The sequence below is a fragment of the Chryseobacterium nakagawai genome, from assembly GCF_900637665.1.
Classification (GTDB): domain Bacteria; phylum Bacteroidota; class Bacteroidia; order Flavobacteriales; family Weeksellaceae; genus Chryseobacterium; species Chryseobacterium nakagawai.
In genome coordinates this window covers 2,710,315-2,825,657 of sequence record NZ_LR134386.1, presented here as the reverse complement: position 1 = coordinate 2,825,657, position 115,343 = coordinate 2,710,315, and the positions used below count along the sequence as shown (strand labels likewise).

Here is a 115,343-nt window from a genome sequence, read left to right as displayed (position 1 = left end):
CCAATCACCAAACAACGCTTGGCAATACCTGCCTTGATAAAAGCGTTGGCTTGTATTACTCCTTCAATCCAACCTGGGCATCCAAACAAAACATCATATGCAACACAGAAATTGTTCCGTATCCCCAATAAATGTTTCACACGGGCAGCAAGGCTGGGAACCGTATCGGATTGAATAGTACCAAAACGGACATCTCCAAAATTGTGAGCGAATATAATATAATCCAATGTTTCAGGATCTATCCCTGCATTCTCTATGGCAGCCTGAGCTGCTTTAAGTCCTAGATCTGAAGTGACTTGTGTACTTTTAGCGTATCTTCTTTCTTCAATACCCGTAATTTTTTTTAATTTTTCTGTGATAGAGGCATTATTGTCTTTTAATAAAACACCCTCCTCACTGAGGAAAATATGCTTGTCAAAAAATAAATTGGTAATAGTTTCTGACGGGATATAGTTCCCCACTCCAATAATTCTGGTCATCATCTTTATGTTATTTATCCTGTTTTTATAGCACTCCAGGAATAATTCGATAAATATAACGATAATACTTATTAATATATTATAACAACTAGATAATTCTAATTAATTTGTAAACATTTTTTATAAAAAAAGAGGATTCCAAAACAGGAATCCTCTTTCATTATTTTCAAAAACTGAAAATTATACTTTCATAATTTCAGCTTCTTTTGTCTTAAGATGCTCATCGCAAAGCTTTGTGTACTTATCTGTGTAAGTCTGAATTTCTTCTTCCACACCTTTCACAACATCTTCAGAAACACCTTCTAACTTTTTAAGTTCTTTCAAACCGTCTTGTCTAGCGTTTCTTACAACGATTTTTGTCTGCTCAGTTTCGCTTTTAGCCTGTTTAGCCAACTCCTTTCTTCTTTCCTCCGTTAAAGGTGGTACATTAAGGATAATATTCTCCCCATTATTAGAAGGTGCAAAACCTAAATTAGAATTGATAATTGCTTTTTCAATAGCATTGATTGCTGTTCTGTCCCAAGGTTGAATAGAGATAGTCATTGCATCTGGAACAGAAACATTGGCTACCTGGTTGATGGGAGTCATCGCTCCATAATATTCAACCATTACATCCTGAACCATTGATGTAGAAGCACGCCCTGCTCTGATTCTTTGAAATGCATGGTCAAGATGTTTTACTGCACCGTCCATGTCATGTTTTACAGATTCTAATATTAGATCTAATTCTTCCATTATTATAGTATAGTTTGATAAATTACACATTATTATACAATACTGAATATCAATAATTTAAAAATTAAAAAACACCTGAAAATTAATATTGTTCATTCTTTTCTTACTATTTTTTTACTATTCAGTGGTGCAAAAATAATGATTTTTGATATAAAGAAGCACAGCTTATCCATTTTTATTGAACATTATCTCCTATTATCATCAATTATACAACATTCAAAAACGATGCAACCACCTAGTATAATTACTTAGAATATATTTTGGTTATTTCCACTTAATAAGAAGCTATTTAAAGTCTCTTACTTTACTATATCATTATTGAGTGATTTTTTAACATTATAAAACACTCCATAGAAACAAATAATTCGGTGACTTAACTATTACTAACTTTAATTATTAAAATCATGACAAATCCATCTTTAGATGCCTACCAACAGGTTTTTAGTATGGCAATTCTTGCCAATCGTGCAGGAGGCTACAACGGCGGCGGTATTGAGCTGCAGCAGCAACTTCAATATGACTTATCGTATTATTTCAACAATGTTCCGCCAGTGAAAATAATGGGACAAAACAGCCCCTCAGTTGCAGATTCTTCCGTTACACCATTCATAGGAAACTGGAACCTCGTTTGGGGACCGGCTCTCATAGAAGAAAAAGGTAAACATGGTGTACCTACCGGAGTTGCCGACAACGCATTATATGTAGTTCAGTGTGATACTGTTGCCTTTCCGGGAGGACCTACCGTACCTACTTATATGGTTGCTATTGCAGCTACTAACCCTGCCTCACTTTATGATTGGGAAACAGAGGATTTTTCAGTTTCGGAAGTAGTAAACTGGACGACCTATGATCCTGCTAAGTTTACCCCATCATCCTATAATGGTACCGACCCATATATTTCAAAAGGTACAGCTACAGGTATAGGAATACTTCTTGGACTCAAAAGCCCAGCCCACGCAGCATCACCCAATACCACGCTCCAAGAGTTTCTTGCTGGTTTAAGACCCAATCCGGATACAGCAATAATATTTGGTGGACACAGCCTTGCAGGTGCATTATCTCCTACTTTAGCTCTATATTTAAAGGAAAATAAAGAATTGGAGGCCTTCAATACGGTGCTTGTCTATCCAACCGCAGGACCTACTCCGGGAGAAGCAGCCTTTGCTAAGTTATTTAATGATACATTCCCACCGTTACCTGCTGGATGGCAACCTCAAACCAAAGATTACCAAAGTTGGAACACCATGCATTGGAATGACCTGGATGTAGTACCTCATGCTTGGTCGGTAGCAGAACTGGCGAAAATAGCAACAATATATGGTCAAGCCACAACAAATACTACAACAGCTATATTAAATGCTTTACAGAATATGGCCATCAGTAATTCTTTACAATCAAAAACGCACTATACAAGGATACAAAACAAGTCGCTTCCAGGTCAGCTCCAACACTTGGGCCCAAAATCAATTACTATCGAAACACCTCCTGTAACCATCCATGACTATATGCTTCAATTAGCGGTACAACATGTAGGATTGTATACAGGCATTCTTGCAACAGATACCGCCCCACAGGTAAACGGTCTTATTTTACCAAAGCCATTGCCGCAAAATCCAATTAAACTTGCACCAGGAGTAACTCAGGTCAGCGAACTTGAGATGGTCATCAAAATAATAAATCAGCTCATTGACTGGATCTTTAGCCATTATGCATTGGTTGAAAAAGAAAGAATCAAACAGAATGTTGAGGCAGATCAATAAGGCTTAAAAAAACAATATAAAAATAAAAACCCCTGTTACAATATATTATCGTAACAGGGGTTTGTTATGTTTTTTTACAAAGTTGATTATAAATCAACCAAAGTACCTACATTTTCTCCTTCCACGATTTTCACTAAGTTCCCATCTTTATTCATATCGAATACAATGATAGGTAATTTATTTTCGTGGCTCAAAGTAAAAGCAGTCATATCCATTACCTTAAGGTTTTTCTCAAATACTTCATCGAAAGATAATGAATTATATTTTACCGCATCAGCATTCTTTTCAGGATCACTGTCATAAATTCCGTCTACTCTTGTGCCTTTAAGAATTACATCTGCCCCAATTTCGATGGCTCTCAATGTGGCAGCTGTATCTGTTGTAAAATAAGGGTTCCCTGTACCAGCACCAAAGATTACTACTCTACCTTTTTCAAGGTGTCTTACAGCTCTTCTTTTGATGAAAGGTTCAGCTACTTTATCCATTTCGATCGCAGACTGAAGTCTCGTCTTAATTCCTGCATCCTCTAATGCCCCTTGTAATGCCATACCATTAATTACAGTTGCTAACATTCCCATGTAATCGCCCTGTACTCTGTCCATTCCTTTTGCAGCCCCAGCTACCCCACGGAAAATATTTCCTCCTCCAATGACGATCGCTACTTCACAGCCTTTTTCAACTACTTTTTTAATCTCTGCAGCATATTCCTGTAGTCTTTCGTTGTCAATACCGTATTGTCTGTTCCCCATTAAGGCCTCACCGCTAAGTTTTAGAAGGATTCTTTTATATTTCATCTTTTATTTTTAATAAACTTTTTAATAGAGTTGGTTTCTCCAAAATTTGATTTTGCAAATATAATCATTAAAAATATTGATAAAAGAAAAATATTTAATTAGAAATAATGTAAGAAATATTTTGAAAAGTACGAAAAAGGATTATTTTTGCATTAATTATAAATTGAGTTGAAGAAAATTATCATTTTTTCATTATTTCTATCAGGAATTGTTTCTTATGCGCAAACAGGAACAAATGTGTATCCGTTCTTAAATGTACCTGTATCTGCAAGACAGGCAGCCTTGGGTGGAGATGCAATTTCGATAAGAGATTATGATGTTTCCTTTGCTATTGCAAACCCGGCCCTGTTAAATAAAGATTCAGACAAGCAGCTTTCTGTAAATGCTACGGCTTATCTTGCCGACTCCAAATATGGAACCATTGCGTATGCCAAAGACTTTGAAAATGGTCACATGGCCACTATCAATGCGAGGTATATGAGCTATGGAAGTATTCCGAGAACTGATGAAAGTGGTTTTCAGGATGGAGAGTATAAAGCTTCTGATGTAGCTATTGGCGCCGGATATGCTTACCAGTTTGAAGAAGACTGGACCATTGGTGGAGGGTTAAATTTTGTTACCTCAAAAATAGACAACTATACTTCTTCCGCAATCTCAGGAACTGCTGGAATTACTTACCATAATAAAAAGAACAAAGAAGTTCTTTCCCTTGTATTAAGAAACTTCGGTTTCCAACTGAAATCATTCAATGGAACCCGTGAAAATCTTCCATTTCGAGTGGATATAGGATATACAAGAATATTGAAAAACTTCCCTCTTGCCATTACCATTACGGCACACGATCTTCAGGAGTTTAATATTTCATCGGAATATAATAAGGATGGCCAAAAAGTGAATGCCGGAAGAAAAATTGCCGATCACTTCTCTTTAGGAGCAGAATTATTTCCCGAAAAAAACTTTAATATCAGACTGGGATATAATGTAAAAAGAGGAAATGAACTTGCTGTGGCAGATCAGAGAAACTTTTCAGGACTTTCAGGCGGATTTGGAATTAAAGTTTCAAAATTCCGTATAGATTACGCCCATATAAGATACCACAACTCTTCGAACGTCAATCAGATAGGAATCTCTATGGATCTTTCCAGCCACAGAGGAGAATAGAAAAATTCTTAAATACCTCTTAAAATTTCTTATTAATTCTTGATTTTCTAAAAAAAATCTTGAAATTTGCAGTATGAAAAAACCTGTAATAGCTATCGATGGGTACTCGTCTACCGGAAAAAGTTCTATCTCCAAAATCATTGCTGATAAGCTAGGACTTATTCATATGGATACAGGAGCGCTTTACAGAGGAGTTACCTGGTTTGCTCTGCAACATTGTCTGAATGAAGAAGGCGGAATTGATCTGAAAACTTTATTTTCATCTTTAGATCAGATTCATCTTGAATTTAAAAACAATGACGGAACACTTGTTATTTATCTTAATAATATTGATATTTCTAAGGAGATCCGTACCAATGAAGTTTCCGACAATGTAAGTCTTGTAGCCAAGCAAAAAGAAGTGAGAGATTATTTATTACAATCTCAGCGTTCTATAGCAGAAAAAGGAGGGGTCATCATGGACGGACGTGACATCGGGACAGTAGTTCTGCCAAATGCGGACTATAAGTTCTTTCTTACTGCCAGTATAGATGAAAGAACCAACAGAAGATTTCTCGAATTAAAAGGTCTTGGAATTGAAGCTGATAAAGAACAGGTAAAGCAAAACCTCATTGAAAGAGATAAAATCGACAGTGAACGTGAAATTGCCCCATTGAAGCAGGCTGATGACGCTACAGTAATCGACAATTCTGAGCTTACTAAAGAAGAAACCATAGAACTTATTCTTTCTTACATCGAAAAGATTTAACAATTTTTAATAGGCAGACAGCCTCCTTTGGTATACAAATTGTAAGTTTTATTAGTGTAAAAACTAATCTATTATTAACTATTAAAAAACTTAAAATGTCTAAAAACGGAAAAAATACAGCAGGTATATTGGCAGGACTTCTTGCAGGTGCTGCAGCAGGTGTAATCTTAGGAATGTTATATGCACCTGAAGAAGGAAAAGAAACCAGAAAAAAAATCAAGACTAAAGCAAATGATTTAAAAGATCAGGCTAAAAACAAGTACGGAGAGGTTTCTGAAAAAGTGAAAGACCAATATGGCAATATTTCTTCTACTTTTAAAGAAACAGCTAACAACGTAGCACATACTATGAAAGATGGGTATGACAAATACAAAGATCAGATTGTTTCTAAAACTGCAGATGTAGTAAAGGATGTAGAAGCAGAACTGAATGATCTTAAATCATAAGTAATTTATCTTTTTAAGTAAATTACAGAAAGGAACTTTTGTGCGAAAGTTCCTTTTTTTGTAACTTTAAAAAAAAACAATGATAGAAACTATTAAAGAATACGCCTCGAAGAGAATAGACCTTCTGAAAATTGAAGCTACTGAAAAGTCTTCTCTTTCTGCCGGGCTCATTACCTACTTTGTAGTACTGCTTGTTGCTTTTGCTTTTTTTATTATCCTTTTCAACTTTGGGATTGCTTTTCTTATTGGGAAAGCATTGGATAATTATTCGTACGGGTTCTTAATTGTTGCAGCATTTTATGCTTTGGTAATGGCTTTTGTCATTGCATTTAAAAACAAAATTGTGAATACTGTTGCAGATCAAGTTATTAAATTTTTAAATCATTAAACTATGGGCAGAAAATACGAAAGCATAGAAGAACTAAGAAGAAAGAAAAAACTGCTCCAAGGTGAAATTAGTGATTTGGAAAATCTTCTTACTTTTAAGAATACAAAAGAAAGCCTTAGTGCATTCACCAATGGTCTCAGTGATCAATATCTTCAGGAAAAAGTAGATGAAGACGGTGATGAAAAAGTTGTTCTTAGAAAAGACGTCATTGCCAAGCAACTTACTTCTGAAGTAAAAGACCTTCTGATCAGTAAGAATACGGCTGTAGGACTTGCCAGTTCTGCATTCAAAGGAAATATTGCAGACAGTATTGTAAAGCTCGGAGTTACCGCTATTGTGGGTAATTATGCCAAAAAGAATATGAAAAGTTCTAATTGGAAAAATAAACTCGTTGGAGCAGCTTTGATTTACCTCGCTCCTATTGCATTGAAATTTGTCCGAAAAAAACTGGAAGAATACCAGAAAAACAAGAGCGTTTCCAGCATGGAACAATTGATATAGAAACTTTTATAGGTTTTAGATATCAGATTTCGGATCTATCAGTTGGGAAATCATTTTCCCACTCGAATAATGTCTGAAATCTGATATCCGAAGTCTAAAATCTATTTAGAAAATAATTGTCCTAAAATAATCCCGGCGGCCATTGATACATTCAGGCTTTCTGTAGATTGGGATTTTCCAAACCTTGGGATACTGATGCATTTTTGCAATAGTTTTTCCGTTTCCGGCCTCATTCCGTTTCCTTCATTTCCAAGAATCAAATTTATTTTTTCAGGTTTTTCAAAGGTATAGATGTTGTCTCCATCCATATCTGTTCCTATATTTACATTTTCTGTTTTAGAAAGATAGTCAACAAGATCTGTATAAACCATATTTACTCTTGTAAAGGATCCCATTGTTGCCTGGATCACCTTTGGATTGTAAAAATCTACGGTATCTTCACTACAAATGATCTGTTCTATTCCAAACCAGTCTGCTAACCGAATAATGGTACCCAAATTCCCAGGGTCCTGAATGCCATCCAAAACAAGTTGTATTCTCTTATCGGCCCATGGCTTTTCCTCTGGCAGATGACACACTGCAACAGAATCTTTTGGGGTTTTAAGAAAACTGATTTTTTTTAACTCATTTTCAGAGATATGAGTAATAGGGATATCAGTACGGTCCAATTTTTGCGGATCGGTTGATAATATTTCTTTAACTTTAAAGTTAGAATTGAAAAGTTCACAAATGATTTTATTACCTTCAACCAAAAACAAATTGTATTTTTGTCTGAACTTCTTTTTATCTAAAGATTGTAAAACTTTTATTGTATGAGCTGTAAGCATTATAAGAATTCTCCTCAAAAATATTATAAAATTATCTCATTTGCAACATTTGTTGGTCTCCTTTATGCTTGTAGTACCACAAAAAAGGTTCCAGATGGTGATTATCTGCTTACTAAGAACAATTTTGAATTCGAAGATAAGAAAGAATTTTTTGATGAGGAGCTAAAAGATTATGTTCAGCAGAAGCCTAATAAGAAGCAAATTCTTTTTATGCCTTTAGGCCTTATGTTCTACAATATGGCCAATCCAAAATACGACACCATCCTTAATGAGTATATGACGTACCCCCGTGAAATGAGAGATCAGAAACTGAGAGACTCCTTATTTATTAAGTATAATATGAAAAACAGTGTCGGAAAAAATCTTTTCTTTGACCGTTTATTACATACATGGGGCTCTCCACCTGTTATCCTGGATCAAACCAGAAGTGAAAAAGGAGCAGAATCTATCAAAAAAAGACTCACTTACAGAGGGTACTGGGATGCAGAAGTAAAATACAAGCATAATTTAGACTCGGCTTCTAAAAAAGCAGCGGTAAATTATTTCATCAAACATAATGATCCTACCTACATTAAAGATTACTTTTTTAATATTCCGGATCAGGGCATCAAACAGATTTACAATACTCATCTGAATAAAACGCTTATAAGATCAGGTAAGGTCCTTGACCAAACTGTTCTTGAAAAGGAAGTAACAAGGATTACTGACTTAATGAGAGAATATGGATATTATAAATTCAACAGCACCAATGATGAGGTTTATTTCGTTGCTGACTCTTTAAAAAGCAAAAAACAGGTTCCTCTTACGTTGGAAATCCATAAAGATTCTTTAGATCGTCCTTACAAAAAAGCTACTTTTGGAAATATTGATGTTGCCATCGTAGATGAAGCCAGCGATTATCCTAAAAATACGGTGAAAGACAGTTTAAGAAGGATAAGATTCCATAAAATGAATGATAAATATAAGACATCTTCATTATGGAGAACCATCATTGTAGACAGTAAACAAACTTACGATCAACAGAAACTGGACGTAACAAAGAGAAACCTTCTAACGATGAACAATTTCAGCATCGTAAAAGCAAGAGACTCTCTAAGACGTGGAGGCGTTATCTCCCCTAATGACAGTATTGTAGATGTTTTATATATACTAAAACCTCTTCCTAAGTATGAACTTAAAGTAGGTACAGACCTTAATTATTCTCAGATCCTGAATCTTGGAATTACTCCTTCTGTAGACCTTACTACCCGAAACCTTTTCAGAGGGGCAGAAAACCTTTCTACAAGTCTTTCCGGTACATTTGGATCTATTGCAAGTACGGAAAATACAGATAAAAGGGTTTTAGCGTATGAAATATCAGCTCAGGCATCTCTGAACTTCCCGAGATTGCTATTGCCGTTTAATTATTATAAATTCATTCCTAAAAGATACACTCCTACTTCTTCCATTCTACTGGGAGCTTCTATACAGAATAATATCGGATTGGGAAGAGTTAACTTTAATACTGGATTAAATTATCAGGCCACTGTCAATGAACTGGTGTATCATAAACTGACTTTGTTTAACACCCAGATCAGTTTAACAAAAAATAAAAATGCTTATTATGATTACTTCGTTAACGATGAAGTAGTAAGAAAAGAAATAGTTGCTAACTATTCTGCCCATTACGGAATTGATCTTGAAGAAGATATACTATCCGGAAAAACTACAAAGGATGAAGTCTCTCAGAAAATCATTAATGATGGTGACTACCGAGCTTCTCTTAATCCACAAGGTTTAGATTTACTGACAACATTCAGAGGAAGTCTTATCAATAAAGAAAGACAAACCCAGGATGTCTTTATTTCTTCTATGATTTATAATTTTGTTTACAATGAAATTGGAAAGAAAGATTACCCAAATGCTTTTTATTTTAATGGAAAAGTTGAGCTTGCCGGTAATATTTTAAGTCTATTCAATAAGAAAAGTAATGACGGAGGAGTCATTACGTCTCCGCAAAAAACAATTTTTGGAATTCCTTATGCTCAATTCGTAAAATTCGATATCGATACAAGGAAATATTTCAGGTTTAACGGAAATCAGACCTTAGTGCTTCGTCAGTTCATCGGGGTAGGTATTCCTTATGGAAACTCGGATGACATGCCTATTATTAAATCATATTTCAATGGTGGATCCAACGATATCAGAGCCTGGGTAGCCTTTGGAGGACTAGGACCTGCTGATTCTCAGGTAGACGAAAGAGTACGTGCTTATATGACCAATGATGTAAAACTGACCACCAATATTGAATACAGAATTCCATTTAATAATATGTATGAGGGAGCCCTGTTTACAGATATAGGAAATACCTGGAGTCTCCGTAATCACAATGATGCTCATCAGGATCAATTCAGATTCAATAAGTTCTTGGGGCAAATGGGAGTTGGTAGCGGATTCGGTTTAAGAATAAACGTAGCGTATATTACCCTGAGATTAGATTTTGCCTATAAGATTTTTGATCCGAATAAACCAGAGGGAGACCGATGGAGATTCAAAGCGCTACAGCCTTTCAAACCAACGATTAACTTTGCTTTCGGATATCCTTTCTAATCAGGAGAAACTCCCAAAATAAAATACACTACAGCAATAACACGGGCGAGGATTTCCCTCGCCTGATTTCTATAGAAACTTTCAGGCTTTGTTACATCCTGTGCATCAAAGCCCAATGCATTCATATCATTATTTCTTGCAAAAAATAAAGCACGAAGGTTATGATATCCCTGAGACACAATAATGACATTTTTCTTCTTATAAATATCTTTACAACGAAGAATACTTTTGTAGGTATTAAAGCCTTTAGGATCTTCAACAATAATATCTTCCGGAACACCTTCCTGGTAGATCAGATAGTTTTTCATTGCTGCAGGTTCATTGTACCCTTTACTCTTCTCTCCACTTACAATTATTGTTTTGATCTTTCCATGATGATAAAGAAGGGCAACGGCATCCATCCTCTTAGTAAAATATGGATTAGAAAGGCCTGATCTCATCTTTGGAGAAGTTCCAAGCACCAAAGCAACTTCCCTTGGCGGAATTTTTGAAATTTTGGTATAGGTACGTCCATTGGTGAGCCCAAAAACCCACACATTGCAGAAACATATCACCAAAACTCCTAATTCTAATGATATAAACCCTAAGTTAAATATGTTCCTAATAATTCTCAACTAAGATCAAAGTTAAGCTTTATTTTTTTACTTTTCACTATTGACATGCAAGCTAATATATGTCCCTGCATTTCCTCTTTTTCGGTAAGATATTCATTTTCCAATAGTTCTACTTCTCCTTCTTCCAAAGAACATTCGCAACTTCCGCAGATCCCGGATTTACATGAATAAGGAACCGGGAATTTCTGGAGTAAAAGCTGTTGCAATATTCTATCCTTATTATCAGGAAGTTGGGTAGTGTATTTTTTTCCCAACATCATAAATTCCACTTCTATATTCTCAATAAGTGGAAATTCTTTTTCTATAGGATAAATATCATCATTATATTCTTCAAAAAGTTCAAAATGAATATTTCGCTTTGGAATCCCGTGATGGTAACAGGCGTTTGCCAGCGTTTTAATCATCTCTCCTTTTCCACAGATCAATACTTCATCCACCGCATCCCAGATTGTAGATTCTTCATCAGTATCATCCAAATGTAGAATCTGATTGATAATTAAATTTAATTTCTTTTCATCCAGTCTGCCATAGAAAAACTGATCGGCAGTTTTTTCCTGTGAAAAAAAGTAAAAGATCTGCAGCCTGTCTCCACAGGTTCTGGCAAGATTATCCAACTGATCTCTGTATATTAAATCATCTGAACTTTTGTTTCCAAAGAATAGAAATAATCTTGTTCTTGGTTCGGTATGAAGGATATGCTTAAAATGACTTAAAATAGGAGTAATTCCAATACCGGCAGCAAAAGCAACTATTGTTCTGAACTCACTGGGTTTAGATACTATGGTAAATCTACCGGCAGGTTCACTTATCATTAATTCATCACCTTCATTGTAGTTTTGAAAGAGCTGAGAGGTAGCTCCATCAGGAGCATTAACTTTTATTCCCAAACTTATTTTTCCCTCATAAGGAGCAGAAGTCATTGAATAATCATTAATCACTTCTTCTCCATGTGATTGAAATTTTACACTCACGAACTGCCCGGCATCAAACTTAAAGTTTTCTTTCAAATTCTCCGGAATAATGAATTCCAGAGAAAAAGTATTTTTGGTCAGCTCTACCTTTTTCGCTATTTTTAACGGATGAAACTGTATCAGTTTCCCTTTATAGATTTGTTGTTCCATACTTCAATTCAAAAATAGATAAAAAATAATTTATGAAGAAGATAATTTTATCAACGTTAATCCTTACTGCTCTTTACAGCTGCAAGAAAGAGACTTCAAAAGTTGAAAGCAATACTACTCCTACGGATTCAGTTACCGTAAAAGAAAGTACAACGGATCAGGCAGGTACGTATATTCCCAAAGAACTTTCTCCTGAAAATGTAAGTCAGCATTTGGCTAAGAACAATGACACATTATATGTTACCAATTTTTTTGCAACGTGGTGTGGCCCTTGTATCAGAGAAATCCCAAGTTTTAAAAATAAAATGCAGGAATTAAAAGATAAACCTGTAAAATTTACCTTCGTAAACCTTGATGACAAAGCAGATTGGGATACCAAAGTGAAAGATTTTGTGGCAGAACACAATCTTGGGGCTAATGTCATTCTACTGGATGGAGAAAAGTTAGATCCTAATTTCTTCTCCAAGAACTTCAAGCAATGGAATGGAGGTTCAATTCCTTTTACCTTCATGAGAAAAGGAAATCAAACAGAGGAATATTTAGGAATGATGACAGAGGAAGTTTTGAACTCTAAAATCGATGCTTTTCTAAAATAAAATACATCTTTCTGAATCATGTCAAAAAGATTTAAAATCCTGTGTTTATTATTAACCATTGCAATCACTGGAGGCGCGATTGTTAATTTGAATACAGGATTTTTGAGTTTAAGCCTTCAAGATTTCTTTCATGATTCTGCACAGAGTCAAATTGCAGAAATTCGTATTAACCGGGTCCTTGTTATGCTGTTGGCAGGAATTTCAATTCCTACATCAGGTTTTCTGATGCAGGAATATTTTCAAAATCCACTAGCAGGGCCTGATATTCTTGGAATCACTTCGGTTGCCAGTTTATCTGTAGCATTTTATATTTTCTTTTCCCATAATATTCTGCTTCCGGAATTTCTCCAAAACAGTTTTCTTAGCTTATCGGCTATTGGCGGAAGTTTATTATTAATGCTGATTCTGTTATCCATGTCCAATAAATTTCAGGACAAATCCTATCTTATTATTTTTGGTTTTTTAGTATCTGCCTTTGCGGGAGCAATCGTTTCATTGTTACAATTTTATGCAGAGAATCAAAGTCTTAAAAACTATATATTATGGTCTTTTGGAGCTAATAATATGGTCACCAGAAATCAAATCTATGTGTTATTCATTTTAGTATTGATAGGATTGTTTTTCTGTTTTAAATCTATAAAACCATTAATAGGAAATTCATTAGGAACTTCATATGCGCAGAGTTTGGGAGTTAATCTAAAGCATTTAAAACTTTTAATAATTATAGCTTCTTCTCTCCTGTCAGCATCTATTACTGCTTTTTTAGGGCCTATCCTCTTTATAGGAATTATTGTTCCTCACTTTTGCCGACTGATCTATAACCCTTCCAAATTATGGCAGCAGTGGATCTTAAATATGTTTCTGGGAATGCTGGTTATGTTATTTTTCTCTGTGATAGCAGAAAAAACACAGATTCCACTAAATGTAATAAGTTCTGTCTTTGGAATTCCTGTGATCTTGTTGATGCTTTTGAAACAGAATAAGGCTTAATTTTTTTATTGGAGACGCGGAGGCGTAAGTTTTTTGCCTGCTTCATGCTTTAAGGCGCAAAGATTTTATCTACGATAAAATTGAATACAGTAATATATATTTAAATTCAAAATTGCACGCATAGAAACCTATTTGGTATTGATAGCTCTTTTGAAGTAGAATAAAGTGTGATTTTGTTGGAAAATGCAAAGACGCAAGGTTATTGACCGGCATTATGCTTAAAATCTCTCCCCAGATTCGGTAGATAACACAGATATTTATGAATAATTTCATACCTTTCTAAATATTTATGATAAGATGAAATTTTTTCCTTTATGTCATTCCATGGGAATCTAAGCCTACATTGTAGAGATATTTTCAGCATGATAAAAATAGAGTAAAAAACAAACTTAGTTATTAGATCTCCAATAGTAATTCAAACTATGAAAATTAGAATATCCCAAAAACAATTGATTATTACACACATAATTTTGTTTGCAATAAGTTTTGCTTTTCTAGAGTATTCTAAAATGTTCAGAATGAATAAAGTATTTCATTGGATTTATTCTTGGGGGCATAATTGGTGGCTGATGGTTGCTTTTCCTTGTTTCTTTTGGGGATCTCTCATTTTAGGAAGCTATAGTTTATGGAAAATCAAGAAAAATAAATTTACATATTTCTTATTTAGCATTCTTCCTTTAATTATTTTTTTAACTCTTCTTTCTTTTTAAGCATGTACCTAAAAATCAAACAAGCCAATATCGGATATAATACAACATTAATTTCAAATGCTAATGCGGAATTGAAACTTGGCGATGTGTGTTTATTGATTGGGAATAATGGTGTAGGGAAAACGACTCTAATCAAATCTATTCTTCACCAGATTCCTTTGCTGAATGGAGATATTTTAATTCATAGTAAGAATGTAAAAAAACTTTCCGTAAAAGAAATTGCAGAGAGTATTGCCATTGTTTTTTCAAAATCAATTATTCCACAGCATTACACAGTAGAAGACCTTATTTCATTAGGAAAATACATCTACTACCCTTTTTATTTTGAATTGAAGAAGGAAGATCGTGAAGAGGTTGCTCACATTATTGAGGAACTGGAGCTCGGACAATACAAATATACGCTCCTTAAAAACCTTTCAGATGGAAACCTTCAAAAAGCATTTATCGGACGTGCTATTACCCAAAACTCTCCTGTTATTATTCTGGATGAACCGACTACCCATTTAGATGAGAAAAATAAGATCATTATTTTGAAAACCTTGAGAAAGCTGGCAAAGGAACAAAACAAACTTATCTTATTTTCTTCACATGACTGGCGTCTGGCTAAGGAGTTTGCTGATAAAATATGGTATGTAAAAGACACACAGCTTTATTCAGGAATTGTGGAGGACGTATTGCTTCAGCATGATGAGCTTACCAATGTTTCATTATTTCAAATACATGAGAATTTTATTCCACCACATATCTCTGCACCGCAGGTTCAGAAGGAAATGCTCTATTCTTTGCTTCAAAAAAACTTCTCAAAAGACCTTTCTTATCTTCATTTTGAATTTCAGGACAGTTTTTGGGTAATTACTAACGATTCCCAGAAACTACAATGCGAATCCTTCGAAGAAATCGTAAATTTCATTGAAAACATTTATTAATCAATAGGTTTCTTTAATTATTTCACATACTATGCATGCATAGTATTATGCAAATCATACAATTTAACTGTTTTATTATCAACTTATTAACAAAATTTAACGTTAATAAATATTATGCATGCATAATATTTACTAAATTTGGGTAAAACCATTGGCGCAAAAATGATGGATAATAATAAGGAAAAAATAGAAAACGTAGATTTAATTTTAAAGCAGACCTGGTTGGCTGTTTCTAAAATGTACACAGAATTGGCTCAGGAACATGATTCCACAGCAGTACAAGCCCTAACCCTTCTTAAAATTGATCCCAAAGAAGGTACGAGAAGTACAAATCTTGGACCTAAAATGGCCATTGAACCCACTTCCCTAACGAGAATCATTAAACTTTTGGAAGATAATGGATATATCTATAAGGAGAAAACCACCACGGATAAAAGAGAGGTGATTATCAAACTTACCGATAAAGGGTTAAATTCCAGAAACATGTCAAAAGAAGTCGTTGTCAACTTTAATAAAAAGGTAATGGAAAAGATCAGCCCGGAAAAGATGGATGCTTTCAAAGATGTCATGACTGAGATCATGAAAATAGCCAATGAGCTGCTCAATAACAGAAAATAAAATTATTATGAACTGCACGGTTCATATAACCTTATAAATAATAAAAAAATAGATATGAAAAGAAGAATCAAACACGTAACAGTTCTTGGTTCAGGAATTATGGGTAGCGGTATCGCAGCTCACTTCGCCAACATTGGTGTGGAAGTGTCACTTTTGGATATTGTACCTTTTGAATTGACTGAAGCTGAGCAGAAAAAAGGTTTGACCAAAGAAGACAAGGCAGTAAGAAACAGAATTGCTGCTGAGAACTTCGAAAAACTTAAAAAAGCAAGCCCTGCACTTCTTTATTCACCAAAGTTTGCAGACAGAATCAAAATTGGAAACTTCGATGATGATTTACCAAAAATAAAAAATACGGACTGGATTATTGAAGTAGTTGTTGAAAGACTTGACATTAAAAAGTCTGTATACGAAAAAATTGAGCAGTTCAGAAAACCGGGAACATTAATTTCTTCCAATACATCAGGAATTCCTATCCACTTCTTGACAGAAGGAAGAAGCGAAGATTTCAAAAAATACTTTGCAGGAACTCACTTCTTCAACCCGGTAAGATATCTTCCTCTTCTTGAGATTATTCCAACAAACGATACAGATCCGGAAATCATAGATTTCTATATGAATTATGGGGCTAAATTCTTAGGTAAAACTACCGTTTTAGCAAAAGATACTCCAGCGTTCATTGCTAACAGAATCGGGGTATTCTCTATGATGGATCTACTTCACAATGTACAAAAATTAGGACTTACGGTTTCTGACGTTGATAAATTAACAGGTCCTGTAATCGGACGTCCAAAATCGGCAACTTTCAGAACTGCTGACGTGGTAGGTCTTGATACTTTAGTTATGGTAGCCAACGGTGTTCGCCAAAGCGGTGCTGAAGCGAATGACTTTAATGATGTATTTGCTCTTCCTCCTTATATCCAGAAAATGATGGATAATAAATGGTTGGGTTCAAAAACTGAACAGGGATTCTATAAAAAAGTGAAAAACGCAGATGGAAAATCTGAAATTCACGGATTGAATCTTGATACACTGGAATATGAGCTTCAAGGAAAATCTTCATTCCCTACTTTAGAATTAACAAAGTCTATTGATAAACCAATTGACCGATTCAAAGTATTGATCGGAGGTAAAGATAAAGCAGGTGAACTATACAGAAAATCATTAGGTGCATTATTCGCTTATGTTTCTCATAAAGTTCCTGAAATTTCCGATGAAGTTTATAAAATAGATGACGCTATGAGAGCAGGTTTCGGATGGGAAAATGGTCCATTTGAAATCTGGGATGCTGTAGGTGTTCAAAAAGGTATTGAATTAGCAAAAGACGCAGGTTATGAAGTTTCTGACTGGGTTAAAAATGTAGAAACTTTCTATAAAGTTAATGATGAAGGACAAAGTATCTATGTTGATAAAAATTCAGGAGAATACAACAAAATCCCTGGACAGGATGCTTTCATTATTCTTGATAACATCAGAAAAAACAAAACACTTTGGAGCAATTCAGGCGCTGCAATTTTAGATTTAGGTGATGGTATTATCAACTTCGAGATCCGTTCTAAAATGAATTCTCTTGGCGGCGAAGTTTTAGATGGATTAAATAGAGCTATTGATTTAGCAGAAAAAGAATACGATGGATTAGTAGTAGGAAACCAAGGAGCTAACTTCTCTGTAGGAGCTAATCTGGCTATGATCCTAATGATGGCTATTGAGCAAGATTGGGATGATTTGAATATGGCGATTGCTTATTTCCAGAAATCAATGATGAGAGTACGCTATTCCTCTATTCCTGTAGTCGTTGCGCCTCACGGAATGACCTTAGGAGGAGGATGTGAAATGACAATGCACGCAGACAGAGTAGTTGCCGCCGCAGAAACTTATATCGGACTGGTAGAAACCGGAGTGGGTGTAATTCCTGGTGGTGGTGGTACTAAAGAACTTACTTTAAGAACTTCCAGAGAATTCCACAGTGACGATGTTAAAAACAACAGACTTCGTGATGCATTCATGAATATTGCTATGGGTAAAGTAGCTACTTCGGCATATGAAGCTTACGATATGGGAATCCTTGAAAAAGGGAAAGATATTGTTTCTGTAAGCAAAAACAGACAGATTGCTGAAGCTAAAAAAGTTGTAAAACTATTGGCTGAACAGGGCTATACTCAACCTATCGAGCAAAAGGTAAAAGTTTTGGGTAGAGATGCATTAGGAATGTTCTACGTAGGAACAGATCAGATGTTAACAGGAAAATATATCTCCGAGCACGACAAGAAAATTGCAGACAAGTTAGCCAACGTAATGGTAGGTGGAAACTTATCTGAACCTACAGTAGTTACCGAACAATACTTATTGAACCTTGAAAGAGAAACATTCCTTCAGCTTTGTGGTGAAAGAAAAACTTTGGAAAGAATTCAGTATATGTTACAAAATGGGAAACCACTTAGAAACTAAAGGCGAGCTCCGGAGGAGCGAACTGTTAATAGCTATAGAATAATTTTAAAAGATTAGAGAGCCTCGTAGAGGCGACCTGTTAGTTTTTATGGCCAATACTTATACACAGATTTATATTCAAATTGTCTTTGCAGTAAAAGGAAGACAAAACCTGATCTCAAAAGAAAACAGAGAAGAATTACATAAATTAATTACAGGTATTGTATCTAATAGAAATCAAAAATTATTTGCAGTTTTTGCAATGCCTGACCATGTTCATGTACTTGTAAGTATGAATCCGACAATGTCAGTTTCAGATTTAGTAAGAGATATTAAAGCAGGATCTTCAAAATTCATCAATGAAAAAAGATGGATGAATGGAAAGTTCAATTGGCAGGAAGGATACGGAGCTTTTTCTTATTCTAAAAGTAGTGTTGATTCGGTTGTAAAATATATTTTAAATCAGGAGGATCATCATAAAAAGAAAACTTTTAGAGAAGAATATTTGGATTTTATGTCAAAATTTGAAATTGAATATGATCCAAAATATTTATTTGAATGGACTGAAGATTAACAGGTCGCTCCTACGGAGCTCCACAAATTGCAAAACAATATAACTATAAACAGTTTACCTCTACGAGGCAAAAATCTTTCAAAAACAATTTAATTAAACAAAAATGAAAACAGCATACATCGTAAAAGGATTTAGATCAGCAGTAGGAAAAGCGCCAAAAGGTTCCCTACGCTTTACACGTCCTGACGTAATGGCAGCAACAGTTATTGAAAAGTTAATGGCTGAGCTTCCACAATTAGATAAAAACAGAATTGATGACCTTATTGTAGGAAATGCAATGCCTGAGGCAGAGCAAGGATTAAACGTAGCCCGTTTGATATCTCTGATGGGTCTAAATACAGATAAAGTTCCGGGAGTAACCGTAAACAGATACTGTGCTTCAGGAAGTGAGGCTATTGCAATTGCTTCTGCAAAGATACAGGCTGGAATGGCAGATTGTATCATTGCAGGAGGTACAGAATCTATGTCTTATATCCCGATGGGTGGTTACAAACCGGTTCCAGAAACGGATATCGCTAAAACAAACCCTGATTATTATTGGGGAATGGGTTACACTGCTGAAGAAGTAGCAAAACAGTACAATATTAGCAGAGAAGAACAAGATCAGTTTGCATTTGAATCTCATATGAAGGCTTTAAAAGCTAACCAGGAGGGAAAATTTGCCAACCAGATTGTTCCGATCCCTGTAGAATATAATTTCCTTGATGAAAATCAGAAGATTCAGACGAAGAAATTTGATTTCTCGGTAGATGAAGGTCCAAGAGCTGATACTTCTCTAGCAGGTTTAGCGAAACTTAGACCTGTTTTCGCTAACGGAGGGAGCGTAACTGCCGGAAACTCTTCTCAGATGAGTGATGGTGCTGCTTTTGTCATGGTAATGAGCGAGGAAATGGTAAAAGAATTAGGTCTTGAGCCGGAAGCAAGATTAGTAGCTTATGCAGCAGCAGGTCTTGAGCCAAGAATTATGGGAATGGGGCCTATCTATGCTATTCCAAAAGCATTGAAACAAGCTGGTCTTGAATTAAAAGATATTGAATTAATCGAATTAAACGAAGCATTTGCATCACAATCAGTGGCGATCAAAAAAGAGCTAGGTTTAAATCCTGATATCTTAAACGTAAACGGAGGAGCAATCGCTCTTGGTCACCCACTTGGATGTACAGGAACAAAATTGACCGTACAACTTCTTGACGAAATGAGAAGACGTGGGAACAAATACGGAATGGTTTCTATGTGTGTGGGAACCGGACAAGGAGCGGCTTCAATTTTTGAACTACTATAGACAAATAGATAATAGACGGAGAGATAATAAACATAGTTCAACATCTATCATCTGTCTATTTACTAAAAGTCTCAAAAACCAAAGAAGCAAACATGAGTGATTTTAAAAGACATAATTTCAAGAAGCTTAAAATTTGGCAACTGGCTTTAGAATTATCAAAAAATGCATTAGATCTTACCGATACTTTTCCAACTTATGAAAAATATGGTTTGAAAAGTCAAATGGACAGATGTGCAATTTCAATTCCATCCAATATAGCTGAAGGTTCAAGCAGAACGAATAAGTCTTTTAGTCATTTTCTGGATATTTCTTTAGGCTCATCATTTGAATTACAAACACAAATATTGTTAGCCAATCACAGAAAATATTTATCTGACGAAAAAGGGGAAATCTTTGAACTTAAAATTGAGGAATTTCAAAAAGCAACAATGGTGTTTCAGAATACTTTAAATAAAGATTAATTAAGAGAATAGATCAATAATAGACAGAGAGATAATAGACAAGATTCAACATCTATCATCTATACGTCTATTATCTAAAAGTCTCAAAAAAATAAAAAATAAAATAATATATGGCTACATTAAAAGGAGGTGAATTCCTGATCAAGGAAATTCCTGCAAATGAAATTTTCAGTCTTGAAGAACTGAGTGAAGAACAAAAAATGCTTCGCGATTCTGCGAAAGAATTTATAGATAGAGAAGTTGTTCCACAACATGATCGTTTTGAGAAAAAGGATTATGCATTGACTGAAGAGAAAATGCGTCAATTAGGAGAAATGGGACTTTTGGGAATTACTGTCCCTGAAGAATATGGAGGTCTTGGAATGGGATTTGTGAGTACAATGTTGGCTTGTGATTACGTTTCAGGTGGAAATGGATCATTAGCAACAGCTTATGGAGCGCATACAGGAATAGGAACACTTCCTACTCTCCTTTACGGAACTGAGGAATTAAAAAAGAAATATCTTCCGGATTTAGCGAACGGAACAAAATTTGGTGCTTATTGTTTGACTGAACCGGATGCGGGTTCTGATGCCAATTCAGGAAAAACCAGAGCAAAATTGTCAGATGATGGAAAACATTATATCATCAACGGTCAAAAAATGTGGATTTCCAATGCAGGTTTTGCTGATACTTTCACTCTGTTTGCTAAAATTGATGATGATAAAAACATCACCGGGTTCGTCATCAACCGTTCTGAACTGGAAAACCCTGAAAGCTTAACTTTTGGAGAAGAAGAGCATAAATTAGGGATTCGTTCCTCTTCTACCCGCCAGGTTTTCTTCAATGATATGAAAGTTCCTGTAGAAAATATGTTGGGTGAAAGAAATAATGGTTTTAAAATCGCTTTGAATGCATTAAATGTTGGTAGAATTAAATTGGCTGCAGCAAATCTTGACGGACAAAGAAGAATTTTAAACCACTCTATTCAATATTCAAATGAAAGAAAACAATTCGGAGTTTCGATCTCTACTTTCGGAGCGATCAGAAAGAAGCTTGCTGAAATGTCAACCGGAGTTTTCGTAAGTGAAGCAGGTTCATACCGTTTAGCAAAAAATGTTGAAGATAAAATCGAAGAATTAGTTTCCGGAGGAATGGATCATCAGCAAGCTGAATTAAAAGGGGTTGAAGAATTTGCAGTAGAAGCTTCTATCCTTAAAGTTTTTGTATCTGATCTTACCCAAAATACTGCCGATGAAGGAATTCAGATTTATGGTGGAATGGGATTCTCTGAAGATACTCCAATGGAATCTGCCTGGAGAGATGCGAGAATTGGAAGAATCTATGAAGGAACGAACGAAATCAACAGATTATTAGCAGTAGGAATGCTTATTAAAAGAGCGATGAAAGGTGAATTAGACCTTTTATCTCCTGCAATGGCTATCAGCAAAGAATTGATGGGTATTCCTTCATTTGAAGTTCCTGATTATTCAGAATTCATGAGTGAAGAGAAAGCTATTATCGCTAATCTTAAGAAAGTATTCCTAATGGTTTCCGGAGCAGCTCTTCAAAAATACATGATGGATATTGAAAAGCAACAACACTTATTATTGAATGCTTCTGAGATCCTTAACCAGATCTATATGGCAGAATCTGCAGTATTAAGAGCTGAGAAACACTTCTCTCCTGACTCTGTAGAAGCAGCCATGGCTCAATTGAACCTTTACAAAGCTGTTGAAAAGATCATCGTAGCTGCTAAGGAAGGAATCATTTCTTTCGCTGAAGGAGATGAGCAGAGAATGATGCTTTCAGGATTAAGAAGATTCACTAAGTATACTAATCATCCAAATGTAGTAGCATTAACTGAGAAGGTGGCTGCTCACTATATTGAAAAAGGAACTTATTAGTCTTTATAACATAAATTTGATTTCAAAACGTCCCATTTTGGGGCGTTTTTTCTTTAATCCAAATATTAATAGTATGTTCATTTCAACTTTATAGAATTTTAGATTTCAATATTTTTTACTAAATTTAGTATAACTAAAGCCACTAACTCAAAATACGAACTTATGGGAAAATTTATTATTTCTAAAAGAACCAATGGTGATTTTCAATTTAATCTGAAGGCAGGAAACGGTCAGGTAATTTTAACAAGCCAGGGATACAGCACAAAACCGTCCTGTGAGAGCGGAATCAATTCTATAAAGATCAATTCTCAGGAAGATGCCAAATTTGAAAGAAATACTGCCAGGGATGGCAGATGTTATTTTAACCTTAAAGCCGGAAACGGACAAATCATCGGAACCAGCCAAATGTATGAATCTGATAACGGCATGGAAAACGGAATAGAATCTGTAAAAAACAATGCTCCCAATGCTCCTGTAGAGGATGAAACAAATTTCTAGATTATTACGAAATAATCTTCACAAAAATGTCTTATATTTTTAAGGCATTTTTTATTTTTGTACTCTATTTTCATAGAAAAATGACAAAAGAAGAATTACTCAATAAAGCTATAAAGATTGCCGATAAGGCTCATAAAGGACAAACTGATAAATACCACGCTCCTTATATTGCCCACGTTATGCGTGTCATGGAATATGGTAAAACAATTGATGAAAAAATCGTTGGTGTGCTGCATGATGTTGTAGAAGATCATCCATTGGAATTCAGCCTTGATTATTTAAGAGCAGAAGGATTTCCCGAATACATTATTTTCGCCATCAGCTGCCTTACCAAATTCGATCCGGAAGAAGACTATGATGAATTCATTAAAAGAACAGAAAGATCCCTTCTTGCGGTCGCAGTAAAAATTAATGATCTTCGTGATAATATGGATCTTAGAAGAGTAAACCGAGAACTTACTCCTAAAGACATTAAAAGGTTTAATAAATATCTTAAAGCCTATCGTTATCTTATAGAGAAATATTAATAAAAAACACACAAATGACTAATAACCTGCCCAAAATTTCAACTGCTTATCAATCTAAGCTGACTTCTGCTATTATATCAGTTTCAGTTTTTTTTCTGATATATTTAATACTTATCCTAACCTCTCTCCTAATGGTTTTCCTATTAGGTTATGGTGCCATCCAGCTATTGAGTATTAAAGTTAATTATTTTACTATTTTTGGTGCAGTAGGATTATTTAGTATAGGTGTTTTTGTATTTATCTTTCTTATCCGATTTATTTTCAGAAAAAATAATTACAGTACACGTCATCTGATAGAAGTAACACGCTCCCATCAACCCGAACTTTTTAATATGATTGACGAAATTGTAATGAAAACAAAAGTTCAGGCTCCCAAGAAAGTTTTTCTTTCGCCGGAGGTAAATGCCAGTGTAAGCTATAATTCTATTTTCTGGAGTATGTTTCTACCCGTAAAGAAAAACCTTACTATAGGCATGGGACTTATTAATTCAACAAGTGCCGGAGAATTGAGAACGGTTCTTGCTCATGAGTTTGGGCATTTTTCTCAAAGAAGTATGAAAGTAGGTGGTTATGTGAATCAGGCCGAAAAAATCATTTTTGAAACCGTTTATAATAATAAAGATTATGAAAATTTCATTATAGCGTTTTCAGGAGGCAATGTATTTTTTAAAATTTTCGGTCTCATCTCAGTGAGTTTCATCAGTGCATTTCAATATATTCTTAAAAGTATTTCAAATTTTCTTTTTAAAAATCACGCTTCGCTTCAAAGAGAAATGGAATATCATGCCGATGCAATCTCAACGTTCATAACAAATCCTGAGGAGCAGATTTCATCGTTATTGAGATTGGAATTGAGTGATGCTGCTCTTACTTATACGCTCAATTTCTATATTGAAAGCAATCAGAAATATCTTCCTAAAAATATTTACAAAAATCAGGTTTCTTTAATGAAAATTTTCAGTGAAAGAAATAATCATCCTTATGTAAACGGACTTCCACAAATAGATTTGGAAGATTTGACCCGATATAACAAATCCAGAATTGAGATTGAAGACCAATGGGCATCTCATCCCGATATTGCCAAGAGAGTCAAAAGGATTAAAGGGAACGAATCCGAAAACACAAGCAGAGATCACAGACCTGCGGGAGAAATAATAAAAGGTTATGAAAATATATGCGAAACTTTAACTTCAAAGTATCTCACATTATTAAATATTAAAAATGTTGGAGAAGTTATTGAAGACGAAACTTTTACCTCGCTTTATTTGGAAAACAATAATTATCAACTTCTTATTTCTTGTTTTAATGGTTATTATGAAAGGCACACCCCTATTTTAGAAAATATTGAAGCTATTATTCCAAATTCCAAGCTTCAGCATGGATCTGATCTTTTCAGTGATAAAAAAGTTTCTCTTGTGTATGAAAAAGCAGGGATAGAACAAGATCTTCAAACTTTAAAATATTTAGTTTCTCAACCAAAAGAAATAAAAACGTTCAGATATAACGGTACCTTACACAAAGCAAAAGATGCTGGAAACATTATCCCACAACTTGAAAAAGAACTTACCCAGGTAACTGCTGAGCTTGATACAAACGACAAATCCATTTTCCAGTATTATTATCATATATGCACTGATGAACAGCGAATGGATTTAATACGTCAATACAAAAAAATGTCAGCAATAGACAAAGAATTTGATGAATTTCAAGAAAACCTTAATGAATTTATTGGATACTTACAATTCATGGCGGTTACTTTACCTTTTGAAGAAATTCGTAAACACAGAGCAAAGCTTTTGAAGGCAGAAAAACCGTTTAAACAAAAGATCAGAAACCTTTTGGAAAATTCTGCTTACAAAGAATTCCTGACGGATGAAGAAAATAATCTTCTTCAGCAGTTTGTAAATACTGAATATATTTATTTCAATAATGATCGATATCTTCAGAATGAGGTAGATTCAGTATCCTTATTGATTGAAAAATATCAGGGTCTTTTAACTACTTATTACCTTAATACAAAACAGGAACTTTTAAATTTACAGTCAGATTTAGACAGAGTCTCTTAATCTGCCCCTGGGAAATCATATGTTTTCACCTCGTGATCTGTACCATCAATGTTGATATTCAATGCCAAGTAGATGAAATGTAAATTCTTATTTCCTTTTGCTTCAAATTCACGTTGCCAAAGGTATCCGCTCAAAATTCCAAAATAATCATCAATCTGATAGCCAAAGCCACCATACACCCTGTTTCTGGCAAAAGTGGGCTTCATTGGGGATACCAAGAAAATTTCATCATAAGCATTGGCAAAAACAGTTCCTTTTTTGATCGTTTTAGAGTTTAAAGGAACACTTACATTCAGACGGTAACGGTAACGCATTCTTTGAGAAGTCTGATCAGTTTGCGGCTCATAAAACCAACTCTTTTCAGCACGGAAACGGTTTTCAAACTTCACAATACCTTTTTTAATATCAATGATATCCTGAAGCCATACTCTGAATTCTTCTCTACTTAATTTATGGTCCTTATAATTAACATATCTTCCAAGTCCTACAAAAGGTTTATGATTCTTGGTAAGATTATATCCTAATCCCCCTTTTATTTCATAATAATCAGGATAGGTATAATCTTCATTACCTCTCAACTGCCCTTCTCCATAGATGAAAAATTTAGGATGAAATTTATAGGTTAGAGTCACTGCATTAAAGCTGGAGATATGTTCCTGAGCTTTGATTAAAGATAGACTAAGAAGTAGACCTAAACCTAGAAAACGTTTCATAAAAAATTTTTGCAAATGTAATTTTTTTAACAATTTGTTAATATTAACTTTAATTAATATTGATTTAACGCTCACTTCATGTTAATTGTGTAAGAAAAGCCTATATGAAACCATCTTTGTGGCATCTCTACTCCAAATGCTTCCGTGTATTTTGTATTGGTAATATTATTCACTAGAACATATACCGAATAGTCTCTTTTGCTAAAGCTTAATTTCTCATCCAATAGCTGATAGCTTCCCAGGTTCATCCTTTGATTGTACCTGTAAACCAATTCATTTGTGAAAGCACCTAGAAATTTTGTTTCCATTTTACTAATGAACTGGTGTCTCAGATTATCCATAACATATATTGAAACCAACTCATTGGAGTTCTGAAACTTGCCATCAATATAGGTATACCCTGCCATCAGCTTCAGCCAATTGTTCATTTTATAGTTTATTTCAGTTTCTATTCCTTTGATTTTGATGTTTCCTACATTATCTGCAACCCATGTTTTATCATTGATATCTTTTTTAACCCAGTCAATAGAATTTTTTGAATCTCTTAAAAACCCACTAATTTTGGCTAAAATCTTTTGATCCTGATATTGGTAGCCCACTTCAGATGAAATTCCATTTTCAGGTAGCAAATTTGGGTTACCACGCTCTTGCGGACTTATATAATAAAGATCGGTAAAAGTAGGAATACGGTGTACTTTGGCAATATTTCCATAGACTTTACTGTTAGGATTGAAATTATATCCTACATCCAATCCAGGATAGAAAAAATTACCTTCTTTAGAATAGTTGGCCCAAGAAATTCCAGGACTGATGTTTAATTTTTTATCGAATAATGAGAAATGATGTTCAAAGAAAACCTGGGAAACAAAACGATTAGGATTCCCTAAATTGCTGCTTACCAAAAACTCTTTTCTCAGTTCCACACCCACTCCGGTAGTTCCTAATCCCCATTGATAACTGGAGTTTACTTCACCTCCAACATTATTCCCAATATGCATATTTCTGTAAAAAGAAGGGTCTTGTCTTTTGTAAAGGTACATATCCTGCCCTCTTCTCCAATATACATTAGAATTAATCTTTAATTTACCGAAAGTCTGCTGATGGGCAACGCTTACAATGGAAGCCTGCATTTCTTCATATTGATCCACAGCAGATTTAGAAGCATAAAATCCATTAGCACCGAATTTCTTTTCTGAAAAACCAGCCTGAAGTCTCAGATCACCATTCTTAATATTCAGCTTTCCCTGATAGAATACATTTCTGATTTCGTAGTCAGTATTATACATATATCCTTGTGATCCGGAAGAATTAGCTTGAAGGGTATTGGAAAACTTTTCATTTCCCATCTGAGCATTAAAGCCTAACCTATAAGAACTATAATCACCACCTTCTGCACTGATTTTAACTTTCTTTCCTATTCCCGGTTTGGTAATCACATTAATAACCCCAGCGTAAGCATTTTGTCCAAAACGCCTAGCAGCAGGACCTTTTATAATCTCAATTTTTTCCACATCTTCCAGATCTACCGGAATGTTCATGGAATTGTGTCCTGTTTGGGAATCATTAATTCTAACTCCGTTCAATAATAACAAAACCTGCTCAAAGGAACTTCCACGGAAACTGATATCACTCTGAACTCCATTAGATCCTCTCCTCCTGATATCCATACCCGGAACCTGCTGAAGAATTTCATCAATACTTTTGGATGGGGCATTAGCAATATCTTCTTTGGTGATGACCGTAATATTCTGGTTGGCACTTTTGTAAGGTGTAGAGATAAATTTCCCCTGAAATTCAATGTTTTCAATATCTGTAGTTTTTTCCTGAGCTTGTACCCAAAGCAGAGATCCCAGAAAAAAAGCACTTCCTATCTTTTTGATCATAATCGTTTCCGTAGTTTCTTTTAACAAGATTCAAAAGTAAGGGAGTTCAGGAAGACAGGCAAATGATACTTGTCATAAAAAAGACGCTGCCGGAATGCTGCGTCTATGTTTTTTTGAGGGAGTAGTTTTATCTTTTTCTCATTAAATGTGTAACTAGATCTCTGAATAGTTTTACCATTTCTACATTACATATTTATGAATACAATTTTAAAAAATTTTAAAATATAAAACAATACCCTAATAAAAAAACACAGTAAAGCTTCAAAAACCTTTTATAATTCAATAAAAACAAGGGATAATTAGAATATAATTCCACAAAACTGATCTCTGTTATCCCTTTTTGGAATGCAATATTTGTTCGTCAACACCTTCTTTTTTATTTTTTATATACAATTTTAGTGATAGGAGAAACAATTAATTTTCGCTAAAAAATTCGTAATTTTGTGGGTCTTAATTTTACAGAGCGAACATTCTTTTTCAACTGTATTTTTGGCAGCATTTTGTAAATTGCTGTCTCTGTCAGCTGAATCTTGAAACAGTTTGAAAGTTCAATTGATAACATCCCGGAATATTCCGGAAAACACCATTAAACTGACAGCTTGTAACACTGTACAGTTGTTTTTATGAATAAACAAAATATGGCTAATACTACAGAAATAGACATAAAAAAACAGATATTCGTTAAGAATGCCCATCTTAACAATCTGAAACATATAGATGTTCTGATCCCGAAAAACAAACTCATTGTTATTACCGGAGTATCAGGAAGTGGTAAATCATCTCTGGCTTTTGATACCATTTATGCAGAAGGACAGAGAAGGTATGTGGAAAGTTTAAGTTCTTATGCCCGTCAGTTCTTAGGAAAATTAGAAAAGCCTAAAATTGATGATATTAAAGGGCTTGCTCCTTCTATTGCTATCCAGCAAAAAGTGATTTCATCCAATCCACGTTCTACTGTAGGAACATCTACGGAGATTTATGATTATATGAAGCTTTTATTTGCCAGGGTTGGAAAGACATTTTCTCCTGTTTCAGGAGAAGAAGTGAAAAAAGATTCGGTTTCTGATGTGGTAGACTTCATTAAGGCTTCTAAAAAAGACACTTCTTTTTTATTGACCGCTCCATTGGAATATGATGCTGATAATTTCAAGGAAACACTGAACGTTTTAAAATTGGCCGGTTTTACAAGACTTGAAATCAACGGAAATCTGGCAGGAATTGAAGATCTTGAAAGCTTCGGATTTGCTCCGGAAAAAGGAATGAAGATCAATTTGGTGATCGACCGTTTTTCTTATGAAGAAGATGAAAGCTTTTTACAGCGATTGGCAGACTCTATTCAGATGGCTTTTTATGAAGGTCATGGCTACTGTTCTTTAAAAAATACAGACACCGAAAAGGTAAAAGAGTTCTCCAATAAATTTGAATTGGATGGAATGGAGTTTCTTGAACCCAATGTTCATTTTTTTAGCTTCAATAATCCGTATGGAGCATGTCCGGCATGCGAAGGCTATGGAAAAGTAATTGGAATTGATGAAGATTTAGTGGTTCCTAATAAGACACTTTCCATCTATGAAGATGCTGTAGCCTGCTGGCGAGGAGAAACCATGAGCGAATGGAAAAAAGACTTTATCAAAAAGGCAGGAGACTTTCCTATTCATAAACCTTATCATCAATTGACCAAAGAGCAGAAAAATTTCCTTTGGAAAGGTGATGGAAAAAGTACTTTTCCATGTATTAATAATTTCTTCAAAATGCTTGAAGAAAACCTTTATAAAATCCAGTACCGCGTCATGCTTTCCCGTTACAGAGGAAAAACCCTTTGCCCAACTTGTGAAGGATTAAGACTCCGTGAAGAAACAAGCTGGGTAAAAGTAGACGGATACAATATTCAATCAATGATTGAACTTCCGTTGGATGAACTCGTGCCATTAATTAACAGTCTAAAATTATCTGACCACGATAAAGAAGTTGCCAAACGTCTATTGTACGAAATCATAACCCGTCTGGAATTTTTACTAAAAGTAGGGTTAGGATATTTAACCTTAAACAGAACCTCAAATACCCTTTCCGGAGGAGAAAGTCAAAGAATTAACCTGGCAACAAGCTTAGGAAGTTCTTTGGTAGGTTCCATTTATATATTGGATGAGCCTTCTATCGGATTACATTCTAAGGATACTGAAAACCTTATTGAAGTATTGAAAAATCTTCGTGATTTGGGAAATACAGTAATTGTAGTAGAACACGATGAAGATGTGATGCATGCAGCAGATTATATTATTGATATTGGCCCGGAAGCAGGTTATCTTGGTGGAGAACTGGTATTTGCAGGAGATTATAAGGATCTGAAAAAAGCCAACACGCTTACCTCAGAATATCTTACAGGAAGACTTGAAATAGAAGTTCCGAAGAAACGCAGAAAAGCAAAAGAATGGATCCATATTAAAGGCGCCCGCCAGAATAACCTTAAAAATATTGATGTGGATGTTCCTTTGGAAAGTCTAACCGTTATTTCAGGTGTTTCCGGAAGTGGAAAATCTACTTTGATGAAGGAAATCCTTACCAACGACATTCAGATTCAGCTGGGAATGGGAGGAAAAAAAGGAGACTATGATTCTGTAGAATTCCCCAAAAAGCTAATCAAAAATATTGAATTGATCGACCAGAATCCTATTGGAAAATCCTCAAGATCAAACCCGGTAACCTATCTGAAAGCCTACGATGATATCCGTGACCTTTTTGCTAAGCAGAAGGTTGCTAAAATGATGGGTTATAAACCAAAACATTTCTCTTTCAACGTAGATGGCGGAAGATGTGATGAATGTAAAGGTGAAGGAGTTATCAATGTTTCTATGCAGTTTATGGCTGATATTGAGCTTGAATGTGAAGTTTGTAAAGGAACCCGATTCAAAAATGAGATCCTTGAAGTAAAATTTGATGAGAAAAATATTTCTGATATTCTTCATATGACGGTAGATGAAGCATTGGAATTCTTTAAAGATAATAATGAAGAAAAAATTGTAACCAAGCTGAGACCTTTACAGGAAGTTGGATTGGGGTATTTACAGTTGGGACAAAGCTCTTCTACCCTTTCCGGTGGTGAAGCACAACGTGTAAAACTGGCTTCATTCCTTGTGAAGGGAGTTACTACTGATAAAACTTTATTTATCTTTGATGAACCTTCTACCGGGCTTCATTTCCATGATATCCAAAAGCTTTTGAAATCATTACAGGCACTGATTGAACTTGGACACTCAGTGATCGTTATTGAGCACCAGCCGGACATTATCAAATGTGCTGACTATATTATTGATATTGGCCCAGGAGCTGGAAAACATGGTGGAGAGGTAGTTTTTGCCGGAACTCCTGAGGACCTGGCGAAAAATAAGAAGTCTTATACCGCAAAATACATCAAGGAAAAGCTTGAGAAATAAATACAAACAGAGAGCCGTTAAGCTCTCTGTTTTTTTATTATCCTAAAGGTCTATTTAAATATTATATAAAAATGGGCTTTCCCTAATGTAATTAGAATCTTCAATTTGCGAAACCAAAAACTCTGCGAGATCGGCAGCACTGATATTTTCACCTTTACAATCGATCAGGCTTATTTCAGTGTTACAACTTCTGTCTGTTAGAGTAATCAGAGGTAAGCGTACCAAAGTCCAGTCTAGATCACTTTCTAAAAGCAGCCGATATTCTTTCTGCTTATCTGAAGTGGTTTCAGGATAATTCTGATACATCCATTCGGTAGCCATTTTCACCCGGTCATTTTTTTGATCCGTTGAAGTATTCACGCTCAATCCAGTGGTTACGATATATCTTTTGATTCCATAATGATTCATTGTTCGGATGATATTTTTTGCAGCATCACTAAAGACTGACTTTTCTTCTTTGGGCTGCCCTAATGTACTTATCACAATATTGCAGCCTTCGATTAATGAATGTACAGCCTCTTCATCCCTCACATCTCCTTTTACTATTTCAATCAGAGGATCTTGCATTTTGAAGTCTTCAGGCTTTCTCCATAAAAGCTTCATCGGATATCTTTTTTCAAGAAGGTTTTGTACCAGATATTTTCCGGATTTTCCGGTTCCGCCAATAACGGCGATTGTATTTGTTTTCATAATGATCTTATTTTAAATATGATGGTTATGATCCAAACTATTCTAATCATGAGTAGTTTGTTTATTCACAACCAGGTTGGATTTAAATAATAAAGTATTGGGTTCAGTAATTCTGGACCTGTTATTTTCAAGCTTTAGAATAATGCTTGATATCGGATGATATTTAGAATAAGATTTTAATGAAATAAAGATACTCAATTTCCAGTTATCTCAAATAAAAATAAATTTATCTATTAATTCACAATCAATTAAATCACTTGTTTGAGTATTATATATTTTATAATTTTATGATTTAACAAATTAAAAATCAAATACTATGAAAAATTTAAAGAAATTAAAAAGGAATCATCTTGTATTGATAAGTGGCGGAGATGTTCCATATGCAGATTGTGATGTGGAAGGAAAGTGTCCTGCTGTTTCAGGTTCGTATTATTGCAGCGGAGGAATCTGCTATAGATCTTCAGGTGGAGGTAATCCTGATGATAACTGTCATGAGCCTAAACGCGACTGTATGCCATGGGAAACAGGATGCGGGTGTGTATATTCTTAAAAATATTTATCAGATAAAATAAAGAGCAGTTTTTACTGCTCTTTATATGTTTTAAAGTTTATATTCATAAAAAAGACTTCAAAACCATTCAATTATATCAGGAAAAATTCAGATTTTTGTGATTAAGCCATTCTATCATGAAATTTGGAAAAATAATATCTCCTTTACCTGTTCTCTTCCTTCTTATAAATTGTTCAGTAAAGAAAAGTATAAGTTCTGAAAATGAATATGAAGTGAAGCGGGATACACTCACTTTCTTAGACCCAAGCAGAAACCGTAAGATTCCTGTTGCTTATTATATCCCTAAAACTAAGAAGAAAATACCGAATCAGCAGGTGATTATCTTTAATCATGGATATGGTTTTAATAAAGGTGGTGATTATTTTGTATATTCTTATTTAACAGAAAAGTTGGCCTCAAAGGGGTATTTTACAGTAAGTATTCAACATGAACAAACTACAGATACTCCCCTCCCAGTAGAAGGAAACCTACAAATCGTAAGAAGACCTTTCTGGCAAAATGGTTCCGACAATATATTATATGTATTGAATGAGCTTAAAAAAACGAATCCGGATCTGGATTATAAACACCTTACCTTGATCGGCCACTCTAATGGTGGTGATATGGTCGCTTTATTTGGAAATCAGCATCCTAATCTTGTGTATAAAATTATTGCGATGGACAATAGAAGAATGTTCCTTCCAAGAACAAGTATTCCTAAAATTTATTCATTGCGTTCCAATGATTATCCTGCTGATGAAGGAGTCTTACCTACGGAAGAAGAGCAGAAAAAATATCATATGACCATTCAGCCCACTTCCATCAACCATAGTCATATGGATAATAAAGGCAGTAATGAAGAGAAAAAAACATTGAATAATTTTGTTCTGAAATACCTGAATGAGCAGTAATACTAAACATTTCTTTGTGTTTTAAAAAACAATTTGTGGATTCACACAATACTTATCCACAATAAATTGTGGATAACTTGTTAATTTTAACATTAAATTCACATTTCGTATTAAAAATATCACTACATTTACTATGTAATAAACATCGAAGTGGAAACTTTATTTGCTTTTCTTACTACTCTTGAAATTGCAATTAAATTTGAAATAAAAATTTAAGCACAGCATTGTCGGCTGTGCTTTTTATTGTTGTCTAATTAAAAAAATGAGATGTATTATCTACTGAATCTGCCCCTAAAGGGCAGATTCTTTTATTATAAAGATTCCAACTACCAAAGGCACCGCCCTATTCAATCTCGAAAATTCAAAAAAGAGTACAAATATTTGTGTAATCATGGTAAAAAACAAACATATTGATTTGAAATACATACAAGAATAATTTGTAATTTTATTTCCCTAAGGCTTCATAGTTCAATGGATAGAACAAAAGTTTCCTAAACTTTAGATCCAAGTTCGATTCTTGGTGGGGCTACAAGACTGGAACAGCCAATTGAAGACTTACTATTCCAATGATGATTGCTATCAATTTTGAAAATTACCTGATATAAGTGAGTTTTGCAATCCTGTTTAATTGTAGTTCATGCACTATTATTATTCAGTTTAAAAATCTTTATAACACTCTAGTTATCAGCTATTATAAAACTAACCATCTTATTTTGTTGTATAGAAATTATTTTTCTTGTAATATCAATAGACTTTGAACTGATTTCAATATTATTTGTTTGGCAACTGCACATAATAGCAGGAAAAAATAAAAAAAGAATATTTTTCATAATGTTGTGGAATGAAAAAGAATTTTTGAATATAGTGAAAGTACTCACAGTTGTAGTACTAGGCCTAATTCTTTTATATTAAGATGCACACACATATCATTGTTAAAGTAAAAGCCACCTAATAGACTGACCCTAAAAAGTGTTTAAACTTTTGGGTGCGCTCTATAACTGTTGGCTTTATAATTCTAGGCTTATTTTTGTCAGATAGTTTTATCGCAAATTAAGAAAACATAAGCATTGAAATGTTCTCATACTAATACAGCTTTAATTAAAAAGTATTTATTGAGAATGAGTAGGAAGATTGTATTGCTATTTATCTTTATTCTGTTTTAAGAGATCTCTATTTTGACTAACCGTAGTTTCTATTACCTCAATTCCATACCATACTTCCATAAAAGTTTTCAAATCAAATGTATTCAACCGGACTGGAACAAAGCTATCGTTAAGATAATTAAATGAGATAGTATTTTCCACATTACTTAATTGCAAATCTTGACCTACTTTAAAAGTGAAGTACTCATTTAATGTGAGATTCTCCTTTTTTATTTGAATATCATTGGACATCTTTGCCATAGTATTCAAATCAAAGTATTTAAAACCTTTAAAAAAAACAAAGACTATATTTTTCGAATAATTGTAATATAATATCTTATTCGCTACAGAAGTAGTCAATTGTCCATTATTATTTATTTTAGAAAATAGCATTGGGATATAAGTGGAATAATTGATGCCAAACCCTTCGATGCCTATCCCCTCTATCTCATCAAAATCAAAAGTTATAAAGACAGTTTTTTTCTTAATAGAATCTGCTATTATAGGACTTCTATTTAAATATTCTATACTGTTCTGCATTTGCATTTTAATCTTCGGATCTTTTACAAATGAAAGCCTGTCCTGTCCATGAAGTATTTGGGCAAACACTAAAAATAAAAAAATGGGAATCTTCATAATATTTAATTAAAACGATTTTCAGTCTATACCGCTCAATTGTGAATACATTTTCTTTTAATAATTGCAAAATTAGAAGATTTTGTATAACTAAATTGCTTTATAATTCATCATAAATTATTCAAAAGCACTACAGTTGTAGTGCTTTTGAATATTATATAAGCAAAAAGATAATATTTTTATTCATCTCCATGTGTAAAGTCCACAAGTGTTACTAGAATATTCAAAATAATCAATTCCCGATGAACTATTCCAGGTTTCTTTACCTTCAACTTCGTAAACTAATTGTTTTTCATTATAGTTATTTTGTTTCAATCGTGATAACTCAAAAGTATAACTATTATTAATTTTAATCAACTTACTTTTTTTGGGGAATTCACAATTATTTTTTTGTGAAAGAAATATTCCTTTTTTATTTTTATTGTATTCAATATTAATGATATAAAATGATTGTGTTGAATCTATTTTTAAAACCTTTCCCAAGATAAATTCATTAGTAGTAGAAGTGGACGATTGTCCCTTTACTTTGCAACCAGTCATAAACAATAGTTGGCACAACATTATGATAAAGCTAATGTTTTTCATTTTATTTACGTTTTAATGTTTTGTAACTTCCAATATTTTTGGTCTCATTAGTTTTTACATTTTGTATTTTATAAGAATCTGTATATTCAATGTATTTACCCGATCCAACGGTATAATTGGGAGATTGTATTGACCTCCAATTAGGATTGGGATCAACATTTCTAGGATCAAGCCTATTAGCTTCTGCATGTGCATAATCATAACCTTGACTATTATTGAATTCTGATGTTGCAGCTGGAGCATTCGGAAAACATTGTGCCATAACAATGGCTTCTAATGTCTCATGAAGTATACCATATCCAGTTACTGACCCATAATACGCTTTATCCAAATTTCCTAACATTTCAGTATTCACTACATTCGTAGCAGTAGTTATTCCAGTAGTAGGATCTGTTGTAGACCCTCTAGATGCTCCCCCGATATATTTGCTATTATCTTCATCGATACGCATGTCATTATCAGTTAGTATTTCTGCTACAAAACTATGATCAGTTGTAGCATTTAGCAATTTTGTTGCTGCTTCAGACAAAGTGGCTCCCTGTACAGCAGTTGCACTAATTTTACCGTTTGAGTCCTTAGATAAGTTAAGTTGACCTTCAACAGAAGCTTGTAACTGATCTAAAGCTTCTTGTGTTCTACTTCCTTTAAGTACAACATCAAAATTTGCCATTCCATCCGGGTCAATGAATCTCATTGGATTATTAAAAGCATAATTATAAGGGCTATGACGACGCATTTGTTCTGCTAGTGCGTCAACAGCACCCCATCTACCTATGTCAGCCATATACATTCTTGCCCCATAATCATACATACCCGTTTCCTGAAGCTCTTTATTGTTAAATTTGTAGTTCTTATAACTACCTTTGCCAAAATATGAATTTCCAGTTTTCAGATGGTTCATTCCGAACGGGTAATAATCATTTGAATCGGTTATTTCAAGAGCGCCTGTGCTGTTCCTAGCGAAACTTACCCTTACATTTCCTAAGTGGTCTTTGTACTGGTAAATATACTGATCTTTTTCATAATCATAATATCCTTCAGCAGTTGGAAAGAATTGCAGATTCTCATTTTTTACTCTAAATACGGGACCCGTGCCAGGTATAGTTTTACCTGGATCATCAGGATCTATAGGATCAGTAGGAAGTAGTCGATAGGCTTCGCGTTCCATAGCATAAGCTGTTTCCGAAAAAGAATCAACTGAGCCACCGCCACCAGGGGTGATAAACTCCTTTTTTAAATACTGAAATCCATCCAGGTAATCGATGGTATACTTTGTAGTAGTAGGACCTGCTACCCCCATGATAATCGTATTATTTTCTTTTCTTAGTTTTAAACCGTTAGCATTGTATAGTGTATTAATTGTAACTTCCTCATTTGCAAAGGGTCTGCTTAAGCTAAGATTATCCGGAAGGTCAAGGTGATTATACCTAATTGAGTTGATCCCTTTGTCCAGCATGTTCTCCATGCTTCCGTTCAAGGTGTAAGAAATAGAATTTCCGCCACCTTCATAGCCTGAATAATTCTGCTGATCGTCAATGATACTCGTTAGCTTATTATCTCCATCATTGTACATATAGCGTAAACGGTCAATAACTGTTGCTGTTGCCCCGGATTCCATAACTGATGTTCTATACAGTTTGGTAATATTACCGTTAACATCGTAATCAATAGACTCTGTATGTTCCTTACTATAAGGATTATTGGGATTCTGATAAAAACCTGCTGTCAGTCTGTTAAGCTTATCATAGACATAACCATACCGCTTAGGGGTTAGCGAAGGATTGACTCCAATATTTTCAACTGCTCTCCAGTCTACTTCGACAATGTTTCCATTGAATTTTCCCACTACAGTCCTGCCAGAAAACAAAGCAGGATCAGGATTACTGATTCCGTCTTTTTCAGTGTATTTGATTTTATATGCAAAAAGTTTCCCTCCCATATCTGCAGAGGCCATCTGATCTTTGTTGATAGCCGTCAGCCAACCCCTGATATTATAGGTATAGTCTATACTTTGAAGCCCGTTTCCAACCTTTTTATTAGATAGTTGAGAAAGCTCATTAAAGGTGTTATCTGTCAGTAATTCTTCGGGTAAATTATCAACCTGATGATAATGCTTAATTGGACGGTTCTGCGAATCATATACAAAACGCTCCTTGACACTCACTTCGATTTCTCCATTCTTTCTCAGTTGGATAGTTTGTGTATTTAAAGGCATTCCAACAAAATCTAACAGTGATTCCTTTTTAGTATACCCACCCAAATGATTGGTGGAATGAGAACCAATTTCCCTACCTTTATTGTCATAATAGGTATAATTTTTTGTCCAGTTACTATCCTCAATATTTTTGACATAGAAAGCCGTTAAAAGTCCTTTTGTTGATCTTAACTGCAAGATATCATCCGATAAAACAGGCTGGGTAAAAGAATTTGAAAAAGCGGGTGTACCTGATGGATATGTATCATAATAGTTGACACTTAAAACCCTGATATTATTACTTGGGTAGCTTGTAGATGTATTATTATCATAATTTATCTCCAATCCACTAATATCTGTAAATCCGCCACCAGTGGTTCTGTTTACATAATTTTTGCCAATGGCATCGGCCAAAGCCTGCTCTGCAGCGCGACCTGCTGTCCCTGAAATTTCATTACTCGTATATATTCCAGTATAAGCAACTCTTCCATAAATATCATATTTCGTAAAAACCCATTGCTTAGATACTCCCAAAACAGCATCCTGTGTCATAAGCACACGGTCAGCTCTATCATACACTATAAATTCATATCCTTTGCCCGGAAGTTTCTTTTGGACAACTCTGTTTTTACCATCATATCTATACAAATAACATAAACTGTTAAGTACGGTATTGACATCACCAGCCAGGGTCGCCTTTGGTGGGATAACACATGCAAGCTGATTGTATTCATTATATACATAATAAGTGTCAGCATTTTCTGTTGCACTAATTACTTTTCTCACCAAAATAGTCTGGCCCTGCCCATTTTTAAATTCAACAGTTTCATTGCCATCCTCATCAGTAATTGTATTCTTAGCTAACTGACTGGTACCATAGGATCCTGACTGGCTTATGGTAAAATTGTTCGTTCCGCTAGACCAGGTTGTTATCGTTATATATTTTTTTACCTCTCCATCAATATTGGCTTCATATTTAAATTTGACAGGCTTAGCACTCCAGGCTGTTCCTGTCTGTATTTGCGCTTTAATTCGATCCAACGGCGAATTTTCCAGTTCTTTCTCTGAAAAAGGCTTTTCATTGTTGTACAGATTTTGTGGATCGCCTACAGGAAAGTTATTGAGGACAGAATTTTGTGAATATATATTTCCACTCTTAGTTCCAGCTTGTGGAACAGGCAGGTAATCGCGGGTCTGTCTTCCAAAAACATCATAAAGAATAGGAGTGACAACATCCCTGCCTAGCGGAGATGCTTTAATATTGACAATCTGTTTCGCTCTTCCAAGGCCGTCAAAAAATTGGACACTTTGAATTTGTTTTGCGCTAGCATCACTCTGGGTCTTGGGTTCAAGATAGGTTCTTGTATATATATAGTTTTCTGTACTTATTCCCGTCAGACCACTGGGAAGTTGCACCTGACTTTTTAAAACCCCACTCATTAAAAAGACTCCGATGGGAATTATATTTTTTTTCATCAGTATTAGTTTTTATAGTTGTATTTCATTTCTTTCAATACATTTCCATTGGCATCGATCACTTTTTCAAGTCTGCCAACAGAATCATAAATATAATTTTCCCTGATTCCTGAAGGAGGAGTTATACTTCTAACTCCCACCAAAGGATCATACGTGTAAGTGCTGATGTAGTAGCTTGCCAGTCTGAAATACGTACGAAATGCATCAAGTTTGCTCACAAGCTGAGCCTCTGCTTCTTCCGGTTGTAAATTATACAAAGCAGGATTAGCATCTTTTTCAGAGGCTAAAAGAATATCAGCAAACTGTGAAGGAGCACTCCCTTGAAGTTGGTCATATGTGATACCCTCAACTTTCACAATAGGATATATTTTACTATAACCCCATACCAAAGAAACCGGGACTCCGCCTTTTGTGGTATATTGCAGCAGATTCCCTTTTTCATCATATTTATCATATTTAACATCATTACTCCAAGTACCAGCTGTAATATCATATGACTGGGCAGAGGTTGGTAGATAGTGGTCCTGACTATCATATTTGGTTTGTGTAAAACTTAATGTTTTATTATCGGAAATAACTTTTGAAGACAACGGAATTCCAGTCATGTTCTTATTGATCAAACGAGTGTTACCCAAATCATTTGCATAATCATAATTGGTACTGATAATCTTACCATCAGATGTTGTTTGCTTACTTATATCCAGATCACCAGCAGCCGTATAAGATAATTCTGTCTTTTTATATAAAGATGAATTTCCAAAATAAGAGCTTTCCGTAGTCATTTTCAGCCTTCTTTTTCCGGTAATAAGGGGGGTAAAATAGAATTGATATTTTTTTACCGGCAGAGGATTTGAAGACGTGTGACCGGTGTAAGATAATCCAATTGTGGGACAGCCGGATAAAGCAAAAGGATAATAATTAGCATCAGGATCATAGGGACCTGTGGATGTCTTTACAAGACTGAATGATGGATAAATTCCATAGGTATTTGGTAAATTATCATAGACGTTTAATGTGGAAGAAACTTTATTTTGGTTTTGATCAAATCTTTCTATCAATGTATTTTCTCCGTTAGATGGTACATCTACTTTCGGCAACCCTTTGAAATAAACACCTTCCTTGTTCTCAAAATAATATTTTGTGGATCCTTTTGCTGTTCCGTCATTAATACTGATATCTTTCTCTGTCACCTCACTGTAACCAAAAGGCTTATTTCCTCCTATTCCGAAGTCACTTGAATTTAGGGATAAATCATTAAAAATAGAGATGCTCTCACTAGGACATCCTCCTGTGATAGTAGAAAGCTGGGATTTATGCGTCGCACCGCTTATAACATTAAGGGGTTGAAATTTATAAATTAATTTCCCTCCACTATAACTGTATTCTTTATGAGATAGCAGCTTATCCGCTTCATAATTCTTTATAGACTTTACCCGTAGTCCATTTCCATAAGACAAGGAAGTGTCTATCTGAGGATCAACTTTATATTCCAAATTACATGAAACGATAGCTCTATGCGAAAGATCAGTACTACGGTAATTAATACCATTTTGTACATAAATGTAATATTCAGTAGTAGGATCTGAATCATCAGACACCGTAAATTCTTCGTTCCAGGTTAGTTGATGGGTTTGATCGAAAACACCAGGCATAGTAACTCCCCAATCTTTAATAAGAGTTTCAACCTGTTGGCCATTAACAGTTTTTCTTTTACGAAGTTCTATTTTACATTTTATCATCTCATTCCAGCCATAGTAAGTTTCCGGAAATAAAGGTCCCATATAACCATCATATATTGTATTGTAAAATTTGATTGTCTTATTGGCACCTGTTAATTTAAACGGAACTCCTTTATTATAGGTAAGCCCGCCAGGTTCTTCTCCTCTATGGTTTATGGTTTGGCTTCGCTTACCATCATCCAATTGTGCGTAAGTCGGAATAAATTGATTGGTAAAAGTATTGGATTCATATCCAAATTCTGTACGTGCTCCCGTAGGATATAAAATTTTCTCAAGAATATTTGTGTTTACATAGCTAGGATCAGTGTACCTCATAGTACTGGCATAAGACGAAGGTGTCAATCCAACGTTTCGATAAGGACTTTGCTTATAATAATCAAAATAAGTAAGATTGGGAAGCAGTCCTGTACTGGTCGAACCATTATTATAACCATAAAAATCTCCACCTGCCATTTTTCCTGGCATAATACGCGCAGTATTATATTGGAAAGTATATGCAGGAGTATAAACTTGCCCCCCTGACTGATTGTAGGTGATTTCCTGAACAGAATTTAAACGAAGCCTTTTGTTAATGTAGCCTTCTTCTGGTGTATTGTTAACGGAATTAAATGGAAAATAATTCTGACTAAACACAAAACTTTTGATTTTTTTATTGCCATATTTTGGTAGAATATCAATAGAACTCAGCTTTTTAATCGGCGTTCCGGTGAAGTGTGGACGAATATCTTCTCTGTTATCTAAATTAAACTGTATTTTAGTATCTTCAGTTTCTATCCCGATCAAGGTTTTTTTATCATTAATAACGGCATTAGAACTAACGTTTAAACTAGGGCTCGTTGTAAAATTTGTTAAATGAACAACTTGTGTAGGGTATTGCTGATAAGTACTTTCATCCTGATAAGTGAAATTGATAGTCTTACCGCTGGTGAGTTCAATCTTTGAAACTTTAAACGTATATCCTAAATCGGTATATGATGTCTGGTCAGTCTTTGATTGTTCAACGTCATAAAAATAGAATTTATCCCCTTTATTGGTAATCGCAATCCAACCATTGGTATTTCTTGAAAATTTAATATCGGCATTACTTTCTAAAAATAGAATTTCACTGCTATTTTCCGGATTATAGAAGAATCGACCCGTATAACCATAAAAATTGTAGGTGAAAATATCCGGTTGACCCTTTCTCTCTTTTAGCCTGTTTATAATATCAAAAGAATCATCAGTAAGAGGATGTGCACCTGTCATTCCTAAGGGATTATAGTCGTTAAATCCATTTTGCAGTCTGTACAAAGGCGTTTCCGAATATAAAGTCTGGAAGTTGCTTTTGAAAACATTATAGCCAGATGTACTGGCAAATCCGTCACCTCCTGTTATGAAATCTTCAAATCCCCTTATTTCCTGTACAATAGTTCCTTCCGGCATGAAATTCCAGCCTAAACCAGCCCAGGTTGCTTCATCTGCAACTTTAATACCTGAAGTGTGATAGCTTAGTGTTAATGGAATTTCGATATGATCTACCTTTAGAGTGTAAAGAGGTATTGAAACTTCCGCAGTTCCTGTGTAATATCCTACTGGAACATCTCCAAACCTGCCTAACAATGCGACTTCAGGAGAAGTTGGAACACTTTTAACGCCGGGATCATACTGATCAACTGATGTTTGTCCAAAGGCATTATTTAAAGTAGCTAATAATAGAATTATAGCTATGGTACTTTTTTTCATGAAATTAGTTTTATTTTTTTATCAGCTTAGCATTCGCTGTTTTGTTGGCATCTGTTTTAATTGTTAATAGATATGCTCCCTGGACCAAAGCCTGGGTATTGATTTTAGTCACTCGGTTCTTTGTTTTCAAGTTTTGAAGTTGTCTTCCGCTCATGTCATACAGTAGAATATCAGCATCTTTAAAATCAAAGCCGATTTCTACATAAGCATAATCTGTGACCGGATTTGGGTAAATTTTAATGTCATATTTTTCAATCAGGTCATTCACCTGCTTATCCCTCAACTTGACAATCTTCCAATTCTCTTTTCCCAGTTCCTCTGCACTGGTTCCGGCAAGAACAATGGAACCGTCCTTGTTGAGTTTCAGATCTGAAAGTCTTTCTTCTTTCTTTCTGGATTCTCCTTTGACATGTTTTCGCCACTGTTCATTGCCGTTGCCATCTAAATATAACATCCAGAAGGTCTCATCATCGGTTTCTATTCTCCCTTCAGCTTGAGTATAACCACCTAATAAAATTCCTTTCGACGATTTATCGTCTGCTGAATGAATGACGCTCATTCCCATCAGTACATCACGGTTTTTAAAACTGAAGGATTTCTGCCATTGCTCCTCTCCTCTTTCATTCAAAGCAATTAGCCAGAGGTCTGTGCCTTCTTCCAGACCAACCGTTTTATTGCCTGTTCTTTCGGATCTGGATTCTCCACCAATGACAAATCCATTTAAAGTTAAGGCCAGGGTTCTGATATGGTCATCATCTTTTCCTCCGAAATTCTTTTCCCATTCTACTTTTCCACTTTTGTCCATCTTAATGACCCAGTAGTCACCTTCACCATAATTTTCGTTTTTTTTTGTTCCTCCTACCGGACTTCGGGAATAGATTCCCAGTAAGGCACCACCATCTCTGGTAGGGATCATCTTTTCTACTTCGTCCAAACCCTTACCTCCTAGAATAACTTGTGACTGCTCTTTTCCGTCTTTATCAAGCTTAATAATTAAAATATCTTTAGAACCATATCCTTTGGGCGAATTTTGAACATTTCCGGCTACAAAGAATCCCAGGTCTATAGTTTGAACAACTGCCCTGGCTTCTTCATCTGAAGAAGACCCAACTGTCCGCTGCCATAATTCATCTCCGAATTCATTCAATCTTATAAGCCACATATCCGAACCTCCCCTTGAGATGTCTTTTTTGTCCAAACCTTTCCCCGAATAGGATGTTCCGGCCATTAAAAATCCGCCTTCCTGAGTCGCCACAATAGCTGATAGATAGTCATGATTGTTTCCTGCAAAATATTTTTCCCATACCTCTTCTCCCTGCTGGTTTAATTTGACCAAATGGAAATCATAGCCGTTGTTCTGCCTGTTTCCTGCCACAAGCTTAGAAGATTGAATGGAACTGCCAGAGATTAAGTACTGTTGATCTATGGTTGTTGTAACCTGGTTTAGAAAATCCTGCGTGGACGATTTAATATCTTTTTGCCATAGGACCTCCTGTCCTTGCAATTGAAATGTCATCCCTAATAATGACATCCATAATAAATGTTTTTTCATAGTTAGCTTGTTGAGTCAATAGAATCAACGACAATAATTTTTTGTAAAAGTAAATCGGGATAACGACAAAAGACGTCGTATTATGAAAATAGTGATTTTTGATTCTGACAATAAATCTTCCGATTCGTGATCTTAATGAAGATCAAATATAAATTTCAATTATTCTTTCACAGGTTAATAATTTTCGACCGCTAATCTATAAAAAAAAGAAATATGTTGATAGTTTTTATTGTTAACCTTTTAATTCAATTTATATTTATTATTAAGTTATAGAATAATTCAGCTAAGCACTAAATAATTATTAGCTGTAAATTAGCTAAGAGATAATTTGAATATTATCAAGATAGTTGATGCATTATAATTACAAGTAGCAACATCAAGCAATCTTCAGCAAATCTTAAATAGATAATAGTGGTATTCTACTACGGACAATAAGGTAAAAATTTTCTATATTAATCAAAGCTAATAAGGTGAGCTAATAAAGTCTAAAAACCATACAGACCGAATTAACCGGAAATGAGAATTGTACATATTTCTGATATTCCTTGATCTGACAAAATTTTGAACATTTTGAATCTGAGTATCGCGAAGCTTTATTAAATATCCTTGAAGATATACATGATAGAATTGCTATTATGGAAGATTTGATAGACCGAGTTGGCCATTCCTTGCTTAAGATGAAACAATTCAAGGATACAACTGCCGATTCCTCTGAAATATTCCAAAAAATGAATTCCTGTATACGGTTTAATGATGTTTTGTAACGCTTCAAATATTCTGTGCGCAAATTTTGACCAACCAATATTTCAACTCTATAATTAAACTCTTTAAAGATAAGAATTAGTATTCTTTGTTCTATATCCGTTCCAAGCAGTTTAAATTTTAAACTAACCATTCTCCTTTTTCAATATCTCGTAGAGTGTATAGTAAACATCTTGTTTCAAAGTCTTGAGGTAAATATTCAATATTTTGGCTTCTTGCGAATTATCCGCCGCTTTATGTAATTTATTACAGTTAAAAAATTATATGCATAGCAAATACGGGGCGGTAAATAAAAATATCTTGGCATTAATTAAAATCTTCATTCAACAATGAAAGACATTCGAAGACAACTATATTTATTTTGATTGTTGTGTATCCGAAAAAATTATATTGCAAAAAATTTTAAAACTTCACGAAATTAATTGCCAAATTACGGTTAAACAATTCTTGTTTAATTTGGGTCGATCAAACCAAATCCATCGATAAAAGTGTTTGAAGATACATTCGTCTTGGTCACAAGACCGATATTTGAAGATTTCATTCTTAAATATCGTTTTTTTAATCTCTTTTGCACCGCAAAGTCTCCCAGCTTTGAAGTAAGTAAGCTTAAATCAAATGATCTATTCTATTATCAAAAAGGATAAGAACAGTTTTCATATTTATTTGTGTTCCGAGTAAGGCGAAAGCTAAATTTTCTTTTACCTGCTTAATTTAAAAATTAAGTTATTTTCTAATTATATTTCCAAATTATTATGGTCTTTCTTGCACCTAGGAATATTTTTCAAAAAACAAAAGTAAACGGAATAATCAGAGGGTATCTTTGGAGAGAAATTCTTTTATGCCATATTTCTTTTGGATCTGTTGATAGATATAACTGCCATTTTCAACCTAAGAACGTACCATCAATTTAAAGCCAATGCTGTAGCCTCCTTGTGTTCATTTTTTACTTTTTAATTCTTGATTTTTCATAATAATTTGATTAATTGTCAACTTATTTCAGGACGAGACATTTATATAAATTTTGAAATCAAAACGGCTTATCCCTAGAATTAAAATATTCATATACACTTTCTATTCGCAATAAATCTTCTTTAAAAAAATTCGAGAAATCATCCGCTGGGGCTGCCATGCAAGAATAAATTATTTACCTATCAATATTTTGAGAAAGCACTTCTCAGTTGCTATATAGGAGCCGGGCAGCATTATATGCCTGGACATTGGAAAATGCAACTATTAATTTACAGTTACCTTTCCTAATTATAAAAAGTTGCTTATTACTATTTTACATTGAATTAGTTGAAATTAAAACTAATTTTCCGTACATTTGTTAGGGAGCACCAATCTGGAAACTGAGATTTCACCTTATTAAAAAAGATATGTCTGAAAATCAAAATAACCTTTCCGAAATAGCCCTAGAATTAGGCTGGGCAATGACTGAAATGAAAAGTCGCTTACGGCAAAAAATTCAGGCTTGTGTTAATGAGTATGATCCTGATCTTTCTGTTGAACTGGTTGAAATTCTTGGACTTCTTTCCAGAAATAACGGGATCAATCAACAGGAAATAGCCAACAAAGTAAGCAAAGATAAATCAAGCATCACCTATCTTATTAATGCCCTTGTAAAAAGAGAATTGGTAGAACGGATTGCTTATAAAAACGACAGAAGAAACAAGCAGATCTTTCTTACTTCAAAAGGGAAAAATCTTGTAGAAAAAGTGTATCCATGGGCACTGGAGCTGTATAAAAAAGCAGCAGGTGACCTTCATGAAGACGAAATCAACAAAGCTCTTTTTTTAGTAAAAAAAATGACTGCTAATTTAGAATAATCAGGATTTAAAATAGATAACATGAAAACAATCCTTGTACCTATTGACTTTACATCAACTACAGAAAATGCTGTAAAAGTCGCCGCTGAGTGGGCAAAAAATTATAATTACCAAAACATTATTCTTTTAAAGATTGCCGGAGAATCTGAATTTGATTACCTGCATATTGCAGAAGGTCATTCATTCGTCAATGAAGAAAGTGTTAACAGCCTTTTAGAAAGAACAGAATTACGATTTGACCAGTTAAGCAAGATTGCTGCAGAGATTTCACCAGAGGTAAAAGTTTCCAGGCTTTTAAGCGATTGGGCTTTGACAAGAAGTATCAATGAAGTATTGAAAAATCAGCCGTCAATCGAAATGATCATTTTAGGAAGTGATGATTCCACTTCTTCCAATGAAAGTTTTGTTTCCGATAATATTATCAGTATAGCAAGAACAAGTCCTGTTAAAACCTTGATTGTTCCCAATAGCTATCAATATAACAGTGTTAACAATATTGTGATTCCTTGTGACGTGAATGGAATTAAAAAGCTTGAAAGGCTGTTTCAGCACAAATCAATTATACAGAAACAGGATCTACATTTATCATTCCTGAATATCAATACCAAAGAAAAAACGGAGATCAACCCTGATAAGAAGCAAGAACTGGAAGACTATATTCATCAGCATTTAACGGAAATCCCTAGCAGTATTTATTATTCTTATGATGAAAATGTGATCAACGGAATTTTGGCTTTTACGAATTCAAACCATACTGATCTTATTATTGCTCTACCAGGCAGACATAGCTTCCTTTATTATATGGCGAACAGAAGTATTTCTGAAGGACTTTATCAAAATACCCATTTACCTGTTTTGATTTTGAAATAGAATTTTGAGGTAAAGATCAGTTTTTGAAACCATCTTTAAGACAGCCGAAAGATAATAATGATAAAAAAATGGAATCCGTCTCACAACTAGTGAAACGGATTCTCTTTTTGTTTTCAACCTCCTTTCTGAAATGTATAATTCTTAACCCACACTTCCTCCGGGCAGGCTTCCTCATATTTCTTTTCAAAATGAGGTAAACTGTCATTATTTAAGAAAGTTCGTCTATTATAGCAATGTATTCCGGAAAAACTTGTTTCAAATGATCTAAAAAAGTTTTGCGCTCCTTGTCATCAACTGGTAAAGATGTACTGCATTCCTCATGAAAACCTGGTGCTAAGCTGCAACTGCTTAAATTAAAATCCTCATTTATGACTTTAGCTCCAAACCATGTATTTTTGGGGGCAATAGCTTGTAACCTTTCCCCTTTATTGGTATTCCGGCCTATCACTTTAACCGTTGCTGTCTTTTTCTCCAAATCGAAAATATAAATTTGCAATGCTGAACCATCATGAAAGAACCATTGCTCGTCCATCGTAAGCTTATGCAGCTTTAACTTTGGATGATTATCGATCAGAATAAAATTTAAAGAATAGGTGTTATCTTTGTCTGCTTCATGAGTATGGTCAATACCAAAATAACCTACGCGATCTACTAACTTAAGTCCCAAATCGTTAATCCAAGCTTCTTTAGTTTTCTGCAATGAGAAGTTAACAGTAGTACCCAAAATTTCAAATTCATTTATTGAACAACGCCATAAACCCTTTTGGGTAAGAATAGGCTGTTGCGATCCATTTGGTAACTCTATCACTTCGCGATGATTCAATAATGGGACACCTGATTTTCGTACAGCTTCATCATCCTTTACATGCTGTGCTCTATCATCAATTTTCCCTATAATATCAGAGACAGAACTTCCTACTAATTTCGCAAAGTTTTCATTACAAAATACAAATCTTGAATCAACATCTTTTACACAGGTATAGACACCATCCATATTTAATACAGGACTAGAATCCAGTCCTATTTCTACAAGTGTAGCAGTTTCGTTATTATCCATGGTGCTTAAAATCTAGATTGATCAATTAAAGAAAGAACCTCATCAGGCTCAGTATGTTTATCATTAACTTGCTTTTCTTTACCATTAATAGGCTTACGTGCTTCTTTCGCAGCAATTCTTTTATCAGCTAATTGTAATGCCATTGCTGTCATGGTCAAAGTAGGATTCCAGGCACCACTCTGTGCCCATAGTGACGCACCTGTTATAAATAAATTAGATACAGGATTCTTTTTATTTATCAGTTGATAATTTAAATTGACTACAGCCTCAATCCCATTTTCATTTTCTATAGGTAATGTAGAACCTTCATGCACCATTGCCGGAACATGCGGGTAAGGAGTACGTGCTTCTTTCTTTACCCATGTGTTTTGCATGGTGTAGCGCTTCGCTAATTCGCCATCCGAATATGCGCCTGAGAGAGACTCTTGATAATAGTTCAAATCACTATACCAGTATTGAAGTTCATCAAATAAGTAATCAAGAATATCATAGGTTGCTTTCCCCATATCATCCCATGTTTCTTTATCTTTCGGACTCGGATTACAGCGCAATACGCTCGCAGTTGTGGCGTCATGATCTTTATTGGCATGGAAAGATGCGTCTTCATTATGAATATCTAATTCCCCCAGAATAGCACACACTAATATCACATGCTTTTCTGAGTCTGCCAATTGTTCCGGAGAAGCTGTAGATACAACATCCGGCATATAGCGCATAGCCAGTTCTTTATTCTTATCCGGATGAGGATCATGAATAATAGATAATTGAATATGAAACTGCTGACCATTTTTCGCAAAAAAAGGCAGGTAGATTGCACCCATCTGTAAATTCTCATTTTCTGAAATAGAATCGTCTCCTAAAAGCTTTAAAAATTTACTTTTTTCTATTCTAGCAGTTATTGCAGAAATCGTATGCGCTGTGAAATGCTGACCAGCTAATTTATGATCGAATGATTTCTGAATCAGCGTTGCAGGTGGCATAGCTCCGGTTGCTACTATCAATTCTGCATCATTCAATGCAATGGTACCCCTTGTTGTTAATAAGCCATAAGCTTTATTATCTTCATTTAAAATCTCTTCTACGACACACTCTGTAACAATATGCAGCCTGTTTGGATACATATTATTTCTTTCTTTTCGTTTTTTTTCAGTAATAGGATCTTTTGCAGTGCCAAATGCAGTACTGTCTACCAAGTTCAGAATAGCTGTTGGAGTAGAGAATTTATTAAAATCAATACCTTTATTCTCACCATCACCACAAGCCAAGGATGCGTATTCAACCTTCATAAGCTCAGCGCCTGTAGGATTCTTATCCTTCGAAGAGTTAAACTTATCTTTTTGATCACTAAATTTATTGTAAATAGCTTTTTGCAATACTCCATATTCTGGTAATTTCAATTTACTCAAACTGTCTACCAAATCCAACCCTTTTAAATTTACAGAGAAAGGTAATCTATTGGACTTATGAACATGTAATAAATCAGCGGCTTCTTCAAAATAAGATTTTTCACCATTTTTTTCCGTTAGAGAATTAAATAAGACTTTAGACCATTTAGCAACTTGACGTTTTTCAGGTTGTGGGCACCAAGCGCTCCATAAGAAACTTCTCCCACCAAAATAAGGTAACATACCATGCTGTGTTACACGATAAGGTGCCTTTTCAAGCATCGTAGATTGAGATAAGCTCCAAGGGAAAGTTTCAGAGATTGGCCCAACTAATTTCTTATAGCTAGCCCCTAAATTCTGAAAATGTGTGGGTAATAAGAAGCCTCCTCTCTCGATCATTAGAATTGTAGCTTCTTTGTCTTTTTCCAAAATTCTTTTAGCGAAGGCATATCCACAGAATCCCGAACCTATAATGATATAATCGTAAGAATTATTTTCTTTTGCTTCTTTCCATTGACCTTCTGTCAAGAAATAAGCGTGATTCATGATGTCCTGAATATCAGGCCGCTGAGGACCTGGAGTTGGATACCCATTACCTAGGTTTTTAGATGATGCAAAATTTCCCATAGTTATTAGTTTATTTTAAGAATTATCATGGGATAAAAATAATACGTTCAAAACGATATGAATTAAGTATTTATACCTAATTATGATATTAATATTATATATATAATTAATAATTTATGCAAAATGAACATCATACATATTGTAACTATTTCTCCACTATCAAACAAATGCCTGCACCTTCATTGTTGATTTATTATCAAAAAATATCGCCAACTGAACCCAGTTAGCGATTTATTTAGTAAATTAATTAAGTCTTTTTAATGTAGTTTATCTCCAGAAAAAATTCAGAGAGAAATTTCTGATATTATGCTTCTTTAAATGAATACTCATCATACACTGTATTGATAAGTTGATCAGTATCAATGTTCCTAGAAAAAATAGGATAATGAAACTGATCCAGTTTATTCAAAATACGTATAAGATTCATTTTTTCGCTATGGTTAAGATTTCCTGCAACAATATGAGTAGCCTGACGAATTTTTTCCATTTGTTTTTCCAAAATAATCAGGCCTCGTTCAGAAATACGTATTAATTTACTTCGTTTGTCTATATCAGAATCCATCTGCTCAATAAGTCCCTGACGCAATAGTCTTGCAATAATAAGCATCCCTACGGGCTTATCCTGAATATTTTTCTTGATCAGAGCCATCTTGGTCATTTCTCCGAAAGCTTTCAAATTGATTAAATAAATAAAATCTTCCTGAGTAGAAAATTCAGAATCTGAAATCGCAGATTTTGAATAGGTTTTCGCATATCGGTTAAGATGAACAAGCAATGTACTTATGGCACTTTCCGGTGTTCTTCCATTCTCCTTCCCTTCCCAGTAAGGTTCTTCCGGGTGATCTTTTTTGCCCGCATTCTCCTTATCAGAAATCCATGCTTTAAAACCCTGAATAGTTCCCGGGTACAGATCAGGACAAGCTCGGACTTCCGTTTCAAAATCCTGCAACAAGTCTATGAAATCTTTAATAAGCGTATAATTCATTCGTTTCAGATAGTCTACAAAAATACCTAATTTTTTAAAGAATAATGACAATATATACTCAAAACTATACTAAATAGAATTGATTAAGCTGCTCTTCACAAAGAACCCGAATGACTTCAATCCAACGGTCTTCATCATTCAGACAGGAAATATAGGTGAAATTTTCACCACCAGATTCCAGAAATGATTCTTTTCCTTCAACGGAAATTTCTTCCAGGGTTTCAAGACAATCTGAAACAAATGCCGGACAAACAATAGCAAGATTTTTAATTCCTTTGCCGGGTATCGTTTCTAATGTATGATCTGTATAGGGCTCTATCCACTTATCTTTTCCTAATCTGGACTGAAAAGAAACAATGACTTTACCTTTTGGCAATCCTAGTTTTTTGATCACTCGTTCAGTGGTATTAAAACATTGATGACGATAGCAAAACGAATGACTGGGATGGGTATCTTTATGGCAACAGTCATTCATATTACAGGTTTTTGTGGGGTCTGTTTTATAAATATGCCGTTCAGGAACCCCATGATAAGAAAACAGTAAGGCATCAAAATCTTGAGGAAGCTTCTCTCGGATACTTTCCGTCAAACAATCAGTATACAGATCCCGGTTATAAAAGGGCTGAATATAATTGATCTTTACATGAGGAAATATTTTCTTTCTGATCTCTTCAGCTTTTTCAATAACTGTTTCTGTAGTGCTCATTGCATATTGTGGGTAAAGGGGAAACAATACAATTTCCGTAATTCCTTTTTCAACAAGGTTCCTGATCCCTGTTTCAATACTTGGCTCTGCATATCTCATTCCGATCTCTACCGGTATATCCACTAGCTTTTGTAACTTTTGCTGTATCTTTTTCGTGATAACAATAAGCGGAGACCCTTCATCTGTCCATACAGTTTTATAAGCTTCCGCTGATTTTGCTGGTCTGGTTTTTAAAATAATTCCACGAACCAAAAGTGCCCGGAAAATCCATCGATAATCAATGACCTTTTCATCCATCAGGAATTCATCAAGATATTCTTTTACATCTTCTACCGCCGTTGATCTTGGAGAGCCAAGATTGATTAATAAAATTCCTTTTTTAGCCAATTTTTTCTATTTTATTTGTTATTCTGCTAATGCCTCTTTATAAACCTTCAATGCTCGTTCTCTGGCATTTGTATGATCTACGATAGGTTCTTCGATATAATCTACAGGAAGCCACTTCCTAATATACTGAGTGTCTTTATCAAACTTTTTCGTCTGTTCATAGGGATTGAATATTCTGAAATAAGGAGCTGCATCACATCCACATCCTGCAGCCCATTGCCAATTCCCGTTATTGGCAGCCAGGTCATAATCTAATAGTTTTTCAGCAAAATAGGCTTCTCCCCAACGCCAATCAATAAGCAGATGTTTGGTAAGAAAACTTGCTGTAATCATTCTTACCCTGTTGTGCATAAATCCGGTTTCATTAAGTTCTCTCATTCCGGCATCCACAATTGGATATCCTGTTTTACCTTCACACCATGCCTTAAATTCATCTTCATCATTCCTCCAGGGGATATTCTCATATTTCTTTTTAAAACACTGATGTACAACACTTGGATAATGATACAGAATCTGCATGAAAAACTCTCTCCAGATCAGCTCATTAAGCCAGACTTCACTATGTTTAACAGCATATTGTACACATTTTCTGATGGAAATGGTTCCAAAACGAAGTGCGATCCCTAGATGAGTAGTACGATCCATGGCAGGAAAATCCCTGTAATTACCATATGAATCTATGATATCTGCATCCAGTTTAGGTTTTATGAATTTAAGATCTGTTTCCTCAAATCCAATTTCTTTCAATGAAATAATTTCTGAAATTTCTTCATCATTTGCAAAATGATCCCAGTTTGTACTAAAGGTTTCTATCGTTGTTAAGTTTTCCTTCCATTTCTTTGAATAGGGAGTAAAAACAGTATATGGAGAAAGATCACTTTTAAGAATATTATTCTTTTCAAATATGACCTGATCTTTAAAATCTCTAAAATAGATATGATGTTTTGATAATAGATCAGCTACCTGACGGTCCCGTTGTAAGGCCTGTGGTTCATAATCTCTGTTACAAAAGACCGTATCAATAGTAAAATCTTCTGCTAATTTTCTAAAAATATCTATTGGACTACCATAATAGACACGAAGCCCACTGTTATGTTTCTTTAGCTCTTGATGAATCTGTTGTAAAGCCTGATGGATATAATCAACCCTTCTGTCATTTTTATTCTGAAGCTTACTGAGTATCTCTGTATCAAAAATAAAAATCGGAATCACCTTTAATCCAGTATTAAGTGCGTGATGAAGCCCTATATTATCTTCCAGCCTAAGGTCTCTTCTGAACCAAAAAATATTCATCCTATTCATGAAACATCTTTAAAAATATAAATATTTGTTAATTAAAATAAAACACAAATATACTATTTAAAAATATAAAAGAACATTAATAAACTAAATAAATCTAAAAACACACTTAAAAGAAAAATATTATTCTGAGATTAATAAAAGATAAAAAATTCAAACTATACTTTATATATCCTGGATTCGAATTATGTTAAGTTTTTTAGATACATAAATTATCCTCTTGTATAGAATAGTTGACAAATATACCTTTGCATAAACGAATGCGTTCCTTTTATGAAATTATTTCTACTTACAACTCTCCATCTTTCTCCCCTAATGCTTTGCCAGGTAGGAATCAATACAGATCACCCAAAAGCAAGCCTTCATATTGAAAGTCCAGCCAACACTCTTGTTAAAGGTCTTATTATTCCCGGTATCACGTCTTTGGAAGCCTATACTATGCCTGTAACAGAAGAACACAACACCATGCTGGTATACATTAAAGATGGCAGTAAAAATACAGCATCTGAGAAGATGAAATATGTTTATTATCCTGGATATTACTATTGGAATCAAAGTTCCTGGATCCCTTTATCTTCAGCATTGGTACAGACAAAAGGATCTATACAAAATGATGAGTACTCTTCTGCATTTCGTTTATTTAAAAATATAAACAGTTCAAATTATGGTGCACTTGGAAACAATGCGGTTGATTTATCATATGCCTACACATCTTCCAATAGAGGAGCGACAGGAATTAACAGCTTTGCTACTGGTATTATGAATATTTCTTCAGGAGAAAGATCAGCAGTTTTTGGTGGCTTTAATACCGCTTCGGGAAGCAATTCTATGTCCTGGGGCGGCAACCTCATCAGTCAGATTGGAAATACGGCATCAGGAAGCAATTCCACAGCATGGGGATTACAAACACAGGCAAGCGGAGTTTTATCCACGGCCTTTGGAAATAAAACAAGAGCCTATAGTGGCTATGAAACCACCTTCGGTGCCTATAATACATCCTATATTCCAATCGCAGAAAAATATGACAACCAGTTTACGGAAGCGTATCAGAACAGCAACCGGCTTTTGGTAATAGGAAATGGAATCAGTGGAATAGGCAATGACGCATTTACTATATTAAAGAATGGAAAAATTGGGATAGGGATCAATAATTTTGAGACAACAGCCAGTGATTCAAAAGTACAAGTGAAAGGTTCCATTAAAATAAATGCAGAAAACTCAACATTAGGGACTAATACCTGTAATACTGCCAATCTTGGTAAAATTATTTTTGTAGAAGATAACTTCTATGGCTGTAAATCTACAGGGTGGGTAATTTTAAATTCGTAATGATGTAGAAATGGCTTATGCTTGCAGTGAACAATAATAAGATCGTATCTTTACCTCATGAAAACTAATCTTAAGCTGAAGTTCACATTAAGCTTACCTTCATTTTCAGAATTTTACTCACATCGATATATACAGAAATAAATGGAAGAATTTCAATTACCCGTAACCTATAAAGGTCAAGAGCAGCTTTTCAATGTAAAACTGGCAACATTCACCTATGGTTATAAATTCTATGTAGACGTGAATGGCCATGAAGTTGTTTTTGAGCGCGATGACGAAGGTAATATGCGGGCGATGATACAAGACCTCTCGTCAGATTCCAACGTAGAAAAAGGACTTATTGAAGCAATTATGGAAGTCTTTACTGCTCTTTAACCTAAGCTACTTCAAGTCGATACGCTTTAAGGCTTTTTCCTTTATGTCTTTTAAAGAATTTGTTGATGTGGCTTTCATCTGCAAATCCGAACTCATCTGCAATTTCGTGAACTCTTTTATCACTGAAACGCAGTCTATGCTCTATCAGCCGGATTTTGTAGGAAGAAATATATTGCTGAATAGACTCGTTACACTGTTTACGGAAGTAACTACCAAGATAAGTTGAAGATAATCCAAACTCATTGGCAATGGCCTCTACTTTCAGAAGTCTGGGCTGGCGTATATTTTCCTGAATATAATCCAGAATCTGAAGAATACGAACATCGGCATTGGATGAGATATTCTGTGGTTTGATCACCGCTATATTCCTTGCCGCAATCACAATAATAGCATTCACCAAATGACGGGTAAGGTCTTCATTATATACAGATTCATGTTGTATTGCCTGCTGTAGGTTCTGAATGAGCAGACTCATCATTTTTTTATCCTCATTATTAACAAGTAATGAACCAGACAAGTGAGAAGCGTAATACAAAAGACATTCAATATGGTCTATACTTTTCCATTGATATTCTTTGATGTAGTTTTCACCAAAACGAACCACCATAAATTCACAGATTCCATTGAGCTCAAATCCATGACAATCATTGGGAGTAATTAAAAAGAGATCTCCTTCAGCATAAGCAATTGTATTCTCATTGACGGTATGCGCTCCAATGCCGGAAATCACATACACCAGTTCAAAAAAATTGAATTGCCTGTCTTTTAACGGACACTGATCTATTTTTTCATAAAAAACTTCAAGGGATTGGTGTATATTTTCTCTTGCCATACGACAAAGGTACCTAAATAAGCTTTAAATATACCTGTTTTCACCCATTTTATCAGTCTATTTTTGCGATATAAAATTTATCTATAATGCAAGAAAAAATAGATCCGGAACTTTTGAAAGCTGTTATTCACAGTCCATTTAATCAAATTGATTATGAATATTTAATGGCCAGTCATCCGGCAAAGATCAAGGAAGAAGAAATGAAGATAATGATGCTGGAAGAATCATTGCCCATCCCTTTATCGCTTTCTGTAGAGAACATCCATATTCCTTCTTATGAATCACAAAGAGACATCAGATTGAGAATTTACAGACCAAAGGGAAAGCAAAATTTACCGGTACTCCTCTATTTCCACGGCGGCGCTTTTATCTATGGGACTCCGGAACAATATGATTTTATCTTTTATCGATTGGCATTAGATATTGATATGATTATTGTGTCTGTGGACTATCGGCTAGCTCCCGAACATCCATTCCCAGCGGCTATGGAAGATGGCTATGATGCTTTATTATGGGTATCTGAATCTGCTGATCACATTGGTGGAAACAAAAACGAAATAATGATTGGCGGAAGCAGTGCCGGAGCTACGATTGCCGCTTCAATAACTCATTGGGCAAGAGACAGGAAAGAAGTGAACATTAGACATCAATATTTATTGTATCCGCCAACGGACAACCTTTTGAAAACCTCATCAATGGAGGAGTTAGCAAATGCTCCTATGCAAACTAAAAACGCTGCTGAATGGATGTGGCAACATTATCTACAGCATAAAACGGAATATCCGCCTCAATACTCGGTTCCTTTACGGGAAAAGAATTTTAAAAATCTTCCTGAAGCTACCATCATTGTATGCGAACTGGATCCATTGAAAGATGAAGGCAAGAAATACGCAAAAAAATTACAGAATGCAGGAATTTCAGCTAATCTCATGGAAATTGGAGGTGCTGTACATGCTTTTGATTTCTTTCCTTGTCAGCTATCTGAAGCTTTCTACAAACAACAGATCAAATTATTTAAGCATCTTTTAACTCAAAAATCATGAAAAAAATTGTCGTTATTAACGGGCATCCGAATCAAAACAGCTTTAATTCTGTCATTGCAGAGTCTTATATCAATTCCGCTATAACTTCCGGTGCTGAGGTACGGTATATTGCCATTGGAAAACTTAATTTCAATCCTAACCTGCAATTTGGTTACCAACAAAGAATGGAACTGGAACCCGATCTTGTAAAAGCTCTGGAAGATATTCAATGGAGTGAGCATCAGGTATGGATACACCCTGTTTGGTGGTTAGGCATGCCTGCTGTAATGAAGGGATTCTTTGACAGAGCATTTCTTCCGGGAATTGTTTTTAAAACGAACAAAAAAGGAAGCAGTGAAGGACTGTTAAATGCAAAATCTGCAAGAATCATCACAACTGCAGGAGATTTATCTCTCAAAGCATATGAAGAAGAATATCAGTCGAGCGGACTTATTCAACTAAAAAAAGGAATTCTGGAGTACTGTGGTATCTCTTCCATTCAAGATAATTTTATAGGACCATTGTATGAACTAACTGAGAATCAAAGAAAAGAATGGCTAGACACAATCACACGATTTGCCGCCACGGATTCTTTATAAAATATTAATAGACTTCCAGGTCCTTCGTTCCTTTAGGACGATAGAGATAAAGGGTAATGTAAGTTGTTGTTACATTATCCTTTCCTTTTCTTTTAAAATGACCCCAAAGCACTGATTTTCCATTATCAATCTTCTGCAGGCATACGATTTTGCCATCTGCATAAAAGGTCATTTTATAATCTTCTATTGGCTTTACATCAAAAGATGTGATATCAGTATTGGTTCTGAATACATAATCATTCCATCTATGTTTTATCTCATCAGGTAATAGATATAACTGTTTAGCTGCTCTTTTTTCTCTGTTATAATATATAGCAGCTAATGCACTCCAGGAACCATTCCTGTAAATATCTCTTATCTTATTGTATTGAGCAACTACTTCCTGTTCAATAGCCTGTAATTTATCTTTATCATCGGTGAGTAAAACCTCCGCATTCTCAAGAGTTTCTATATGATAAGGAATATCAGCAAAGAAAGTAAATGAGTCTTCAAAAGATGGGCTATTTCCAAGCTTCTTTTTTGAAGTTGAATATTTTCTCACTTCGTTTTCTTCAGGATTCCCCGTCTGGTTTTTGAATGATTTTACAATCTTTAACTGTATTTCTGAATTAGGGGACAGCAATGATTCTAACGCTTTCTGATCTGGGTTAAATCCTGGAGTCATTTTAATCGTGATCTTTTGATTTCCTTTTTTAAAGATCCCTTCATTTAGCTGAAAATAAGAGCCTGTCAGGCCATTTCCTGAATCGTCATTATATTTTATTACAGGAATATCATTAATTAAAACTTCAAAAGAACAATTCTTGCTATGAATGTACGCTCCATAACGAGGTCCTTCCTCAACATGCCTGTCTTTCTGAGTTATAGTAAGAATATTTTGATGAGATACAACAGATTCATTTCTTTTCTCGCCATACATTGATAAAGAAAATAGTAAACCTGATACAATATATTTTTTCATATTTTTTTGCTTTATCTCATATACAGCTTTTGCAATGAGATTTTTCACGATAATGAGTTCAATCGTTAAAATTAAGAATAATCATTTCCTTATTATGATAAAAATAAGATAATTTTTTGTCTGATATATCTATATCAGACAAAAATCTTACAGATAACACCACGACAAGATGTTATCTTATTCAAAAACTACATAATTTACCTTATCTACTCCGGTATTACCGGTTTTCTCATGATAAGCATATAATGTAAGTTCATAATTTCCCGGAGTATTGAGGGTATGGTTTCCTTCAAATAGATTCGTAGACACCCAAGACATGTCAATATTCTTAACAAATTTTCCGTCTTTTTTAAGAATTCCTTTTACTTCAATCTCATCAGAATTCCAGACTCCGCCCTTTTCAATCACGCATCCGCACATCATTACAATATTCGCCTGAAACACAAAAGGTTTGTCTTTAATGGTATTTAATGCAATATACTGATGGGTTCTTGGCTTTAAAATATCAATAATATAGCCGGGAATTTCAAGAATAATTCCTTCTCCTAAAATATTTTTTCCCGGAATCAGCCATAATTCAGTACTTACCACAGCCTGTGCCTGTCTGTTATTTAAAGGGGAAATTACTTCTATGGTAATAAATGTAGGTTCATCAATATCAATGGTTGCTACAAACCCTCCTGTTTGATCGTCAGTAATGGAATGGCCTCTCGTTTTAGGTGTTTTCATTATCAGATCAGTATTTCCGGTGCTTCCGGTCGTTTTTCCTTCTGATAAAATTCGTTGATTTAGTTTATTTCGGACAATGATATGAGCGCCCCCCAATGAACTTCCGATAAATTTAGCATCCTTAGCTTTTGCTCTTATCATCACTTTAGTTTCGGTGGCAGAAATCACAAGGTTAGAAAAAAGTAATGCGGTAATGAGAAAAAATAGTTTCATGATTGTATTGTTTTTAAGTATTCCCGTTTGAAGCGATCGTGGAAAGATTCATCTTTTAATTCCTGATCTATAGTGTTGAGGTAAGAAAGGATAGATAAATCTTCTGATAATAATTTTAAAATGGCCTTTTCACAGCTGTCCCAAACGTGTTCCAATTTGGGCAGCATCTCCATAGCTTTAGGAGATAATGAAATCATTTGTTTACGTTTATCTTCCTTATCTTTTTTAATCATCAGATACCCCTTTTCTGTCATTTTCTTTACAATAACTACTACAGAAGGATGAGAATATCCCAAGGGTTCTGCAATATCTGTAATGGAAATCTCTCCTTTCTTTTGTAACAACATAAAAACAAGATACCAGTTAGGCTCCACATCAATTCCAAACTCTTTGTAAAACTTTCTGACATCATGAGACATCCGGTCACTGATTCTTTTTAACCTACTGTCTAATGCTTTGTATCCTAATTCTTTAATAAAATCAAAATCCATTTTAAAAATCTTTGATGTAAATATATAAAAATACATAGTTAACTATATAGTTAACTATGTTAATATTACAAAAAAATTAAAATTTAATAAATCAACACCTTACAAAAGCAAAGAAATTGTTTTTAGAAGAGCCTTCTATTTATTCATCTTTCTATATTCACCGGGAGTAATACCTCTATACTTTTTAAAGAGCTTGGAAAGATGACTCTCATCACTAAACTGTAGCTCATAAGCGATCTCACTCAGTCTTATACTGCTGTATTTCAAATAAGTTTCCACCAGTTTGAGTCGATAATCCAGTAAATAATCCTGATAGGAAATTCCAGTCTGTTGTTTAAAATATTCCCCGAAATAATTTCCGGAAATCCCAAAATGCTCTGCAATCGTTTGAATTCCGGTCTTTTCCCTATCTTTTATATGCTTTTGAATATAGGCAATGATCTTCATAATAGAAAAAGCCTTTCTATTCTCCTGCAAATCTGAAGTTTCGCTTTGAATGATATTTCTGGCTATAAGATTAAGCAGAATTGAAATGCAGTTACGAATGATGAGATAATCCTCTGCCTTGTTTCTGAATTCAAAAGCAATCTGCTTAATCAATGCCTTCGCAAAATCTTCATCATTCGTATTACGGAATACGCACCCGGCACGGGCATGATAGTTATTGCTGATATATTGCAACTTGTAAAGGTTTTCACAACTTTCAATGCGATCTGCTTCAAGGCGGATCTTATCAATAAACTCAATAGGACATTCTATGGCAATTACCTCAGCATTTTCACTTTCAAAACGGTAAGATTCCTGTTGAAGAATAATAAAAAGCTTCCCTTCTGTAAAATCAATATAACGATCATCATACAGCAGATTTCCTTTTCCCTTTACAATATAAACAAATGAAAGAAAAGAGGTTGTCTTAAAAACAGTTTCTCCTTTTAGCTTTGTTTCTTTCACTTTAATCCCTTCAAGATGGAGTCCTTTCATCTGTGCACACTATATTTTCCTCCAAAAGTACAATTTTACCAGAACACAAGGAGGTTATTTTTGCATAAAAAAATATGAACACTTATCCGAAACGATGGCAGGCCCTCAATTTCCTGATTGCCGGAGCTTTCCTTTCCCCACTGGATTATTTTATTGTGAATATGGCTTTACCTTCCATAAAAAATGCTTTTAAAGCCAGTGACCACCAGCTTCAAATGGTTATCGCTATTTACGGACTTACTTATGGAGCCTTAGTAGTATGCGGTGGACGTCTGGGCGATCTTTATGGACGCAAGAAGATTTTCACATGGGGATTGTATACTTTTTTATTGTCTTCTCTGGCGTGCGCTTTTTCTCCTACGGTCCTATGGCTGATTATCGCAAGATTATTTCAGGGCGTTGGAGCTTCACTACTTGCCCCACAGGTTTTAGCCTCCATAAAAGTCCTCTTTAGCAGTAAAGAACAGCCTAAAGCAATAAGTCTATTTAGTTCAGTATTTGGGCTGGCCTCTGTCATCGGGCAATTACTTGGAGGTCTATTGCTCAGCATGCATTGGGGAGACTTTTCCTGGGAACTGGTATTTCTTGTGAATGTCCCTATCACCATCATTTGTATTATAGGCATTCATTTTACAATGGATAACAGCCATAAAGAACATAATTCAGGAATTGATTTTAAAGGTTCATTATTGTTGATTGTTGCTCTGCTTATGTTGATATGTCCTCTTATTTTTGGGCAGAAATATCAATGGGTATGGTGGATATTCGCCATTATGATATCAGGAATATCTTTATTAATTGCTTTTATCAGATATGAAATATATCTATTAAAAAATAACCGCCCCATCCTTATAGATCCAACGCTTTTAAAGCATCAACCTTTTGCATTAAGTCTTGTAATTCTCTTTTTTTACAATTTTACCTCAGGATTATTTATCTGCTATCCCTATTATCTCCAGGAATTTTTTCATCAAAGTTCCCTACAAACGGGATTAGCTATTGTTCCTTACGGGATTGCCTTTTTCCTGGGGCCATTGATGGTGTCCAAAATAAACCTTCCCACTTATACAATGATCTATATTGGTCTGGGATTATTAATGAGTGGGTTCATTCTCAGTGCAATGTGCTTCTATTTTCAGCAAAAACCTTCTTTTATGACCCATATTACCCTGTTTATAGCGGGATTAGGTCATGGGACTATTATGCCGGTTATGATGCGAACTGCTATTACCTTTACCACCAAAGAAAAAGCCGGACAGGCTTCAGGTTTGATAAGCATCGGAATACAGGTAGGCAGTGTAGTTGGAGGAGCTGTTATTGGAACCTTATTTTTTAATATGATTGAGTTAGTGGGATTTTCAAATGCTTTTGCAATAGCAATTTTTATGATCGGAGCTGTTCAAATCATAGGGATATTGATAAACGGCAAACTCCGTAAATATATTCATGCTTAATTTTCATCAACAACAAAATATATTATAAATTTTAAATCTTATGAATAACAAAGAAAAAATCAATGCAGAATTAAAAGACTTCTGTGAAAATATTGAAAAATGGTTTCAGGGAAATGAAGAGGATCAGGATGTTTTATTCAACAAAATTCTTGCAGGGTTCTCTCCCGAATTTAAAATGATTAATGGTGACGGAAATTCTGCAACCTTAGCCATGTTTTCAGAATGGCTTCCTACCGTTTTTGGAAAGTTCCCGGATCGTCGTGTACAGATTGAAAATATAGAAATTCACTGCTCTGAACATCATGGTCTGGCTACATACACTGAAATTCAGACAACAGAAGGAATCGCAAACATCCGAAAAGCTTCAGCAGTTTTTTTGCTTAACCAAGAAAAAGCATTCTGGTTCAACCTTGTAGAAACCTGGATGTAAAAAGTAAACGGACTGTTTTTCCCAACAGTCCGTTTTATTTTAAACAATGATTACTTGTTATTTTTAAATACCTTCATTTTCCCAGCCATAATACTCAATAAAATTCCAAAGCAGGCAAAAAGTCCGAAAGAATATCTGAGGTCAAAACCTTCTGCAATATATCCAATTAATGGAGGTCCTATCAAAAAGCCTAAGAATGAAATACTGGATACAAATGATAAAGCAATACTTGGTGCTACCGTATTCACCTTTCCGATGGTACTATACACTGATGGTACACTTAAAGAAGCTCCAAGCCCGATAATCATGAAAGCAATAATACAAATCCATAACTCTGGAAGGAAAACACTCAGGAAAAGTCCGATACTCATTAATACCCCACAGAACTGTAATACCATTCTTTTCCCCAATTTTTCAATGATCCTGTTTCCAATAAACCTTCCTAAAGTCATCATTAATATAAAACTTGTATATCCCAATATAACAAGATTTTCCGGTGCCTTCACAATCGTTTGAAAATAAACTCCACTCCAGTCAAACATAGCTCCTTCAATAGCCATACTTAAAAACCCAATAATTCCTAACCCAACCAACGTGGGATTTACAGATTTAAAAATGGACTGTGTTTGTGGTTCAGCTTTATGAATACTATTGGTAAGATTGTTTCTGCTATACATCCAGATCAGTGTGACAAGGATGAAAGTAAGAACAAAATGTAGAAACGTTTCTACATGCAGATTAATGGCTAGCATTCCCAATAATGCTCCTATCAGCCCAGCAAAGCACCAGGCTCCATGATAAGAGGACAATAATGTCCTTTTGGTAATAGATTCTATTTCAATAGCCTGCGTATTGACCGCAATATTGCAAAGATTTCCTGTAACCCCAAAGAAAAACAGAACGGCAGCTAAAATCCAGTAAGATGGAGAAAGACCAATCAGTAAAAGAAAGCCCGGATATAATAAAAAACAACTTTTAATAATCCTGCTGCTTCCATATCTGCTGATTAATTTTCCGGATAACATCATTGTAGAAAGCTGACCTATCGGCATCAGAAGCAAAAGAGTTCCAAGCTGTGCTTCATTGATAGAAAGAGCATCTTTAATAATGGGAATCCGGCTGGCCCATGATGAGAACACAAGCCCATGAGCAAAGAAAAGTAAAAAACAGGCCGTAGGCATTTTCGCATTGAATAATTCTCTATCGTGCATTAAAACAGTGTTTGATTAAAATTTTCGTTTGCGAAGTTAGTAACACTTAACGAATAAAATACATTCCATTTTTGATATTTTATATTCCATTTTAAACAAGCCTTTCAAAAAGAAAAATTAACTGCTTACCTTTGATCGCAGAAAACCCACTGGTAAAATTATTAACCATTGTAAGGAGAAATCCAACTGTATCATGATAGAGATCAAGCCCAATTTTGAAGGATTATGTATTGAAAAATACACGGTAAACAGCCTCTCTGAATTTCATGCTAAAGCAGGAAACCTCAATAAACTATTACTTTGTTTCGTTTCAAACGGCATATTAGATCTTCAAGCCAATACACTTCCTTTTCACATACAGTCCCTTTCTATCATCATGCTATTACCTGATACAGACCTTGGAGACATTTCCGGAAGTGATAATCTTGAATTATCCGTATTTTTTATTTCTCTGGATTTCATCAGTACTTATAGTTTCCTGACCGTTCTTCTGGCCAGTGATGAAATCAAATTCAATCCGGCTATAAAAGTTGAATCCCCAGCCAAAAAACTCATTTGGTCTACTGTAAAATTAATTCAGGAGTACCATTCTAAAACCAAGGAAGAAAGTACCATAGAATCTGTACAGTATCTGCTCTACGCCCTTCTGGAACTGGTTTCAAAACTCTATTTGCCTGTCATTAAAAACAACAGTCTTTTACAAACCAGAAGCCAGGATATTATACATCATTTTTTTGAACTCCTGAATCAACATGGACATCTGGAAAGAAGTGTATTATTTTATTCTGATCAATTGCATCTTTCCCCACAGTATTTAAGCAGTTTAATCAAAAAAGAAACCGGGAAGCCTATCAAGCAATGGATAAGCTATAGGGTGATAAAACAGGCTGAAGAACTTCTCAAAACAACCTCATTTTCCATTAAAGAAATCAGCAATCAGTTACAGTTTGTAGACTCTTCCCTATTTTGCCGCTATTTCAGACGTTGTACAGGTATTACAGCCAATGCGTACAGGGAAAATTACAGGATTAAAAAATAAAACAGAGGTTGAAAATAAAAGGCTAGAATACATTATCAAAAAATTGATTCACTTTAAAAATATAATTCATATATTTATGTAAAACGCAAATATGAATCCAACATTATACTTTAACATTTTCGAAAAACCATCCAGGCAAAGGTGTTTATCCATGTGATAGAAGTGAATTTCCAAACCAATGTGCTATACGCATGAGCATAGCTCCAAATACATCTGGTGTCAACTTATCTTCTTTTGCTGGTGCAAAGTGCTGAATGTCTCATTCAGATGGTTTTGACACATTTTAAGAGCACAAGAACTAGCGAACTGGATCCATACCCACCCTGAAATTTTCGGACACAGAAATTACCTATAGTATTACATACCTGCAAATAAAAATTCGTGTATTCGTGGCCATTCTTTTCTAAACTACAGTGAACTATATTACGGACCAAACCAGTTTTATTATTTTGTAATTTAGAGCCCACAAAAAAAAGAAAACGTATGATGCCAGGGAAACCATTATTACTATCTGCAGCATGTCTGTTATGGATTCATTGCAAAAAAGAAGAGACCACCAAGCCTTCTATGGTTCACGATACCATCAATCAAAAAAATACAGAACGTATAACATCAAAACTTCAGGATAATTCTCCTATAGAAACGGTAAAATTATTCGTGATCTGGTATAGAGACCATGAAGATAATCTTTCTCATTTCAATACTATAAAAGGCGGTCCTCAGGAAAATGATCTTCCAGCGGACTATGCCGTTGACTTTGATCAGGTTAATAAAGAAATCTCCTTTCTGAAAAGCAGTACTTTTTTATCTGAAAAGTTTTTAGCCGCTTACCAACAAAATTATATAGAGGGAAATGAGTATTTCAAAAAGAACCCTGCTAATGACGGACCTCCGCACGGCTTTGACTATGATTACTTTTTTAAGACACAGGATGATTATCAATCTGACTTACGGGATATTAAAGCAATACCATTCACTGCAAAACAGGCTACTCCCCAGATATCTTATGTAGAATTTCATCTGAAAAACTCTGGGATGACCTATCGATATACTCTTAGCAAGAATAAAGACAATCATTGGCAAATTGATTCCATTGAAAATATCAGTAAATAAATTTTATTTTATTTAAAATTAAAACTACGGTTATTTAATACAACAAACATTTGTTTTTCATTAAATTCGCTCTTCAAAAAATATTTTATGAAGGAGAAATGGATATCCCATCCAACCATCTTAGAAGGAGCAAATGTTGAACTGATTCCCTTGGAAAAAGAACATTTTGAAGAATTGTATTCTGCTGGTGCGGATAAAGATCTCTGGGCATTAATTCCTACTGATGGTTCCGATAAAGAAATATTCTATCAAAACTATGAATTCGCTTTATCAGAAAGGGAAAACGAAAATCAATATCCTTTTGTGATAAGACATAAGGAAACTCAAAAGCTGATTGGGTCCACAAGGTTTTTCGAAATATATCCATCAGATAAAAAATTAGAGATCGGCTGGACATGGATCACCAAAGAGTTTTGGGGAACATCCGTTAATTTAGAATGCAAATTACTCTTACTTACCTACTGTTTTGATGTATTAAAAACCAATCGTGTACAACTGAAAACAAAGGACAACAATTTAAGATCAAGAAAAGCGATTGAAAAAATCGGGGGTGTATTTGAAGGGATCTTGCGCAAAGACAAAATTCAGAACGATGGTTCCACAAGAAATGCAGCCTATTACAGTATTCTGGATGATGAATGGGAGGCCGCAAAACAGAAAATTGAGACACTTATCAGAGAAAAGGAATCTTCTGATAAATAAAAGATCAGACGTAAAATTCAAGTTCTTTTACGTCTGATTCCATATCAACAACTCATTTACTTTTTAATAATTTTCTTTGAAACAACAGTTCCATTCTTCAATTCTCCCTGAAGAATATAAATTCCTGTTGGAAGTTTTGAAACATCAATATTTCCGGAACTTCCCTTACTTATAACAGTTTTACCTTCCAAAGAGCTCACTGTGATCTTTTTAAGGTCCTCTTTTGATGTTATTGTAATAAAATCTGTACTTGGGTTCGGATAGACAGAAATGTCTCTTTTTTTGCTATCCGGATCAACAGTTGACAGTACTGCAGTATCAAGATAAGATACCGATTTTGACACATTTGTAACCCCATTGAATACAAAAGTATTAATGGCAAAACTAAACACCATACCATTAGTCTGGCTTACCCATTGATAAGATTCGTTGGTATATGTGGCTGTAATAGGCGTTGGTGAACTGGCAATAGTCTGTGTGGCAGTTCTCATTCTTTTTATTCTCAACACATTAGAATAAGTTCCTCTTGGAGTAATTACAGTACCATAACCATCTACATTAACACTCACCTGCCCCATTTCATTGGTATTTCCAATGGCGGCTGAAACACTATTAAATTCATACGTATCATCAAACTGTTGAAGATAAGTAACCGGAAACTTATACTCAATCAAAGGATTGACATAAGTGACCGTAACATCTCCCAACGATGGCCCTGAATAAGAGCCCAACATCGTAGCCTCAGTATCCGTCATAGAACCAAAGTCGTGGCTGTCAACATTGGTCAGCGATGTAATTCTGTTTGCCCCTGGAAATCTGAAACAATTAGATTGGCCAGGGCATACTCTTGTAGTATAAGCAACAGGATTAGTTCCTGTATAAGCCGAAAAATCCCAGGTAATATTTGCTCCCGCTGAACCTGTAGTAATAGAAGTTCCGCTTACATCTTCTGATTTTAAATTAATTGTACTGTTAATAGGGTCAACCCCAGCTCTGGTTATTGATGGCTGAGCATAGGATACTATTCCGACAACTAGGAATAAGATAAAGTTTAATTTTTTCATATTATGCTGATTTTAAGATTAGTTATACTTATATATATTTCCCATCATAAAGATAAATAACTAAACTCTCATGACAATTAATGATCTATCTAAAGCCTTATTCCTTCTACCAATTGCACTAAAGAGAATGCCCAGCCATAGTGGCTGGGCATTGTATATCTAATTAAATAGCTGTCTGTAACCTAAAGGGGTTTGATCTGTTTTCTTTTTAAATAATTTATTGAAAGATTGTGGATGTTCAAATCCTAAAGCATACGCTACTTCCGATACTGAGAAATTAGTGCCTGTAAGATATTCCTTTGCTTTTTCAATCAACTTTTCATGAATATGCTGTTGTGCATTCTGTCCTGTAAGATTCCTTAACATATCGCTGAGATAATGAGGTGACAGATTGAGCTTCGAAGCCAAAAAATCCACTGTAGGAAGTCCGGTTGTCAATGTTTTCTGATCATTAAAATAATCCTCCAACACTTTCTCCATTGTGCTCAACAAATCATTATTTACAGCTTTTCTTGTAATGAACTGTCTTTTATAAAAGCGATTGCTGTAATTGAGCAGAACTTCAGTATAGGAAATAATCACATCCTGACTTACTTCATCAATGGCAGTATTCAGCTCATTTTTAATACTGTTCAAAAGTCCTTGCATAATCTTCTTTTCCTGATCAGACAAATGAAGGGCTTCATTTGTATCATAAGAAAAAAAGCCAAGTTTTTTTATATTTTGAGCTAAAGGATAGTTCCTGATAAAATCCGGATGTATCAAAAGTGTATAGCCACAGTATTCTGCATTCTCTTCAGGAGAAAGAATCTGCCCCGGAGCTGTAAACATCATTCCGCCTTCATTAAAATCATAATATCCTTGTCCGTATCCCATTTTCCCGCTTGTAGAATATTTATAGGAAATTTTATAGAAATTAAACATAAAACTTTTTCCTGCCCAATCCTCTTTAAGGCTCATTTTTTCATTATCTATAAGACTTACTAATGGATGAAGCGGTCCCGGAAGCTGCAACAAACTGTGTAACTCCGATATTGAGGAAATTTTTATTAAAGAATTTTCTTTCTTTTCCATGGTATAAAATTATCATTTTTTCATGAAGCTCCCTATAAAACTCATAGATAACTAACTAAACCGTCTTCCTAATTCTTCTCTGAATGCTTCAGCACCTAATTCCAGACGTTGTGCATAAAGAGCCTTCGCATCCTCACCTGCAACATATCTTAACTGCTTTTTGCCATCTGTTGCAGCCTCATACACCACTTCAGCAATTTGTTCCGGTGTAGAAGCAGCTTCCATCATTCCTTCCATAACAGAATATAGAGAATTAATCATCTCTTCATAAGCAGGACCCGTTGCAGAATCCAGAGAGCGACTTACAAAATCAGTTTTAATACCTCCGGGCGAAACCGTTTTAATATCTATTCCGAACCTATCCAATTCAAAAGCCATGCTTTCGCTCCAGCCCTCCAATGCCCATTTTGTAGCATGATAAATTGAATTCAGAGGGAAAGCCATTAATCCTCCAATGGATGTCGTAGAAATAAACATTCCTTTCTTTTTCTCTCTAAAATAACCCGTGAACGCCTGAGTAACACGAATCGTACCTAATAAATTTGTATTCAGCTGCCTCACAATCTGATCATCACTCAAGGCTTCTAAAGGTCCTAAAAGACCATACCCTGCATTGTTAAAAACAACATCCACATCCCCCAATTCCAATGATTGATTGACAACCGCCTGTATTTGTTCCGGATTAGTAACATCCAATGGAAGTACTGTTACATTATCCAGAGAAATAAGATCTGAAGCAGCTTCAGGATTTCTCATGGTAGCAATTACCTTCCATCCTTTCTGTTGAAATAATTGTGCAGTTGCTTTACCTAATCCTGTAGAAGCCCCTGTTATAAAAATTGTTTTCATTTTTTCTTGTTTAAAATTACAGGACAAAGTTCAGCATCATAAAAAAGATAAGAGTTGCCAAAACGGACCAAGCTGTAGCCAAAATGAATATATTTAATTTAGTAATCTGATACATTGTTAGACTCTTATATTAAAAATATTTTATAGGTCTGAAAGTTGTAAGAGTCCTTTCATTTTATCGTTTTTTTGTAAGTTTGCTCTGAGTAATTTTTATGGCAGAATATATTCTTGAAAACATCAATATCAGTACACTTTCCGTGTATGATTTACTAAAGCATACCTCAGAAAGTTCATTTATTGGAATCACTGACTTTCATGAAGTTTACCCTGTTGCCATCGAAAATAATACAGGAATCTTTACAAAGGATTCTTCACTTCAGGATTTTCCGATGGTTACTATAAGCCGTATAAATAATTCGCTGATTTGTAGCTGTACTTGTGATCATTCTAAAGCTCAGCTTTGTGCTCACCAGGCAGAAATCATCCATTGTATTCTGGAAGAAAAGAAATACCGCATTTTCTTTGATGAAATTCTACGTAAAAAAACCTTCCTATCTAAAGCCAAAGGCTATGGTTTAGAAAATGAACCGGATCTCGACCAATACTTTCAATTGAGATTAACAGAAGGGAAACTTGAAATTCTGCCGAAAATCAAGGAAATGCTTCCTATGGATGAGCAAATGTTCCAACGAGACCTTTTGCCCCAGCTCCCTTCTAAACTGGATGAGCTGGCAGCACAGGAAACAGGTAAAAAACAAATATTGGTCATCGGTAAACATCGTTACTACAATCATTTGGTATTTTCTCTCATGGAGGCTGAGACCACCCAAACCGGTAAGATTAAAAATCCTGTTAATGCCGTAGATGCCATGCAATTGATTTGGAAAGCGGAAAAGCCTTTGGACATAAAATTCTATACTGCTATTTCTTCTTTTCAGAACAACTACAATGAAGAGTATAATGCTGCGGAATGGGAAGCGTTAAAACTAATTGTAAAAAATCCTCTCGATCTGGAGGTATACTATCATGATCGGGAAATCGCAGAAACGGTCTCTGCAAAGTCCCTTACACCTGTTACACTTAACACTTTAAATACCGAAGTTCAACTCTCTGTATTTAAGAAAGATCCATTTTATGAAATTACCGGAAGCCTGCTATTAAATGATTCTTCCGTTCCTTTTAAAAATGTGATAATCAGAAATGAATATTTTGTATATAACAGCAACACATTCAGCCTTATAGACCACCCTGACATGCTTAGGATCATCAGGTTTTTCAAGGCAAATAACGAAATTTTGCTGATTCATTCTTCAAAATATGAGGAATTCATGCGGCAAACCCTCTCTAGTTTAGAAGAACATATTCATATCAATTACAGCTATATACAAAGCGCAACGAAAGTACAGCTTGAAGAAAAAAAATTCCAGATAGAAAGAGTCATTTATCTTCGTCAGCAGGAAAATTATATTGGAATTACCCCTGTCATGAAGTACGGTCAGGTAGAAGTTCCTGTATATTCCAGAAAGCAGATTTTTGATACCGATCAGAATGGAAATCCTTTCAAAATAGAACGAAATGATGCTTCGGAAGCCCGCTTTACCTCTTTGGTAATGCAGCAGCATCCTGATTTTGAAGAACAGATGGATGGCTATCAGTATTTCTATCTGCACAGAGATAAATTTCTTGATGATAACTGGTTCTTGAATGCATTTGAAGCATGGCGAAATGAAGGTATTATTATTTTAGGCTTTAATGAACTGAAAAACAATAAGCTTAACCCCCACCGTGCCAAGATTAATATTCAGATTACAAGTGGGCTGGATTGGTTTAATGCAAAATTAAAAGTAGGTTTTGGACAGAAAGAAGCCACTTTAAAACAGCTTCACAGAACCATCCGTAATAAAAGTAAATTCGTCCAGCTGGATGATGGCAGTCTCGGGATTCTTCCTGAAGAATGGATGGACAAAATCGCTGCTTATTTTCAGGCTGGAGAAATTGATGAAGAGCTGCTAAAGATTCCAAAAATCAATTTTACTGAAATCTCTTCTCTTTTTGAAAAAAAGATATTGAGTACTGAAATTCAGGATGAAATAACGACTTATTCCACTCAGTTTTCACCCGGTAAGAATATTCCTCAGGTTAATATTCCTGTGGAATTAAATGCTGAATTAAGAGATTATCAGCATGAAGGATTAAACTGGCTTAATTTTCTTGATGACTTCAACTTCGGCGGATGTCTTGCCGATGATATGGGATTGGGAAAAACCCTTCAAGTCATTGCATTTATTCTTTCTCAAAGGGAAAAACGAGGACATACCACGAATCTGGTTGTAGTTCCTACCTCCCTGATTTTCAACTGGCAGGAAGAAGTCAGAAAGTTTGCTCCTTCCATAAAAGTTTTAGTTCATTATGGTCCGTATCGGCAAAAATCAACCACTCACCTATCTGATTATGAGATTATTCTCACCAGCTACGGAATGTTACTTTCCGATATCCGTTTTCTGAAAACTTTTAATTTCAATTATACTTTTCTTGATGAGTCACAGACCATTAAGAACCCTAATTCTGAAAGATATAAAGCAGCTCGCCTGCTTCAATCCAGGAACAGAATTGTACTTACCGGAACTCCTGTTGAAAACAGCACTTTCGATCTTTACAGCCAGCTTTCTTTTGCATGCCCTGGCTTATTGGGCAGCAAACAGTATTTCAAAGATATTTATGCCATTCCTATTGATAAATTTGAGTACAGTAAACGGGCTATGGAGCTTCAGCAGAAGATAAAACCGTTTATTCTCCGCAGAACTAAGAAACAAGTAGCCAAAGAGCTTCCCGAGAAAACAGAGACTGTTATCTATTGTGAAATGAATACCGAACAACGCAGGATTTATGATGCTTATGAAAAAGAACTTCGTGAATTTATTGCGGCCAATGATGACGATGATCTCAATAAAAACAGCATGCACGTTCTTACAGGTCTTACAAGACTCAGACAGATCTGCAATTCTCCCGTATTGATTAAAGAAGGATACTCTGGAGAAAATGCCGTTAAAATTGAAATTCTGATGGAACAGATCCTTGGAAAATCGAAAGATCATAAAATCCTTGTTTTCTCTCAGTTTGTAGGAATGCTGGATTTATTGAAGCCTGAACTGGAGCGCCACGGAATTCCTTTCGAATATCTTACAGGCCAAACTAAGGACAGAGGCCAAAAAGTAGCTAACTTCCAGGAGAATGAAGAGATCAGGGTGTTTTTGATAAGTCTAAAAGCTGGTGGTGTGGGACTTAACCTTACCCAAGCTGATTATATTTACCTGATCGATCCATGGTGGAATCCGGCAACTGAAAACCAGGCTATCGACCGAAGTTATCGTATAGGACAGACTAAAAACGTCATTGCTGTCCGTATGATCTGTTCCAATACAGTGGAAGAAAAAATCCTTGCCCTTCAGAAAAAGAAAAAGCTATTGGCTCAGAACCTTCTTAAAACAGACGGAACAAAATTTCAGGGGCTTTCAAAACAGGATCTTCTGGATATTTTGGAACAGAAATAGAATATATAAAGCATTAAAATACCTGAACCATTAAGATATTTAAGGCACTAAGAATAGTTAAGAAATAGCTGCAGCTTATTTTCAAAAATAAAAAAACTCATTATCAATATGATGAAATATCTACAAAACAAAACCGACAGATATAATCTGCCGGTAAAAAACAAAAATTGATATGGATATGATTAGATATGTGTTTTACTTTTTAATTACCTTTTCAGTAATTACTTTTTTATCTTTTGTCTGTATTTTAATCAGATAAGTTCCTGGAATAAAGCTGTTCATATTCACCGTATCAGAGTTTCCTTCCGAAAGTTTTTGTCCTGATATGTTATAAACTTCATATTTTTCCAACTTTTCTTTCATTCTGATGGATACGTTTCCGGAGGTAGGATTTGGATATACTTTCACCTCAATAGACTTATCCTTAGAAACTTCTGTTGTGGAAAGGCTTTCCGGTTGTACATTGATCGTGTAATCTTCTGCCTGGCCAATAAACCAACCTGAAGGACATGGAAGATTCTCCAGCGTTCCCATCCATGAGCTTGATTCATACGCTTTTACCAGTCTGAAACGTGTATTTCCTAATAACGCATTAGCTGGAATAGTAATTGTTTCTGAAGTCACTCCTGATTCATGACCGGAAATTGGATTTGAATTGTCCAGATATCCAAGATTAAACTTTTCATCGGCATCAAATTGATTATTATGATTAAAATCGATATAAGCATAGGCAGAAACTGTTACTTGTCCATGAGTTCCTCCTGTCACGGTTATGGGATACCCATTTCCACGGCTGACATTAAAAATGGTTCCCGTAAAATCTTCTATAACGGTTGAGTTTCCATCAACGGGGCTCTCATTTTCTACTCCTGCAAATTCTACCTTACCTATTTCACTTACGGTAAGGCTTGTTATGCCTTCAGATCCACAATATGGAAATGGAAAACTGTTGCTATTTCCCTGAATATTTACTGTATAATCTTCAGTCTGGCCTGCTCTTAATCCGGAGTCACATGCAGAAGAGATAGAGTTTTGAGCACCCGGATCTGAATACGCCATTACATTTGTATTTTTAAGCACTCTCATTCTTTTACTACCCCCTGAGACAGTAGACGGAATCGTAATCGTATTATCAATAGTAAAAGCATTGGCCGGATTGGCTGCCTCCAGTCTGCCAATATAAAAGCTCTCTCCCGCATCATCAAAGCTACCATTCCCGTTAAAATCAATATAAACCATTACATCACTGGGAAAAGTACTTGACGGACCTTTTATTGATATCGGATATGCATTCCCAGCTACCAGATCAGTTGAAAAAGAAGTAAAATCTTCATATTCTTGTGTTGTGGATGAATTGGTAGATGAATTATTGTTGATACTCCCAAAGGTAACATTGCTTATCATATTACTTCCTGCACCATACTGAAAAGTAGGAGTGCAATACTGAGCGCTTACGAGCCCAAATAAAACGACAGCAGAAAGAGTAGTTATTTTTTTCATAGAATTCTTAATTTTTATGAGACAAATTTATATTTATTTAGAATCAATAAAAATAAGAATGTAATGATATTTATCAGTTTAAAGATATTTTTAATAGAAAAACATTGATAAATAAACAATAAAATAAAAGTTAATTATATAATTATCAATGCTTTTGAATCATTATAGATTCCGAATGATTTCTTTGGCATTTTCCTTATAGTCTTCATATTTTTTCAGGTAAGCCTATAATTTCTCATGAATTTCAGGATGATTAAGCTTTATTCTCCCCTCTCCTTGTCCCAATAAACTTACATATTCCTGATCACTATAATCAATATTAATATACAAAGGCCATGAGGTTTCATTTTCGAACCCTTTTATTGCGATTGGTTTAGCAATCTCTAAAAAGGCATATTATGCTGTATCTAATGTTTCTCTGGGTATTCTTATCTCCAAAAGCTTTTGCAGCCTTACAAGAGGTTTAAAAGCAGGAAACGGAGTCTTAAGAAGAAAAAACATAAGACTGAGTATTTCAAGTTCTGGAAGTGCTTCTAAAAATGTGAAATTTTCAATGGGTTGTTTCCAGTCTAAAGTTCCGCTAATGTGAAGGTATCTCAGAGTTTTAATTCCTTAAATCTTTCAAAGCTGGAAATCTTCTGGAAATTTTCAAGATGCAGTGCTTTCAGTTGAGGAAGATTTTGTAGCGGAGATAGCTCGAAAATGTTTTATTCTTACTCTTTTAAGACCTCCAAATTCATTCATTGCTTGAACCTGTGCCTGGCTGGGATTATCCAGGTTTATTTCTTCAAGGTTAGGACATTCAAAAATCTGTTCCCAGTTTTCATAATGCTTACTTACCGTTACAACTTTAATCGTTTTATGATCAGAAATCATTTTATCAACAGAATAAGACGGTGTATGATGGGTTGGAATTATTTTCCAATAATGATCTATTTTTCCTATATTCCTTCATTTTCCTGTTTCATACTTAATATTTCCTGATGATGTAAATAATATTTTAAAAAACCCTTTAACCGATTTTTATTGTATAAAATTATTTATTTAATTTAAATTTTCAATAAGAATTGCTGAAGCTCCACCGCCACCATTACAGATCGCTGCAATACCATACCGTCCACCCTCCTGCCGTAATACATTCACCAAAGTGGCCATAATTCGTGCTCCTGAGGCTCCGATTGGATGTCCCATTGCCACAGCTCCCCCATATACATTAACCTTATCCAAATCATATCCCAGAATCTGCTGATTGGATAAAATTACAGAAGAATAAGCTTCATTGATTTCAAAATAATCAATATCAGACAGGCTAAGTCCTGCGTTTTTCAAAACTTTTTGAATGGCAACAGATGGAGAAGTGGTAAACCACTCCGGGGACTGAGCAGCATCAGCATACGCTATAATCTTAGCTAATGGCTTAAGATGATACTCTTGTACAGCCTCAGAGCAACCAAGTAATATTGCGGCTGCACCATCATTGAGATTGCTTGAATTGGCAGCCGTGAGCATCCCGTCATTTTCAAAAACAGGTTTCAACAAGGATATTTTCTCGGGAATCAGTTTATCAATATCTTCATCTCTTTCTACGATTGTAATTCCTTTCTTTCCTTCAGTGGTGATGTTAAATAATTCCGCTTTGAATTTATTTTCTGATGCTGCTTCCTGGGCTCTTTTATAAGAGCTTAGCGCATAGTCATCCAGTTGTTGTCTTGTTAATCCGTATTTTTTCACTCCTAGCTCTGCCGCACTTCCCATATGAAAGTTATGATACACATCCCACAAACCGTCTTTAATCAGGCCATCTGTAAGCGCTGTATCACCTAATTTATGCCCTTTCCGAAGGTAATTATAATGAGGCACATTGCTCATACTTTCCATTCCGCCTGTCATGACAAGACTTTCTAAACCGAGTTGGATCTGTTGTGCTCCGATGATGGCGGCCTTCATTCCTGAAGCACATACTTTATTTACGGTGGTAGCATCTTTATCTACCGGAATTTTCGAAAAAATGGCTGACTGTCTCGCCGGCGACTGTCCCACGCCTGCACTCAATACATTTCCCATATATATGCTGTCTATATTTTTTGGGGAAACTCCTACACTTTCATAAGTATGCTGTATAGCCATAGCCCCCAATTGTGGAGCTGTAAAACCAGATAAACTCCCCATAAAACCTCCGATAGGGGTTCTTTTTGCTGCAATGATAAATGCTTCTTTCATAGTGTTGTTTATTTTTTAAAAATACCAATCGGTATATTTTAGATTAAAAAAATCTCCTCTTATTTTTAAGCGAAAGGATATACAAATATATAAAAATATACCGATCAGTATATTAATCATCAGAAAAATTGATTGGCTTCAAACCTGTCATTCTGATTTTTAGAGATTTTTCAATGTTCTCAGAATGACAACAGCCTATTTTTAATATTTGAAATCACTCCATTTTTTATTCCCGGCTTAGCTGATCCAGCTTTTTCAGTAAGGTAGGAATCCTGTAAGGACCATGCATCTGTTCTACATCTTGCTTAACCTGATCTACATCTATTCCTTTCGCCGTCACAAAAAGGGGTGTTTTACTATCGCCACGAAGTACATTTCTTCTTTGGGAATCAGGTGTAGTAAATTCATTTTTGGCAATTCCGACAATCGGATGTTTTCCCTCTAATGCTTCATAAAGATGTCCTCCCAAACCTATTTTTCCTTCATTATCAAGGGTAACATAACCATCAACAATGATAATATCTTCTTCTTTTAGAACAATTTTATTCAATAAACTCAGAATGCACGGCAATTCTCTTTTGTAAAAAGCTCCGCTTTCATATTCTGAAGAGACAGGCGTTTGCTCTGTAAAAATCTCTACTTCCCTTTCGGATGTCCATTTTTCAAAGGCTATACATACGGTATTGGCATAGTCTTCATAGTAGTAAGTATCGAATGCGTAAATCATTTTTTCTTAAATTATACAGCCAAGATAGTTCTTTAGCAGCATTTATATTATTTTTCCTAATCAAAAGAACTCACCAAAATGCCATAAAATCCCTGATGGATCATGTACAAAACACTCTTTCCCCCAATCCATGGTTCTTATAGGGGTAAGTTTTACATTTTCATAGGTATCTGTAAGTCCTAAAGTTAAAAGTTCTTTCCAGAATTCCTCTGTACTGGCAACCTCCATAAAGATCATGGTATTATCAACCCAATCTTTTGCATAATAATCCTGAAGATAAAACCCTATTTCTTCTCGTATAAAGAGTGATAACTTAGGTTCAAGGATCACTTCTTCAAATCCCAAATCTTTATAAAATTTTCGACTGGTCTCAAAGTTCTGCGCTCCGATAAAGGGTCTTATGGATTTCAATTGTGGTCTCATATTATTTTATTTTTCCAGTTTTCGTAAGTCATTTCAAACTTGATCTCATTTTTCCCATGCATCCCAATCTCTCGCCAACCTAATTTTCTATAAAAATTTTCAGCTCTTGTCTGAGGCGAAGTTCCAAGCCAAACTTTGTCTTTTGTCTGTTCAAAATACCAGTCAAGCATTATGTTGTGAAGCTTTTTTCCAATTTTTTTGTTTTCAAAATCAGGATGTACAAATAATGCCCAGATGTTATTCTCTTTCAAATCAACAATCGAAAAGCCTACAACCTGCCCTTCTGCTTCGCCTACCCAGCCTTTCCCTCTTTCAGACATAAAGAGTTCACAATCTCTATCGGTAACTAAACCGGGATCTGATAAGGTATTTTCCTTCACTGAATTTCTTATGATCTGAATTTGTGGAATATCTTCTGATCTGGCTTCACGGATTAATATATTCATAAATAAATTGATTCTTGAATAGAACAAAGGTGCAAAAAACATGTTTACCAGATTAATTTAAAGAATAATATCTACCCTTAAAAATCTGAATACATGAATCTTGCACCTCCGGATATAAGTTATAATCCAATTAAATTCGTTATCCTTATTTATGATCTACCACAATTCTGTCTGCTCTGTTAGCAATATCCCATGCGGTAGTAAAAACAAGCTGGGTTCTTTTTTCCAATAACTTATAATCAATTTTGTCCGGTTTATCCGTTGGTTTGTGATAGTCCTCATGGATTCCATCAAAGAAAAAGGCTACCGGAACATTGTTTTTGGCAAAATTGTAGTGGTCTGAACGGTAATATAATTGCTGAGGATCATTAAGATCATCATATTTATAGTTCAGTTCCAAGTTATTGGTCTTTCTGTTAGCTTCTTCATTAATTACTTTAAGCTGAGAGCTCAACATATCCGAACCAATCACATATACATATTGTTTTCCTCTATTTTCCGGATCATCACGTCCAATCATATCAATGTTAAGGTCAACAACCGTATTAGCTAACGGGAAAACCGGATGGTCTGTATAATATTCTGAACCAAACAAACCATGCTCTTCTCCTGTTACATGAAGAAACAGAACAGACCTTTTAGGACCTTTACCTGCTTTTTTAGCTTCCTGAAAAGCTTTAGCCATTTCCATTACAGCAACCGTTCCACTTCCGTCATCATCAGCTCCGTTATATACTACACCATTTTTGGTTCCCACATGATCATAATGGGCAGAAACCACTACAATTTCTTCTGGTTTTTCACTTCCTTCGATAAAAGCCAGTATATTTTCTGAGTCCGGAAGATTTCCACCCCCTCTTTTTTTCATAAAATCCGAAGGAACTTTCTGATAATAAGACCCTAGTGCTTTTGGAAAAGAAATCCCTAAGTTTTTATAGTAATTAACAATATACTCTCCCGCTTTTTTCTGGCCTTTGCTTCCTGTATCCCTGCCTTCCATCTCGTCTGAGGCAATAACATAAAGGTTTTTCTTTAATTCATCAGCCTTAATCATCTTGTAGGCATTCGTAAACGCTTTATCTGATTTTTCAGAAATACGATGTGTAGATGTACCATCAGCAACCTGTGCCGTTCCGCAACTCGTCATCAAAGCAAGAGCCAATAACGGAATAAGTAGTTTTTTCATAAAGAATAAATTTCTTAAAAATAACAATTTTTATTGAATTTGAAACAACGAAAAAAGATCATATAAAGTTCTCATAGGCTTTCAGGTAGATATAAGCCGTATTTAATTTCCCTTACTATATGAAATATTAAAAGAATAAACATCAACATTAACACATTTAAAAACATATACTTTATATAATATCAATTTTTTATTACTTTTGATTAAAATACAAAATAGATGAAAGAAATTAACGGATTTACTCATTATTCCTTTTTCACAGAAATGTCTGAATTGGCAGTAAGACATGGAAGCTATGATCTTTCGTTGGGGCTGCCTGATTTTGATATTGATGAACGTTTGAAATCCTTTTTAAGAGAGGCAGCAAATCTTGATACTCATCATTATGAACCTCTTGCCGGAAATCCAGTATTAATCGAAAGCATCATTCGTTTCAACAGTAAACGGAAAAACAGTATTTCTTTAAAAATAAATGAAATCACCATTATACCCTGTGCAACCTTTGCTTTATATACTGCGCTTAAATCTATTTTAAATCAAGGAGATGAAGTTATTATTATCCAGCCTTCTTATTATACGTATTCGCCTTCCGTTGTGATGAATGGAGGCATTCCTGTTTATTATGACCTGGATCACGATCTTACAATTAACTGGGATCAGTTCAAATCCTGCATTTCCGAAAAAACCAAAGCAATAATTATTAACTCACCACAAAACCCCACCGGAAAAATATGGAAACAAAATGACTGGAAACAATTATATGAATTGATAAGCAACCGGGAAATTTATTTAATTTCAGAAGAGATTTACGATACTTACTGTTATGATGAAGCAGCGCATTACAGTTCATTTATCCATCCTGAACTTAGGAACAGGACATTTTGTATTTTTTCATTCGGGAAAATGTTTCATACTTCAGGATGGAAAGTAAGCTATATGCTTGCTTCTGAAGAATTGACCGCTTTATTCAGGAATCATCAGCAATATATTTCCTATAGTGCCAATGCACCTGCTCAATACGCCATTGCCAGGTACCTGGAAGTATTTGACCCTTCAGAAAACAAAACAATAATGCAGAAAAAACGGGATATTTTTAATCGATTGATTAAAGAAACACCTTTGCAAATTGAACAAGAGGCTGAGGGTAGTGTTTTCCAGATTGTCAATTTCAGAAACGTTTCCAAAACGATGACAGATGTAGAGTTTTCAAAATGGCTTACCATCGATAAAAAGGTAGCCTGTCTCCCGCTTTCGGCCTTTTATAACTCCAAGCAGAATTCAGATTACATCCGGTTCAGCTTTGCTAAGAAAGATGAAGTGATTATTCAGGCATTGGAGCATCTTAGAAAAAATCTGTAATGATCACATAAATAGTTTCTTAGGTTGAAAATAACAAAAGCACAAAAGATTTAACAGCATGCTTTTGTAAAACACAAGAAAATTAAAGATTCTCAATAAAGAACACTGTAGTTTTGCCACGAATACACGAATTAATTTTATCACAGATAAAGCCTCTGTGCCTTAAAAATCTGATTTCATTATGTAAATACTTTGAGTTAACATACAAAAAAGCATCGCAAAAGCGATGCTTTACTATTATTTATATTGATCTTAAAGAGCCAGAACTCTTACATCAATTCTCCTGTTTTTAGCCTTACATTCTTCAGTATCATTGGCTTCACAAATAGGATGTTGTGAACCATACCCCTCAGCTTCTATCCTATCGGCTGAAATACCCAACTCCAACAGCTTAAGCTTTGCGGTCTGAGCCCTCAGGTTAGATAACTTCTGATTACTTTCTTCATTACCACTATTGTCAGTATACCCACCTAATTTTATTTTAAGATCAGGATAAGCATTTAAGATTTCAGCAATATTATTCAACTGTAATTCATAACCTGCTTTTAAATCACTTGATCCTGTTTCAAAATAAAGGTTTTCGATGGTATACCACTTATTAGGATCTAAAACAGATTTATCTTTTTGATTCACAGAATTATACAGCTGATACAACTGACTGGTTTCTCCTAATTCTATTGTTTTTCCGCCTTTCAGTTTTACTTTTTGCAGATTTCCGGTTTCATAGACAAAATCTCCACTTTCATTAAGATGCCCTTTTACTTCACCCGGAACAACAGGAACTTTAAGTTCTGAAGACATTGCAGCAACTCCTGAAACTCCCATTAAGCTTTCTATTTTCGCCTTCCTGTTGGCTTCAATCTTATCCTTATGCAATACTGCTAAAGTAGGGGCAATCACCAAAGAAACAATTGACATTAACTTAATCAGGATATTCATTGATGGCCCGGAAGTATCTTTAAACGGATCTCCTACTGTATCTCCTGTTACAGAAGCTTTATGAGGTTCTGAGCCTTTATAGTACGTCTGACCATTAATATCAACCCCTTTTTCAAATGACTTTTTGGCATTATCCCAGGCACCGCCAGCATTATTCTGGAACATCCCCATCAATACACCACATACAGTAGCTCCTGCAAGGAAACCTCCCAGTACTTCGGGACCAAAGATAAACCCGATCAGCAATGGTGAGATAATGGCAATAGCTCCTGGCAACATCATTTTTCGAATAGAAGCATCGGTAGAAATCGCAACACATTTTTCATATTCCGGCTGGGCTTTTCCTTCCAGAATTCCCGGGATTTCACGGAACTGTCTTCTTACTTCTTCCACCATGGCCATAGCAGCTTGTCCAACAGCAGTGATCGCTAATGAAGAGAATATAAACGGAATCATTCCACCAACAAAGAGACCTGCCAGAACATCCGCTCTGTAGATATCAATACCATCAATCCCTGCAATCCCAACAAAGGCTGCAAACAGAGCCAACGCCGTTAATGCTGCAGATGCAATGGCAAACCCTTTTCCTGTAGCAGCGGTTGTATTTCCTACAGCGTCCAGAATATCTGTTTTTTCCCGGACTTCTTTTGGAAGCTCACTCATTTCAGCAATACCTCCTGCATTATCTGCAATTGGCCCAAACGCATCAATAGCAAGCTGCATCGCTGTAGTGGCCATCATTCCCGCAGCAGCAATGGCAACTCCGTATAATCCGGCACATAAATAAGATCCGTAGATTCCACCTGCCAGTACAATAATCGGAAGTAATGTTGATTCCATTCCTACAGAAAGTCCCCCGATAATATTGGTTGCATGTCCGGTAGAAGATTGTCTCACAATACTGGAGACCGGTCTTTTCCCCATTGCGGTATAATATTCAGTAATAATACTCATTAAGGTTCCTACAACTAACCCTACCATTATTGCCCCAAATACTCCCATTTTGGTAAATTCGTGCCCTCTTAGAATCATTTTTTCAGGAAGAACATAAGTTACCAGAAAATAAGATGCTATAGCTGTAATCACAATACTGCCCCAGTTCCCTAAATTCAATGCATTTTGTACACTGGAAGTGGATGAACCTTCATTATCATTGATCTTCACAAATAAAGTCCCTATCATGGAAAAGATGATCCCTGTTCCTGCAATCAACATTGGTAACAAAATCGGTGCAAAACCTCCGAATGAGTCATCAGAAATGGTTTCTCTTCCCAAGACCATTGTTGCCAATACAGTAGCTACATAAGATCCAAAAAGGTCGGCACCCATTCCTGCAACATCTCCCACATTATCTCCCACATTGTCTGCAATAGTTGCCGGATTCCTTGGATCATCCTCCGGAATTCCGGCTTCCACTTTTCCTACCAGGTCAGCTCCAACATCTGCCGCTTTTGTATAAATACCACCACCTACTCTTGCAAAAAGAGCAATAGATTCGGCACCAAGGGAAAATCCTGTAAGAATTTCTATAGTGGTTTCCATTTCGTGGGAATCTACTGTGGCTTCCGGTGCAAAAATCTGTTTAATAATTAAAAATAAAGCTCCCAATCCTAACACGGCAAGTCCTGCCACCCCCATTCCCATTACAGAACCTCCTGTAAAAGAAACTTTAAGAGCTTTAGATAAGGAAGTTCTTGCTGCTTCTGCAGTTCTTACATTGGCTTTGGTCGCTATTTTCATTCCAATAAAACCTGCTGTCGCAGAAAAAATAGCCCCCACCACAAAAGCAAGCCCTATACTCCAGTGAGAATTGGCATTACTTGATCCCATTACTGCCAAAAGAATGGCCACAACGACGACAAAATAGGCTAAGACTTTATATTCAGCTTTTAAGAAAGCCATGGCACCATCAGCAATATGTCCACTGATTGTTTTCATTTTTTCATTTCCTGCATTCTGTTTACTTACCCAGTTGCTCTGAAGAAATGTATACACCAAGGCTACGACACCAAAAATTGGCACTAACACAAATAGATCCATAGTTTAATATTTTTTTGGTAATAGAAAAATAAATATAATAAATAATTACCATCAAAGCATTAAAAAAATCATGGACTTATCATTGTCAACCAAAAGAATCTTAGATAAAGATGACAATTTCTGTAAAAATATGACAGATTGAAAATCAATATAAAAGCTGATAAAATGGGGATTGAAAGCTCTTTTTAATTTTTTAAATCATTAAGAAGAATTAAGACTTTAAGAGTATTAAGCTGAGCGTCTTTTTAGAGAGAAAACTTTATTTTTATTCCAAAAAAAAAGATAAACAGTTTCCTATTTATCCTTTTTATATGATGTATATCAGAGAATCTTATCCTCCAAATTTATCTGCGTAGTCTGTTTGAGAAGCTTTAATCACTTTTCTCGCATGCTCAGCACCGTAAACCTCTTGAATTCTACATTTTGCAGGCTCATCCGGTAAGTTTTTATATGTTAGGAAGTAGTGCATCAATCTTTTTACTTCCGCTTCTGGCAACTCAGTAATATCTCTGAAGTGTCCAAAAGCATGGTCATTGATCATTACTGCTACAATTTTATCATCGGCTTCACCACCATCAATCATTTTAAAACCTCCGATTGGAATAGCTTCCATCAATAAACCTCCTGCGTGGATATTGTGAGAACTTAAAACACAAATATCAAGTGGGTCATGATCTCCCATTGTCACATCAGTAGCTCCTGCTTCTACAGCAAGTCTCATCACTTCTTTATCACAATATGTTCTTGGAACAAAACCATATAAAGCCGGGATGATATTAGAGAATTTCTGAGGCCTGTCTACTTTTAAATATCCTGTTTCTTTATCTACTTCATATTTAATAGTATCTGAAGGAACAATTTCCACAAATACGTTTACAACATTTGGCGCATCTTCTCCTGCAGAAATTCCGTGCCATGGATGTGCTTTAAAATTTGGAATCATTATTTATCTGTTATTTTTTAAGTTATTATTAAAATTTCTTTTCTTAAATCTTCAATTGTTTCAGCAACGTAATCATTGCTTTCCATATAGTTCATGATGAAGATGGTTTTGAACTCATCCAGTTTCACCTCCCCTTTCAAACCGTCATAAGTTTTATGAAGAAGGTCTATAATGGCATTTTTAGAGTCCACAATATTTTTCCAGGAGTTTTTCGTTACATAAAGCTGTTGGGAGGAATTGTATTCAAACTCTTCATTGATTGCTTTTTCTGTAAGGAAAATAAACTCATGAACCGCCAATCCCTTATCAAATCGCTGGATTATATTGGAAGGCTTTATTCTATCCAGAAACAAAGTCATTCTCTCATAAGAATGGGCTTTATTCTCCGAATTCGACTTCACGGTAAGTAATTTGAGTTCCTGGTTTTTAAGAGTAATATACGAGTGTACAAATTGTCTGAGCAAAACCAAAAAAGGAATTGCAATAATTAATGCAAATGCATAGGGTAAATATCCTGAAAGACTCGTCATAATTTTAGACTGCAAAATTACTAATATTTTCTGATATTACAGTTCAAATAATGCAGGTCTTTGTGTAACTTCATGGTAGCATACACTGTTTTCGTCAAAAAAGTGATATACAAGGCTTTTTCGGGTTCTGTTTTCATCAGTATGAGGTTCTCCGCCGTGCAGAATATTGGCATGCCAAATTAACATATCTCCTTTTTTCGCACGGAAAACTTCTTTTTTCAATCCTAATTCTTTGACCTTGTTTTCCAAAAATTCTTCGTAAGCTTTATAGCTTTTCTTCCCTATTTTGAAAGCGGTACCCTCATTATCATAATCAGAATTCAGGAAATAAGGTAATTTATGACTTCCCGGAATATAATGTAATGCACCATTATGTTCATCCACATCTTCCAGAGCAATCCATACTCCTAAAAGTCCTCCCAATGGGAAAGTTGTCATGTGAATACTATCTGAATGGGTTTTCTGCTGGCTTCCGTTAATAAAATTGATACTTTGAAACAATTTGGCTTTACCGTCAAGCAAAACAGACAGAAACTCCAGCAAATTTTTATCGCTTCCTATATTTCTAATGATTTCGGAATGATGAATCGCAAACATGAGTTTGCCTCCATAATGGAATTTTAATGTTCCGTTTTTCATTAGCTTTTCAATCTCAATATTGATGTTTTCTGCGGTTTCAGGACTAATGAAATTTCTTAGGATCATATACCCGTTATCATCATAACGAAGGGCACTATCCTTATTTTCTTCCGATAAACTTTTAAAAAAAGCAGTGGATGTAAGTTGTTGTTCAGCAATACTCCTTTGTTTTTGAGGGAGATGTGCAAAATCTCTACTTGAAATACTTGAAAAATAGCTCTTGTTGACCCCGTATTTTTTATATAATGGAATATTATGCTTTAACTTACTTTTCTTAAAGAAATTATAAAGCATATAGGCTAATTTATAATGACGAATTTGCTGTAACATAACGGTTATTATAAGTGTTTTTAAAGGTACGGAATAATACTAACTTAGAACCAATCTAAACAATGCTTTTTATCATTAAAAAATCCGTCCTTTTAAAAGTAAAGATCCTAATTTTTTAAACAGGTCTTTTTTGGAAGATTCTATGAGTGCATAAGGTTTCAACTCTGGACGGAATCCTCTAAAAAATTCTTCAATATTCGGAATATCTCCTCCTTCAAAATCAAAAACATGAGTCTCTATTGTCTCTTTAATCATCCGGTCAATCAGTACAGAAGCTCCGGAAAGTTTTACATATTCTTTATTACTAAAAGTTCCTAAAAGTGCAACCATATTACAATCCGAATAAGTGGCAATAGCATTGATAATTTCACCATGATAATAAAAAGCTAGAAAACTCAAATATTTGAGTTGGTAAGAGGCTTTATAGATCTCCATAAAACCAGCCAGATCACTTTCTTTGCCAAGCCCTACGATATTGGATTCTATAAAAGCTCTCACTTCATCATAAGAAATATGCCTTATTTCTGAGTGATTCAAAACTTCTTCATCAAGTCTCAGTTTTCTCTTTCTCTTAGGAGAATATCGGGCATAAACTTTTTCATAGACATCAGGATAAATCAAAAAATTTTTCTTTATTCTGAGTTTTGTACGAAGTTCATTACCATCGTTAAATGGATACACTCTAATCAGATAATGACTCTCCAGATAATCTAAAAACTGTTCATTCAGATTTACATTATCCTTGTTAGAGAAAACCCCTAATTGCTGACAAAGTTTTGGATTATGGACGATTTTCACTCCATATTTTCTCACAAAAGGGATTGGCATTACTGCTTCGTAATCATTATATACAAGTACTTCCCATTGTTTGGGAGCTGTAATGTCTAAAAAGTCTTTTGTTGCAGAGTATTTTCTTTGCTCAGAATTTTCCAAACATTGAGAATATTTTACAAAATCAATTTCATGGTATTTCAATCTTCTTATCATAATAATCCTGCGTCCGAAAAGCTAAAATATGAATTCTGTGTAATGATAATATGGTCTAAAAGCTGAATGCTTAATACATTTCCAGCTTCTTTTATTTTTTGGGTAATGTTAATATCTTCTTTGCTTGGCTTAAGGCTGCCTGAAGGATGATTATGAGCAATAATCACTCCTGTTGAAAAATGCTCAAGAGCTGTTTTAAATAGCACCCTGACATCTACGATAGATTGGCTGATTCCACCTTGTGTTAGCTGTGAAGTGTATATTACTTTGTTGCTGTTATTTAGAAAAATAGCCCAAAACTCTTCAGTTCTTAAATCTGACAAATGATTTTTCAGGATTGAATACGCGTCATGACTGTTTCCGATCACTGAACGCTCCGGAATTTCCTGTCCCGCTCTTCTTCTCCCAATTTCCAAAGCTGTAATAATGGAAATGGCTTTAGCTTCTCCTATTCCTTTGAATTTCATCAGATCTTTAACGGAAAGCAAACTTAACTGATGCCAGCTATTGTTTACAGAGGCTAAAATCTTTCTTGCTAGTTCCAACACACTCTCCTCCCTATTCCCACTTCCCATGATAATGGCTAAGAGTTCAGAATCAGTAAGTGAATTCTTACCTTTTTGTAAGAACTTCTCCCGTGGTCTGTCGTCTTCTGCCAAAAATTTTAAGGACATATGGAATTAAGTATAAATTATAGATTAATAAAAGGCATATAAAATAATAGGCAGCTCCGACTTGTCAATGTATTTCGCAGTCTCTTTAAAAGCATTAACTGAAAGCATCGGGCAGCCCAGGCTCAATGAGGTTGCTCTTTCAGATTCAACATCTGGAACGCTGCTAAAAGAATGAAGAACAATCGCTCTCTGCATAGCGTTATCATTAGTTGGATCCAACCCTTTTAAACGGTAAGCTTTTCCAAATTGTCCTACATAGCTTCCTCCAATGGCATATTTTCCAAGAGAAGACTGATAAGAACCTTCAATATTACTGAATTTCAAAGCATTTGATCCTGAGATTACAGATCCTGAGCCATGCGCTACGATAGCTTTTTGTACTATTTTATTATTTTTCAGATCGTAAATGAAGTAGCGGTATTTTCCGGATGGAATTTTAAAGTTAATAAAAATTGCCAGATCCTGATTATAGCCTTTATCTTTAATGAAGCTTTTAATCTCTGAAATTCTGGATTGGGGAATTCCCAACACCTCTGCCTGCTGTGATTCAGCTTTTGAGCAGGAAACTAAAAGTATAAAAAGAAAAAGGAAATGTTTCATCATTGGTGTAAAAAAGCTATTCTATAATCATTCCATCCTTCATAACAAGTTTACGGTCGGTAATTTCAGCCAGATTCGGGTTATGGGTTACAATCACAAAAGTCTGATTATATTTATCTCTAAGATCAAAAAACAGTCTGTGAAGGTCATCCGCATTTTTTGAATCCAGGTTTCCCGTAGGTTCATCAGCAAAGATAATTTTAGGTGAATTGATTAAAGCCCTTGCAACGGCTACCCTTTGTGCTTCTCCACCAGAAAGCTGATTGGGTTTATGATTTAGTCGTTGTTCAATTTTAAGGTCCTCAAACAAGGCATAAGCTTTTTCAAGAGATTCCCTTTCATTAGCTCCTGCAATTTTAGTAGGAAGTAAAACATTTTCTAAAGCAGTAAATTCAGGAAGCAGCTGATGAAATTGAAATACAAAACCAATATTTTGATTTCTGAATTTTGATAACTGTTTATCATTCATATTGATAAATGACTCTCCTGCAATCTCAATTTCAGTATCATATTTCCCAGACTGAGTAGGATGATCCAACGTTCCTAAAATCTGCAGCAATGTTGATTTTCCTGCACCAGATTCCCCAACAATAGAAACCACTTCCCCTACTTTGATGTGAATATCAACTCCTTTCAGTACTTCTAAATTCCCATAAGATTTATGGATATTTCTCGCTTTAATCATGATTCAAAAATAGTAAATATAAATAGAACAAAACAATATTGTAACTATAAATATAATAAATACATCTACTAATAAAAACCAATAATCAATGCAAGAATATTCAGAATAATCTTATTAACTTTTTTCCTGTAGTATGTAGTATTTTCTTATATCGATATTCTTTATCTATAGTATAAGATTTCCCTTCTAATCCATAAGTAAGCTTAAGATTTAAAGTATAATCTGAATGATCACAATTGACATAAAAATATCTCGCAGCAGCGCTATGATGAATTATTTCATTGGAAGATTGTTTAAAGAGAATACCTTTGCTACTCTGTAAGTTCTCTACATCCACAGGAATTTCTTTTCCATCTGAACGAAGAGTTACTTTAATTTTATCAATAACAACAACAGGCCCATTCTCTTTCTTACTGTCAGCAAATAGAAATGTATTAATCGTGTAATAAATATCACCGTCTTCACTTCTCAAACTCGGGCTTAAACTAAAAACATTATTTTCTGAAAAAATAGTATTTTCTCTGGGCTCCGATTCTAAAACATATTCAGAATCACTTGCCAAAAAGAATACACCTAATATAGCAAGCGCAATTATAACACAAACAACACCTATCTTATTCATCATTTTTTATTTTTATAGATTCCGGAAAATTATTTCATAAATATAATATTTTCTTATGAAGAGAATTGGAATACAACGATGTTACTCACATCTATATTTAGGTTTTTTCCTTAGCTCTCCAAAAATAAAAAACCTCCCGGTTGGGAGGTTTTAGTATATATCTTTTAGAAAAATTACAGTAACAAAGTTAATGGATTTTCTAAATAAGTTCTTAGTGTTTGTAAGAATTGAGCACCTGTAGCACCGTCTACAACTCTGTGGTCACATGCCAATGAAAGTTTCATAGTGTTTCCTACTACAATCTGACCATTCTTAACGATTGGCTTCTCGATGATTGCTCCTACTGAAAGGATGGCAGAGTTGGGTTGATTGATGATACTTGTAAATGTCTCGATTCCAAACATTCCAAGATTAGAAATAGAGAATGTAGATCCTTCCATTTCATTTGCCTTAAGACCTTTATTCTTAGCTCTTGAAGCCATATCTTTTACAGCTGCAGAAATCTGAGTGTAAGACATTTGATCCGTATTCTTCAATACAGGAACTACCAATCCGTCAGGAATAGCTACTGCCACTCCAACGTTAATATTTCCTCTGTGGATGATCTTATCACCTGCCCAGCTTGAATTTACCTGAGGATGTTTTCTTAGAGCAATCGCAGTTGCTTTAATAATCATATCGTTGAATGAAATCTTCGTATCCGGAATAGAATTGATCTCTTTTCTAGCTTCAATGGCTTTATCCATGTTGATTTCAACCATCAGGTAATAGTGAGGAGCAGAGAACTTACTTTCAGAAAGACGTTTTGCGATAATATTTCTTACCTGTGAGTTTGGAGTCTCTGTATCTTCTCCCTGAACGAAGTTTACAGCAACCTGCGCAGCAGCACTTGCAGCCGGAGCTGAAGCCGCTGATTTTGCAGCTGGCTGATAGTTTTCAATATCTTTTTTAACGATTCTTCCGTTTTCACCTGAACCTTGAACACTATTGATGTCAACTCCTTTATCCTGAGCCATTTTCTTAGCTAATGGAGAAATTGCCACTCTGTCAGAAGATGAAGTGTTAGCAGCCGGAGCAGCTTTTTCTTCAGCCTTAGCTTCTGCTTTTTGTTCAGCTGGTTTTTCTGACGCCGAAGCAGCAGCTTTAGGAGCTCCTACAGATGAAATATCAGTTCCTGCAGGGCCAATAATAGCTAATACAGTATCAACCGGAGAAGCACCACCTTCTTCTACACCTTGCTTCAATAGTACTCCATTGAATTCAGATTCGAAATCCTGTACCGCTTTATCTGTTTCAATTTCAGCAAGAAGATCACCTTCTTTTACTGTATCACCAACATTTTTGTGCCATTTAGCAACCTTACCTTCTGTCATTGTATCAGAAAGTCTTGGCATTGTAATCACTTCTACTCCTGCCGGAACTTCTGCTGAAGCAGTTTCCACAGTTTCTGCTTTAGGCTGTTCTTCTGATTTTTTTTCTTCAGAACCTGCACTGGGAGCAGCCGCTCCACCTGTTAATCCCGAAATATCTTCTCCTTCATTACCGATAATTGCCAGAACAGAGTCTACAGCAGCTGCAGCACCTTCTTCTACACCAACGTATAAAAGGGTACCTTCTATTTCAGATTCGAAATCCTGAACTGCTTTGTCAGTTTCAATTTCAGCTAAAATATCTCCTTCCTTTACTTTATCGCCTACTTTTTTATGCCATTTCGCCACTTTACCTTCCGTCATAGTGTCGGAAAGGCGGGGCATCGTAATTACTTCTGCCATAATTTATTTTAATTTGAAAATTTAGCAATCTGAAAATCTGAAAATTAAAAAAGGATGTAATATCATCTCATTCTCAAGTTTTCAAATTGTCAAATTAACTCATTATCTTTTAGTTTTCTAATTTGTCTAAGAATGGATAATTTTCCTGAGCATACACATACTCATAAATTTTCTCAGCGTCTGGATATGGAGAGTTCTCCATAAATTCGATGCACTCTTCAACAAAGTCTCTTGACTTGTTATCCATAGCTTCCAATTCAGCTTCTGTAGCCCATCCGTTTTCAAGAATTCTGTGTTTTACCAATTCAATTGGGTCATCATTCTTATGAATAGCTACTTCTTCTTTAGATCTGTAAGGCTCAGCATCAGACATAGAGTGACCTCTGTAACGGTAAGTTCTTGCTTCAATAAATGTCGGTCCATCTCCTCTTCTAGCTCTTTCAATAGCTTCGTAGGCTGCTTCGGCTACTTTTACAGGATCCATGGCATCTACTGCAAGACAAGGCATTTCATATCCTAATCCTAATTTATAGATATCTTCGTGATTCGCTGTTCTTTTTACAGAAGTTCCCATTGCATATTGGTTGTTTTCAACAACAAATACTACAGGAAGTTTCCAGTTCATAGCCATGTTGAATGTTTCATGTAATGACCCTTGTCTTGCAGCACCATCTCCGAAGAAACAGATATTCACCGCTTTTCTGTCGAAATATTTATCTGCAAAAGCAATACCTGCTCCCAAAGGAATTTGTCCTCCAACAATACCATGTCCTCCGTAGAAACGGTGCTCTTTACTGAAAATGTGCATAGATCCACCCATACCTCCGGATGTACCTGTAGCTTTACCACAAAGTTCAGCCATGATTCTCTTAGGATCTACTCCCATCGCCATTGGATGGATGTGACATCTGTAAGCAGTAATCATACTATCTTTTGTAAGATCCATTGCATGTGTAAATCCGGCAGGAATTGCTTCCTGGCCATTATACAAATGTAAAAATCCTCTGATCTTTTGTTTTAGGTAAAGAGAACGGCATTTGTCTTCAAACCTTCTCCACATTGTCATATCTTCATACCACTTCAGGTATACCTCTTTAGAAAATTCTTTCATGTGTTAGCTCTTGCTTTTTTATGATGAAATAGTTGAGCAAAATTATGAAAAAAACTTTGTTTTTATTGTATGCATAAGTAACTTTTCGTTTTTTCTCTAAAATCTACTTGCAGGCGGAATGGATTATTCTTAATTTTCGACCCTAAGAAACATTTTTAAAACAGCATTCCGGATGTTATTTTCTTATTAAAATATATAAGAAATCAGCCTGCCAGTATAGTTTCCCTGAAATAAAAGATAAAACTGAGATCAAAAAAAAATCACATTTTGTTCTCCCAATTCTTTCATCTTTAATTATTGTTAATATCTCTTTTGGTTATTTCAAGAGCCTCTTTTCCGGTGAAAATTCTGTAATTTTCAAGGTTCTGTCTTCAATATTATTGACAAAATCACCATGAAGCTTTGCAGTCTGCATCTTAATATCTTTCCATTCTTTATCTGCCATAAAAGCCTGCCATGCCATTTTCATAGTATTTTCATCCGTCCATTCAAGCAGGTAAACAAATTCTGTTTTTCCTTCAAATTCAGACTCCCAAATGGATACGATATTGAATCCATATTTTTTCATGATTCTCAAGGCGTGGTCTCTAAACCGATCTAAAAAAACTTGCTTATTCTCCTTCGGAATTTCATAGATTCTCAATTGATGAACAGGAGTTTTTGTGGAAGAAAATTCTTTTGAAGAATAATTTTGTCCAAAGGTCAGACTCCCTGAAAGAAGCAGAAAAAATACAAGTAATTGTTTCATATATAGATATTAATGTTAGCTTATTAACTGTCATTAAGCCTTTCTTATCTTTACGATTTCAAAAATATTCAATGATAATTATTCTTTTCTTCTTTAAAAACAAAAGTTATTAAAGTTAAATATTTTCAAAAAGAAACAAAAGAAACATCTCATATCTTAAAGATCATTAACGCTTACCACTATTTTCAACATCTTGCAATCTATCTATAGAATCAACCAACCGTCATTTGTTTTTTGGGCTTATAATCTTATATTTGATTTTTAAACTTAAATATGGAAGAAAAAGAATCTTCGCTTCTCTACAAAATATCAAAGGTTATCTCTGATTTCTTCAACCCGCTGGTTTCTCTGATTATCTTTTTTGTGTATATGAGCATCAGGGAGTATACATTTAAGGAATCCCTACTTTATTTTCTACCCATACTATTAATGATTATTGTTCCAGTCATTATATGGCTAATATGGAATGTAAAAACAGGAAGGTACACTAATATGGATGTTTCCAACCGGATACAGAGAAAGACACTCTATGTATTTATTGCGGCTTGTATTATTATTTACCTTGTTTTTAATTATATCAAAAATGGATATATTGATCTGGTCACCCTTTTTATTTTAATCCTGCTTTTTGCCCTTCAGATTAGTAATTTTTTTATTAAAAGTTCAATGCATACTGCATTTAATGTGTTTGTAGCTGCATTATTTTTTACTTTAGACTGGAAAATGGGTATTATATGGCTGGGAATCGCCAGCCTGGTAGGTCTTACCAGAATTATTTTAAAAAGACATACGATAAAAGAAGTATTTATGGGAGCTGGAATAGCTTTTATGGTATCTTTTATCTATCTTTATTGCAATATACAATTTCAACATTAGAAGAATATATGAAAATCAATCATCTTACTGCCGCGGAAGAAAACTTTATGAAGCTGTTTTGGAAAATGGAATCTTTCTATCTGAAGGACGTTATGGAGCAGCATCCGGAACCTAAACCACACCAAAACACGGTTTCCACATATTTGAAAATATTGGTTGAAAAGGGATATCTATCTACGGAAAAAGAAGGACGGATCTTCAAATACACGGTAATTGTTCCGTTTGAAGAATACAGAAAATTTCTGTTAAAAGAACTCACGCACAACTTTTTCAATGATTCCGGAAAAGAAATCCTTGAATTTTTATTCAGTGAAAAATTACTTACACAGGGTGATCTTAAAGGGTATTTTGATCTTAAAATTGAAATCAAGCCTGCGAAAATTGAAGAACCAAAGTTTGAAGTCGCTGATGAGATATTAAATCCGAAGAAAGAGAAAAAAGTGAAAATCAGCAAAGAGAAAGAAAAAGACAAAAAGAAGAAGAAAAAGAAATCATAAAAAAAGCGGCTTAAAAAAGCCGCTTCATATTTTTTACCAACGATTTCCGCCGCCGTTACCGCCACGGTTGTTACCACCGTAACCTCCGCCACCATTTCCACGATTGTTACCACCGTAACCTCCGCCTCTGTTGTTATCGAAGCTTCTTCTTGGCTTCTCTTCTCTTGGCTTAGCTTCAGATACGTTTAATGTTTTTCCGTTGAATTCTTTTTGATTAAGAGCTTCAATAGCCTGCTGTCCTTCTTCATCACCCATTTCGATGAAACCAAAACCTCTAGAACGGCCAGTTTCTCTGTCTGTTACGATTTTAGCTGATGATACATCACCAAATTCTGCAAATAGATCGTGCAACTCATACTCTTTAGTTGCGTAATTGATGTTTGAAACAAAAATGTTCATTTTAAAATAAATTAAAAAATTAATAAAAATTTGGTATATAAAAGAAAAGCAACATAAATTAATGAACAAATATTGATTCCAAATATAAACGTATGCAAGATACAATTAAAAACTTCAAATCAAAGCTTTTTTTTATCTCTTTATCACATTCATTTGAATTTAGTTTAAATACTCAATCAAAAGAAATTATTAAACAATTGAAAATCAATACATTAAACACTATATCATATGAAAAGTTAAAGTTAGTTAACATAATAAAAAATCTTTCAAATTATTATAAAAAAGAAATAATTATCCCCAATAATTGAAACTATAGATAAGGTTAATGGGGTTTCAGCAGGTGATATTTTAGCATATAGAGAATAATAGTATATTTATAGTTGCGTTTACCGCCATATTTATAAGGCCATAAATTATGAAACAACACTCCACTAATTATCTCAATACTCTTATAGAAGTTGCTGAAGACTGCCCTGTTTCTAAAGCACAGGTTCCACCTGAAAAGAAAGAAAAGACCTTAGCAAATCTTCAATATGAAAAAATTAGTAAAAATCCTTACCAATACTCCTCTGATGATATTATTTTTGAATGTTACGCTTTTCAGCATGATATTTTAGAAAATGAAAAGCAGGCAGAAAGAGACAAATTCTTTTCCAAAGGTCAAGCCTGCCTACGATCCTCTCCTCTAGCCAAAAGATATGGATTTGGGTTTCATCATAATAAAGAAGGGAAAGTAGCCTTATATCCTATAGAAAGTGAAGAATATTACAACCTATTAAATGATCCCAGCATCGCGAAGACAAAAGCAATGCGCTCCAAAAGAAAATGATTGAGAAAATGAATAGTTCTCTTTTGATCAATAAATACTATTCTTTTGATAACCCCAGCTTTTAACACTAAATTTGTACTGCAAATTATTAAGAACATGAACTATCATACAAGAAAATGGGTAAAACCTGAAGATTTAAACCCTAACCACTCTCTTTTCGGAGGAAGACTTTTACAATGGATCGATGAAGAAGCGGCATTATATGCCATCATCCAGCTTGAAAATACGAAAGTAGTGACTAAATTTATTTCTGAGATCAATTTTGTAAGCTCCGCAAAACAGGGAGATATTATAGAAATCGGTATCGAAGCCACTCATTTTGGTTCGTCCTCTATTACTTTAAGATGTGATGTCCGTAATAAAATGACCCATCAAACAATTATCACTGTTGATAAAATCGTCATGGTTAATCTAGACAGCAATGGGAATCCTGCTCCCCATGGTAAGACCCAGATTGAGTTTGTAAAAGACAGGTTAAATAGTGGAATATGAAAATTTTCATCAAGAATATGGTCTGCAACAGATGTATTGCCGCAGTAGAAACCATCTTTAACAATGCAGATATAAAGACCAATTCCGTTATTCTGGGAGAAGTGGAAACTGAATCAGAAGTTTCCACAACCATCATGCAATCTATTGAAGAAAAATTGCTTGCAACCGGTTTTGAGAGAATCATGGATTCTTCACATCAGCTTATTGAAAAAATTAAAAACCTCGTTATTGTAAAAGTTAGTGAACTTGACATTGATGAGGATTTTCTTGTTTCTGAATTTTTAAGCTCAAAACTTCATAAAGATTATAGCTCCCTTTCAAAAACATTTTCACAGAATGAAAACATAACTCTTGAACAGTTTTTCATTCTTCAAAAAATAGAAAAAGTAAAGGAGCTCCTTTTATATAATGAATTCAACCTAACTGAAATTGCAGGAAAACTGGGCTACAAAAGTGTTCAACATCTTTCTACCCAATTCCGTAATGTTACCGGATTCACCCCTACAGAATTTAAGAAATTAAAAGATCACCATAGGAAGTCTCTTGACAGCCTTTAATTGATCTTGAGAGGTGGAGAGTATTAGAGTTTGAGGGTTTGAGAGTCTGGGAGTTTAATGTTATAATAAACAATCAACCCATAACCTCCACTCTAATACCCTAATACTCTAACATTCTCAAACTCTAATACTCTCAAACCCAAATTCTATAACTATTATCCTTAAATTTATAACAGCCTTAGATTTTCATTTTGGAGATTTGCAGTATAAATTTAAGAATCATGGAACAACAGTATAAAATACTCGGAATGACCTGTTCCGGTTGCCAGAAAAAAATATTCAATCAATTGAACAGTATTGAAGGAGTTACAGCCGATGTAAACTTGGAAAACAATACTGCTACTATTGCCTCTGAGCACGCGGTTGCTCTTTCCGTTTTAAATGAGTCCTTAGCGGAAATAGGAAAATACAGACTTGAAGATCCTGATAATCCTGAAAAAGCTTTTGTAAAACCTCAGGATCGTGTATCACCATCGTCAGTATATTATTGTCCAATGGAATGCGAAGGAGATAAAGTATATTTCAAACAGGGAGAAAGATGTCCGGTTTGTAATATGTATCTAGTTCCCATCGAAGAAAAGCTGGCAAAAGATCCTAATCACAAACCGACTTATTCAGCGACAAATCTTCCGGAAAACTTTAAAGACAGTGTTGGAAAATACTATTGTCCAATGTTCTGTGAAGGAGATCAAGTATATGGTGAAAAAGGAGACTGTCCTGTATGCCACATGCACCTGGAGGAGATCTCTGAAGAGATGGCTAAAAATGCAGTTTCACACCAAGCTCATTCGCATTCACACGCTCATAATCATAATCATAATCATAATCATAATCACGAAGCCCCTAAGGTTACTGATGAAATGGCAGGAAGATATTACTGCCCTATGTATTGTGAAGGAGATAAAACTTATGATTCCAATGTAGGATGTCCGGTTTGCGGAATGGACCTTGTCAAATACCCGGAAAAGAAAACAGCGAAATATACCTGCCCTATGCACCCTGAAATCATCAGTGATGAACCGGGAAGCTGTCCGATCTGTGGGATGGATCTGGTCAGAATGCCTGATAGTGGTGACGATGAAGAAGATGAAACCTACAACATTCTGAAAAGAAAATTTCTGATTTCATTAGCCTTTACCATTCCTGTTTTCATCCTCTCTATGGGTGGGATGTTTATAGATTTCCCTTTTTCCCACCAAATCCAAGGGTTTATTGAGCTGGCATTAACGCTTCCTGTTATGTTTTATTCCGGCTGGTTTCTGTTAAAAAGAGGCTGGGTTTCATTCAAAACATGGAATCTTAACATGTTTAGTTTGATTGCACTGGGGGTCGCTGCGGCGTTTATTTTCAGTATTACAGCATTAGCTTTCCCGGATATTATTCCTCATGAAATCCGTGGACATAATCATGAAATCCCGTTGTATTTTGAAGCAGTCTGTGTTATTCTTACCCTGGTTATCCTGGGACAGTTGATGGAAGCTGCTGCCCATAAAAAAACAGGAAATGCAATTAAGGAATTGATGAACCTGTCACCGGATGAAGCTAATCTTATGGTGAATGGTGAAGAAAAACGAGTATTGCTGTCTCAGGTGAAAATCGGGGATCATTTAAAGGTAAAACCGGGTGAAAAAATTCCGGTTGATGGAAAGATCATAGAAGGAAACTCTATCGTGGATGAAAGTATGATTACAGGAGAACCCATTCCTGTTGAAAAAAACGTTGATGATAAAGTTTCTTCAGGAACCATCAATGGAAATCAGGTATTCATTATGAAAGCTGAAAAAGTTGGCGATGAAACCTTACTTTCACAGATCATTAAAATGGTGAATGAGGCAAGCCGAAGCAGAGCACCTATCCAAAAACTGACAGATAAGGTATCAAAAGTATTTGTACCTGTTGTCATTCTTATTGCAGTTCTTACCTTTGTATTATGGCAGTTCTTTGGTCCTGAAGGAAAAAGAAGCCTATTTGCTTTTGTGAATGCTGTAGCTGTTTTAATTGTAGCTTGTCCATGCGCCTTAGGACTGGCAACTCCGATGTCCTTAATGGTGGGAATCGGAAAAGGAGCTAAGAATGGTATTCTCATCAAAAATGCCGAAGCTCTGGAACAAATGAATAAGGTAAACGTTCTGATTACCGATAAAACAGGCACTTTAACGGAAGGAAAACCTTCTGTAGAGCATATTGAAACGGCAAACAATGAAGATAAAAACCAGATTTTAAAACTTGCCTTTTCACTGAATCAAAACTCAGAACATCCACTTTCCAATGCCGTTATTAAAAGGGCAAAGGATGAAAATATATCTGCAGAAAAAGTAGAACAGTTTGAAAACGTTTCAGGAAAAGGGGTAAAAGGAAATATCAATGGAAAAACAGCTTATCTTGGAAATGAAAGTCTGCTAACATCTCATCAGATACAGATTCCTGATACCTTAAAGCAGAAAGCAATAATAGTTCAGTCAAAAGCTCATACTATTTCTTATGTTGCTCAGGACCATAACGTCTTAGGATTTATAAGCTTTACGGATAAAATTAAAGCAAGTTCTAAAAAAGCAGTCCATCAATTAATGAGTGAAGGAATTGATATCATAATGATGACCGGAGACAATGAACACACCGCAAAAGCTGTTGCAGAAGAATTAGGCATCAAACATTTTAAAGCAAATTGCCTTCCTGAGGATAAACTAAATGAAGTAAAAAAATTACAGCAACAGGGCAAAGTCGTTGCCATGACCGGAGATGGAATTAATGACTCCCCCGCTCTTGCCCAATCCGATATAGGTATTGCTATGGGAACTGGTACTGATGTAGCTATTGAAAGCGCAGAAATCACATTATTACAAGGAGATATTTTAGGTGTAGCAAAAGCGAAGCTGTTAAGTGAAAAGCTGGTTAAAAACATCAAAGAAAATCTATTCTTTGCCTTTATCTATAATGTTTTGGGAATTCCGGTTGCGGCAGGATTATTGTATCCATTCTTTGGAATTTTGTTATCACCAATGATTGCCGCTGCAGCGATGAGTGTAAGTTCATTATCCGTGATTCTGAATTCATTAAGATTAAACTCAGTGGATCTGGATATAAAATAAAATAATAGGATGAAAAAAGGAAATCTTTACATCGGATGTTCGGGATTTTATAATAATGACTGGAAAGGGTCATTATATCCTGAGAATGTTTCAAGTAAAGATTTTCTTTCTTTATATGCGGAATCTTTCAATGCTGTTGAGATCAATTCCACATTTTATAGAATTCCTACTGCCAAAACACTTTTAAAATGGTATGATGAAACCCCCGAATCATTCAGATTTTTCATCAAAATTCCTAAAGCTATTACCCATCAAAAACGTTTGGCAGATACAAAAGAAGAAATTATAGCATTCTGCCAACATATCTATAAGCATCTTCATCAAAAACTTTCCGGATTCTTATACCAACTTCCACCCTCCTTTAAAAATACTCCTGAAAATATTGATTTGATCATGAACAATATTGACAGCAGCTTTTTAAATGTCATTGAGTTCCGTCATGAATCCTGGTGGAAAAATGACATTTTTGATCTTTTAAAAAGCAAAAACATCGTTTTCTCAGGGGTAAGTTTCCCAGGAAACCTCCCTGAAGATATCGTTATCAATCATCCTGATACAATATACTACAGACTTCACGGAAAACCGACACTATACAAATCCGAATACAGCGAAAGCTTCCTTAATAACCTTGCAGAAAATCTTTCCAATACCCAACAGGTTTCCTTTATATTCTTTAATAATACCTGGGGAACTGCGGCTATTAAAAATGCAATGTACCTGAAAAGTATTTTCAAATAAGCAAAATACTGCCAGAACTTACATTGATTACCTGAATGGCAATTTGTTAAAATAAAATAATTCCCAAACAAAGGAAGAATGCCGTTATCTCAACAAAAATAGAAAAAGACTATCGCTTTAGTATTTATAAATGTTAAGATTTATGGAAAACGAAACCATAACATAACAATCACCGCGTTAATAAAAAAACACCTTAAAATAAACTTCTTAAAATAATCTTAAAAAGGAAAACCACAAAGAAATATGGCATATAATTTGTTAACATTCAAGTGTTATTTTTAACGATTTTTAACAATTTAAATTTCCATTACCTTTATGAGAAAAATTTTTGCGGGAAAGTCAACAAATAAGGCTTTTCTCGGGATGTTTGCATTGATGAGTGCAACTTCAGTAGTATTAAACAGCTGTAATTTTAAAAATGATGTGAACGAAACGTTGAGTTCACAGGAACATCCTACCGCAGAAACCGCTCCCAAAATGGACGATGAAAGCGTAGATCCTGATAAAAGAGTGATCTACCTTACTTTTGACGATGGCCCTAATCAGGGAACAGAAAATCTTTTAAAAATTTTAGACAAAAGAAATGTGTGTGCCACCGCTTTTTTGGTTGGAAGACATGCCTATGGAAGTACAAAACAAAAAAAAGATTTTAAACTTTTAAAAGAAAATCCTTTAATTGAATTGGCCAACCACAGCTTCACCCATGCTCACAACAAATACTCTGATTTTTATAAAACTGCAGATGCTGTTGTCCGCGATTTTGATATTGCTAAAGATAGCCTGAAGCTTCACAATAAAATAGCAAGAACTCCTGGGAGAAACATCTGGAGGCTTAACAATATTAATGTAACAGATATCAAAAGCTCCACCACTGCGGCAGATGGCCTTAAAAGAGCAGGATACAAAGTTATTGGTTGGGATCTGGAATGGAGGCCTACTCACAAGATGACATTAAAAGGGAGTCATGAAGCCATGCTGAAAAAAGTTGACAGCATTTTTTTAAATGATCTTGAAAAAACTTCAAGACACCTTGTTTTCCTTACTCATGACCAATATCTGAGAGATACGGATTCTATTAACGAATTGGATTTGTTTATTGAAAAGCTACAGAAAAGCAACAAGTTTGTTTTCAGAAAGATTTCACAGTATCCGAAAATCAATGAAATATTGAATTAGTTCAGAAATTTAAAGAATAGATTAAACAGGTTCTTCACAAGAAAAACCTGTTTTCTATCATTTTAGACTTTGAACCTTACACTAAATTTCAGAAATTTGCATTTATGAGTATTAAGGAAAATTATAAAGCGATACAGGATCAGCTTATGTCACACGTTCAACTGGTTGCCGTTTCAAAAACGCATCCGGTTTTTGCTATTCAGGAGGTTTATGATCTTGGCCAAAGAGTCTTTGGAGAAAACAAGGTTCAGGAATTGATGGAAAAAGCGCCTCTTCTGCCTCAGGATATTCAATGGCACCTGATCGGGCATCTGCAGACCAACAAAGTAAAATATATTGCTCCATTCATAGATACCATCCAAAGTGTAGATTCAGAAAAGCTATTGGCTGAAATTAACAAGGAGGCAGGCAAAAACAATAGACGTATTAAGGTATTACTTCAGGTAAAAATTGCTGCAGAGGAAAGTAAATTCGGGCTTGATGTCTCAGAAGCTCAAGCAATTTTCCAACAATATATTGATGGAAAATTCCCTGATATTGAAATTACAGGATTGATGGGAATGGCAACTTTTACGGATAATGAGCAACAGGTGAAGAAAGAATTTTTAACTTTAAAAGCCCTTTTTGATGAATTAAATCAACTAAAGCCTTTAAAAACATTATCAATGGGAATGAGTGATGATTTCCCAGTGGCTATTGAATGTGGAGCCAACTCTGTAAGGGTAGGATCTGCAATTTTTGGAAGAAGAGACTATTCCCAATAGAATATTTAGGTACAGTTTTTGCTAATAATTGAAACAAAAAATTTAAATTTGCGACTATGCAAAAAATCCTTATAGTAGAAGACGAAAAAGCAATCTCAGGAGTACTTCACAGTATTCTTTCTGACGAACTTACAGATTATGAATTTGTTATCGCCGAAGATGGCCTTGAAGGTTACAAACAGATAGAAAAAGAAGATTTCGCGTTGGTGATCTCTGATATCAAAATGCCTAAACTTTCAGGAACTGAGCTTTTGAAGCAGAGTCTCTTATTAAAACCTGAAACAACATTTATCATGATTTCAGGCCATGCAGACATTGATTCTGCCGTTTCCTGCCTGAAAGAGGGTGCATACGATTTTATTTCTAAGCCTATTGATATCAACAGGCTTATTACAAGCGTAAAAAATGCTTTAGCAAAAGAATCTCTGAAGAAAGAAAACAAAAACCTTCAGACTGAAAATAAAACGTTAAAGAGAAAAGTAAATAAAAAATACCAGATGATCGGGAACTCTCCTGCCCTGCAGAAGATTCAGGATATGATCGAAAAGGTAGCAGTTTCTGACGCCAGAGTTTTGATTACAGGACCCAACGGTGCCGGAAAGGAATTGGTAGCTCACGCCATTCACAATCAAAGTGAGCGTGCAAGAGGACCAATGGTAGAGGTAAACTGTGCTGCTATCCCGTCTGAGCTTATTGAATCTGAACTTTTCGGGCATGTGAAAGGTTCTTTCACGGGTGCTATTAAAGACAAGCAGGGGAAATTTGAACAGGCTAACGGAGGAACGATCTTCCTTGATGAAATTGGAGATATGAGTCTTATTGCTCAGGCTAAGGTATTGAGAGCTCTTCAGGAAAGTAAAGTATCTCCTGTCGGAAGCGACAAAGAGATAAAAGTTGATGTGAGAGTCATTGCAGCAACAAACAAAAATATGCAGAAAGAGATTGAGGAAGGGAAATTCAGAGAAGATCTTTACCACAGACTTTCTGTGATTGAAATTTATGTTCCCCCATTGGATGACAGAAAAGACGACATCAAATTATTGGTTGAACATTTCTCCGGTATGATTGCTGATGAGCATGGTACTGCTATGAAAAAGTTTGATGATAAAGCTATTGATGCTTTAAAAGCTCTTTCATGGACTGGAAATATCAGAGAGCTAAGGAATGTTGTGGAAAGATTGATTATTCTTGGTGGAAACACTGTTTCTGAAAGTGACGTTGCAAGTTTTGTAAGGAAATAATACAACTATTATTACATATTATAAAAATTTGCAGTACCACTACTGCAAATTTTTTTTTTGACTATTTTGAATAATAAACGATATGAATCTTAAAATACTATGAAATTTTTAAACAAAAACTACACAAAAGAATGCCTGACTTTGGCTCTACCTGTAATGCTTACCCAGGTAGGGCAAGTTTCAGTGAATTTATTCGACAATATTATTGTTGGAAAGCTTTTAGGCGCTGATGCATTGGCGTCTGTTTCATTAGGTAATGCTGTGTTCTTCTCTATATTTGTATTGGCCCTTGGATTTTCATTTGCCATACCACCATTGGTTTCAGAAGCACATTCAAAACATGATCATGATACAATTAATTCTGTATTCAGTCACGGTTTTATCATTAATATGACGGTGGGAATATTGCTTACAATTATTCTTTTACTAGGAATGCCTCTACTCTATCACTCGGGACAGCCTGCAAAGATTATTCCTGATACGGTAGACTTCTTAAGCATTATGGTCATCAGTATGATTCCATTCATGGCTTTTCAGACGCTTCGTGAGGTTTCTGAAGGCCTTTCATACACTATTGGAGTAACTAAGGCTACCATCATTGCTAACATTATCAATATTGTCTTAAACTATGTATTCATCAAAGGACTTTGGGGATTCCCTCCAATGGGCGTAAAAGGATCTGCTTTAGCAACCTTAATTTCCAGAATTTTCATGGTGGTTTTCCTTTATTTTGTATTGCTGAAGGAAAAGAGAACGAGACGCTATATCAAGGATTTTTCATTAAAAATTCAAAGTTTCTCAAAAGCAATGTTTAATAAAATGGTAAGATTAGGGTTGCCTACCGCATTACAGATGTTCTTTGAGGTAACTGCTTTTGCCGGTGCAGCATTCATCTGCGGATTAATTTCTGCACATGATATTGCCTCTCACCAGATTGCTTTGAGTATGGCTTCGTTTACCTTCAACCTTTGTGTTGGATTTAGTGTGGCTTCTACGGTAATGATTGGAAGGAAACTGGGTGAACAAAACTTTGTTGAGCTAAGAAAAGTCGGGATTAATAACCTAAAGATAGCTTTTATCTTTATGTGTATCTGTGGATTGGTTTTTATCCTGGGACGAAACATACTGCCAACATTCTTCACGAAAAAAGAAGAGGTTGAAGTAATCACCCTGGCTTCCAAATTGATGATTATTGCGGCCCTATTCCAGCTATCAGATGGGATTCAGGTAACCGCTTTAGGAATGCTGAGAGGGTTACAGGATGTGAAGATCCCGTCAATCTATACTTTTATTGCCTATTGGGTGATTACAATTCCTTTAGGCTATTTATTCTGTGTAACATTGGAAATGGGAGCTTTCGGAATGTGGATCGCTCTTGGATTAGGATTAACGGTTTCTGCCGTATTCCTGGTTAAACGATTCCTGAATATGTCTGCCAAACGAATTAAGCAGAATACATAATATTTAAGAGGCTGTTTCAGTAGAAACAGCCTTTTTTATTTTTCTCGCAGATCTCGGAGATTACGCAGATTATTTATTTTGAACGGGCTAAAGCCCATTTCTATTGAGTTTTAATACAGTAATAAGAAAAAAGGTTATCTCAAGCGGATAACCTTTTATATTTTATTGAATTCTTTTTCCTAAAATCTTCAGACTTCGTTCAATACCATCCAAAATAGCTACATTCGGAAGAGTTCCCCAATCTTCAAATCCAAAATATCTGAATAGTTTCAAACTTGGCTCATTATGAAGAAAAATCAGGGCTACGAGATTATTCACTCCAAATTTCCCTGCATTATCTATACAATACTGAAGAATCGTTTTACCATAGCCTTTTCCTCTACAGCTTTCATCCAGATAAATACTTACTTCCACCGTTCCGCTATAAGCAGCCCTTTCATGAAAAGAACTGAAACTTACCCAGCCTACAATCTGTTCATCCCCATCTTCTACAATCCAAAGCGGTCTGGCTTTAGCGTTATGTTCATTAAACCACTGTACTTTACTTTCTACAGAAACTTCTTCTACATCAGCAGTCACCATTCTTGAAGCAATGGTTGAATTATAGATTGCTACAATTTTATTGAGATCGGCTAATTCGGCATTTCTGAACTTTAGTAATTCCATTGGTATTGTCTTCAACTTTTATGATACAAAAATAATAATTTTCAAAATTACCCTATTAATTTTTACTAAAAAAAATAAATTTTAAAACAAAAAACCAAATCACCCCTAAATAAACAACCACAACCAACAAAAGCAAATAAAAATTCTATATTGGAATGCACAAAGGCTCAATAAAATTATATGGCTGGATATATTTTAAAGCACAAGGATTATATCAACGATAAAACTGTATCCTACTTCTAATGCTACGAATGGACAAATAATTTATCAGCGTATAAAACCTATGTGACTATTTGGTTAAAAAGAATAGTTTTCACCATATAGATACATAGAATAAGGTGAATAAAAGCTAGTTTAAAAGTCTTATTTTCTTTGATTCTCTTGCGCCTTAAAACAGTTAACATTATATTTTTTTTCGCCCTTGCGCTAACTAACAAACATTATTTCAAATCCTTCAGAATCCTATTCAGGCTTCTTACTGTGATTCCCAGATATGCTGCCATATCTTCTTTTGAAATCTGAATATTCTGTTTAACCTGCATTTTAAGCAACTGAGTCAGCGTATGTTCTACAGTGTAAAGCTGTTGGTATGAAGCTCTGCTTGAGGTATTGATAATTCGATCTGCAAACGAATTCAATAAAAGGTTATTTAAGATAAGGTCTTTTTGAATCAGTTCATTAAAGTAGGTAAGACTAATGGTATATACCAGAACTTCTGTTAACGCTTCAATATTGCAGAGGCAAGGAATATTTTTAATTAATTCCACTTCGCCCAGAATTTCACCGCTTCCCAGAAACTCAACAATATATTCTTTTCCGTTTTCTTCTTCAAAGTAGCATTTTGTGATTCCTTCTTTAATCAGCATAACTCTAGCAACAGATTGGTCCTGAATTAATAATTTCTGCCCCTCAGAGAAGGATTGCAGGATAATATTTCCTCCAGTCTGTTTATGATAAAGGTCTTCAAGATGACTTAAAAATGATTGATTTGTTCGTAACATTATTCTTCGGGACAATTGTCCTTTGTGGGTTTATTTTTTATAAAGAAATTTGAAACAGAAATTTACAAAACTAAAATGAATAATCACATTACAACTATAGCCTTTGATGCAGATGATACTCTTTGGATTAATGAACCCTACTTTCAGGAAGCAGAGAAGGAATTCTCTATACTGCTTGAAGATTATCTCCCCCAACATTCTGTCTCTCAGGAATTGTTTAAAACTGAGATGAAAAACCTTCATTTGTATGGTTATGGGGTAAAAGGCTTTATGCTTTGTATGGTTGAGACTATTGGAAGAGTATCAAATAATACAGCATCCTTACAATTGGTTAATAAAGCCATTGAATTAGGTCAGGAACTTCTCCAAAAACCGATTGAATTATTAGATGGAGTCACAGAAACGCTTGAAAGTCTGAAAGGAAAATACAGGCTCGTTGTGGCTACAAAAGGAGATTTACTGGATCAGGAACGTAAGTTGAAAAATTCAGGATTACAGAACTATTTCCATCATATTGAAATCATGAGTGATAAAAAGGAACATGATTATAAAAAACTGCTAAAGCATCTTGATTGTCAGCCGGAAAACTTCCTTATGCTTGGAAATTCTATCAAGTCGGATATCTTACCTGTACTGGAAATCGGCGGATCAGCAGCTCATATTCCTTATCATGTTACTTGGAACCATGAGCAGCATGATTTAAATATTGAAGATGAAAACTTTACAGAATTGAAAAGTATTAATGAAATCTTACAATTTCTTTAAGCTAAAAATTAATTAAGTTCTTAAGAATTGTAGAGTTTCTTATTTTGCTAAGATATAAAAAAGGCTATTCAGTGATGAATAGCCTTTTTCTATTATTTTTTCAGACATTTTTCAAGGAACTGATCCTGTTCCCATAAAACGTGGAATATATTCTCTTTAGCCTGGTATCCGTGGGATTCTTTTGGAAGAAGAACCATTCTTACCGGTGCTCCAAGGTTTTTCAAAGCCTGGAAATATCTTTCCGTCTGCAAGGTAAAGGTTCCCGGGTTGTTATCTGCATCACCGTGAATCAGAAGCAAAGGGGTTTTCATTTTGTTTGCATTCATAAACGGAGACATGGTGTTGTAGATCTCTGGAACATCCCAGTAATTTCTTTGCTCACTCTGAAATCCAAATGGTGTTAACGTTCTGTTATAAGCACCACTTCGTGCAATACCACAAGCAAAAAGATTAGAATGTGTTAATAAGTTAGCTGTCATAAATGCTCCATAAGAGTGACCTCCAACAGCAACTTTCTTTTTATCAATATACCCCAATTGATCTACAGCATTAATTGCCGCATCAGCATCGGCTACCAATTGTGTAATAAAGGTATCATTGGGTTCTGTTTTTCCTTCTCCAATAATCGGGAATGCAGCATTATCTAAAACAGCATATCCTTTAGTCACCCAGTATACGAAAGAGCCATAATACGGGAAGGTAAAGTCGTTGTCATTCTGAGTACTCTGTCCCGCTGTATTCTTATCTTTAAATTCTCTTGGATACGCCCAGATCAATAACGGTAATTTTTCTTTCTTCGCCTTTCTATCGTAGTTTGCCGGCAGATAAAGAGTTCCCGTTAATGTAACACCATCATTTCTTTTATAGGTAATGACTTCTTTGTGAACATCTTTAATGCTCTCAAAAGGGTTTGCAAAATGAGTTACCGTTTCAGCTTTATTAGACTTGACATTCTTTTTATAATAGTTCGGATATTGGCTTGATGATTCCTGTATTGTTAAGATCTCCCCTTTTGAAGGGTTTAAAATATCTACAATCTTTTCTTTAGCCCCTTTAAGGTTAGATGTATACAGTCTTCTTTTCTTCAAAGACTTGATATCCATTTCATCAATAAACGGATGCTGCCCATCTTTTGTAAACCCATCCCCGATCAGATATGCTTTTCCGCCTTTCATATCGATAACGGATCTACCGTATTGGTTTTTCACAGTGTTGAAATTTCCCGGATCACTATATACATCCTGAGAGTTTCTATCATCTATAACCTTTGATTCTCCATTGTTAAGATCAACCAGGAAAGTTTTGGTATTTCTGGTATCATACCATTCTTCAGATACTAACGCATAATGGTCATTCGTCCAATCTATATCCTCAAATCTCTGTTTGATTTTGAAGAATGATTTAGGAGCTGCTGCAAACGGTGCATCCCAGGTAAAGATTTCATCTCTGTATTCTGCAGTTTTATATTGATCTCCACCGTCAAGGGCTTCTGTAAAAACTAAAGTCGCCGGAGCATCACTTCTCCAAGTCATTTCTCTTTTTCCTGTTCTTACAGATGAAAATCCTTTAGGCATAATTTCATTCAAAGGAATTTCATTCACAACTTTTACAGTATTTCCTTTCGTATCATATACCGTTGTAGTCATAGGAAACCTGTTTAACGGGACGATATAAGAAAATGGCTTTTTAATGACTGAAGACAGCAGGTAATTTCCATCCGGGGAAAAACTTAATCCTGTGTACAAATCCTGGTTCATTACCTTTTTAAGAGTACCATTAAGATCTACGTTGAAGACTTCAGAGGTTACCAATGTTTCAAAGTTCTTTTCATCCTGAGGGTTCTTTAAAAGATCCTGGTATGTTCTATTTTGGGAAACTTTTCCATCTGCTGTAGAAACAATGGGTCCTGTAGGCAGGTCTTTTCCTGAGTCAATCAGAGCAGGTCTGTTTTGAGGCAGCGTTCTAATAAGAAGACTTTTGGAATCATTATACCAAAGATATGGGTTTCCTAAATTGGCATTCAGGATATCTCCTGTAATCTTTTTGGCTGTAGCAGATTCCAGGTCTACAAGCCATAATTCTACTCCTTTGTTGGTGGTATTGGTAAAAGTCAGTTTCTTTTCGTCCGGTGAAAACTGAACATAAGCAATTTTAGCTCCTGTAGGCAAATTCTTTACCTGAACTTCATTTTTATCACTGAACTTTCTTATTTTAAGATTGTTAAAATAGGTTACCGTACTGGCAATATTTGTAACCGGATTGATTCTTAATCCACCCAGTTTCATTTCCTGTTGATTAAGATCATCCAACGTCTTATATGTTGAACGATAGGTAAAAACCACCCAGTCTTTTTTGTTATTCATTAAGACAGATGGCGGTCTTTCGTAATCTGCAAGTTTCAGGATTTCAGCAGAAGGTTTTTGATAAGTAATATTCTCCTGTGCATCATAAAAATTGAGAAATGCCAGCAGGCAAATTGTCAGTTTTATCTTCATATAGATTTATTTTCTACGAATGTAGTGATTTTTAAGATAAATTTACTATAAAAATCCATCTATAATCCCCAATAATAAAGACATTTATAAAAATAACTCCAATAAAAAAGAGCACCCGAGGATGCTCTTTTCATTATATATAATAAGGTTTTTACCAATCTGAAGCTCTTTTTCTTCTTTCAATCATATGATCTACAGAAACTTTTCCGGCTCCGATAATCATCAGAAGAAGATATACAGAAAGATAGATAAGACTCATCTCTCTTTTTTCAAAAGGATCTGCTCCATGAACTACAAATCCGGCAATGACCATTGTAAAGATCAAGAAACCTAAGGCAACTCTCGTAAAAAGCCCTAATATCAGCAGAATTGAACAAACAAACTCAGCAAGTACTGTAAGGATCAGGGTAATTTGCGGTCCCATTCCCAAGAAGTCAAAAAATTCAATTTTTCCACCCGCCAACAGCATCTGAAGTTTTGGATATCCATGAGAAAGCATTGCAAAACCAACAAATACTCTTACTGCTAATAAAATAATATCTTTAGGTATTGAGCTCGAATTTGAATTATTGTAGTTCATTTACTAAAAAATTTAGACTAAGGTAATAAAAATCTTTTAATACAACGGGTTTTACAGCATTTTTAGTCTATCTGTAACCAAAATTCTTAAGATCTCTGTCATTCTTTCTCCAGTCTTTTTTCACCTTAACAAATAAATTTAAGTGAATTTTCTTAGAAAAGAACTTCTCCAGGTCTAATCTTGCTTCTGTACCTACTTTTTTGATAGCCTCTCCTTTATGTCCAATAATAATTCCCTTTTGGGTATCTCTTTCCACATAAATGATAGAATCAATGAAGATAATACCTTCTTTTTCTTTGAACTGCTCAGTTACTACTTCCACAGAATATGGAATTTCTTTATCATAATTCAAAAGAATTTTCTCACGAATGGCCTCGTTTACAAAGAATCTTTCTGGTTTATCTGTATACTGATCCTTATCATAATAAGGTGGGTTCTCAGGCAATAAAGATTTTAGCTTAGGTAAAATAACCTCAGTATTAAAGGCATTAAGAGCAGAAATAGGAAGAATTTCCGCTTTTGGAATCTTATTGTGCCAATCTTCTACTAATTTTTCAAGTCCTGCCTGATCAGTCTGATCTACTTTATTTAATAATAAAAGGACAGGGACAGGGATTTTATTTAATTTATCAATTAAGAACTCGGAAGGTTCAGCTTTGTCCGTTACATCAACAATAAACAGGAATACATCGGCATCCTGAAGGGAATCCTTTACAAAATCCATCATTTTTTCCTGCAATCCATATTTAGGATCCAATACTCCCGGAGTATCGGAAAATACGATCTGAAGGTCCTCTTCATTATAAATACCAAAAATTCTGTGACGGGTTGTCTGGGCTTTCTGCGTTACAATCGCCAATTTCTCTCCCATTAATTGGTTTAGAAGTGTTGATTTTCCCGCATTGGGCTTTCCAACTATGTTTACAAATCCAGCTTTGTGCATAAAAATAATATTACGAACTGCAAAGTTAGTAAAACAAAATTGGTCTTTACCGTTAATCTCAATATTTAAAAGAAAAAAGCGAGTTATTTGTCTTTGGAGTACACTTCAAAAATATTTTTGAAAAAATTATGACACTGATTTTTGGACTTATACGTTTTAACCACAAAGTCTCAAAAATTCTTAAACACTTAAGTTCACTTTAAAAAATTTAAAATAATACTGCAAGAAGAACACTCAAGCTTTTTTGAAAATCTCAGATTTTCATGGATATGCAACAGAATATCAAAAATTTAATATTCTCCTCCTTTAATGGAGTTACAGATTGATAGGCACTTTCTTTCTACCTTTCTCACAAAAAACTACAAAATAATCTTGTATTGCATTACCTAAAACTGATATTTTTGAATATTAGAATTCATCTTTTATGAATATAGACCAGATTCTTGACCAGATTTATACACTCCCTGAAGACTCGAAAAATAGTTTAAAAACCTATATCTCTGAAGTTTCCCATCCCAAAGGATACTGTTTGATGGAAGCAGATAAGGTTATCCCTTACGTTTATTTTATCCGTAAAGGAATTGCCCGTGCCTACTCTTCTACTTCAGATAATGATATTACGTTCTGGTTCGGCAGTGAAGGTCAGTGCGTCCTTTCTATGAAAAGTTATGTGGAAGATAAACCAGGTTATGAAAGCATTGAACTACTGGAAGACTGCGATCTGTACAGACTTGAGACCGAAAATCTCAAAAAACTGTTTAATGAGGATATTCATATTGCCAATTGGGGTAGAAAGCTGGCGGAATTGGAAATGATAAAATCTGAAGAGCTGATTATCTCAAGACAATTTAAAACCTCACTGGAACGGTATAAAGATATTATCCAGTATCAACCGGAGCTACTCAAAAGAGTTCAGCTTGGATATATTGCCTCCTATCTTGGAATTACACAGGTGAGTCTAAGCAGAATCCGTGCGGAGATTAAGTAAAAGTTATGTTTAAGGATAGAAGCGTTTTAAGTTTTGGCTAAAGCCAGAGGAAAGCTAATTTATATTGAAAGCAGACTAAAATCCGCTCCTATTGATATTATGGTGTATTTGATATCAATATTGATGATTATTTATTGAAATAAAAACAAGCAGCTAACAGCTTTTATCTAAAAAGCTCTCATGAATTAAGCAATAGAACATCATCTATTCTAACTACTATAACACCCCTATTCCAGTTCCCAACCTCTAGCCTACTTCCTAAAAAAACTCATTTTTTAACAATTGTAAAATTTTTTCTCCGTTCAATTTCTGAAATTTGTAACAGAAAAATTTAAAAAAATGAATTGGATAATATTAGTTATCGCAGGATTATTTGAGGTTGCCTTTGCCTCTTGCTTAGGAAAGGCAAAAGAGACATCAGGAACGGAAATGTA

103 protein-coding genes and 1 tRNA gene (2 of these 104 only partly in view) are annotated in these 115,343 nt (G+C 35.0%); 51 read left to right on the top strand and 53 right to left on the bottom strand.

Translation table 11 applies throughout. The features are described 5' to 3' along the window. On the bottom strand, positions 1 to 482 hold the 5' portion of the coding sequence (locus tag EL260_RS12780) for a 3-oxoacyl-ACP synthase III family protein (RefSeq protein ID WP_123855718.1). It extends 580 nt beyond the left edge of the window; 482 of the gene's 1,062 nt are visible here — the first part of the coding sequence; it begins with the start codon at positions 480 to 482; its stop codon lies off the left edge, out of view. Positions 483 to 659: 177 nt separating this feature from the next. Next, positions 660 to 1,214, bottom strand: coding sequence for a ribosome recycling factor (gene frr / locus EL260_RS12775; protein WP_123855717.1), 555 nt, complete (start codon positions 1,212 to 1,214; stop codon positions 660 to 662). Between the two features lie 404 nt (positions 1,215 to 1,618). Here frr and EL260_RS12770 point away from each other — a divergent pair, with 404 nt between their 5' ends. Beyond that, positions 1,619 to 2,974, top strand: a complete 1,356-nt coding sequence (locus EL260_RS12770; protein WP_123855716.1) for a lipase family protein — start codon at positions 1,619 to 1,621, stop codon at positions 2,972 to 2,974. Positions 2,975 to 3,060: 86 nt separating this feature from the next. Here EL260_RS12770 and pyrH read toward each other — a convergent pair whose 3' ends face one another. Then, on the bottom strand, positions 3,061 to 3,768 hold the full coding sequence (gene pyrH, locus EL260_RS12765) for a UMP kinase (protein WP_068943145.1): 708 nt from the start codon (positions 3,766 to 3,768) through the stop codon (positions 3,061 to 3,063). A 168-nt stretch (positions 3,769 to 3,936) separates the two neighbouring features. On the opposite strand from pyrH, the gene porQ reads away from it, so the two are divergent. The 5 genes from porQ to EL260_RS12740 all read left to right on the top strand — a co-directional run bounded on the left by porQ (position 3,937) and on the right by EL260_RS12740 (position 7,012). Continuing rightward, positions 3,937 to 4,929, top strand: a complete 993-nt coding sequence (gene porQ, locus EL260_RS12760) for a type IX secretion system protein PorQ (RefSeq protein ID WP_123855715.1) — start codon at positions 3,937 to 3,939, stop codon at positions 4,927 to 4,929. 73 nt (positions 4,930 to 5,002) lie between these two features. Beyond that, on the top strand, positions 5,003 to 5,677 hold the full coding sequence (cmk, locus tag EL260_RS12755; RefSeq protein WP_123855714.1) for a (d)CMP kinase: 675 nt from the start codon (positions 5,003 to 5,005) through the stop codon (positions 5,675 to 5,677). Positions 5,678 to 5,772: 95 nt separating this feature from the next. After that, positions 5,773 to 6,123 carry a YtxH domain-containing protein gene (locus EL260_RS12750; protein ID WP_123855713.1) on the top strand — a complete coding sequence of 117 codons (351 nt, stop codon included), beginning with the start codon at positions 5,773 to 5,775 and terminating at the stop codon, positions 6,121 to 6,123. 79 nt (positions 6,124 to 6,202) lie between these two features. Further along, complete coding sequence (locus tag EL260_RS12745; RefSeq protein ID WP_047496002.1) at positions 6,203 to 6,511, top strand: phage holin family protein; 309 nt, start codon at positions 6,203 to 6,205, stop codon at positions 6,509 to 6,511. Between the two features lie 3 nt (positions 6,512 to 6,514). Then, entirely contained in the window at positions 6,515 to 7,012 is a 498-nt protein-coding gene (locus EL260_RS12740) for a phosphoribosyl-ATP pyrophosphatase (protein WP_123855712.1), read from the top strand. Positions 7,013 to 7,113: 101 nt separating this feature from the next. Here EL260_RS12740 and EL260_RS12735 read toward each other — a convergent pair whose 3' ends face one another. After that, a complete protein-coding gene (locus tag EL260_RS12735; RefSeq protein ID WP_123855711.1) occupies positions 7,114 to 7,839 on the bottom strand; it encodes a TrmH family RNA methyltransferase in 726 nt (241 codons plus the stop codon). Between EL260_RS12735 and tamL the strand changes: the two genes are divergently transcribed. Beyond that, a complete protein-coding gene (gene tamL / locus EL260_RS12730; protein WP_123855710.1) occupies positions 7,825 to 10,428 on the top strand; it encodes a translocation and assembly module lipoprotein TamL in 2,604 nt (867 codons plus the stop codon). The genes EL260_RS12735 and tamL overlap by 15 nt on opposite strands. Here the strand turns inward: tamL and EL260_RS12725 are convergent. Beyond that, entirely contained in the window at positions 10,425 to 11,024 is a 600-nt protein-coding gene (locus EL260_RS12725) for a SanA/YdcF family protein (protein ID WP_394343546.1), read from the bottom strand. The genes tamL and EL260_RS12725 overlap by 4 nt on opposite strands. A 14-nt stretch (positions 11,025 to 11,038) precedes the next feature. Then, a complete protein-coding gene (locus EL260_RS12720) occupies positions 11,039 to 12,163 on the bottom strand; it encodes a ferredoxin--NADP reductase (RefSeq protein ID WP_123855708.1) in 1,125 nt (374 codons plus the stop codon). Between the two features lie 32 nt (positions 12,164 to 12,195). On the opposite strand from EL260_RS12720, the gene EL260_RS12715 reads away from it, so the two are divergent. The 13 genes from EL260_RS12715 to EL260_RS12655 all read left to right on the top strand — a co-directional run bounded on the left by EL260_RS12715 (position 12,196) and on the right by EL260_RS12655 (position 25,724). Then, positions 12,196 to 12,759: a TlpA family protein disulfide reductase gene (locus EL260_RS12715; RefSeq protein ID WP_123855707.1), complete on the top strand. Its 564-nt coding sequence runs from the start codon at positions 12,196 to 12,198 to the stop codon at positions 12,757 to 12,759. Positions 12,760 to 12,777: 18 nt separating this feature from the next. Continuing rightward, entirely contained in the window at positions 12,778 to 13,749 is a 972-nt protein-coding gene (locus tag EL260_RS12710) for an iron ABC transporter permease (RefSeq protein ID WP_185145909.1), read from the top strand. A 518-nt stretch (positions 13,750 to 14,267) separates the two neighbouring features. Beyond that, positions 14,268 to 14,459, top strand: coding sequence for a hypothetical protein (locus tag EL260_RS12705; protein ID WP_126367217.1), 192 nt, complete (start codon positions 14,268 to 14,270; stop codon positions 14,457 to 14,459). 2 nt (positions 14,460 to 14,461) lie between these two features. Beyond that, positions 14,462 to 15,385 carry an ABC transporter ATP-binding protein gene (locus EL260_RS12700; protein WP_123855705.1) on the top strand — a complete coding sequence of 308 codons (924 nt, stop codon included), beginning with the start codon at positions 14,462 to 14,464 and terminating at the stop codon, positions 15,383 to 15,385. A 165-nt stretch (positions 15,386 to 15,550) separates the two neighbouring features. Then, positions 15,551 to 16,003: a MarR family winged helix-turn-helix transcriptional regulator gene (locus tag EL260_RS12695; RefSeq protein WP_123860527.1), complete on the top strand. Its 453-nt coding sequence runs from the start codon at positions 15,551 to 15,553 to the stop codon at positions 16,001 to 16,003. 54 nt (positions 16,004 to 16,057) lie between these two features. After that, complete coding sequence (locus EL260_RS12690) at positions 16,058 to 18,451, top strand: 3-hydroxyacyl-CoA dehydrogenase/enoyl-CoA hydratase family protein (RefSeq protein WP_123855704.1); 2,394 nt, start codon at positions 16,058 to 16,060, stop codon at positions 18,449 to 18,451. 88 nt (positions 18,452 to 18,539) lie between these two features. Then, complete coding sequence (gene tnpA / locus EL260_RS12685; protein WP_123855703.1) at positions 18,540 to 19,004, top strand: IS200/IS605 family transposase; 465 nt, start codon at positions 18,540 to 18,542, stop codon at positions 19,002 to 19,004. A gap of 103 nt (positions 19,005 to 19,107) precedes the next feature. Further along, positions 19,108 to 20,286, top strand: coding sequence for an acetyl-CoA C-acyltransferase (locus EL260_RS12680; protein ID WP_123855702.1), 1,179 nt, complete (start codon positions 19,108 to 19,110; stop codon positions 20,284 to 20,286). 92 nt (positions 20,287 to 20,378) lie between these two features. Further along, the gene (locus EL260_RS12675) at positions 20,379 to 20,747 is read left to right on the top strand and encodes a four helix bundle protein (protein WP_123855701.1); all 369 of its coding nucleotides are present in this window, start codon (positions 20,379 to 20,381) and stop codon (positions 20,745 to 20,747) included. A 110-nt stretch (positions 20,748 to 20,857) separates the two neighbouring features. Further along, positions 20,858 to 22,633 (top strand): acyl-CoA dehydrogenase family protein, encoded by a 1,776-nt coding sequence (locus EL260_RS12670; RefSeq protein WP_123855700.1) that lies wholly within the window; start codon positions 20,858 to 20,860, stop codon positions 22,631 to 22,633. 162 nt (positions 22,634 to 22,795) lie between these two features. Continuing rightward, complete coding sequence (locus EL260_RS12665) at positions 22,796 to 23,131, top strand: YegP family protein (RefSeq protein WP_123855699.1); 336 nt, start codon at positions 22,796 to 22,798, stop codon at positions 23,129 to 23,131. A gap of 80 nt (positions 23,132 to 23,211) precedes the next feature. Then, the gene (locus EL260_RS12660) at positions 23,212 to 23,658 is read left to right on the top strand and encodes a phosphohydrolase (protein WP_123855698.1); all 447 of its coding nucleotides are present in this window, start codon (positions 23,212 to 23,214) and stop codon (positions 23,656 to 23,658) included. 131 nt (positions 23,659 to 23,789) lie between these two features. Then, the gene (locus EL260_RS12655; protein WP_228445442.1) at positions 23,790 to 25,724 is read left to right on the top strand and encodes a M48 family metalloprotease; all 1,935 of its coding nucleotides are present in this window, start codon (positions 23,790 to 23,792) and stop codon (positions 25,722 to 25,724) included. On the opposite strand, the gene EL260_RS12650 is transcribed toward EL260_RS12655, so the two are convergent. Continuing rightward, positions 25,721 to 26,437, bottom strand: coding sequence for a DUF2490 domain-containing protein (locus EL260_RS12650; RefSeq protein ID WP_123855696.1), 717 nt, complete (start codon positions 26,435 to 26,437; stop codon positions 25,721 to 25,723). The genes EL260_RS12655 and EL260_RS12650 overlap by 4 nt on opposite strands. A 71-nt stretch (positions 26,438 to 26,508) precedes the next feature. After that, the gene (locus EL260_RS12645) at positions 26,509 to 28,320 is read right to left on the bottom strand and encodes a TonB-dependent receptor plug domain-containing protein (RefSeq protein WP_123855695.1); all 1,812 of its coding nucleotides are present in this window, start codon (positions 28,318 to 28,320) and stop codon (positions 26,509 to 26,511) included. Positions 28,321 to 28,958: 638 nt separating this feature from the next. On the opposite strand from EL260_RS12645, the gene uvrA reads away from it, so the two are divergent. Next, positions 28,959 to 31,751 carry an excinuclease ABC subunit UvrA gene (gene uvrA, locus EL260_RS12640; RefSeq protein ID WP_123860526.1) on the top strand — a complete coding sequence of 931 codons (2,793 nt, stop codon included), beginning with the start codon at positions 28,959 to 28,961 and terminating at the stop codon, positions 31,749 to 31,751. 54 nt (positions 31,752 to 31,805) lie between these two features. Here uvrA and EL260_RS12635 read toward each other — a convergent pair whose 3' ends face one another. Beyond that, positions 31,806 to 32,441 carry an NAD(P)-dependent oxidoreductase gene (locus EL260_RS12635; protein WP_123855694.1) on the bottom strand — a complete coding sequence of 212 codons (636 nt, stop codon included), beginning with the start codon at positions 32,439 to 32,441 and terminating at the stop codon, positions 31,806 to 31,808. A 316-nt stretch (positions 32,442 to 32,757) separates the two neighbouring features. Between EL260_RS12635 and EL260_RS12630 the strand changes: the two genes are divergently transcribed. The 3 genes from EL260_RS12630 (at position 32,758) to EL260_RS12620 (ending at position 34,431) form a co-directional block, all read left to right on the top strand. Continuing rightward, on the top strand, positions 32,758 to 32,991 hold the full coding sequence (locus EL260_RS12630) for a hypothetical protein (protein WP_123855693.1): 234 nt from the start codon (positions 32,758 to 32,760) through the stop codon (positions 32,989 to 32,991). 137 nt (positions 32,992 to 33,128) lie between these two features. Further along, on the top strand, positions 33,129 to 33,902 hold the full coding sequence (locus EL260_RS12625) for an alpha/beta hydrolase family protein (protein ID WP_123855692.1): 774 nt from the start codon (positions 33,129 to 33,131) through the stop codon (positions 33,900 to 33,902). Between the two features lie 457 nt (positions 33,903 to 34,359). Further along, a tRNA-Arg gene (locus EL260_RS12620) sits at positions 34,360 to 34,431 on the top strand. Between the two features lie 610 nt (positions 34,432 to 35,041). Here the strand turns inward: EL260_RS12620 and EL260_RS12615 are convergent. The 5 genes from EL260_RS12615 to EL260_RS12595 all read right to left on the bottom strand — a co-directional run bounded on the left by EL260_RS12615 (position 35,042) and on the right by EL260_RS12595 (position 44,948). Continuing rightward, entirely contained in the window at positions 35,042 to 35,680 is a 639-nt protein-coding gene (locus tag EL260_RS12615) for a hypothetical protein (protein ID WP_123855691.1), read from the bottom strand. 183 nt (positions 35,681 to 35,863) lie between these two features. After that, complete coding sequence (locus EL260_RS12610; protein ID WP_123855690.1) at positions 35,864 to 36,265, bottom strand: hypothetical protein; 402 nt, start codon at positions 36,263 to 36,265, stop codon at positions 35,864 to 35,866. Between the two features lies 1 nt (position 36,266). Continuing rightward, a complete protein-coding gene (locus EL260_RS12605; protein WP_123855689.1) occupies positions 36,267 to 39,935 on the bottom strand; it encodes a DUF6443 domain-containing protein in 3,669 nt (1,222 codons plus the stop codon). A 5-nt stretch (positions 39,936 to 39,940) separates the two neighbouring features. Continuing rightward, positions 39,941 to 43,396, bottom strand: a complete 3,456-nt coding sequence (locus EL260_RS12600; RefSeq protein ID WP_123855688.1) for a hypothetical protein — start codon at positions 43,394 to 43,396, stop codon at positions 39,941 to 39,943. A 10-nt stretch (positions 43,397 to 43,406) separates the two neighbouring features. Further along, on the bottom strand, positions 43,407 to 44,948 hold the full coding sequence (locus tag EL260_RS12595; protein WP_123855687.1) for a T9SS type A sorting domain-containing protein: 1,542 nt from the start codon (positions 44,946 to 44,948) through the stop codon (positions 43,407 to 43,409). A 2,138-nt stretch (positions 44,949 to 47,086) separates the two neighbouring features. On the opposite strand from EL260_RS12595, the gene EL260_RS12590 reads away from it, so the two are divergent. Together EL260_RS12590 and EL260_RS12585 are read left to right on the top strand one after the other, a co-directional pair. Continuing rightward, positions 47,087 to 47,536 carry a MarR family winged helix-turn-helix transcriptional regulator gene (locus EL260_RS12590; RefSeq protein WP_123855686.1) on the top strand — a complete coding sequence of 150 codons (450 nt, stop codon included), beginning with the start codon at positions 47,087 to 47,089 and terminating at the stop codon, positions 47,534 to 47,536. Positions 47,537 to 47,557: 21 nt separating this feature from the next. Next, positions 47,558 to 48,406 carry a universal stress protein gene (locus tag EL260_RS12585; protein ID WP_123855685.1) on the top strand — a complete coding sequence of 283 codons (849 nt, stop codon included), beginning with the start codon at positions 47,558 to 47,560 and terminating at the stop codon, positions 48,404 to 48,406. A 208-nt stretch (positions 48,407 to 48,614) separates the two neighbouring features. On the opposite strand, the gene EL260_RS12580 is transcribed toward EL260_RS12585, so the two are convergent. The 5 genes from EL260_RS12580 to EL260_RS12560 all read right to left on the bottom strand — a co-directional run bounded on the left by EL260_RS12580 (position 48,615) and on the right by EL260_RS12560 (position 54,855). Beyond that, positions 48,615 to 49,463, bottom strand: a complete 849-nt coding sequence (locus EL260_RS12580) for a cupin domain-containing protein (protein WP_123855684.1) — start codon at positions 49,461 to 49,463, stop codon at positions 48,615 to 48,617. A gap of 5 nt (positions 49,464 to 49,468) precedes the next feature. Then, complete coding sequence (locus EL260_RS12575; RefSeq protein ID WP_123855683.1) at positions 49,469 to 51,475, bottom strand: GMC family oxidoreductase; 2,007 nt, start codon at positions 51,473 to 51,475, stop codon at positions 49,469 to 49,471. A 304-nt stretch (positions 51,476 to 51,779) separates the two neighbouring features. Continuing rightward, positions 51,780 to 52,460 carry a MarR family winged helix-turn-helix transcriptional regulator gene (locus EL260_RS12570; protein WP_123855682.1) on the bottom strand — a complete coding sequence of 227 codons (681 nt, stop codon included), beginning with the start codon at positions 52,458 to 52,460 and terminating at the stop codon, positions 51,780 to 51,782. A 64-nt stretch (positions 52,461 to 52,524) separates the two neighbouring features. Next, the gene (gene hemH, locus EL260_RS12565; protein WP_123855681.1) at positions 52,525 to 53,553 is read right to left on the bottom strand and encodes a ferrochelatase; all 1,029 of its coding nucleotides are present in this window, start codon (positions 53,551 to 53,553) and stop codon (positions 52,525 to 52,527) included. Between the two features lie 18 nt (positions 53,554 to 53,571). Next, positions 53,572 to 54,855, bottom strand: a complete 1,284-nt coding sequence (locus EL260_RS12560) for a cryptochrome/photolyase family protein (RefSeq protein ID WP_123855680.1) — start codon at positions 54,853 to 54,855, stop codon at positions 53,572 to 53,574. A gap of 270 nt (positions 54,856 to 55,125) precedes the next feature. Here EL260_RS12560 and EL260_RS12555 point away from each other — a divergent pair, with 270 nt between their 5' ends. Next, the gene (locus EL260_RS12555) at positions 55,126 to 56,181 is read left to right on the top strand and encodes a hypothetical protein (RefSeq protein ID WP_123855679.1); all 1,056 of its coding nucleotides are present in this window, start codon (positions 55,126 to 55,128) and stop codon (positions 56,179 to 56,181) included. A gap of 141 nt (positions 56,182 to 56,322) precedes the next feature. After that, positions 56,323 to 56,556 carry a hypothetical protein gene (locus EL260_RS12550; RefSeq protein WP_123855678.1) on the top strand — a complete coding sequence of 78 codons (234 nt, stop codon included), beginning with the start codon at positions 56,323 to 56,325 and terminating at the stop codon, positions 56,554 to 56,556. A 1-nt stretch (position 56,557) separates the two neighbouring features. On the opposite strand, the gene EL260_RS12545 is transcribed toward EL260_RS12550, so the two are convergent. Continuing rightward, positions 56,558 to 57,388 carry an AraC family transcriptional regulator gene (locus EL260_RS12545; RefSeq protein ID WP_185145908.1) on the bottom strand — a complete coding sequence of 277 codons (831 nt, stop codon included), beginning with the start codon at positions 57,386 to 57,388 and terminating at the stop codon, positions 56,558 to 56,560. 86 nt (positions 57,389 to 57,474) lie between these two features. On the opposite strand from EL260_RS12545, the gene EL260_RS12540 reads away from it, so the two are divergent. Together EL260_RS12540 and EL260_RS12535 are read left to right on the top strand one after the other, a co-directional pair. Continuing rightward, the gene (locus EL260_RS12540; protein ID WP_185145907.1) at positions 57,475 to 58,431 is read left to right on the top strand and encodes an alpha/beta hydrolase; all 957 of its coding nucleotides are present in this window, start codon (positions 57,475 to 57,477) and stop codon (positions 58,429 to 58,431) included. Continuing rightward, on the top strand, positions 58,428 to 59,009 hold the full coding sequence (locus EL260_RS12535) for an NAD(P)H-dependent oxidoreductase (protein WP_123855676.1): 582 nt from the start codon (positions 58,428 to 58,430) through the stop codon (positions 59,007 to 59,009). The genes EL260_RS12540 and EL260_RS12535 overlap by 4 nt, the downstream gene beginning before the upstream one ends. 4 nt (positions 59,010 to 59,013) lie before the next feature. Here EL260_RS12535 and EL260_RS12530 read toward each other — a convergent pair whose 3' ends face one another. The 4 genes from EL260_RS12530 to EL260_RS12515 form a co-directional block, all read right to left on the bottom strand. Continuing rightward, entirely contained in the window at positions 59,014 to 59,970 is a 957-nt protein-coding gene (locus tag EL260_RS12530) for a hypothetical protein (protein ID WP_123855675.1), read from the bottom strand. Between the two features lie 177 nt (positions 59,971 to 60,147). Next, the gene (locus EL260_RS12525) at positions 60,148 to 60,912 is read right to left on the bottom strand and encodes a hypothetical protein (protein ID WP_123855674.1); all 765 of its coding nucleotides are present in this window, start codon (positions 60,910 to 60,912) and stop codon (positions 60,148 to 60,150) included. Then, on the bottom strand, positions 60,909 to 61,403 hold the full coding sequence (locus tag EL260_RS12520) for a MarR family winged helix-turn-helix transcriptional regulator (RefSeq protein WP_123855673.1): 495 nt from the start codon (positions 61,401 to 61,403) through the stop codon (positions 60,909 to 60,911). The genes EL260_RS12525 and EL260_RS12520 overlap by 4 nt, the downstream gene beginning before the upstream one ends. A 135-nt stretch (positions 61,404 to 61,538) precedes the next feature. Further along, complete coding sequence (locus tag EL260_RS12515; RefSeq protein WP_123855672.1) at positions 61,539 to 62,384, bottom strand: AraC family transcriptional regulator; 846 nt, start codon at positions 62,382 to 62,384, stop codon at positions 61,539 to 61,541. 74 nt (positions 62,385 to 62,458) lie between these two features. On the opposite strand from EL260_RS12515, the gene EL260_RS12510 reads away from it, so the two are divergent. Both EL260_RS12510 and EL260_RS12505 read left to right on the top strand, forming a co-directional pair. Beyond that, positions 62,459 to 63,838 carry an MFS transporter gene (locus tag EL260_RS12510; protein WP_123855671.1) on the top strand — a complete coding sequence of 460 codons (1,380 nt, stop codon included), beginning with the start codon at positions 62,459 to 62,461 and terminating at the stop codon, positions 63,836 to 63,838. Positions 63,839 to 63,878: 40 nt separating this feature from the next. Beyond that, on the top strand, positions 63,879 to 64,268 hold the full coding sequence (locus EL260_RS12505; RefSeq protein ID WP_123855670.1) for a hypothetical protein: 390 nt from the start codon (positions 63,879 to 63,881) through the stop codon (positions 64,266 to 64,268). Positions 64,269 to 64,318: 50 nt separating this feature from the next. Here the strand turns inward: EL260_RS12505 and EL260_RS12500 are convergent, their stop codons facing one another. Continuing rightward, positions 64,319 to 65,479, bottom strand: a complete 1,161-nt coding sequence (locus EL260_RS12500) for an MFS transporter (RefSeq protein WP_123855669.1) — start codon at positions 65,477 to 65,479, stop codon at positions 64,319 to 64,321. Positions 65,480 to 65,672: 193 nt separating this feature from the next. On the opposite strand from EL260_RS12500, the gene EL260_RS12495 reads away from it, so the two are divergent. The 3 genes from EL260_RS12495 to EL260_RS12485 all read left to right on the top strand — a co-directional run bounded on the left by EL260_RS12495 (position 65,673) and on the right by EL260_RS12485 (position 68,333). Then, a complete protein-coding gene (locus EL260_RS12495) occupies positions 65,673 to 66,518 on the top strand; it encodes a helix-turn-helix domain-containing protein (RefSeq protein ID WP_228445441.1) in 846 nt (281 codons plus the stop codon). A 483-nt stretch (positions 66,519 to 67,001) separates the two neighbouring features. Further along, a complete protein-coding gene (locus EL260_RS12490) occupies positions 67,002 to 67,631 on the top strand; it encodes a hypothetical protein (RefSeq protein ID WP_123855668.1) in 630 nt (209 codons plus the stop codon). A gap of 87 nt (positions 67,632 to 67,718) precedes the next feature. Then, positions 67,719 to 68,333, top strand: a complete 615-nt coding sequence (locus EL260_RS12485) for a GNAT family N-acetyltransferase (RefSeq protein WP_123855667.1) — start codon at positions 67,719 to 67,721, stop codon at positions 68,331 to 68,333. A 56-nt stretch (positions 68,334 to 68,389) separates the two neighbouring features. Here the strand turns inward: EL260_RS12485 and EL260_RS12480 are convergent, their stop codons facing one another. The 3 genes from EL260_RS12480 to EL260_RS12470 all read right to left on the bottom strand — a co-directional run bounded on the left by EL260_RS12480 (position 68,390) and on the right by EL260_RS12470 (position 71,320). Continuing rightward, on the bottom strand, positions 68,390 to 69,397 hold the full coding sequence (locus tag EL260_RS12480; protein ID WP_123855666.1) for a T9SS type A sorting domain-containing protein: 1,008 nt from the start codon (positions 69,395 to 69,397) through the stop codon (positions 68,390 to 68,392). A gap of 159 nt (positions 69,398 to 69,556) precedes the next feature. Then, entirely contained in the window at positions 69,557 to 70,471 is a 915-nt protein-coding gene (locus EL260_RS12475; RefSeq protein WP_123855665.1) for a helix-turn-helix domain-containing protein, read from the bottom strand. Between the two features lie 51 nt (positions 70,472 to 70,522). After that, positions 70,523 to 71,320, bottom strand: a complete 798-nt coding sequence (locus EL260_RS12470) for an SDR family oxidoreductase (protein WP_123855664.1) — start codon at positions 71,318 to 71,320, stop codon at positions 70,523 to 70,525. Positions 71,321 to 71,532: 212 nt separating this feature from the next. Here EL260_RS12470 and EL260_RS12465 point away from each other — a divergent pair, with 212 nt between their 5' ends. Next, positions 71,533 to 74,871, top strand: coding sequence for a DEAD/DEAH box helicase (locus EL260_RS12465; RefSeq protein WP_123855663.1), 3,339 nt, complete (start codon positions 71,533 to 71,535; stop codon positions 74,869 to 74,871). 195 nt (positions 74,872 to 75,066) lie between these two features. Here the strand turns inward: EL260_RS12465 and EL260_RS12460 are convergent, their stop codons facing one another. The 7 genes from EL260_RS12460 to EL260_RS12430 form a co-directional block, all read right to left on the bottom strand. Further along, a complete protein-coding gene (locus EL260_RS12460; RefSeq protein ID WP_123855662.1) occupies positions 75,067 to 76,371 on the bottom strand; it encodes a T9SS type A sorting domain-containing protein in 1,305 nt (434 codons plus the stop codon). A gap of 648 nt (positions 76,372 to 77,019) precedes the next feature. Then, complete coding sequence (locus EL260_RS12455) at positions 77,020 to 77,247, bottom strand: hypothetical protein (protein WP_123855661.1); 228 nt, start codon at positions 77,245 to 77,247, stop codon at positions 77,020 to 77,022. A 168-nt stretch (positions 77,248 to 77,415) separates the two neighbouring features. Next, positions 77,416 to 78,591: an acetyl-CoA C-acyltransferase gene (locus EL260_RS12450; protein WP_123855660.1), complete on the bottom strand. Its 1,176-nt coding sequence runs from the start codon at positions 78,589 to 78,591 to the stop codon at positions 77,416 to 77,418. Positions 78,592 to 78,817: 226 nt separating this feature from the next. Continuing rightward, entirely contained in the window at positions 78,818 to 79,318 is a 501-nt protein-coding gene (locus EL260_RS12445; RefSeq protein ID WP_123855659.1) for an endonuclease V, read from the bottom strand. Between the two features lie 60 nt (positions 79,319 to 79,378). Next, positions 79,379 to 79,741, bottom strand: coding sequence for a VOC family protein (locus EL260_RS12440; RefSeq protein ID WP_123855658.1), 363 nt, complete (start codon positions 79,739 to 79,741; stop codon positions 79,379 to 79,381). Continuing rightward, positions 79,738 to 80,187, bottom strand: coding sequence for a GNAT family N-acetyltransferase (locus tag EL260_RS12435; protein WP_228445439.1), 450 nt, complete (start codon positions 80,185 to 80,187; stop codon positions 79,738 to 79,740). The genes EL260_RS12440 and EL260_RS12435 overlap by 4 nt, the downstream gene beginning before the upstream one ends. Positions 80,188 to 80,332: 145 nt before the next feature. Beyond that, entirely contained in the window at positions 80,333 to 81,373 is a 1,041-nt protein-coding gene (locus tag EL260_RS12430; protein ID WP_123855657.1) for a M28 family metallopeptidase, read from the bottom strand. A gap of 219 nt (positions 81,374 to 81,592) precedes the next feature. Between EL260_RS12430 and EL260_RS12425 the strand changes: the two genes are divergently transcribed. After that, complete coding sequence (locus EL260_RS12425; RefSeq protein ID WP_123855656.1) at positions 81,593 to 82,732, top strand: aminotransferase class I/II-fold pyridoxal phosphate-dependent enzyme; 1,140 nt, start codon at positions 81,593 to 81,595, stop codon at positions 82,730 to 82,732. Positions 82,733 to 82,984: 252 nt separating this feature from the next. On the opposite strand, the gene EL260_RS12420 is transcribed toward EL260_RS12425, so the two are convergent. The 12 genes from EL260_RS12420 to EL260_RS12365 all read right to left on the bottom strand — a co-directional run bounded on the left by EL260_RS12420 (position 82,985) and on the right by EL260_RS12365 (position 95,352). Beyond that, positions 82,985 to 85,711 carry a sodium-translocating pyrophosphatase gene (locus EL260_RS12420; RefSeq protein ID WP_123855655.1) on the bottom strand — a complete coding sequence of 909 codons (2,727 nt, stop codon included), beginning with the start codon at positions 85,709 to 85,711 and terminating at the stop codon, positions 82,985 to 82,987. 331 nt (positions 85,712 to 86,042) lie between these two features. Next, the gene (locus EL260_RS12415) at positions 86,043 to 86,654 is read right to left on the bottom strand and encodes an inorganic pyrophosphatase (protein ID WP_045496234.1); all 612 of its coding nucleotides are present in this window, start codon (positions 86,652 to 86,654) and stop codon (positions 86,043 to 86,045) included. A 17-nt stretch (positions 86,655 to 86,671) separates the two neighbouring features. Next, the gene (locus tag EL260_RS12410; protein WP_123855654.1) at positions 86,672 to 87,184 is read right to left on the bottom strand and encodes a DUF7935 family protein; all 513 of its coding nucleotides are present in this window, start codon (positions 87,182 to 87,184) and stop codon (positions 86,672 to 86,674) included. 36 nt (positions 87,185 to 87,220) lie between these two features. After that, positions 87,221 to 88,153, bottom strand: a complete 933-nt coding sequence (locus tag EL260_RS12405; protein ID WP_123855653.1) for a phytanoyl-CoA dioxygenase family protein — start codon at positions 88,151 to 88,153, stop codon at positions 87,221 to 87,223. Positions 88,154 to 88,228: 75 nt separating this feature from the next. Then, a complete protein-coding gene (locus EL260_RS12400; RefSeq protein WP_228445437.1) occupies positions 88,229 to 89,086 on the bottom strand; it encodes a hypothetical protein in 858 nt (285 codons plus the stop codon). 50 nt (positions 89,087 to 89,136) lie between these two features. Continuing rightward, positions 89,137 to 89,814: a RadC family protein gene (gene radC / locus EL260_RS12395; protein ID WP_123855651.1), complete on the bottom strand. Its 678-nt coding sequence runs from the start codon at positions 89,812 to 89,814 to the stop codon at positions 89,137 to 89,139. A gap of 24 nt (positions 89,815 to 89,838) precedes the next feature. Further along, positions 89,839 to 90,417, bottom strand: a complete 579-nt coding sequence (locus EL260_RS12390; RefSeq protein ID WP_123855650.1) for a murein L,D-transpeptidase catalytic domain-containing protein — start codon at positions 90,415 to 90,417, stop codon at positions 89,839 to 89,841. 13 nt (positions 90,418 to 90,430) lie between these two features. Beyond that, the gene (locus EL260_RS12385) at positions 90,431 to 91,099 is read right to left on the bottom strand and encodes an ABC transporter ATP-binding protein (protein WP_123855649.1); all 669 of its coding nucleotides are present in this window, start codon (positions 91,097 to 91,099) and stop codon (positions 90,431 to 90,433) included. A gap of 100 nt (positions 91,100 to 91,199) precedes the next feature. Continuing rightward, positions 91,200 to 91,724 (bottom strand): hypothetical protein, encoded by a 525-nt coding sequence (locus EL260_RS12380; protein WP_123855648.1) that lies wholly within the window; start codon positions 91,722 to 91,724, stop codon positions 91,200 to 91,202. Positions 91,725 to 91,894: 170 nt separating this feature from the next. Continuing rightward, positions 91,895 to 93,493, bottom strand: coding sequence for a pyruvate dehydrogenase complex dihydrolipoamide acetyltransferase (locus EL260_RS12375; RefSeq protein WP_123855647.1), 1,599 nt, complete (start codon positions 93,491 to 93,493; stop codon positions 91,895 to 91,897). Positions 93,494 to 93,602: 109 nt separating this feature from the next. Further along, positions 93,603 to 94,604, bottom strand: coding sequence for a pyruvate dehydrogenase (acetyl-transferring) E1 component subunit alpha (gene pdhA, locus EL260_RS12370; RefSeq protein ID WP_123855646.1), 1,002 nt, complete (start codon positions 94,602 to 94,604; stop codon positions 93,603 to 93,605). Positions 94,605 to 94,920: 316 nt separating this feature from the next. Continuing rightward, positions 94,921 to 95,352 (bottom strand): NIPSNAP family protein, encoded by a 432-nt coding sequence (locus tag EL260_RS12365; RefSeq protein WP_123855645.1) that lies wholly within the window; start codon positions 95,350 to 95,352, stop codon positions 94,921 to 94,923. Positions 95,353 to 95,625: 273 nt separating this feature from the next. Here EL260_RS12365 and EL260_RS12360 point away from each other — a divergent pair, with 273 nt between their 5' ends. Beyond that, positions 95,626 to 96,228, top strand: coding sequence for a phosphatase PAP2 family protein (locus EL260_RS12360; protein WP_123855644.1), 603 nt, complete (start codon positions 95,626 to 95,628; stop codon positions 96,226 to 96,228). 8 nt (positions 96,229 to 96,236) lie between these two features. Continuing rightward, positions 96,237 to 96,725 (top strand): BlaI/MecI/CopY family transcriptional regulator, encoded by a 489-nt coding sequence (locus tag EL260_RS12355; protein ID WP_123855643.1) that lies wholly within the window; start codon positions 96,237 to 96,239, stop codon positions 96,723 to 96,725. 33 nt (positions 96,726 to 96,758) lie between these two features. Here EL260_RS12355 and EL260_RS12350 read toward each other — a convergent pair whose 3' ends face one another. Further along, positions 96,759 to 97,124, bottom strand: coding sequence for an RNA recognition motif domain-containing protein (locus EL260_RS12350; RefSeq protein WP_123855642.1), 366 nt, complete (start codon positions 97,122 to 97,124; stop codon positions 96,759 to 96,761). A 415-nt stretch (positions 97,125 to 97,539) separates the two neighbouring features. Between EL260_RS12350 and EL260_RS12345 the strand changes: the two genes are divergently transcribed. From EL260_RS12345 to EL260_RS12305, 9 genes are all read left to right on the top strand, one after another. Further along, positions 97,540 to 97,953, top strand: coding sequence for a DUF6157 family protein (locus EL260_RS12345; protein ID WP_123855641.1), 414 nt, complete (start codon positions 97,540 to 97,542; stop codon positions 97,951 to 97,953). A 96-nt stretch (positions 97,954 to 98,049) separates the two neighbouring features. Beyond that, positions 98,050 to 98,445 carry an acyl-CoA thioesterase gene (locus tag EL260_RS12340; RefSeq protein ID WP_123855640.1) on the top strand — a complete coding sequence of 132 codons (396 nt, stop codon included), beginning with the start codon at positions 98,050 to 98,052 and terminating at the stop codon, positions 98,443 to 98,445. Further along, a complete protein-coding gene (locus tag EL260_RS12335; protein ID WP_123855639.1) occupies positions 98,442 to 99,002 on the top strand; it encodes a helix-turn-helix domain-containing protein in 561 nt (186 codons plus the stop codon). Before EL260_RS12340 ends, EL260_RS12335 begins: the two co-directional genes overlap by 4 nt. A gap of 221 nt (positions 99,003 to 99,223) precedes the next feature. After that, positions 99,224 to 102,091: a heavy metal translocating P-type ATPase gene (locus EL260_RS12330; RefSeq protein WP_123855638.1), complete on the top strand. Its 2,868-nt coding sequence runs from the start codon at positions 99,224 to 99,226 to the stop codon at positions 102,089 to 102,091. A gap of 9 nt (positions 102,092 to 102,100) precedes the next feature. Next, complete coding sequence (locus tag EL260_RS12325; RefSeq protein WP_123855637.1) at positions 102,101 to 102,829, top strand: DUF72 domain-containing protein; 729 nt, start codon at positions 102,101 to 102,103, stop codon at positions 102,827 to 102,829. 315 nt (positions 102,830 to 103,144) lie between these two features. After that, positions 103,145 to 104,005: a polysaccharide deacetylase family protein gene (locus EL260_RS12320; protein WP_123855636.1), complete on the top strand. Its 861-nt coding sequence runs from the start codon at positions 103,145 to 103,147 to the stop codon at positions 104,003 to 104,005. A gap of 104 nt (positions 104,006 to 104,109) precedes the next feature. Further along, entirely contained in the window at positions 104,110 to 104,769 is a 660-nt protein-coding gene (locus EL260_RS12315; protein ID WP_123855635.1) for a YggS family pyridoxal phosphate-dependent enzyme, read from the top strand. Positions 104,770 to 104,825: 56 nt separating this feature from the next. Beyond that, on the top strand, positions 104,826 to 106,010 hold the full coding sequence (locus EL260_RS12310; protein ID WP_123855634.1) for a sigma-54-dependent transcriptional regulator: 1,185 nt from the start codon (positions 104,826 to 104,828) through the stop codon (positions 106,008 to 106,010). A 99-nt stretch (positions 106,011 to 106,109) separates the two neighbouring features. Continuing rightward, positions 106,110 to 107,471, top strand: a complete 1,362-nt coding sequence (locus EL260_RS12305; protein ID WP_123855633.1) for an MATE family efflux transporter — start codon at positions 106,110 to 106,112, stop codon at positions 107,469 to 107,471. A gap of 162 nt (positions 107,472 to 107,633) precedes the next feature. Here the strand turns inward: EL260_RS12305 and EL260_RS12300 are convergent, their stop codons facing one another. Beyond that, the gene (locus EL260_RS12300) at positions 107,634 to 108,137 is read right to left on the bottom strand and encodes a GNAT family N-acetyltransferase (protein ID WP_123855632.1); all 504 of its coding nucleotides are present in this window, start codon (positions 108,135 to 108,137) and stop codon (positions 107,634 to 107,636) included. Between the two features lie 440 nt (positions 108,138 to 108,577). Next, positions 108,578 to 109,138 (bottom strand): Crp/Fnr family transcriptional regulator, encoded by a 561-nt coding sequence (locus EL260_RS12295; protein ID WP_123855631.1) that lies wholly within the window; start codon positions 109,136 to 109,138, stop codon positions 108,578 to 108,580. A gap of 75 nt (positions 109,139 to 109,213) precedes the next feature. Between EL260_RS12295 and EL260_RS12290 the strand changes: the two genes are divergently transcribed. Beyond that, positions 109,214 to 109,903 (top strand): HAD family hydrolase, encoded by a 690-nt coding sequence (locus EL260_RS12290; protein WP_123855630.1) that lies wholly within the window; start codon positions 109,214 to 109,216, stop codon positions 109,901 to 109,903. Positions 109,904 to 109,995: 92 nt separating this feature from the next. Here EL260_RS12290 and EL260_RS12285 read toward each other — a convergent pair whose 3' ends face one another. The 3 genes from EL260_RS12285 to era form a co-directional block, all read right to left on the bottom strand. Next, positions 109,996 to 112,398 (bottom strand): alpha/beta hydrolase family protein, encoded by a 2,403-nt coding sequence (locus EL260_RS12285; protein ID WP_123855629.1) that lies wholly within the window; start codon positions 112,396 to 112,398, stop codon positions 109,996 to 109,998. Between the two features lie 151 nt (positions 112,399 to 112,549). After that, positions 112,550 to 112,978: a DoxX family protein gene (locus EL260_RS12280; RefSeq protein ID WP_123855628.1), complete on the bottom strand. Its 429-nt coding sequence runs from the start codon at positions 112,976 to 112,978 to the stop codon at positions 112,550 to 112,552. A gap of 67 nt (positions 112,979 to 113,045) precedes the next feature. Continuing rightward, positions 113,046 to 113,921, bottom strand: coding sequence for a GTPase Era (era, locus tag EL260_RS12275; RefSeq protein WP_123855627.1), 876 nt, complete (start codon positions 113,919 to 113,921; stop codon positions 113,046 to 113,048). 424 nt (positions 113,922 to 114,345) lie between these two features. On the opposite strand from era, the gene EL260_RS12270 reads away from it, so the two are divergent. Together EL260_RS12270 and EL260_RS12265 are read left to right on the top strand one after the other, a co-directional pair. Continuing rightward, positions 114,346 to 114,909 (top strand): Crp/Fnr family transcriptional regulator, encoded by a 564-nt coding sequence (locus EL260_RS12270; protein ID WP_123855626.1) that lies wholly within the window; start codon positions 114,346 to 114,348, stop codon positions 114,907 to 114,909. Between the two features lie 339 nt (positions 114,910 to 115,248). Next, on the top strand, positions 115,249 to 115,343 hold the start of the coding sequence (locus EL260_RS12265) for a DMT family transporter (RefSeq protein WP_123855625.1). Its footprint extends 238 nt past the window's final position; the window shows 95 of its 333 coding nt (coding positions 1–95); it begins with the start codon at positions 115,249 to 115,251; its stop codon lies off the right edge, out of view.

Coding starts and splice junctions, on each gene's coding strand:
- EL260_RS12445 (WP_123855659.1), bottom strand. CDS start 79,318: ATGATTTACGCATTCGATACTTACTACTATGAAGACTATGCCAATACC.
- EL260_RS12300 (WP_123855632.1), bottom strand. CDS start 108,137: ATGGAATTACTAAAGTTCAGAAATGCCGAATTAGCCGATCTCAATAAA.
- EL260_RS12460 (WP_123855662.1), bottom strand. CDS start 76,371: ATGAAAAAAATAACTACTCTTTCTGCTGTCGTTTTATTTGGGCTCGTA.
- EL260_RS12645 (WP_123855695.1), bottom strand. CDS start 28,320: ATGATCAAAAAGATAGGAAGTGCTTTTTTTCTGGGATCTCTGCTTTGG.
- EL260_RS12625 (WP_123855692.1), top strand. CDS start 33,129: ATGAAATTTGGAAAAATAATATCTCCTTTACCTGTTCTCTTCCTTCTT.
- EL260_RS12440 (WP_123855658.1), bottom strand. CDS start 79,741: ATGAGACCACAATTGAAATCCATAAGACCCTTTATCGGAGCGCAGAAC.
- EL260_RS12490 (WP_123855668.1), top strand. CDS start 67,002: ATGATGCCAGGGAAACCATTATTACTATCTGCAGCATGTCTGTTATGG.
- EL260_RS12375 (WP_123855647.1), bottom strand. CDS start 93,493: ATGGCAGAAGTAATTACGATGCCCCGCCTTTCCGACACTATGACGGAA.
- EL260_RS12310 (WP_123855634.1), top strand. CDS start 104,826: ATGCAAAAAATCCTTATAGTAGAAGACGAAAAAGCAATCTCAGGAGTA.
- EL260_RS12585 (WP_123855685.1), top strand. CDS start 47,558: ATGAAAACAATCCTTGTACCTATTGACTTTACATCAACTACAGAAAAT.
- EL260_RS12465 (WP_123855663.1), top strand. CDS start 71,533: ATGGCAGAATATATTCTTGAAAACATCAATATCAGTACACTTTCCGTG.
- EL260_RS12665 (WP_123855699.1), top strand. CDS start 22,796: ATGGGAAAATTTATTATTTCTAAAAGAACCAATGGTGATTTTCAATTT.
- EL260_RS12770 (WP_123855716.1), top strand. CDS start 1,619: ATGACAAATCCATCTTTAGATGCCTACCAACAGGTTTTTAGTATGGCA.
- EL260_RS12430 (WP_123855657.1), bottom strand. CDS start 81,373: ATGAAAAAACTACTTATTCCGTTATTGGCTCTTGCTTTGATGACGAGT.
- EL260_RS12700 (WP_123855705.1), top strand. CDS start 14,462: ATGTACCTAAAAATCAAACAAGCCAATATCGGATATAATACAACATTA.
- EL260_RS12495 (WP_228445441.1), top strand. CDS start 65,673: ATGATAGAGATCAAGCCCAATTTTGAAGGATTATGTATTGAAAAATAC.
- EL260_RS12655 (WP_228445442.1), top strand. CDS start 23,790: ATGGTTTTCCTATTAGGTTATGGTGCCATCCAGCTATTGAGTATTAAA.
- cmk (WP_123855714.1), top strand. CDS start 5,003: ATGAAAAAACCTGTAATAGCTATCGATGGGTACTCGTCTACCGGAAAA.
- era (WP_123855627.1), bottom strand. CDS start 113,921: ATGCACAAAGCTGGATTTGTAAACATAGTTGGAAAGCCCAATGCGGGA.
- EL260_RS12325 (WP_123855637.1), top strand. CDS start 102,101: ATGAAAAAAGGAAATCTTTACATCGGATGTTCGGGATTTTATAATAAT.
- EL260_RS12450 (WP_123855660.1), bottom strand. CDS start 78,591: ATGAAAGAAGCATTTATCATTGCAGCAAAAAGAACCCCTATCGGAGGT.
- EL260_RS12295 (WP_123855631.1), bottom strand. CDS start 109,138: ATGTTACGAACAAATCAATCATTTTTAAGTCATCTTGAAGACCTTTAT.
- EL260_RS12470 (WP_123855664.1), bottom strand. CDS start 71,320: ATGAAAACAATTTTTATAACAGGGGCTTCTACAGGATTAGGTAAAGCA.
- EL260_RS12670 (WP_123855700.1), top strand. CDS start 20,858: ATGGCTACATTAAAAGGAGGTGAATTCCTGATCAAGGAAATTCCTGCA.
- EL260_RS12455 (WP_123855661.1), bottom strand. CDS start 77,247: ATGATTTCTGATCATAAAACGATTAAAGTTGTAACGGTAAGTAAGCAT.
- EL260_RS12340 (WP_123855640.1), top strand. CDS start 98,050: ATGAACTATCATACAAGAAAATGGGTAAAACCTGAAGATTTAAACCCT.
- EL260_RS12570 (WP_123855682.1), bottom strand. CDS start 52,460: ATGAATTATACGCTTATTAAAGATTTCATAGACTTGTTGCAGGATTTT.
- EL260_RS12740 (WP_123855712.1), top strand. CDS start 6,515: ATGGGCAGAAAATACGAAAGCATAGAAGAACTAAGAAGAAAGAAAAAA.
- EL260_RS12415 (WP_045496234.1), bottom strand. CDS start 86,654: ATGATTCCAAATTTTAAAGCACATCCATGGCACGGAATTTCTGCAGGA.
- EL260_RS12635 (WP_123855694.1), bottom strand. CDS start 32,441: ATGAAAACAAATACAATCGCCGTTATTGGCGGAACCGGAAAATCCGGA.
- EL260_RS12410 (WP_123855654.1), bottom strand. CDS start 87,184: ATGACGAGTCTTTCAGGATATTTACCCTATGCATTTGCATTAATTATT.
- EL260_RS12750 (WP_123855713.1), top strand. CDS start 5,773: ATGTCTAAAAACGGAAAAAATACAGCAGGTATATTGGCAGGACTTCTT.
- EL260_RS12425 (WP_123855656.1), top strand. CDS start 81,593: ATGAAAGAAATTAACGGATTTACTCATTATTCCTTTTTCACAGAAATG.
- EL260_RS12500 (WP_123855669.1), bottom strand. CDS start 65,479: ATGCACGATAGAGAATTATTCAATGCGAAAATGCCTACGGCCTGTTTT.
- EL260_RS12580 (WP_123855684.1), bottom strand. CDS start 49,463: ATGGATAATAACGAAACTGCTACACTTGTAGAAATAGGACTGGATTCT.
- EL260_RS12360 (WP_123855644.1), top strand. CDS start 95,626: ATGGAAGAAAAAGAATCTTCGCTTCTCTACAAAATATCAAAGGTTATC.
- EL260_RS12715 (WP_123855707.1), top strand. CDS start 12,196: ATGAAGAAGATAATTTTATCAACGTTAATCCTTACTGCTCTTTACAGC.
- EL260_RS12560 (WP_123855680.1), bottom strand. CDS start 54,855: ATGAATAGGATGAATATTTTTTGGTTCAGAAGAGACCTTAGGCTGGAA.
- pyrH (WP_068943145.1), bottom strand. CDS start 3,768: ATGAAATATAAAAGAATCCTTCTAAAACTTAGCGGTGAGGCCTTAATG.
- EL260_RS12610 (WP_123855690.1), bottom strand. CDS start 36,265: ATGAAAAACATTAGCTTTATCATAATGTTGTGCCAACTATTGTTTATG.
- uvrA (WP_123860526.1), top strand. CDS start 28,959: ATGGCTAATACTACAGAAATAGACATAAAAAAACAGATATTCGTTAAG.
- EL260_RS12285 (WP_123855629.1), bottom strand. CDS start 112,398: ATGAAGATAAAACTGACAATTTGCCTGCTGGCATTTCTCAATTTTTAT.
- EL260_RS12305 (WP_123855633.1), top strand. CDS start 106,110: ATGAAATTTTTAAACAAAAACTACACAAAAGAATGCCTGACTTTGGCT.
- EL260_RS12650 (WP_123855696.1), bottom strand. CDS start 26,437: ATGAAACGTTTTCTAGGTTTAGGTCTACTTCTTAGTCTATCTTTAATC.
- EL260_RS12600 (WP_123855688.1), bottom strand. CDS start 43,396: ATGAAAAAAAGTACCATAGCTATAATTCTATTATTAGCTACTTTAAAT.
- radC (WP_123855651.1), bottom strand. CDS start 89,814: ATGTCCTTAAAATTTTTGGCAGAAGACGACAGACCACGGGAGAAGTTC.
- EL260_RS12605 (WP_123855689.1), bottom strand. CDS start 39,935: ATGAAAAAAAATATAATTCCCATCGGAGTCTTTTTAATGAGTGGGGTT.
- EL260_RS12695 (WP_123860527.1), top strand. CDS start 15,551: ATGGATAATAATAAGGAAAAAATAGAAAACGTAGATTTAATTTTAAAG.
- EL260_RS12630 (WP_123855693.1), top strand. CDS start 32,758: ATGAAAAATTTAAAGAAATTAAAAAGGAATCATCTTGTATTGATAAGT.
- EL260_RS12345 (WP_123855641.1), top strand. CDS start 97,540: ATGAAACAACACTCCACTAATTATCTCAATACTCTTATAGAAGTTGCT.
- EL260_RS12335 (WP_123855639.1), top strand. CDS start 98,442: ATGAAAATTTTCATCAAGAATATGGTCTGCAACAGATGTATTGCCGCA.
- EL260_RS12480 (WP_123855666.1), bottom strand. CDS start 69,397: ATGAAAAAATTAAACTTTATCTTATTCCTAGTTGTCGGAATAGTATCC.
- EL260_RS12505 (WP_123855670.1), top strand. CDS start 63,879: ATGAATAACAAAGAAAAAATCAATGCAGAATTAAAAGACTTCTGTGAA.
- EL260_RS12280 (WP_123855628.1), bottom strand. CDS start 112,978: ATGAACTACAATAATTCAAATTCGAGCTCAATACCTAAAGATATTATT.
- EL260_RS12530 (WP_123855675.1), bottom strand. CDS start 59,970: ATGAAAAAATATATTGTATCAGGTTTACTATTTTCTTTATCAATGTAT.
- tnpA (WP_123855703.1), top strand. CDS start 18,540: ATGGCCAATACTTATACACAGATTTATATTCAAATTGTCTTTGCAGTA.
- EL260_RS12270 (WP_123855626.1), top strand. CDS start 114,346: ATGAATATAGACCAGATTCTTGACCAGATTTATACACTCCCTGAAGAC.
- EL260_RS12710 (WP_185145909.1), top strand. CDS start 12,778: ATGTCAAAAAGATTTAAAATCCTGTGTTTATTATTAACCATTGCAATC.
- EL260_RS12675 (WP_123855701.1), top strand. CDS start 20,379: ATGAGTGATTTTAAAAGACATAATTTCAAGAAGCTTAAAATTTGGCAA.
- EL260_RS12525 (WP_123855674.1), bottom strand. CDS start 60,912: ATGAAACTATTTTTTCTCATTACCGCATTACTTTTTTCTAACCTTGTG.
- EL260_RS12520 (WP_123855673.1), bottom strand. CDS start 61,403: ATGGATTTTGATTTTATTAAAGAATTAGGATACAAAGCATTAGACAGT.
- EL260_RS12380 (WP_123855648.1), bottom strand. CDS start 91,724: ATGATGAATAAGATAGGTGTTGTTTGTGTTATAATTGCGCTTGCTATA.
- EL260_RS12475 (WP_123855665.1), bottom strand. CDS start 70,471: ATGGAAAAGAAAGAAAATTCTTTAATAAAAATTTCCTCAATATCGGAG.
- EL260_RS12390 (WP_123855650.1), bottom strand. CDS start 90,417: ATGATGAAACATTTCCTTTTTCTTTTTATACTTTTAGTTTCCTGCTCA.
- EL260_RS12575 (WP_123855683.1), bottom strand. CDS start 51,475: ATGGGAAATTTTGCATCATCTAAAAACCTAGGTAATGGGTATCCAACT.
- EL260_RS12290 (WP_123855630.1), top strand. CDS start 109,214: ATGAATAATCACATTACAACTATAGCCTTTGATGCAGATGATACTCTT.
- EL260_RS12735 (WP_123855711.1), bottom strand. CDS start 7,839: ATGCTTACAGCTCATACAATAAAAGTTTTACAATCTTTAGATAAAAAG.
- EL260_RS12355 (WP_123855643.1), top strand. CDS start 96,237: ATGAAAATCAATCATCTTACTGCCGCGGAAGAAAACTTTATGAAGCTG.
- EL260_RS12515 (WP_123855672.1), bottom strand. CDS start 62,384: ATGAAAGGACTCCATCTTGAAGGGATTAAAGTGAAAGAAACAAAGCTA.
- pdhA (WP_123855646.1), bottom strand. CDS start 94,604: ATGAAAGAATTTTCTAAAGAGGTATACCTGAAGTGGTATGAAGATATG.
- EL260_RS12615 (WP_123855691.1), bottom strand. CDS start 35,680: ATGAAGATTCCCATTTTTTTATTTTTAGTGTTTGCCCAAATACTTCAT.
- EL260_RS12315 (WP_123855635.1), top strand. CDS start 104,110: ATGAGTATTAAGGAAAATTATAAAGCGATACAGGATCAGCTTATGTCA.
- EL260_RS12550 (WP_123855678.1), top strand. CDS start 56,323: ATGGAAGAATTTCAATTACCCGTAACCTATAAAGGTCAAGAGCAGCTT.
- EL260_RS12485 (WP_123855667.1), top strand. CDS start 67,719: ATGAAGGAGAAATGGATATCCCATCCAACCATCTTAGAAGGAGCAAAT.
- frr (WP_123855717.1), bottom strand. CDS start 1,214: ATGGAAGAATTAGATCTAATATTAGAATCTGTAAAACATGACATGGAC.
- EL260_RS12420 (WP_123855655.1), bottom strand. CDS start 85,711: ATGGATCTATTTGTGTTAGTGCCAATTTTTGGTGTCGTAGCCTTGGTG.
- EL260_RS12680 (WP_123855702.1), top strand. CDS start 19,108: ATGAAAACAGCATACATCGTAAAAGGATTTAGATCAGCAGTAGGAAAA.
- EL260_RS12510 (WP_123855671.1), top strand. CDS start 62,459: ATGAACACTTATCCGAAACGATGGCAGGCCCTCAATTTCCTGATTGCC.
- EL260_RS12540 (WP_185145907.1), top strand. CDS start 57,475: ATGCAAGAAAAAATAGATCCGGAACTTTTGAAAGCTGTTATTCACAGT.
- EL260_RS12545 (WP_185145908.1), bottom strand. CDS start 57,388: ATGGCAAGAGAAAATATACACCAATCCCTTGAAGTTTTTTATGAAAAA.
- EL260_RS12535 (WP_123855676.1), top strand. CDS start 58,428: ATGAAAAAAATTGTCGTTATTAACGGGCATCCGAATCAAAACAGCTTT.
- EL260_RS12365 (WP_123855645.1), bottom strand. CDS start 95,352: ATGAAACAATTACTTGTATTTTTTCTGCTTCTTTCAGGGAGTCTGACC.
- EL260_RS12660 (WP_123855698.1), top strand. CDS start 23,212: ATGACAAAAGAAGAATTACTCAATAAAGCTATAAAGATTGCCGATAAG.
- EL260_RS12385 (WP_123855649.1), bottom strand. CDS start 91,099: ATGATTAAAGCGAGAAATATCCATAAATCTTATGGGAATTTAGAAGTA.
- EL260_RS12405 (WP_123855653.1), bottom strand. CDS start 88,153: ATGTTACAGCAAATTCGTCATTATAAATTAGCCTATATGCTTTATAAT.
- EL260_RS12435 (WP_228445439.1), bottom strand. CDS start 80,187: ATGAATATATTAATCCGTGAAGCCAGATCAGAAGATATTCCACAAATT.
- tamL (WP_123855710.1), top strand. CDS start 7,825: ATGAGCTGTAAGCATTATAAGAATTCTCCTCAAAAATATTATAAAATT.
- EL260_RS12320 (WP_123855636.1), top strand. CDS start 103,145: ATGAGAAAAATTTTTGCGGGAAAGTCAACAAATAAGGCTTTTCTCGGG.
- EL260_RS12595 (WP_123855687.1), bottom strand. CDS start 44,948: ATGAAAAAACATTTATTATGGATGTCATTATTAGGGATGACATTTCAA.
- EL260_RS12555 (WP_123855679.1), top strand. CDS start 55,126: ATGAAATTATTTCTACTTACAACTCTCCATCTTTCTCCCCTAATGCTT.
- EL260_RS12330 (WP_123855638.1), top strand. CDS start 99,224: ATGGAACAACAGTATAAAATACTCGGAATGACCTGTTCCGGTTGCCAG.
- EL260_RS12690 (WP_123855704.1), top strand. CDS start 16,058: ATGAAAAGAAGAATCAAACACGTAACAGTTCTTGGTTCAGGAATTATG.
- EL260_RS12705 (WP_126367217.1), top strand. CDS start 14,268: ATGAATAAAGTATTTCATTGGATTTATTCTTGGGGGCATAATTGGTGG.
- EL260_RS12350 (WP_123855642.1), bottom strand. CDS start 97,124: ATGAACATTTTTGTTTCAAACATCAATTACGCAACTAAAGAGTATGAG.
- EL260_RS12590 (WP_123855686.1), top strand. CDS start 47,087: ATGTCTGAAAATCAAAATAACCTTTCCGAAATAGCCCTAGAATTAGGC.
- EL260_RS12745 (WP_047496002.1), top strand. CDS start 6,203: ATGATAGAAACTATTAAAGAATACGCCTCGAAGAGAATAGACCTTCTG.
- EL260_RS12720 (WP_123855708.1), bottom strand. CDS start 12,163: ATGGAACAACAAATCTATAAAGGGAAACTGATACAGTTTCATCCGTTA.